78 protein-coding genes and 2 pseudogenes (2 of these 80 running past the window's edge) are annotated in these 115,343 nt (G+C 70.2%); 42 read left to right on the plus strand and 38 right to left on the minus strand.

The annotated features are described in order from the left end of the window. The 5 genes from OG496_RS41110 to OG496_RS41130 form a co-directional block, all read right to left on the minus strand. Nucleotides 1-10,859 carry the 5' portion of an amino acid adenylation domain-containing protein gene (locus tag OG496_RS41110; protein ID WP_405974467.1) on the minus strand. Its footprint begins 10,726 nt before the window's first position, so 10,859 of the gene's 21,585 nt are visible here — the first part of the coding sequence; it begins with the start codon at nucleotides 10,857-10,859; its stop codon lies off the left edge, out of view. Further along, nucleotides 10,856-13,948: a non-ribosomal peptide synthetase gene (locus tag OG496_RS41115; RefSeq protein WP_405974468.1), complete on the minus strand. Its 3,093-nt coding sequence runs from the start codon at nucleotides 13,946-13,948 to the stop codon at nucleotides 10,856-10,858. The genes OG496_RS41110 and OG496_RS41115 overlap by 4 nt, the downstream gene beginning before the upstream one ends. Further along, nucleotides 13,945-18,459 carry an amino acid adenylation domain-containing protein gene (locus tag OG496_RS41120; protein WP_405974469.1) on the minus strand — a complete coding sequence of 1,505 codons (4,515 nt, stop codon included), beginning with the start codon at nucleotides 18,457-18,459 and terminating at the stop codon, nucleotides 13,945-13,947. Before OG496_RS41120 ends, OG496_RS41115 begins: the two co-directional genes overlap by 4 nt. 314 nt (nucleotides 18,460-18,773) lie before the next feature. Continuing rightward, entirely contained in the window at nucleotides 18,774-19,766 is a 993-nt protein-coding gene (locus OG496_RS41125; RefSeq protein ID WP_405974470.1) for a TauD/TfdA family dioxygenase, read from the minus strand. Nucleotides 19,767-19,825: 59 nt separating this feature from the next. After that, nucleotides 19,826-20,770, minus strand: coding sequence for a TauD/TfdA family dioxygenase (locus OG496_RS41130; RefSeq protein WP_405974471.1), 945 nt, complete (start codon nucleotides 20,768-20,770; stop codon nucleotides 19,826-19,828). 158 nt (nucleotides 20,771-20,928) lie between these two features. Between OG496_RS41130 and OG496_RS41135 the strand changes: the two genes are divergently transcribed. Continuing rightward, on the plus strand, nucleotides 20,929-21,714 hold the full coding sequence (locus OG496_RS41135) for a thioesterase II family protein (RefSeq protein ID WP_405974472.1): 786 nt from the start codon (nucleotides 20,929-20,931) through the stop codon (nucleotides 21,712-21,714). Between the two features lie 304 nt (nucleotides 21,715-22,018). Further along, a complete protein-coding gene (locus OG496_RS41140; RefSeq protein WP_405974473.1) occupies nucleotides 22,019-23,812 on the plus strand; it encodes a BTAD domain-containing putative transcriptional regulator in 1,794 nt (597 codons plus the stop codon). A gap of 573 nt (nucleotides 23,813-24,385) precedes the next feature. Here the strand turns inward: OG496_RS41140 and OG496_RS41145 are convergent. The 7 genes and pseudogenes from OG496_RS41145 to OG496_RS41175 form a co-directional block, all read right to left on the minus strand. Further along, complete coding sequence (locus tag OG496_RS41145; RefSeq protein WP_405974474.1) at nucleotides 24,386-25,375, minus strand: beta-ketoacyl-ACP synthase III; 990 nt, start codon at nucleotides 25,373-25,375, stop codon at nucleotides 24,386-24,388. A gap of 24 nt (nucleotides 25,376-25,399) precedes the next feature. Then, the gene (locus tag OG496_RS41150; RefSeq protein WP_405974475.1) at nucleotides 25,400-25,864 is read right to left on the minus strand and encodes a hypothetical protein; all 465 of its coding nucleotides are present in this window, start codon (nucleotides 25,862-25,864) and stop codon (nucleotides 25,400-25,402) included. A 392-nt stretch (nucleotides 25,865-26,256) separates the two neighbouring features. Continuing rightward, a pseudogene (locus tag OG496_RS41155) lies at nucleotides 26,257-26,419 on the minus strand (IS110 family transposase); the annotation flags it as partial. Nucleotides 26,420-26,779: 360 nt separating this feature from the next. Further along, nucleotides 26,780-26,929, minus strand: a pseudogene (locus tag OG496_RS41160) (L-serine ammonia-lyase, iron-sulfur-dependent, subunit alpha); the annotation flags it as partial. Between the two features lie 472 nt (nucleotides 26,930-27,401). After that, complete coding sequence (locus OG496_RS41165; protein ID WP_366493255.1) at nucleotides 27,402-28,931, minus strand: UDP-N-acetylglucosamine 1-carboxyvinyltransferase; 1,530 nt, start codon at nucleotides 28,929-28,931, stop codon at nucleotides 27,402-27,404. 86 nt (nucleotides 28,932-29,017) lie between these two features. After that, complete coding sequence (locus tag OG496_RS41170; protein WP_266773474.1) at nucleotides 29,018-29,215, minus strand: DUF4236 domain-containing protein; 198 nt, start codon at nucleotides 29,213-29,215, stop codon at nucleotides 29,018-29,020. A gap of 70 nt (nucleotides 29,216-29,285) precedes the next feature. Continuing rightward, nucleotides 29,286-30,194 (minus strand): class I SAM-dependent methyltransferase, encoded by a 909-nt coding sequence (locus OG496_RS41175; RefSeq protein WP_405974476.1) that lies wholly within the window; start codon nucleotides 30,192-30,194, stop codon nucleotides 29,286-29,288. 255 nt (nucleotides 30,195-30,449) lie between these two features. On the opposite strand from OG496_RS41175, the gene acnA reads away from it, so the two are divergent. From acnA to OG496_RS41190, 3 genes are all read left to right on the plus strand, one after another. Continuing rightward, the gene (gene acnA / locus OG496_RS41180; RefSeq protein ID WP_405974477.1) at nucleotides 30,450-33,164 is read left to right on the plus strand and encodes an aconitate hydratase AcnA; all 2,715 of its coding nucleotides are present in this window, start codon (nucleotides 30,450-30,452) and stop codon (nucleotides 33,162-33,164) included. A 222-nt stretch (nucleotides 33,165-33,386) separates the two neighbouring features. After that, nucleotides 33,387-34,112 carry a response regulator transcription factor gene (locus OG496_RS41185; protein WP_366493252.1) on the plus strand — a complete coding sequence of 242 codons (726 nt, stop codon included), beginning with the start codon at nucleotides 33,387-33,389 and terminating at the stop codon, nucleotides 34,110-34,112. Continuing rightward, entirely contained in the window at nucleotides 34,109-35,647 is a 1,539-nt protein-coding gene (locus OG496_RS41190; protein ID WP_405974478.1) for a sensor histidine kinase, read from the plus strand. The genes OG496_RS41185 and OG496_RS41190 overlap by 4 nt, the downstream gene beginning before the upstream one ends. A gap of 51 nt (nucleotides 35,648-35,698) precedes the next feature. Here OG496_RS41190 and OG496_RS41195 read toward each other — a convergent pair whose 3' ends face one another. Continuing rightward, nucleotides 35,699-37,966, minus strand: a complete 2,268-nt coding sequence (locus tag OG496_RS41195) for an NEW3 domain-containing protein (protein ID WP_405974479.1) — start codon at nucleotides 37,964-37,966, stop codon at nucleotides 35,699-35,701. Between the two features lie 205 nt (nucleotides 37,967-38,171). Further along, nucleotides 38,172-38,729 carry a hypothetical protein gene (locus tag OG496_RS41200; RefSeq protein WP_405974480.1) on the minus strand — a complete coding sequence of 186 codons (558 nt, stop codon included), beginning with the start codon at nucleotides 38,727-38,729 and terminating at the stop codon, nucleotides 38,172-38,174. Nucleotides 38,730-38,966: 237 nt separating this feature from the next. On the opposite strand from OG496_RS41200, the gene OG496_RS41205 reads away from it, so the two are divergent. The 3 genes from OG496_RS41205 (at nucleotide 38,967) to OG496_RS41215 (ending at nucleotide 44,094) form a co-directional block, all read left to right on the plus strand. Further along, nucleotides 38,967-40,055: a lytic polysaccharide monooxygenase gene (locus tag OG496_RS41205; protein ID WP_405974481.1), complete on the plus strand. Its 1,089-nt coding sequence runs from the start codon at nucleotides 38,967-38,969 to the stop codon at nucleotides 40,053-40,055. A 324-nt stretch (nucleotides 40,056-40,379) separates the two neighbouring features. Further along, entirely contained in the window at nucleotides 40,380-43,652 is a 3,273-nt protein-coding gene (locus tag OG496_RS41210; RefSeq protein ID WP_405974482.1) for a GH92 family glycosyl hydrolase, read from the plus strand. A 67-nt stretch (nucleotides 43,653-43,719) separates the two neighbouring features. Then, nucleotides 43,720-44,094 (plus strand): hypothetical protein, encoded by a 375-nt coding sequence (locus OG496_RS41215; protein WP_366493245.1) that lies wholly within the window; start codon nucleotides 43,720-43,722, stop codon nucleotides 44,092-44,094. 7 nt (nucleotides 44,095-44,101) lie between these two features. On the opposite strand, the gene OG496_RS41220 is transcribed toward OG496_RS41215, so the two are convergent. Further along, nucleotides 44,102-47,893, minus strand: coding sequence for a GH92 family glycosyl hydrolase (locus OG496_RS41220; protein WP_405974483.1), 3,792 nt, complete (start codon nucleotides 47,891-47,893; stop codon nucleotides 44,102-44,104). Nucleotides 47,894-48,262: 369 nt separating this feature from the next. Here OG496_RS41220 and ngcE point away from each other — a divergent pair, with 369 nt between their 5' ends. From ngcE to OG496_RS41265, 9 genes are all read left to right on the plus strand, one after another. Next, nucleotides 48,263-49,711, plus strand: coding sequence for an N-acetylglucosamine/diacetylchitobiose ABC transporter substrate-binding protein (gene ngcE / locus OG496_RS41225; RefSeq protein WP_399393588.1), 1,449 nt, complete (start codon nucleotides 48,263-48,265; stop codon nucleotides 49,709-49,711). 59 nt (nucleotides 49,712-49,770) lie between these two features. After that, nucleotides 49,771-50,706: a carbohydrate ABC transporter permease gene (locus OG496_RS41230; RefSeq protein ID WP_405974484.1), complete on the plus strand. Its 936-nt coding sequence runs from the start codon at nucleotides 49,771-49,773 to the stop codon at nucleotides 50,704-50,706. A 17-nt stretch (nucleotides 50,707-50,723) separates the two neighbouring features. Beyond that, complete coding sequence (locus tag OG496_RS41235; protein ID WP_399393584.1) at nucleotides 50,724-51,659, plus strand: carbohydrate ABC transporter permease; 936 nt, start codon at nucleotides 50,724-50,726, stop codon at nucleotides 51,657-51,659. 199 nt (nucleotides 51,660-51,858) lie between these two features. Continuing rightward, entirely contained in the window at nucleotides 51,859-53,058 is a 1,200-nt protein-coding gene (locus OG496_RS41240; RefSeq protein WP_019063292.1) for an ROK family transcriptional regulator, read from the plus strand. Between the two features lie 132 nt (nucleotides 53,059-53,190). Continuing rightward, entirely contained in the window at nucleotides 53,191-54,285 is a 1,095-nt protein-coding gene (locus OG496_RS41245) for a sugar ABC transporter substrate-binding protein (protein ID WP_405976813.1), read from the plus strand. Nucleotides 54,286-54,494: 209 nt separating this feature from the next. Next, nucleotides 54,495-55,283, plus strand: coding sequence for an ATP-binding cassette domain-containing protein (locus tag OG496_RS41250; RefSeq protein WP_328828109.1), 789 nt, complete (start codon nucleotides 54,495-54,497; stop codon nucleotides 55,281-55,283). Continuing rightward, a complete protein-coding gene (locus tag OG496_RS41255; protein ID WP_366493240.1) occupies nucleotides 55,280-56,596 on the plus strand; it encodes an ABC transporter permease subunit in 1,317 nt (438 codons plus the stop codon). The genes OG496_RS41250 and OG496_RS41255 overlap by 4 nt, the downstream gene beginning before the upstream one ends. 195 nt (nucleotides 56,597-56,791) lie before the next feature. Then, nucleotides 56,792-58,720 carry a 1-deoxy-D-xylulose-5-phosphate synthase gene (dxs, locus tag OG496_RS41260; RefSeq protein ID WP_366493239.1) on the plus strand — a complete coding sequence of 643 codons (1,929 nt, stop codon included), beginning with the start codon at nucleotides 56,792-56,794 and terminating at the stop codon, nucleotides 58,718-58,720. 148 nt (nucleotides 58,721-58,868) lie between these two features. Beyond that, nucleotides 58,869-60,392 (plus strand): amino acid permease, encoded by a 1,524-nt coding sequence (locus tag OG496_RS41265; RefSeq protein WP_405974485.1) that lies wholly within the window; start codon nucleotides 58,869-58,871, stop codon nucleotides 60,390-60,392. Nucleotides 60,393-60,480: 88 nt separating this feature from the next. On the opposite strand, the gene OG496_RS41270 is transcribed toward OG496_RS41265, so the two are convergent. After that, a complete protein-coding gene (locus OG496_RS41270) occupies nucleotides 60,481-60,852 on the minus strand; it encodes an NTP pyrophosphohydrolase (RefSeq protein WP_366493236.1) in 372 nt (123 codons plus the stop codon). A 68-nt stretch (nucleotides 60,853-60,920) separates the two neighbouring features. Between OG496_RS41270 and OG496_RS41275 the strand changes: the two genes are divergently transcribed. Continuing rightward, nucleotides 60,921-61,940, plus strand: coding sequence for a hypothetical protein (locus OG496_RS41275; RefSeq protein WP_405974486.1), 1,020 nt, complete (start codon nucleotides 60,921-60,923; stop codon nucleotides 61,938-61,940). Between the two features lie 213 nt (nucleotides 61,941-62,153). Continuing rightward, a complete protein-coding gene (locus tag OG496_RS41280) occupies nucleotides 62,154-63,278 on the plus strand; it encodes a hypothetical protein (protein ID WP_405974487.1) in 1,125 nt (374 codons plus the stop codon). A gap of 36 nt (nucleotides 63,279-63,314) precedes the next feature. Here the strand turns inward: OG496_RS41280 and OG496_RS41285 are convergent, their stop codons facing one another. After that, the gene (locus tag OG496_RS41285) at nucleotides 63,315-64,415 is read right to left on the minus strand and encodes an LCP family protein (protein ID WP_405974488.1); all 1,101 of its coding nucleotides are present in this window, start codon (nucleotides 64,413-64,415) and stop codon (nucleotides 63,315-63,317) included. Nucleotides 64,416-64,721: 306 nt separating this feature from the next. On the opposite strand from OG496_RS41285, the gene OG496_RS41290 reads away from it, so the two are divergent. From OG496_RS41290 to OG496_RS41310, 5 genes are read left to right on the plus strand one after another with little or no spacing between them, the layout of a single operon-like run. After that, on the plus strand, nucleotides 64,722-66,350 hold the full coding sequence (locus OG496_RS41290; RefSeq protein ID WP_405974489.1) for a stealth family protein: 1,629 nt from the start codon (nucleotides 64,722-64,724) through the stop codon (nucleotides 66,348-66,350). A 16-nt stretch (nucleotides 66,351-66,366) separates the two neighbouring features. Then, nucleotides 66,367-67,983: a sugar phosphotransferase gene (locus tag OG496_RS41295; RefSeq protein ID WP_405974490.1), complete on the plus strand. Its 1,617-nt coding sequence runs from the start codon at nucleotides 66,367-66,369 to the stop codon at nucleotides 67,981-67,983. Continuing rightward, on the plus strand, nucleotides 67,980-69,743 hold the full coding sequence (locus OG496_RS41300; protein WP_405974491.1) for a stealth family protein: 1,764 nt from the start codon (nucleotides 67,980-67,982) through the stop codon (nucleotides 69,741-69,743). The genes OG496_RS41295 and OG496_RS41300 overlap by 4 nt, the downstream gene beginning before the upstream one ends. Further along, entirely contained in the window at nucleotides 69,740-71,836 is a 2,097-nt protein-coding gene (locus OG496_RS41305; RefSeq protein WP_405974492.1) for a glycosyltransferase family 4 protein, read from the plus strand. Before OG496_RS41300 ends, OG496_RS41305 begins: the two co-directional genes overlap by 4 nt. Before the next feature lie 32 nt (nucleotides 71,837-71,868). Then, nucleotides 71,869-73,836 (plus strand): hypothetical protein, encoded by a 1,968-nt coding sequence (locus OG496_RS41310; RefSeq protein ID WP_405974493.1) that lies wholly within the window; start codon nucleotides 71,869-71,871, stop codon nucleotides 73,834-73,836. Nucleotides 73,837-73,902: 66 nt separating this feature from the next. Here OG496_RS41310 and OG496_RS41315 read toward each other — a convergent pair whose 3' ends face one another. The 5 genes from OG496_RS41315 to OG496_RS41335 all read right to left on the minus strand — a co-directional run bounded on the left by OG496_RS41315 (nucleotide 73,903) and on the right by OG496_RS41335 (nucleotide 80,517). Continuing rightward, nucleotides 73,903-76,032, minus strand: a complete 2,130-nt coding sequence (locus OG496_RS41315) for a 3-hydroxyacyl-CoA dehydrogenase NAD-binding domain-containing protein (protein ID WP_405974494.1) — start codon at nucleotides 76,030-76,032, stop codon at nucleotides 73,903-73,905. Then, on the minus strand, nucleotides 76,029-77,246 hold the full coding sequence (locus OG496_RS41320; RefSeq protein ID WP_405974495.1) for a thiolase family protein: 1,218 nt from the start codon (nucleotides 77,244-77,246) through the stop codon (nucleotides 76,029-76,031). Before OG496_RS41320 ends, OG496_RS41315 begins: the two co-directional genes overlap by 4 nt. A 299-nt stretch (nucleotides 77,247-77,545) precedes the next feature. Then, complete coding sequence (locus tag OG496_RS41325) at nucleotides 77,546-78,823, minus strand: HRDC domain-containing protein (RefSeq protein ID WP_405974496.1); 1,278 nt, start codon at nucleotides 78,821-78,823, stop codon at nucleotides 77,546-77,548. Between the two features lie 167 nt (nucleotides 78,824-78,990). Further along, nucleotides 78,991-79,653, minus strand: a complete 663-nt coding sequence (locus tag OG496_RS41330) for a response regulator transcription factor (RefSeq protein WP_030605794.1) — start codon at nucleotides 79,651-79,653, stop codon at nucleotides 78,991-78,993. A 237-nt stretch (nucleotides 79,654-79,890) separates the two neighbouring features. After that, a complete protein-coding gene (locus OG496_RS41335; protein WP_366493226.1) occupies nucleotides 79,891-80,517 on the minus strand; it encodes a DUF3000 domain-containing protein in 627 nt (208 codons plus the stop codon). Nucleotides 80,518-80,663: 146 nt separating this feature from the next. On the opposite strand from OG496_RS41335, the gene hemE reads away from it, so the two are divergent. Continuing rightward, entirely contained in the window at nucleotides 80,664-81,731 is a 1,068-nt protein-coding gene (hemE, locus tag OG496_RS41340; RefSeq protein ID WP_366493225.1) for a uroporphyrinogen decarboxylase, read from the plus strand. Between the two features lie 7 nt (nucleotides 81,732-81,738). Here hemE and OG496_RS41345 read toward each other — a convergent pair whose 3' ends face one another. Further along, nucleotides 81,739-82,563: a rhomboid family intramembrane serine protease gene (locus OG496_RS41345; protein ID WP_405974497.1), complete on the minus strand. Its 825-nt coding sequence runs from the start codon at nucleotides 82,561-82,563 to the stop codon at nucleotides 81,739-81,741. A gap of 125 nt (nucleotides 82,564-82,688) precedes the next feature. On the opposite strand from OG496_RS41345, the gene OG496_RS41350 reads away from it, so the two are divergent. Further along, nucleotides 82,689-83,015 carry a hypothetical protein gene (locus OG496_RS41350; RefSeq protein ID WP_366493222.1) on the plus strand — a complete coding sequence of 109 codons (327 nt, stop codon included), beginning with the start codon at nucleotides 82,689-82,691 and terminating at the stop codon, nucleotides 83,013-83,015. Between the two features lie 5 nt (nucleotides 83,016-83,020). On the opposite strand, the gene OG496_RS41355 is transcribed toward OG496_RS41350, so the two are convergent. Continuing rightward, a complete protein-coding gene (locus OG496_RS41355; RefSeq protein ID WP_399393562.1) occupies nucleotides 83,021-84,421 on the minus strand; it encodes an FAD-dependent oxidoreductase in 1,401 nt (466 codons plus the stop codon). Between the two features lie 27 nt (nucleotides 84,422-84,448). Beyond that, on the minus strand, nucleotides 84,449-85,384 hold the full coding sequence (locus OG496_RS41360) for a DUF4349 domain-containing protein (RefSeq protein ID WP_405974498.1): 936 nt from the start codon (nucleotides 85,382-85,384) through the stop codon (nucleotides 84,449-84,451). A gap of 173 nt (nucleotides 85,385-85,557) precedes the next feature. Between OG496_RS41360 and hemG the strand changes: the two genes are divergently transcribed. Further along, nucleotides 85,558-86,988 carry a protoporphyrinogen oxidase gene (gene hemG / locus OG496_RS41365; protein ID WP_405974499.1) on the plus strand — a complete coding sequence of 477 codons (1,431 nt, stop codon included), beginning with the start codon at nucleotides 85,558-85,560 and terminating at the stop codon, nucleotides 86,986-86,988. A 4-nt stretch (nucleotides 86,989-86,992) separates the two neighbouring features. Beyond that, nucleotides 86,993-87,724, plus strand: a complete 732-nt coding sequence (gene hemQ / locus OG496_RS41370) for a hydrogen peroxide-dependent heme synthase (protein WP_405974500.1) — start codon at nucleotides 86,993-86,995, stop codon at nucleotides 87,722-87,724. A 76-nt stretch (nucleotides 87,725-87,800) separates the two neighbouring features. Here the strand turns inward: hemQ and OG496_RS41375 are convergent, their stop codons facing one another. The 7 genes from OG496_RS41375 to OG496_RS41405 form a co-directional block, all read right to left on the minus strand. Beyond that, on the minus strand, nucleotides 87,801-89,396 hold the full coding sequence (locus OG496_RS41375) for an alpha/beta hydrolase (RefSeq protein ID WP_405974501.1): 1,596 nt from the start codon (nucleotides 89,394-89,396) through the stop codon (nucleotides 87,801-87,803). Between the two features lie 134 nt (nucleotides 89,397-89,530). Beyond that, complete coding sequence (locus OG496_RS41380) at nucleotides 89,531-90,307, minus strand: TIGR04222 domain-containing membrane protein (protein ID WP_405974502.1); 777 nt, start codon at nucleotides 90,305-90,307, stop codon at nucleotides 89,531-89,533. Nucleotides 90,308-90,424: 117 nt separating this feature from the next. Further along, a complete protein-coding gene (locus OG496_RS41385) occupies nucleotides 90,425-91,195 on the minus strand; it encodes a DUF4142 domain-containing protein (RefSeq protein ID WP_405974503.1) in 771 nt (256 codons plus the stop codon). A gap of 147 nt (nucleotides 91,196-91,342) precedes the next feature. Then, entirely contained in the window at nucleotides 91,343-92,683 is a 1,341-nt protein-coding gene (locus tag OG496_RS41390; protein ID WP_405974504.1) for a DUF692 domain-containing protein, read from the minus strand. Nucleotides 92,684-92,825: 142 nt separating this feature from the next. Next, nucleotides 92,826-93,614 (minus strand): DUF4142 domain-containing protein, encoded by a 789-nt coding sequence (locus OG496_RS41395; protein ID WP_405974505.1) that lies wholly within the window; start codon nucleotides 93,612-93,614, stop codon nucleotides 92,826-92,828. 133 nt (nucleotides 93,615-93,747) lie between these two features. Next, nucleotides 93,748-94,359: a TIGR03086 family metal-binding protein gene (locus tag OG496_RS41400; RefSeq protein ID WP_405974506.1), complete on the minus strand. Its 612-nt coding sequence runs from the start codon at nucleotides 94,357-94,359 to the stop codon at nucleotides 93,748-93,750. Nucleotides 94,360-94,474: 115 nt separating this feature from the next. Beyond that, on the minus strand, nucleotides 94,475-95,158 hold the full coding sequence (locus tag OG496_RS41405) for a TetR/AcrR family transcriptional regulator (protein WP_405974507.1): 684 nt from the start codon (nucleotides 95,156-95,158) through the stop codon (nucleotides 94,475-94,477). Between the two features lie 45 nt (nucleotides 95,159-95,203). Here OG496_RS41405 and OG496_RS41410 point away from each other — a divergent pair, with 45 nt between their 5' ends. The 9 genes from OG496_RS41410 to OG496_RS41450 all read left to right on the plus strand — a co-directional run bounded on the left by OG496_RS41410 (nucleotide 95,204) and on the right by OG496_RS41450 (nucleotide 103,893). Continuing rightward, nucleotides 95,204-95,659 (plus strand): hypothetical protein, encoded by a 456-nt coding sequence (locus OG496_RS41410; RefSeq protein ID WP_405974508.1) that lies wholly within the window; start codon nucleotides 95,204-95,206, stop codon nucleotides 95,657-95,659. A gap of 150 nt (nucleotides 95,660-95,809) precedes the next feature. After that, the gene (locus OG496_RS41415; RefSeq protein WP_405974509.1) at nucleotides 95,810-96,634 is read left to right on the plus strand and encodes an ABC transporter ATP-binding protein; all 825 of its coding nucleotides are present in this window, start codon (nucleotides 95,810-95,812) and stop codon (nucleotides 96,632-96,634) included. Between the two features lie 17 nt (nucleotides 96,635-96,651). Beyond that, on the plus strand, nucleotides 96,652-97,509 hold the full coding sequence (locus OG496_RS41420; protein ID WP_405976814.1) for an ABC transporter permease: 858 nt from the start codon (nucleotides 96,652-96,654) through the stop codon (nucleotides 97,507-97,509). A 152-nt stretch (nucleotides 97,510-97,661) separates the two neighbouring features. Next, nucleotides 97,662-98,771: an ABC transporter substrate-binding protein gene (locus OG496_RS41425; protein ID WP_405974510.1), complete on the plus strand. Its 1,110-nt coding sequence runs from the start codon at nucleotides 97,662-97,664 to the stop codon at nucleotides 98,769-98,771. A gap of 40 nt (nucleotides 98,772-98,811) precedes the next feature. Next, nucleotides 98,812-99,873 carry an LLM class flavin-dependent oxidoreductase gene (locus OG496_RS41430; protein WP_405974511.1) on the plus strand — a complete coding sequence of 354 codons (1,062 nt, stop codon included), beginning with the start codon at nucleotides 98,812-98,814 and terminating at the stop codon, nucleotides 99,871-99,873. Further along, the gene (locus OG496_RS41435; RefSeq protein WP_405974512.1) at nucleotides 99,873-100,532 is read left to right on the plus strand and encodes a cysteine hydrolase family protein; all 660 of its coding nucleotides are present in this window, start codon (nucleotides 99,873-99,875) and stop codon (nucleotides 100,530-100,532) included. Before OG496_RS41430 ends, OG496_RS41435 begins: the two co-directional genes overlap by 1 nt. Then, a complete protein-coding gene (locus OG496_RS41440) occupies nucleotides 100,529-101,863 on the plus strand; it encodes an NtaA/DmoA family FMN-dependent monooxygenase (protein WP_405974513.1) in 1,335 nt (444 codons plus the stop codon). Before OG496_RS41435 ends, OG496_RS41440 begins: the two co-directional genes overlap by 4 nt. A gap of 64 nt (nucleotides 101,864-101,927) precedes the next feature. Then, complete coding sequence (locus OG496_RS41445) at nucleotides 101,928-103,316, plus strand: MFS transporter (protein ID WP_405974514.1); 1,389 nt, start codon at nucleotides 101,928-101,930, stop codon at nucleotides 103,314-103,316. Between the two features lie 46 nt (nucleotides 103,317-103,362). Then, complete coding sequence (locus OG496_RS41450; RefSeq protein ID WP_405974515.1) at nucleotides 103,363-103,893, plus strand: flavin reductase family protein; 531 nt, start codon at nucleotides 103,363-103,365, stop codon at nucleotides 103,891-103,893. A gap of 12 nt (nucleotides 103,894-103,905) precedes the next feature. On the opposite strand, the gene OG496_RS41455 is transcribed toward OG496_RS41450, so the two are convergent. Then, nucleotides 103,906-104,790, minus strand: a complete 885-nt coding sequence (locus OG496_RS41455; protein WP_405974516.1) for a DUF2236 domain-containing protein — start codon at nucleotides 104,788-104,790, stop codon at nucleotides 103,906-103,908. 193 nt (nucleotides 104,791-104,983) lie between these two features. Here OG496_RS41455 and OG496_RS41460 point away from each other — a divergent pair, with 193 nt between their 5' ends. The 5 genes from OG496_RS41460 to OG496_RS41480 all read left to right on the plus strand — a co-directional run bounded on the left by OG496_RS41460 (nucleotide 104,984) and on the right by OG496_RS41480 (nucleotide 111,506). Further along, nucleotides 104,984-105,628 carry a methyltransferase family protein gene (locus OG496_RS41460; RefSeq protein WP_405974517.1) on the plus strand — a complete coding sequence of 215 codons (645 nt, stop codon included), beginning with the start codon at nucleotides 104,984-104,986 and terminating at the stop codon, nucleotides 105,626-105,628. A gap of 471 nt (nucleotides 105,629-106,099) precedes the next feature. After that, nucleotides 106,100-107,689 carry an NAD(P)-binding domain-containing protein gene (locus OG496_RS41465; protein WP_405974518.1) on the plus strand — a complete coding sequence of 530 codons (1,590 nt, stop codon included), beginning with the start codon at nucleotides 106,100-106,102 and terminating at the stop codon, nucleotides 107,687-107,689. A 5-nt stretch (nucleotides 107,690-107,694) separates the two neighbouring features. Next, complete coding sequence (locus OG496_RS41470) at nucleotides 107,695-108,828, plus strand: alpha-hydroxy acid oxidase (protein WP_405974519.1); 1,134 nt, start codon at nucleotides 107,695-107,697, stop codon at nucleotides 108,826-108,828. Continuing rightward, nucleotides 108,825-110,210, plus strand: a complete 1,386-nt coding sequence (locus tag OG496_RS41475) for a cytochrome P450 (RefSeq protein ID WP_405974520.1) — start codon at nucleotides 108,825-108,827, stop codon at nucleotides 110,208-110,210. Before OG496_RS41470 ends, OG496_RS41475 begins: the two co-directional genes overlap by 4 nt. Nucleotides 110,211-110,222: 12 nt before the next feature. Further along, a complete protein-coding gene (locus OG496_RS41480; protein ID WP_405974521.1) occupies nucleotides 110,223-111,506 on the plus strand; it encodes a cation:proton antiporter in 1,284 nt (427 codons plus the stop codon). A gap of 209 nt (nucleotides 111,507-111,715) precedes the next feature. Here the strand turns inward: OG496_RS41480 and OG496_RS41485 are convergent, their stop codons facing one another. The 5 genes from OG496_RS41485 to OG496_RS41505 form a co-directional block, all read right to left on the minus strand. Next, nucleotides 111,716-112,447, minus strand: coding sequence for an aminoacyl-tRNA hydrolase (locus tag OG496_RS41485; protein ID WP_405974522.1), 732 nt, complete (start codon nucleotides 112,445-112,447; stop codon nucleotides 111,716-111,718). A gap of 264 nt (nucleotides 112,448-112,711) precedes the next feature. Next, nucleotides 112,712-112,855 (minus strand): hypothetical protein, encoded by a 144-nt coding sequence (locus tag OG496_RS41490; protein WP_405974523.1) that lies wholly within the window; start codon nucleotides 112,853-112,855, stop codon nucleotides 112,712-112,714. A 29-nt stretch (nucleotides 112,856-112,884) separates the two neighbouring features. Beyond that, on the minus strand, nucleotides 112,885-113,727 hold the full coding sequence (locus tag OG496_RS41495; RefSeq protein ID WP_405974524.1) for a polysaccharide deacetylase family protein: 843 nt from the start codon (nucleotides 113,725-113,727) through the stop codon (nucleotides 112,885-112,887). Nucleotides 113,728-113,782: 55 nt separating this feature from the next. Beyond that, nucleotides 113,783-114,670 (minus strand): PPK2 family polyphosphate kinase, encoded by an 888-nt coding sequence (locus tag OG496_RS41500; protein ID WP_405974525.1) that lies wholly within the window; start codon nucleotides 114,668-114,670, stop codon nucleotides 113,783-113,785. 71 nt (nucleotides 114,671-114,741) lie between these two features. After that, nucleotides 114,742-115,343 carry the 3' portion of a slipin family protein gene (locus tag OG496_RS41505; RefSeq protein WP_405974526.1) on the minus strand. The gene runs 202 nt beyond the window's last position, so 602 of the gene's 804 nt are visible here — the last part of the coding sequence; the start codon falls outside the window, past its right edge — the gene reads right to left on this strand; its stop codon occupies nucleotides 114,742-114,744.

Raw genomic sequence — 115,343 nt, forward strand, 5'->3', positions numbered from 1 at the left:
GTCGTCGCCGTGAGATGCAGGAACCCGCCCTGCGCGATGGTGTTGAGCGCGAACTCGTTGACGGCGCCGCCGAGTGTGCCGCTGGTGTCGATCTGGTCGCTGTCGAGGTGGTGGAAGTCGAGGTAGTCGAACAGGACGCTGACCAGCCGCTCGGCCCCGGCCGCATGCTGGATTGCGGGCAGCGGATAACGGCGGTGGCCCCAGACGGCGGTTTCGGCGGTGTAGGTGTGCTGGACCAGCTCCAGCCAGGTGCGTGCCGCGCCCGTGGTGTGCGGGAGGGGCAGAGTGTTGAGGTGCATGCCCAGGACGCGTTCGGCGCCCGGTGCCTCCAGCCGGCCGTGGGTGACGAGGCCGGTGTGGAAGGCGTCCTCGGTGGTGAGCGCGCTCAGCACCTTCAGATGCGCGGCCAGCAGCACGCTCTTCAGCGAGGCCCCGGCGTGTGAGGCGAGGGCACGGAGGCGCGGCTCCAGGTCGGCGTACGCGGCGGTGACGTGTACCGGTTCGGGCTCACCCGTGGCCGAGGGATCGGCCCAGGCCTCGGGCAGGGTCAACGGGACGTGGTTGTCGGTGACGTCCTGCCAGTACGCCTGGTCTGCCGGGTCGTCCAGAGACTTCAGCTCGGCGGCGATGAAGTCGGCGTAGCGCACGCCGGGGGCGTCGTACGCGGGCGGCTCCTCGCCGTCGCGGATCGCGCCGTACGTCTCCAGCAGTTCCACGGTGAGGGTGTTGACGCTCCAGCCCTCGGTGATGGCGTGGCTCTGGACCAGCGTCAGGCGCCAGGCGTCGTCCGACTCCAGGTGCACATGCACCCGCAGCATCGGCGCGACCGCGACCTCCAGCCCGCTCGCGCGCTCCTCGCGGGCCCAGGCAAACTCGGCCTCGCGCCGGCCTCCCTCGTCCAGGTGCCGGATGTCGTGCACCACGGCCGGTATGTCGACCGACTCGTGGACGAGTTGGAGGGGTTGGGTGTAGCTGTCGAGGTGCATGGAGGTGCGCAGGATGTCGTGGCGGGCGGCCACGATCCGTAGGGCTTCTTCCAATGCCTCGGTGGAGAAGGTGTGGTGGTCGAGTACGCGGAAGGAGTTGATGTTGAGGTAGGTGCCGACGCGGTCGCCCGTGAGCATTTCGACGAGCATGCCGGTCTGGGTCTGGGAGAGGGGGTAGGCGTCGACGACGTCTGTGGGTAGGGCGGCGCGGTCTTCTTCGCCGATCAGTGCGAACCGCTCTACCGGCGTGAATGCGGTCCGTCCTGAGGCCGGGCGGGTGTGGGCGGCCAGTTGGGCGATGGTGCGGTGGGTGAAGATGTCGCGGATGGTGATCTGGTGGCCGTGTTCGCGGAGGGTGCCGGCGAGGCGGACGGCGCGGATGGAGTCGCCGCCGAGGTCGAAGAAGCTGTCTTCGACGCTGACTTGGTCCGCGTTGAGTTGGAGTACGTCGGCCCAGGCCGCGGCGAATTCCCGCTCGGCAGGTGTGCGCGGCGCGACTCGTTCGCCGCTGGCCATGGCGTCGTGGTCGGGGTTGGGGAGGGCTTGGGTGTCGAGTTTGCCGTTGTGGGTGAGGGGGATGTGGTCGATGCCGACATACGCGCTGGGGATCATGTAGTCGGGGAGGGCCTCGGCCAGGTGGGCGCGCAGTGCGGCCGGGTCGGGGGTGCTGCCGACGAGGTAGGCGGTCAGCGTGTTGTCGTGTGCGGTGACGGCGGCATCAGCGACACCGTCGATCTGCCTCAACTGGTGGGTGATCTCGCCGAGTTCGATGCGGTAGCCGCGGATCTTGATCTGGGTGTCGATGCGGCCGAGGAATTCGAGGGTTCCGTCGGGGTGGCGTCGGGCGAGGTCGCCGGACTTGTAGAGGCGGGTGCCGGCGGGGCCGTGGGGGTCGGGGACGAAGCGTTCGGCGGTGAGGTCGGGGCGGTTCAGGTAGCCGCGGGCGAGGCCTGCGCCGCCGATGTGGATCTCGCCGGGGACGCCGACGGGTACGAGGTTCCCGTCCGCGTCCAGCAGGTGCACGCTCAGGTCCGACAGCGGACGGCCGATCCGGCTGCGGGAGCCCAGGGCGAGATCCTGTGCGTCGAGCGGGTGGTAGGTGGTGTGCACGGTGGTCTCGGTGATGCCGTACATGTTCGACAGCACCGGCGCGTCCAGGGCGTGACGCTCGTACCACGGCCCGAGCCGCAGCGGGTCGAGTGCCTCACCCCCGAACACGACGTGCCGCAACGCGAGCGCGTCGGCGGGCAGTTCGCTCTGCCGGTTGGCCTCGATCAGCTGGTAGAAGGCGGACGGGGTCTGGTTCAGCACGGTGACGCCCTGCTTGGCCAGCAGCCGCAGGAACGCCTCCGGCGAACGGCTGACCTCGTACGGGACGACCACCAGACGGCCGCCGTGCAGCAGCGGACCCCAGATCTCCCAGACCGAGAAGTCGAAGGCGTACGAGTGGAAGAGCGTCCACACGTCGTCCGCGCCGAAGCCGAACCAGCGGTCGGTGGAGCCGAACAGGCGCAGGACGTTGGCGTGGGTGAGGGCGACGCCCTTGGGGCGGCCGGTGGAGCCGGAGGTGTAGATGACGTAGATGAGGTTGTGGGGGGCGGCGATCTGGGCCGGGTTGATGGTCGGCTGCGCGGCGAGGGCGGCGGCGTCGCTGTCGCTGTCGAGGAGGACGCGGGTGCCGTCGTAACCGCTCGGCAGGCGATCCCCCAGAGCGGAGTGCGTGATCAGCAGCGGCGCCCCGGCGTCTTCCAGGATGTAGCCGAGGCGGTCGGCCGGGTTGGCCGGGTCTAGGGGGAGGTAGGCGCCGCCGGATTTGAGGACGCCGAGGAGGGCCGGGATGAGGTCGAGGGAGCGTTCCAAGCACACGCCGACCAGTGAGTCCGGCTGGGTGCCGAGGGCGCGCAGGAGGTGAGCGATGCGGTTGGCGCGTTCGTTCAACTCGCGGTAGGTGAGCTGCTCGTCGCCGAAGACGATCGCTACTGCGTCGGGCGTGCGGGCCGCCTGCTCCTCGAAGGCCTGGTGGACGCAGGCCTGGATCTCCTCGGGGGCGACCGGGTTCCACGACGTCAGCAACTGGGTCGTCTCGGCCGGCGACAGCACACCGCCGAGGGCGCTGCCCTCCGGGTCGGCGGCCATCGACTCCAGGACGTGGTGGAACATGCCTGCCAGCCGCTGGGCCTCGGCCCGGCCGACCACGTCGGTCGACCCGATGATGTTGACCGCGTCGGTCGAGCCGGAGACGTGCAGGTCGAATTCGGTGGCACCGTCGATCAGGGTGGCCCGGACATCCACCTTGTCGGCATCGACGTGGTGGAAGTCGATGTAGTCGAACATCACCGACACCAGCCGTTGCCCACGGCCCGAGTCCCGCTGGATCGCGGGCAGCGGGTAGCGCCGATGGGTCCACGCCTCGGTCTCCCGGGCGTACGTCTGCTCGACCAGCTCCAGCCAGGTGCGTGCCGTACCCGTGCTGTGCGGTACGGGCAGGGTGTTGAGGTGCATGCCGAGGACCTTCTCGGCGCCCGGTGCCTCCAGCCGGCCGTGGGTGACCAGGCCGGTGTGGAACGCCCGCTCGGTGGTGAGCGCGCTCATCACCTTCAGGTGCGCCGCGAGCAGCACCGTCTTGAACGAGGCGCCCGCCCGCGAGGCCAGGGCACGCAGCCCGTCCTCAAGACCGGCGAACGGAACCGGGACGCGATAGCGCTCCGCCGGGTTCTCCGGGTCGGCCCAGGTCTCGGGGACGGTGAACGGTACGTGGGTGTCGGTGACGTTCTTCCAGTACCGCTGGTCGTCCGGGTCGTCCAGGGACTTCAGCTCGGCCGCGATGTAGTCGGCGTACCGCACGGCCAGGGGCTCGTGGGCGGGCGGCTCCTCGCCGTCCCGGATCGCCGGGTACAGCTCCAGGATCTCCATCAGCATGGAGTGGTAGCTCCAGCCCTCGGTGATCGCGTGGCTCTGGGTGAAGGTGAGCCGCCATGACTCGTCCGACTCCAGGTGCACGGTGGCACGGACCAGCGGCGCGACGGCCGGATCGAACACGTCGGCCCGCTGCCGCGCCGCGAAGGCGAGACCGGCCTGTGCCTGCTGCTCGGTGTCCAGCGCGCGCAGGTCGTGCACGGCGAGCGGGATCTCGGCGCTCGCGTGGACGATCTGCAGCGGCTGGGAGAAGCCCGTCAGGTGGATCGAGGTGCGCAGGATGTCGTGGCGGTCGACCACGATCCGGATCGCGTCCCGCAGGGCGTCGAGCGAGAACGGCTCGGTGTCCGGGACCCGGAACGAGTTGATGTTGTGATAGCTGCGACGCCCGGTCCCCGTACTCGCGAGCATCTCGACGAGCATGCCGGTCTGGATCTGGGAGAGGGGGTAGGCGTCGGTGGCGTCTGCGGGCAGCGCGGCCCGGTCCTTGTCGCCGATCAGCGTGAACGGTTCTACGGGCGTGAATGCGGTCCGTCCTGAGGCCGGGCGGGTGTGGGCGGCCAGTTGGGCGATGGTGCGGTGGGTGAAGATGTCGCGGATGCCGACCTCGTAGCCGTGTTCGCGGAGGGTGCCGGCGAGGCGGACGGCGCGGATGGAGTCGCCGCCGAGGTCGAAGAAGCTGTCTTCGACGCTGACTTGGTCCGCGTTGAGTTGGAGTACGTCGGCCCAGGCCGCGGCGAATTCCCGCTCGGCAGGTGTGCGCGGCGCGACTCGTTCGCCGCTGGCCATGGCGTCGCGGTCGGGGTTGGGGAGGGCGCGGGTGTCGAGTTTGCCGTTGTGGGTGAGGGGGATGCGGTCGATGCCGACGAACGCGCTGGGGATCATGTAGTCGGGCAGAGCTGCGGAGAGCCGGGAGTTGAGCTCGTCCAGGTCCGGTGAGCTGCCGACGAGGTAGGCGGTCAGCGTGTTGTCGCGGGCGATGACGGCGGCGTCCGCGATGCCGTTGATTTGCCTCAGCTGGTGGGTGATTTCGCCGAGTTCGATGCGGTAGCCGTTGATTTTGACTTGGGTGTCGATGCGGCCGAGGAACTCCAGTGAGCCGTCCGGCAGTCGTCGGGCGAGGTCGCCGGTTTTGTAGAGGCGGGTGCCGGCGGGGCCGTGGGGGTCGGGGACGAAGCGTTCGGCGGTGAGGTGGGGTTGGTTGAGGTATCCGTGGGTGAGGCCGGTGCCGGAGATGTGGACTTCGCCGGGGATGCCGTAGGGGGTGGGGTTGCCGTGTGTGTCGAGGACGTGCATGGCGGTGTTGGGGATGGGGTCGCCCAGCGGGATGGTGGGGAGGGGTTGGCTTCCGGGTGGGACGGGTTGGCCGGAGTTGCCGATGGTGATTTCGGTGGGGCCGTATTCGGTGGCGAGGGTGGTGCCGTCCGGTCCGGCGAGTTGGTACCAGCGGTCGGCGAGGTCGGTGGTGAAGGTGTCGCCGGCGGCGATGATCTGGCCGGCGAGGGTGCGGGCTTGTTCGGGGGTGAGTTGGTGGGTGAGGAGTTCGAGGTGGGCGGGGGTGAGTTTGATGAAGCTGTAGGGGGCGTGTTCGGCGAGGGCCGTGCCGAGGTTGGTGGTGTCGAGGTTGTGGGGGAGGAGGCGGATGGGCTGTCCGGTGATGAGGGGGGTGAAGATGTTGGGGATGCCGAGGTCGAAGGTGATGGGTGAGAACAGGGGGGCGCCACCCGGCTGTTGGGCATACGCGTCTTTGGTGAAGGCGAGGTAGTTGGCCAGGCCCTGGTGGTGGGCGACGACACCTTTGGGGGTGCCGGTGGAGCCGGAGGTGTAGATGATGTATGCCGGGTCCAGCGGGTGCAGTTGGCGTTCGGGTGCACCGGTCGGCTGGGATCCGAGGGTGTCCAGGACGAGGACGTTTCCCTCGTAGAGGTCGGTCAGTTGCTCGGCCTGTGCGGTGGTGGTGATGACGATGGGTGTGTTGGTGTCGGTGAGGATGTGGGTGAGGCGTTCGCCGGGGAGTTTGGGGTCGAGGGGGAGGTAGGGGGATCCGGCTTTCCAGGTGGCGAGGAGGCTGGCGACGAGGTCGGTGGAGCGTTCGAGGTAGATGCCGACGGGTGCGCCTGTGGTGCTGTGGGCACACAGGTGGTGGGCGATCTGGTTGGCGCGTTCGTCGAGCTGCCGATAGGTCAGCTCAACCCCGCCGAAGGCGACGGCGATCGCGTCCGGTGTGGTGGCGGCCTGTGCCTCGAACTGGTCGATGGCCAGGGCGGGGAGGGCCTGGTCGGGGGCCGTGCCGATGGTGAGGAGATGGGCCTGTTCGTCGAGGGGCAGGGGGCTGCCGAGGGCGCTGCCGTGCGGGTCGGTGGCCATGGCTTCCAGCACCGTGCGGTACATGGCGGCCAGGCGTTCGGCGTACTCGCGGGTGAGGACATTGGTCGTGGCCGTGAGGTGCAGGAACCCGCCCTGCGCGATGGTGTTGAGCGCGAACTCGTTGACGGCGCCGCCGAGTGTGCCGCTGGTGTCGATCTGGTCGCTGTCGAGGTGGTGGAAGTCGAGGTAGTCGAACAGGACGCTGATCAGCCGCTCGGCCCCGGCCGCGTGCTGGATTGCGGGCAGCGGATAACGACGATGACCCCAGATGTCGGTCTCGTGGGCGAACGTCTCCCTGACCAGTTCGGTCCAGGTGCCCGGGGTGGTGCTGGTCCGGAACGGTACGGGCAGGGTGTTGAGGTGCATGCCGAGGACCTTCTCGGCGCCCGGTGCCTCCAGCCGGCCGTGGGTGACGATGCCGGTGTGGAAGGCGTCCTCGGTGGTGAGCGCACTCATCACCTTCAGATGCGCGGCCAGCAGCACGCTCTTCAGCGAGGCCCCGGCGTGTGAGGCGAGGGCACGGAGGCGCGGCTCCAGGTCGGCGTACGCGGCGGAAACTCGCACCGAAGCACCCGCACTCGCACCTGCACCCACTCCCGCCCCCGAAGGACCGGCCCAAGCCTCCGGCAGCACGAACGGCGCATGCCGATCCGTGATGTCCTTCCAGAACCCCCGGTCCAACTCGCTTTCCAGCGAAGCGAGTTCGGCGGCGATGAAGTCGGCGTAGCGCACGCCGGGGGCGTCGTACGACGGAGCCTCCTCGCCGTCCCGTAGCGCGCCGTACGTCTCCAGCAGTTCCTTGACGAGGGTGTTGACGCTCCAGCCCTCGGTGATGGCGTGGCTCTGGACCAGCGTCAGGCGCCAGGCGTTGTCCGACTCGACGTGCACATGCACTCGTAGCATCGGCGCGACAGCCGGGGTGAAGGTCGCCGCCCGCTGTGCGGCCACGAACTCCTCCTGGCCCGCGCGCAGTTCCTCCGTACTCAGCTCGCGCACGTCCTCCACCGTCATCGGTATGTCGACTGATCCGTGGACCAGTTGGAGGGGTTGGGTGTAGCTGTCGAGGTGCGTGGAGGTGCGCAGGATGTCGTGGCGGGCGGCCACGATCCGTAGGGCTTCTTCCAATGCCTCGGTGGAGAAGGTGTGGTGGTCGGGGACGCGGAAGGAGTTGATGTTGAGGTAGGTGCCGACGCGGTCGCCGGTGAGCATTTCGACGAGCATGCCGGTCTGGGTCTGGGAGAGGGGGTAGGCGTCGACGACGTCTGTGGGTAGGGCGGCGCGGTCTTCGTCGCCGATCAGCGCGAACCGCTCCACCGGCGTGAACGCGGCCTGCCCCGAGGCCGGACCGGCGTGCGCGGCCAGTTGGGCCACGGTCCGGTGCTCGAAAATGTCGCGGACACTTGTCTCGTACCCGAGTTCCCGCAGAGCACCGGCCAGACGGACCGCGCGGATGGAGTCGCCGCCCAGGTCGAAGAAGCTGTCGTGGACGCTGATTCGCTCGGTCTCCCGGCCGAGGATCTCGGCCCAGGTGGCCGCCATGACCTGCTCGACCGCGTCCCTGGGAGCGACGTGCGTGGCCGTGGCGTACGCGTCGTGGTCGGGGGTGGGGAGGGCGTGGGTGTCGAGTTTGCCGTTGTGGGTGAGGGGGATGCGGTCGATGCCGACGAATGCGCTGGGGATCATGTAGTCGGGGAGGGCCTCGGCCAGGTGGGTGCGCAGTGCGGCCGGGTCGGGGGTGCTGCCGACGACGTAGGCGGTCAGCGTGTTGTCGCGGGCGGTGACGGCGGCGTCGGTGACACCGTCGATCTGCCTCAAATGGTGGGTGATTTCGCCGAGTTCGATGCGGTAGCCGCGGATCTTGATCTGGGTGTCGATGCGGCCGAGGAATTCGAGTGAGCCGTCGGGGTGGCGTCGGGCGAGGTCGCCGGACTTGTACAGGCGGCTTCCGGCGGGGCCGTGGGGGTCGGGGACGAAGCGTTCGGCGGTGAGGTCGGGGCGGTTCAGGTAGCCGCGGGCGAGGCCTGCGCCGCCGATGTGGATCTCGCCGGGGACGCCGACGGGTACGAGGTTCCCGTCCGCGTCCAGCAGGTGCACGCTCAGGTCCGACAGCGGACGGCCGACGAAGCTGCGCCCGACATCGGACAGGTCGGCCTCGGTCAGCTCGTGGTAGGTGCTGTGCACGGTGGTCTCGGTGATGCCGTACATGTTGACGAGCGTCGGCGCCGACAGGCCCAGCCGGTCGGTCCACGGCAGCAGGTCCCCGGTGTCCAGCCGCTCGCCGGCGAACACCACGGCACGCAGCCCGAGTCGGTCGATGCGTGGGTCGCCCGCCGCGGCGAGCGCGGTGAGCGAGCGGAACGCGGTCGGCGTCTGGCACAGCACGGTCACCCGCTGCGCGACCAGCAGGTCGAGGAACTCGTCCGGTGAGCGCAGGGTGTCGAACGGCGCGAGGATCAGCCGGCCGCCGTGCAGCAGAGCGCCCCACATCTCCCAGACGGACACGTCGAAGGCGTACGAGTGGAAGAGCGTCCACACGTCGTCCGCGCCGAAGCGCAGGTCGTGCCCGGCCGACAGCATCAGGCGCAGGACGTTGGCGTGGGTGAGGGCGACGCCCTTGGGGCGGCCGGTGGAGCCGGAGGTGTAGATGACGTAGATCAGGTTCTCGGGGGTGCCGACCGGGGCGGGGTTGGTGGTCGGCTGACTAGCAAGAGCGAGGCTGTCACTGTCGAGGAGGACGCGCGTCCCGTCGTAATCGCTCGGCAGGCGATCCTCCAGAGCGGAGTGCGTGATCAGCAGCGGAGCCCCGGCATCGTCCAGGATGTAGCCGAGGCGGTCGGCCGGGTTGCCGGGGTCGAGAGGCAGATAGCCGGCGCCGGACTTCAGGACGCCGAGGAGAGCGGGGATCAGGTCGGTGGACCGTTCCAGACACACGCCCACCAGCGAGTCCGGGCGGGCCCCGAGGGCGCGTAGGTGGTGGGCGATGCGGTTGGCGTGTTCGTTCAGTTCGCGGTAGGTGAGCTGTTCGTTCTCGAAGACGATCGCTACCGCGTCGGGCGTGCGCGCCGCCTGTGCCTCGAAGGCATGGTGGACGCAGGTCTGGATCTCCTCGGGGGCGACCGGGTTCCACGACGTCAGCAGCTGGGTCGTCTCGGTCGGCGTCAGCATGTCCATCGCGGACAGCGGGGCCTTCGGCCGGGTCGTGACCGATTCGAGCAGTCGGAGGAAGTGGCCGGTCATCCGCTCGATCGTCGTGCGGTCGAACAGCGAGGTGGCGTAGCCGAGTCGGGCCTCCATCGGCCGGCCTTCAGGGGCGTGCGTCATGTTCAGGGTCAGGTCGAACTTGGCTATGCGGTCCTCCAGGACTGACTCCAGTTCCAGACCGGGCAGGTCGAAGGCGGTCGTCCGGTCCTCGTGCATCACGAAGTCGGCCTGGAAGAGCGGGGTGCGGGAGGGATCGCGCTCCGGCTGGAGGTCGTCGACCAGGCGGGCGAACGGCACCGACTGGTGCTCGAAGGCGTCCAGGACGGTCGCGGCGGTCGCCGTGAGCAGCTCGGCGAAGCTCGGGTCGTCCGCCCAACGGCCGCGTACGACCAGGGTGTTGATGCCGTAGCCGATGACCTGCTGGAGTTCGGGCCGGTTGCGGCCGGAGACCGTGACGCCGACCGGGATGTCGGACGTACCGGTGTGGCGGGACAGCAGCAGCTGGTAGACGGTGAGCAGGAGGGCGAACGGCGTGGTGCCGTGCTCCAGGCTCAGTTCGCGCACCCGGTCCGCCAGTGCGGCCGGGACGGTGAACGGCACGGAGTCGCCGTCCCAGTCGCGGACCGCAGGCCGGGGCCGGTCGGTGGGCAGCTCCAGCGGGCCGTTACCGGCCAACTGCTCACGCCAGTAGGCGAGTTCCCGCTCCAGGGTGTTGCCGGTCAGATGCCGGCGCTGCCAGGCGGCGTAGTCGGCGTACTGGACGGTGAGCGGCTCCGGCTCGGCCGGTGTGCCGGTGACCGAGGAGCCGTAGAGCGTGCTGAGTTCGCCCGCGAACAGGCGTACCGACCAGGCGTCGCAGGCGATGTGGTGGAAGACCACGACGAGGACGTGCTCGTGCTCCGCGAGCCTCATCAGCGTGGCCCGGACCGGCTGGTCCCGCTCCAGGTCGAACGGCCTCGCGATCTCCGCCTCGACGGCGGCCCGCAGCCCCGTCTCGCCGGCCACGGCGAGGGGAGGCAGTCCGGCCGTGCCCTGGGCGTCGATCAGCTGGACCGGCTCGCCGTCGGCACCGAGCGCGTACCGGGTGCGCAGGATCTCGTGGCGCTCCACGATCCGCTCCCAGGCGGCGGTCAGCGCCTCGGTGTCCAGCGGGCCGCGCAGCCGCAGCACGAGCGGCACGGCGTACTCGACGGAGTCCGGGTCCATCCGGTTGAGGAACCACATCTGCTGCTGGCCGAAGGACAGCGGCAGCGGCGCCCCGCGGTCCGCACGCTCGATCAGGGAGCGGCGGGCGGTGCGGCCGCCCCGACCCGCCAGTCGGCGGCGCAGCAGCTCGGCACGCACCGAGGCCGCGTCCTGCTGGTGGGCAAGGGTCTCGTCGCTGCTCATGCCGTGTGCTCCTTGGTCAGGGTGGTGGTGCGAAGTCGTTCGACGGCCTCGGCCAGTCGGCCGACGGTGGGGTTCTCCAGGACGGTGCGTACGCCGATGCCGCACCCGAGTTCACGGTTCAGCCGGTCCGCGAGGCGGACGGCGAGCACGGAGGTGCCGCCGGCCTGGAGGAACTCGTCGTCGACACCTGCCGGTGCGGTGCCGAGGACGTCCTTCCAGCAGGCCGCGAGCAGTTCCCGCAGCGGCCCCTCGGGCGGCTTGGCGGTCCCGTCCGGCCCGTCCGGCCCCTCCGGCCAGGGCAGGGCCCGGCGGTCGGCCTTGCCGCTGATGGTGAGCGGGATCCGGTCGACGGGCACGAAGGTGCTGGGGATCATGTACGGCGGCAGGGTGCTGCCCAGGTAGCGGCGCAGCCGGGCCGCGTCGATCCGGCCGCTGCCTACCACATGGGCGGCGAGCAGACCGTTCTCCCGCAGCGTGACCACGGCCTCGCGGATCCTCGGGTGGCCGGTGAGCGCGGACTCGATCTCGCCGAGTTCGATGCGGTAGCCGCGCAGCTTGACCTGGGTGTCGATCCGGCCGAGGAATTCGAGGGAGCCGCCCGGCAGGTGTCGGGCGAGGTCGCCGGACCTGTACAGGCGGCTGCCCGGCGGGCCGTACGGGTCCGGGACGAACTTCTCGGCGGTCAGGTCCGGACGGTTCAGGTAGCCGCGGGCCAGCCCGAGGCCGCCGATGTGCAGTTCGCCGGGGACACCGGGCGCGGTGGGCCGGCCGACCCGGTCCAGTACGTGCAGCCGGTAGTGGGCGAGCGGCGCACCGAGCCGGACGCCCCGCAGGGGGCCGGCCGGCACCTCCCAGGACGACGCCCAGACGGTCGCCTCGGTCGGCCCGTACACGTTGACCAGCCGGCCGACCCGGGAGCGGAGCCGCTCGGCCAGCCGTGCGGGCAGCTCCTCGCCGCCGGCCAGCGCGACCACGTCCGGCCGGTGGAAACCGGCGGCGAGCAGCACCCGCCAGCCGGAGGGGGTGGCCTGGACGTGGGTGACACGTTCCGCCGCGACCAGTGCGATCAGGGCGTCGGGGTGCCCGGCCTGCTCGCGCGAGGCGAGGACGAGCCGGCCGCCGGTGGTCAGAGGCAGGTGGATCTCCAGGTTGGAGATGTCGAACGACACGGACGTGGACGCCAGCCAGGTCGCCCGCGGCCCGGCGGACAGCCCGCCGAAGGCGTCCACGAGGGTGGCCAGCGCACCGTGCGGCACGGCCACGCCCTTGGGGCGGCCGGTGGAGCCGGAGGTGTAGAGGACGTACACCAGGTCGTCCCGGGAGACCGCGACGTCCGGGTTGTCGCCGGGGTGTCCGTCGGTGCCCGTCAGTCGTACGAGGGTGCCGCGGTACGTGGCGGGGATGGCCGGGGCGGTGGTGTCGTCGGCGATCAGGAGGGGGGCGTTGGCGTCTTCGAGGATGTAGCCGATGCGTTCGGCCGGGTTACCGGGGTCGAGAGGCAGATAGCCGGCGCCGGACTTCAGGACGCCGAGGAGAGCGGGGATCAGGTCGGTGGACCGTTCCAGACACACGCCCACCAGTGAGTCCGGGCGGGCCCCGAGGGCGCGTAGGTGGTGGGCGACGCGGTTGGCGTGTTCGTTCAGTTCGCGGTAGGTGAGCTGTTCGTTCTCGAAGACGATCGCTACCGCGTCGGGGGTGCGCGCCGCTTGCTCCTCGAAGGCCTGGTGGACGCAGAGGGCGGGCGGCGCACCGGTGGTGGTGGCGTCGTCCTGGGCCGGCGTCGGCCACGGCACGGGCGCGGCGGTCGCGTCGCCCTCCGGATCGGAGGCCATCGACGCGAGCACCTGCCGGTACATGGCGGTGAGCAGCCCGGCGTGGTTGCGGCCGATCGCGTCCGTACGGGTGGCCAGGTCGAGGCGGTCGCCGACGACGGTCACCTGGAGCGCGAACTCGGTGTCGGCGAGCATCGGTTCGCCGGCCGGCCCGGGCGGGTCGAGCGGGTCGAAGAGGACTGTGACCAGGCGGTCCACCCCGGCCGCCCGTTGGATGGCGGGCAGTGGACAGCGGCGGTGGGCGCGCAGTTCGCGTTCCCGGCCGGCGGTCTGCCGGACCAGCCGCAGCCAGTCGGCCGGGAGGCCGTCGTGCGGGAACGGCAGCGTGTTCAGCCGCAGCCCCAACACCCGTTCCGCGCCCGGCAGGTCGAGCGCGTCGTGGCAGGCCACACCGGTGTGGAAGGCGTCCTCGGCGGTGAGCGAGCCCAGCACCTTCAGATGCGCGGCCAGCAGCACGGTCCGCAGCGAGGTGCCCGCCAGGTCGGCCAGCGCGCGCAGCCGGTCCGACAGGTCCGCGAACGGCACCTGGAGTCGGTACCGCTCGACGGGGCCGTCCGGGTCCGCCCAGGCCTCCGGCAGCACCAGCGGGACGTACGCGGCGGTGATCCGCCGCCAGTGGGCGAGGGTCTCCGGGTCGGCCAGGGCGACGAGTTCGGCCGCGACGCAGTCGGCGTGGTCCGGCTCCGACGGTGGGGCCGCGGGCGGCCGGGTGCCGTCCCGCAGGCTGCCGTACAGGCCGAGCAACTCGTCGCACAGGGCGTCGGGGCCGGCGAACAGCGCGCCGCAGTACGTGACGGTGAGCCGCCAGGCACGGTCGGACTCCAGATGGACGTCGAACCGCAGCAGGGGAGGCTCGGCCGGGACGAACGGCGTGGCCCGCCGTTCGGCGGTGAACTCCGTGAGGGCCCGGGCCCGGCCGTTGTCGTCGTACCGCCGCAGGTCGTGCACCGCCACGGGCACCCGGGCCGTGGCGTGGACGAGGTGCAGCGGGCGGGAGAAGCCGGTCAGGTCCATCGAGGTGCGCAGGGCCGGGTGGCGCTCGGTGAGCAGCGAGACCGCCCGGTCGAAGGACGCCGCGTCGAACGGCCGCTCCTCCCGGACCGGGAAGAACCGCAGGGCGTGGTAGAGCGGGCCGTGGTCGGCGGCCCGCATCTCCACCAGCATCCCGGCCTGGACCATCGACAGCGGGTACGCGTCCGTCACCTCGGCGGGCAGCCGCCGCCGGTCCTCGTCCGTGGTCAGTGCGAACGGCCTCATGCCGAGTACTCCTCCAGCTCGGCCTCGGACAGCTGGTCCAGCTCCGCGCGGATCAGGTCCTCGACGGCCCGGGCGAGCCGGCGGACCGTGGCGAACTCGAAGACGGTCCGGATCGGGATGTCGACGTCGAAGGCGTCCTGCACCATCGAGACCATCCGGATCGCCAGGATCGAATGGCCGCCCAGCTCGAAGAAGCCGTCCTCGGCGCTCACCCGCTCCAGGCCCAGCACCTCGCACCAGATCTCCGCGATGCGCTCCTCGGCGGGGCCGGCGGGCGGCCGGTGGGCGCCGGCGGAGGCCTCGGGGGCGGGCAGCGCACGCTGGTCGAGCTTGCCGTTCGGGGTCAGCGGCAGCGCGTCCAGCACCGTGAAGCCGGCCGGAACCATGTACTCGGGCAGGGCGGCGGCCAGCCGGTCACGGATCCGGGCCGGGTCCAGCGCCGCCCCGTCGGCCGGGACCAGATAGGCGGCCAGCACCTGCTGTCCGGCCGGTGTCTCCCGGAGCACCACGGCCGCCGCCCGGACCGCCGGGAGAGCCAGCAACCGGCTCTCGATCTCGCCGAGTTCGATGCGGTAGCCGCGCAGCTTGACCTGGTTGTCGAGGCGGCCGAGGAAGGCGATGGCGCCGTCGGGCAGCCGCCTGGCCAGGTCCCCGGTCCGGTACAGCCGGCTGCCGGGCGGGCCGTACGAGTGGGGGACGAACTTCTCGGCGGTCAGGTCCGGACGGTTCAGATAGCCGCGGGCCAGGCCGTCACCGGCGACGCAGAGCTCGCCAGTCACACCCAGGGGAACCGGCCGGCCCTCGGCGTCCAGGACATGGGCCGTGGTGTTCGGCAGGGGCAGGCCGAGCGGCACGGTGGTGTCGTACGGGCGGGTGACCGGGTGGACCGTCGAGCCGATCGAGTTCTCGGTCGGTCCGTACTCGTTGATCAGCCGGCCGCTGCCGACCGCCCGCCGCCAGCGCTCCGCCACCTTGGGGCCGAGCGCCTCACCGGCGACCACGATCCACTGGGCCAGGCCGGACATCTGCTCGTCCGTCAACTGGTGGGCGAGCAGCTCCAGATGCCCGGCGGCGAGCTTGACGAAGCTGTACGGCCCGCCGGCCGCCAGGGTCCGGCCGAGCGCGCCGAGGTCCAGGTCCGCGGGGAGCAGCCGGACCGGCTGCCCGGCCAGCAGCGGGGCGAACAGGTTGGTGGCCGGCAGGTCGAAGGCGATCGACGAGAACAGCGGCGCCCCGCCGTCGGTGGTCACCAGCTCGCGGGCGGCCCACTGGAGGTGGTTGGACAGACCCGCGTGGGTGACCATCACCCCCTTGGGACGGCCGGTGGAGCCGGAGGTGTAGATGACGTACGCAAGGTGGTCCGGGTGGGTCGCGCGGGTCGGCGGGTCGGCGGGCCGGGCGTCCACGGCCGCACGGTCGGCGTCCAGCAGCACCCGCGGACCCCGGTGACCGTCGGGCACCAGCGCCGACTCGGTGACCAGCAGCGCGGCCCCGCTGTCCGCGAGGATGTGCCCAATCCGCTCGGCCGGGCCCGCCGGGTCCATCGGGATGTACGCGGCGCCCGCCTTCCACACGCCCAGCAGCGCGGGCAGCAGCTCCGGGCCGCGGTGCAGCAGCACACCGACCCGCGTCTCCGGGCCCGCGCCGAGCGTCCGCAGGTGGTGCGCGATCCGGTTGGCGCGCTCGTCCAGCCCGCGGTACGTCAGCTCCTCCTGGCCGCAGCGGACGGCGACCGCGTCCGGGGTGGCGGCGGCCCGCCGCTCGATCAGGTCGAGGACCGGAACCCGCTCCCAGGCGGCGGACGTGTCGTTCCAGCGGGTCAGCACCTCCGTACGGGCTTCGGGCGGAAGGATCTCGGCCGCCGCCAGCGCGATCCCCGGCGCGGCCGTGACGGACTCGATCAGCCGGACCAGCCCGGCGCCCAGCCGCTCGACCGTCGGCCGGGCGAACAGGGCGGTGGCGTACTCCAGGACACCGGTCCAGCTGCCGTCCTCCTGAGTACGGACGTACAGGGTGAGGTCGGTCTTGGCGACCCGCCGGTGGTACAGATAACCGCTGTGCTCCAGGTCGGGCATACCGCCGCCGACCGGCCCGTCGGTGAAGTTGAACGCCACCTGGTAGAGCGGGGTACGGGAGGGGTCGCGCTCCGGACGCAGCTCCTCGACCAGCCGTTCGAAGGGGACGTCCTGGTGGGCGAAGCCGGCCAGCGCGGTCTGCCGTACGGCGTCCAGCGCGGCGGTGAAGTCGAGTGCCGGGTCCAGCCGGCAGCGCAGCACCAGGGAGTTGAGGAAGAAGCCGACCGTACGCTCCAGTTCGGGCCGGTCGCGGCCCGCGACCGGTACGCCGACCGGGACATCCCACTGCCCCGAGTGCCGGGCGAGCAGGGTGGCGAAGGCGGTCAGCAGGACCATGAACGGCGTCGCGCCGTGCTGCTGCCCGAGCGTCCGGACCGCGTCGGCGACCGGCGCCGGCACGGTGAACGGCACCAGGTCGCCGCGGGGGTCGCGCTCCGCCGGACGGGCGAAGTCGGCCGGCGGCTCCAGCGCCGCCAGATCCGCCAACTCGGCGCGCCAGAAGTCGAGTTCGGTGCGCCGGCGGCCCTCGGCGGACTGCTCCCGCTGCCGGACGGCGAAGTCCGGGTACTGGACGCCGACCGGCGGTAGCCCGGTGTCGCCGGCGCACAGCCTTGCGAACTCCTGCTCCAGCACGGTCGCCGACCAGCCGTCGCAGGCGATGTGGTGGAGGGTGACCAGCAGCCATCGCTCGCCGTCGGGCTCCCGCACCAGCAGGGCCCGCCAGAGTCGGCCCGAGGCCAGGTCGAAGGTGTTCTCGAACTGCTCGCCGAACACCGCCTCGCGGTCGGGCGCGTCCCCTGCCAACTCCCGCCAGGCGATCGGCTCGGCGTCCCCGACCAGCTGCATCGGCTCGCCGTCCACACCGACGTACCGGGTACGCAGGGACTCGTGGCGCTCCGCCAGGAGGTCCAGCGCGTGCCGGGCGGCGGTGTCGGTGACCTCCGGGGGCAGCCGGAGGAAGAGCGGGACGACCCACTCGGGGCTGGGGCTGACGGTGTTCAGCAGCCACATCCGGCGCTGCCCGGATGACAGCGGCAGCGGCCGGTCCCGGGGAACCGCCAGCGGTACGGGCAGCCGGTCGGCCCCAGCGTCGAGCAGCCGCGCCTGGGCGGCGACGGTCAGCGCGGTGTACACGTCGGTGAGCCGCAGCCGGCGGCCGGTGGCGGCCTGGAGGCGTTCGGCGAGCTGGGTCAGCAGCAGCGAATGGCCGCCCAGCTGGAAGAAGTTGTCGTCGGCGCCGATGTCCTCCTGGCCGAGCAGCCCGGACCAGGTGTCGGCGACCAGCCGCTCCCCGGGTGTGCGCGGAGCGACGTACGCCGGGCGTTCGAACGTGACCGCCGGGGCGGTCGCCGGCCCCACCGGGCCGAGATCCTCCAGGCGGCTGTCGCGGCGCAGCCGGACCAGCAGCCCGGTGCGCAGCAGCCGGCTCCCCTCGGCACCGTCGGGGTCCGGCACCAGCCGCTCCGCCGTCAGCTCGGGGCGGCCGGGGAAGGCGTGGGCGGGCCCGAGCGCGCCGATGTGCAGCTCGCCGGGGACGCCGGGCGGCACCGGGTCGCCGTACTCGTCGAGCACCCACAGCTCGGGGTGCTCCACGGCGAGGGCCCTGTCCGGCCCGGCCGGGTCGAACCGCTCGGCGGCGATCTCCACCCCGCAGATCTCCGGGCCGTACGACCGCCACACCTCCGCGCCGGGGTGCCGCTCGGCCCAGCGGACCAGTTCCTCGTCCGGCAGCCGGTCCGTGGCGACGACCAGGCGCACCGCGTCGAAGTCGGCCGGCTCGTCGTCCTGCCCGCCGAGCGGCAGCACGGTCACGCCCGCGGTGCCGCCCAGCACCAGGGTGGCCCCGGCGGACAGCGTCGCGAACACCTCCCAGGGCAGCCGCCCGGACCCGCCCGCGTACCGCACCCGGTCCCCGGCACCGATCCGGTGCCGCTCGGCCTGCCGCAGCACGGAACGGGCGGCGCTCGTGTGGTCGACGCTCAGCAGCGTCCCGTCGGCGGTCCGACAGACGAAGGCGGGAGCGTCCCCGCGGTCGGCGTAGGGCAGGACCGAGGCGGCGCGTTCTCCGACCCGGTCGAGACAGAGGGCCTCTGCCGGGGCGCAGTGCCGGGCGAGGTCTTCCTGGGTGACGACGACCCGGATCCCGGCCGCACGGATCACCTCGGCTGACGCGCCCGGGTCGAGCGGCAGCGGAGCGGCCCCCGCCTGCCATACGGCGAGCAGCGCGACCGGCAGCTCGGCCACCGCGGGCAGCAGCACACCGACCACGCTGCTCGGACCGACCCCGAGGGACCGCAACCGGCCGGCTAGCAGGGCGACTTCCGAGGCGAGCCGCTCGTAGCTGAGCGCACGGTCCCGGTCCAGCACGGCCACAGCGGCAGGTGACCGGACCGCCTGCCGCGCGACGGAACGGGGCAGAAGCAGGGGGCTGGTCAACGGATGCTCCTAGCGGGTCGAAAAGGGCGTGGGCGTGCGGGCACACAGGACCCGGAGCGGCCCGACAGCCGGTCAAAGATCGGGCGGCACGCTATAGAGCGTCTATATCGGGCTGTGCGGGGGTGCTTGGGGCGTGCGGGGTGGTGAGTTTGGGGGCGTGCGAGGGTGGTGGGCGAGGGTTGTGCGGGTCGGTGGCGGCAGGCTCGTGTCGGGTCGGCGGCGGGTCGCGCCCGGGTCTGCGCGCCGGCCGGTCACCGCCGTGCGCCGCCCGGTCCGGGGTGTGGGAGGCGGTGCGTGGCCAGTGGTGCGGGCGGTCAGGACAGCACGGCGCCGTTGTCCGGGCGGTCCACCCTGCTGCGGCGGTTGTCCAGGTGGACGAAGGCGCGGTGCAGCCAGCGGTCGCGGCCGTCGTAGCGCGGAACGAACGAGCTGCGGCCGTGCAGTGCCAGCCGGTTGTCGATGAACGCCAGTTCGCCGGAGTGCAGCACGACCATCCGGGACGCCGGGACGAGGGCGTCCCGGAGCTGCTCCAGCGCCTGCTTGCCCTCGTCGTCCAGCGCGACCGTGGCCGCGAAGTCCACCCGGATGTTCGGGTCGGCCGGGTCTCCGTCCAGTACCGCGTGCGGCACGGTCGCGTCGCCCGCCCGGAACGACGGCGGCGGCTCGGTCACGAACCGGGCCTCGGTCAGGACCCGGCGCGCCCCGTCCGGGACCAGCGGCAGCGCCCGGCGGATCGACGAGACCAGCGTGCCGGCGGTGCCGGAGTGGTCGTTGCGCAGGCACAACAGGCCGACGAAATCAGGGCGGTTGGGATGGAACGCGTTCTCGGTGTGCATCTCCAGGTCGACCGACCCGGCGTTGCTCTGCGAACTCTCCAGGCCGCGTACCGGCACCACGTTCTGCACCAGCGCGCCGCTCTTCTCCTCCCGGAACGCGATCACCTCGCCCAGCTGGAGCGACAGCAGGGCCGACAGACACGCCGCGACGGTCGCCCGCCGCTCCACCGACCCGCGCACCGTCGGGGTCTCGGGCAGCGCCTCCTCGTCCAGCGGCAGGTTCCGGATCAGCAGCACGGCGTCGGGGCCGCAGTCGTGCCGGTACCGGCGGATCGTCTCGCGCAGCCGCAGCGGGGCCCGGCAGGACAGCTCCCGGGCCCGGGCCAGCCAGTCCAGGTCGTCCACCAGACCGGACCCGGCGGTGGACAACTTCTCGGCGAGCAGGCCGAGTTCGTGCCGTTCGCGGTCGGTGAGGCGGATCGTGAGGGCGCCGGCGGCCGATGCCGGGGCCGCCTCGGTAGCCGTGGTCATGAAAAGAAGTCCCTTCTCTTTCCGGTCTCTTCTTCCGGTTCTTTCCGGGGTGGTGGGGCTCAGCCGGCCATCGCGACGAGCACCCGGCGGCGGCCGGTGAACGGCCTGCGGCCGTGCGCGACCAGGACGTTGTCGACGAGCAGCAGATCGCCGCGCCGCCAGTCGACGTCCACGGCCCCGGCCAGGCCGCGGTCGCGGACCTGGAGCACATACGCGTCCGGGATGGGGCTGCCGTCGGCGAAGCTGACCGACTGCGGCAGCTCGTCGGCCGGGAGCAGCCCGGCCAGCGCGGCGCCCTCCTCGCCCAGCGCGGCCGGATGCCACTGGTCGGACTGGTTGAACCAGACCTCTGCACCGGTCACCGGATGGCGGGTGGTGGCTGGGCGGACCTGGCTGATCCGCAGGCCGCCGTCCCGCCGCCACTGCCACTCGGCGGCGGCCTCGGTGAGGAACTCCTCCACCCGGTCCCGGTCGGTGGTCTCGAAGGTGTCCTGCCAGCTCTTGCCCAGGCCGTAGCCGCTGTGCAGGTTCTGGGTGTAGCGGACGCCGTCCGCGTAGGCGGCCCGCACCTCGTCGTCCAGCGACCGGAGCCAGTACTCGGCGTCCACCACCGAGGTGGCTCCGCCGGAGGCCGCCGCCTCGGCGCAGAAGAACAGCAGCCGGGAGGGCCAAGTGACGCTGTACGACAGCTCGTTGTGCATCGAGATGGTGAACTCGGCCGGGTACTCGGTCGAGGTGTAGACGTTCGCGCCGACCTTGGTGCGCGGCGAGTTGCCGTGCACGTAGGAGAGCCGGTCGGGCAGCAGCAGGTCCAGGACCGGGTCCAGCCCCGCCTCGGTGACACCGAAGCCCCGGAAGACCAGCGCCCTGGCTTCGACCAGCTGTGTGTCGAGGGCGGCGGACCGTGCGCCCAGGTAGGCGGCCAGGCCCTCCGCGGTGGCCGGCGCGGCCACGTCGGACGGTCGGATCTCCTGTGGCGCCCAGGTCAGTTGGGGTGCCGTCATTGGTGCTCCTCACGGACTCGTGGCGGCGGACTCGCTGCCGCTCCACGCCGACCGTGAACCCGGCGCCTATACGGCTTCGATATCGGGCCCGGATATGGCCGTCGTATAGACCGGCCGGACAGGCTGGCCGGGCGACGACAGCCGTAGGGAGAGGGACGATGAGTAGCAGGTGGTTCCACACCTACGGCGCTCCGGGCGAGGCGGTTTCCGGGGCTGCGGCCGGACCGGAGCTGCGCCTGGTGTGCTTCCCGCATGCCGGTGGATCACCGACGAGCTACCGGAACTGGCAGCGCGGGCTGCCGGCCGGGGTCGAACTGCTCTCGGTCTGTTACCCGGGCCGACAGGTCCGCCTCGCGGAGCCGCCGATCACCGACATGGCCGAGCTGGCCGACCGGATCACCGAGGCCCTCGAACCCTGTCTCGACCGGCCGCTGGCCCTGTTCGGCCACAGCATGGGCAGCGCGGTGGCGTACGAGACCGCGCTGCGGCTGAGCCGGCGGCACGGCGTCCGCCCGGTCAGGCTGTTCGTCTCCGGACGGGGCGCCCCGCACACCGTGCCGCCGTCCCGGCTGCACCTCGCCGACGACCCGACGCTGTACGCGGAGATCGAGCGGCTCGGCAGCGCCTCTGCCCACCTCGTCTCCCACCACGCCCTGCGCGAACTCCTGCTGCCCGCCCTGCGCGCCGACCTCCGCCTGATCGAGACCTACCGGCCGGCCGCACCGGAGCGGACGAGCTGTCCGATCGTGGTGTACTTCGGCGACCAGGACCGCGGCTGCACCCCCGAACGACTCGCCGCCTGGTCGCAACTGACCACGGCCCGCGCCGAGTTCCACGCGTTCCCCGGCGGCCACTTCTACCTCGAGAACCACGAGCCCGACCTCCTGTGCCACCTCACCGGCCACCTCACGACGGATCTGCGGCTGCTGCGGGTCACACGGTAGGGGGAGGGGCGGCTCAGAGGGTGTGTGCCGGACATCGTGGTGCGGGCGCGCCTCGACTATGGATCTGACCTGCGCAGGTGCCTTCGTACCGGATGGCAGGACATTGCACAGGCAGGCTGTTGACACCAGTTCGGGAAGGTCCAGGCGGTGGCCTTGGCGCAGAATTGCGAGCGCTGGATCCAGGCGCACCCAACCGCTGCTGATCCGCTGTCAGAGCTGATCCACGGGGGAGAGCTCACCCCCTTCGCCGCTTCGTGCACGCGCCGCAAGGACCTCGCGGCGTGGTCTCGTGGCAGGAGGAATCATGGAATTGAAGTTGCTTGGTCCGGTCGAGGCACGCCCCGGCACGGAACCGGTCCCGCTCGGCGGGACGAAGATCCACACCGTGCTCGCGGCGCTGCTGCTGAACCACGGCTCCCTGGTCTCGGACAGTCAGCTGAGTACCGCTCTGTGGGGGTGCAGACCGCCGACGACCAGAAGCGCGCAGATCTATACGTACGCGTCCCGGCTGCGCAAACACCTCGGCCCGGAGGTCGACCTGGTCCGCTTGGCCCAGGGTTACCTGATCCGCATCGGCTCGGCGCGACTGGACCTGGACGACTTCCAGCGCGGCGCCCGGCTCGGCCGCGAGGCTCTGGACCAGCACCGCTACTACGACGCTTCGACGCACCTGCGGTCGGCGCTCGCCCTGTGGCAGGGCCCTGCCCTGGCCAACGTCACTGAGCATCTTGCCGAGAGGGAACGGCCGAGCCTGGAGGAGGCCCGGCTCGTCGCCTTGGAGCACCGGATCGAGGCCGATCTGGCGCTGGGCCGACACCGCGAGCTGGTTCCCGAACTTACCGGCCTGACCGGCGAGCACCCGTTGCGCGAACGGCTGCGGGCCCAGCTGATGGCCGCGCTGTACCGTTGCGACCGCCAGGCAGACGCGCTCGGCGTCTTCCACACCGGCCGGCTCACGCTCGCGGACGAACTCGGCGTAGATCCGGGGCCGGTGCTCACCGGCACGTACCAGGCGATCCTGCGCCGCACCCTGGTCCCGGACGCGCAGCCGGCAGCGGCCGGCGTGACCGTCCCGCGGCAGAGCCGCCCGGTACCCGCCATGCTGCCTCCGCAGCCCGCCGACTTCGCCGGGCGCGGCGACGAACTGCAGCGCATCCGCCTGACGTTCACCGCACAGCGCGGCCGGGCCGGAACTGTCCTGCTGACCGGCATGCCCGGCATCGGCAAGAGCACGCTGGCGGTCCGGGCCGCGCACGACTGCCGCGAAGACTTCCCGGACGGCCAGCTCTACGCTGACCTGCGGCGCCCGGACGGTTCGCCGCGGAGCCCGTGGGAGGTGCTCTCCCTCTTCCTGCGTGCGCTCGGTGTCGCGCCGCCTGACTCCGCCGACCTCGACGAACTCGTCGGCCTCTACCGCACCCACACCGCCGGTAAGCGGCTTCTGGTGATACTGGACCGGGCCGTCGGCGGCCACCAGATCACCCCCCTGCTGCCGAGCGACCCCGGCATCGGCGTCATCGTCACCAGCCGGACCCACCTTGCTGCGGTGTCCGGCGGAACAGTGCTGACCGTCCCGCTGCTCACTGACGCCGAGGCGCTGGACTTCCTCGGCGCGCTCGCGGGCCCGGAACGGATCCGCGAGAACCCCGAGGCCACTCGGACGATCATCGAGGCCTGTGCGGGCCTGCCACTGGCACTGCGGATCTCCGGGATGCGGCTGGCCGTCCACGCGCACTGGTCCACCAGCAGGCTGGCCCGCCGCCTTTCCGTCCCGCAAACCCGCCTGGAGGAACTGAGTTTTGGCGAACTCGACGTAGAACAGCGGCTGTTGAGTTCCCTCATGGGCGTCAGCCCGCAGGCCCGCCAGGCCCTGCCCCGGCTGACGGCCATCCCCACGCCAAGGTTCCCGGCCGAGGCCGCCGCACTGGTCCTGGGCGCCGCCGAAGGCCCCACCGAGCGACTGCTGGACGACCTGGTCGAGGCCCGGCTGCTCGAAGTGAGCACGCCACACCGCCCTCAGTACAGTTTCCACGAGCTGGTCCGGCTGTTCGCCCTGACCTTGCCTGGCCCCGCGATGTCAGTCCGCTCCGTTGCCTGACCCCGCCCGGTCCGCCGGTTCTCGCCCATCGACCTCTGGAGAACCATGCCCCGCTGCCCGCGAACTCGTGCCGTTTCGCACGCGGTCGCCTGCATCCGTGGAGCGGCGGATGGCTGGCCGTGGGGACGCCTTCACCCTGCTGGCCGACTGTCCAGCCATCCTCTGGAACAGGCCGCCAAGCCTCTCGAGATCGCCGTTGCCACCGGAACGCGGTCACTGCGCTTGGTCCTCGCGGTGGCTCGGGGCCACTGACAGGTCGATCTGGCCGTCCTCGCTGGTCGGTACACCGGCCGCGAGGTCGCCGAACGACCGGCTGGCAGCGTCAGCGGATCGATTACTCCGTTAGTTTTCTCGCCCGAGCTGGATCTCCTGGTCGACGAGCGGCTGCTCGCACACAGAGAGGTCTATCTCAACGCCGGGCGGCTCGACCTCTCCGGCGTATTGTCCCTGCGCAGGTCCACCTCGGCCTGGCCAGACCGACCGTTGCGCCGATCGCCGTGTGACAGCTGTATGACATGGGGGTGAGCTGGGCGGTCGCCTCGCTCACCTCCATGCCGTACCCGGAACGGGAGGTCAGGGAAGTAGCACGACCTGCGCCGCCCACGAAAGCCCCGCACCGAACGCGGTGAGCAGCGCACGGCCACCGGGGACCACGGCCCCGGTCTCCCTGAGCCGGTCGAGGGCGAGCGGCACGGAGGCCGCCGACGTGTTCCCCGCATGCTGGATGTCCCGCGCCACCGCGACGTGCGGCGGCAGGCAGAGTCGGGCGGCGAGCGCCTCGGTGATCCGCAGATTGGCCTGATGAGGGACGAAAGCCGCCAAGTCGGCCGCCCCCAACCCAGCGGCGGACAGCGCCCGTTCGGCGACGGCGGGGATCTCCTCGACGACCCAGCGGAACACCTCGGGGCCAGCCATCCGCATCGTCGGCCAGGGCAGCTCGGGGTCGTCGCGGTGTTCCACCCAGGTCGCCGAGTGCGCGATGAGCTGCCGCTTCCCGCCGTCCGACCCCCACACCGTAGGACCGATCCCGTCCTCCGGCCCCGGCCCGACGACCAAAGCTCCGGCGCCGTCGGCGAAGAGGAACGCCGCGTCGGCGTCGTACGGGTTGACGATGTCACTCATCTTGTCGGAACCGACCAGCAGCACATGCTCGGCCGCGCCGCTGCGGACGAGCCCGTCGGCCACGCCCAGCCCGTAACAGAAGCCGGAACAGGCCGCGTCGAGATCGAGCGCGGCCGAGCCGGTGCCGAGCTGGTGTGCCACCTCCGGCGCGCCGCTCGGGCTCTGCCGGACGTTCGACATGCTTGCCAGCAACACCAGGTCGACCCGCCCGGGGGCGATACCGGACTCGGCGAGCGCCTTGCGACCCGCCTCGACGGCCATGTCCATTACGGTCTCGCCGTGATCCGCGTAGCGGCGCTCGATGATGCCGGTACGACGCCGGATCCACGCGTCGGCACGGCCCGTACGGGCCTCGAACTCGTCGTTCCGGACGATCCGCCGTGGCCTGTAAGCGCCGATTCCCAGGATCCGAGCGCCTCGGACGGGCCGTTGTGTCGTCATGGCAGTCGAGTGTGAGAGAGGGCTCTATCGACTGCCTATACGCCGAGGAAAGGCGGACGAGCGTAACGCCCGTATCTCATGGCCCTCGGTCTCGCCGTCGGAACGGGTGGCAGCGACGGAGGTGTAGCGCCCGTCCGCCGCGCTGAGCCAGAACCGTCTGCCGAACGAGAAAGTGTGGCCGCTCCGGTATACGGTCCCGCAGATGCGTCTGCGCCGGAACAGCACGACGGGCGGGGCGATTTGGCTACCCTCGAACACGCCCCAGGCCAGGGTGAGCCAGCGGCGGTCGGCACCCTTGGAGGAACAGGCACCACGCAGAGTGCCGGACACCATCGGAGTCGGCACGACCACGTCCACCAGAGCTCCGTCGACGTACACCTCAAGGGCGGCACGCCCGGAGACGGCCTGCCCGAGCCGCACCGACCAGGGAGCGTTCCGGAGCTGAATCCGCTCACCGAACTGGGGGACGGGAAGCTCCTGGTTCCGCAAGGCGTCCACCATAGGGAATCTCCGCTGTCGTTGCCTGTGGGACGGGTACCAGGCCAAGTCTGGTCTGCCCAGGGGAGCAGGTCGCCCATGTCAGTACCCGAGTCCTTGGTAGTGCTGGTGCCACCACGGAGCCGGATGCCTGCGTTGAGGATTGGGGCTGGTGGAGCCGACAGAGAGGCGCACGTCCGCGAGGGACCTCCTGTCGCCGTTGCCTACACCGGGACGGAGCACCGTGTCCATTTTCAAGCGGCCCGGCAGGAGTTCGGCGGTGAACCTGGGGACGCCGTCGGTTCTGCCGAATCCTGGTGAACTATGCGTATCCGGCCCGCGAGTTTCGCATCGACCGCCTGGTGGACCGCCAGGCCGGCGGCGGTCTTGCGCGGGTAGCAGAAGCCCTGCTTGGCCTGCACCGTGCCGAATGCTTCGCGGAGTTTGGGCTCGCTGTCGGGCAGTCGGTCGTCGAATGTCTTCTTCCCGGTCGGGGTGAGTGCCGTGATGTTCGCCCTTGCCGACGTCCAGGCCGAGATAGACGTCGATGTCCCTGGTATCGATCACGGCGTGATTCCTTCGGTGCCGTTCACCCGGCTCTTCCACGGCGCTGATCGCCACATCCACAGACGGTAATGGGGGAGAGCTGCACCCGACGTGCCTGTGCCGTCGTGAACGTAGGGGAGAGGCCGGCCGCTGCTGCAAGCGCGAGTTCTCCGCAGCATCTACGTATCGAATGGCACCCCTCGGGCGAGCTCGGGGGATCGTTGCAATGTATCTCGGTGGCGGCTTACTGGTGGGACAGTGCCACGAACCCCCAGACCAGGCGCCCATCCCGCCGGACTCTCCAGGGACTTTCCGCCGCGTAAGCAGGGAAGGCCCTGACAGCGTCGAAAGACACGAACGCGCTGGTCAGGGCCTGCTCTCTCAACACTCGATGATGTTCACAGCCAGCCCACCCCGGGCGGTCTCCTTGTACTTCACGGACATGTCCGCGCAGGTGTCCTTCATGGTCTTGATGACCTTGCTGGCCTCGACGTACGCGTCCGCCCTCCCATCCCGTTGGCAGGCCCGACGACGGCAGCACGCATTTCACTGCTCGTCTCGACGCGCTCCCGGGCAGGGTCGTCGCGGATGCTGTCGGCGGGCGCCTCGGTCAGCAGGTCGCCGACCCGGACGTGGGGGTCAGCCGGATGATCGAAGGAGCGCCGGTGCGCGTGGAGGTCCGGGCTGGAACTGGCCGCAGCGGTGTAGTGCGCTTGATGCGCGTGCGCGGCGAGGACTGAACTCCGAATCTCAGGAACGCCAGTGGCACCGTCGGTGCGGACATTGCGAGGCCCCTTTGGCGAGCACTCTCCGTGAAGCCTGACGGGTACTCAGGTATCCCTGATGCATCGTCACTAACTTAAGATCATCTTGCACGCGCGTTGCACAAGGTGATGAAAAACAGCGATGGTCAATGGAGAGTCCCGCAAGGGTGTAACAGCAGGTCAGCGGGCATTTAGGAGTGTCGTGCCCCTCATCTCCCAGGGGCACGGCACTCCGCCGATCAGATGTCCCGGAAGATCTCGATCTGCGCCCCGATCGAGTTGAGCCGCTCCGCCAGGTCCTCGTAACCGCGGTTGATGACATACACGTTGCGCAGCACGGACGTGCCCTCCGCCGCCATCATCGCCAGCAGGACGACGACCGCGGGCCGCAGCGCCGGCGGGCACATCATCTCGGCGGCCCGCCAGCGGGTCGGGCCCTCGACCAACACCCGGTGCGGGTCGAGGAGTTGGAGCCGGCCACCGAGGCGGTTGAGGTCCGTGAGGTAGATCGCGCGGTTGTCGTAGACCCAGTCGTGGATGAGGGTCTGCCCCTGCGCGACCGCCGCGATCGCCGCGAAGAACGGCACGTTGTCGATGTTCAGGCCCGGGAACGGCATCGGGTGGATCTTGTCGATCGGCGCCTCCAGCTTGGAGGGCCGGACCGTGAGGTCCACCAGGCGCGTACGGCCGTTGTCCGCGACGTACTCGGGCGTGCGGTCGTGGTCGAGGCCCATCTCCTCCAGGACCGCGAGCTCGATCTCCAGGAACTCGATGGGCACCCGGCGGACCGTCAGCTCCGACTCGGTGACGACGGCGGCGGCCAGCAGGCTCATCGCCTCGACCGGGTCCTCGGAGGGGGAGTAGTCCACGTCGACGTCGATGGTCGGCACGCCGTGCACGGTGAGCGTCGTGGTGCCGATGCCCTCGACCTTGACGCCCAGCGCCTCCAGGAAGAAACAGAGGTCCTGGACCATGTAGTTGGAGGACGCGTTGCGGATGACCGTGACGCTCTCGTGGCGGGCGGCGGCCAGCAGCGCGTTCTCGGTGACGGTGTCGCCGCGCTCGGTCAGCACGATCGGCCGGTCGGGGGAGACGGCCCGGTCGACCTGCGCGTGGTACAGCCCCTCGGTCGCGGCGATGTCCAGGCCGAACCGGCGCAGCGCGATCATGTGCGGCTCGATCGTGCGCGTACCGAGGTCGCAACCGCCCGCGTACGGCAGCTTGAAGCTGTCCATGCGGTGCAGCAGCGGGCCGAGGAACATGATGATCGAGCGGGTCCGGCGGGCGGCCTCCGCGTCGATCGACTCCATGTCGAGCTCGGCCGGCGGCACGATCTCCAGGTCGACACCGTCGTTGATCCAGCGGGTGCGGACGCCGATCGAGCCGAGTACCTCCAGAAGGCGGTACACCTCCTCGATCCGCGCGACCCGGCGCAGCACTGTGCGCCCCTTGTTGAGGAGCGAGGCGCACAGCAGTGCCACGCACGCGTTCTTGCTGGTCTTCACATCGATCGCGCCGGACAGCCGGCGCCCGCCGACCACCCGCAGATGCATCGGACCGGCGTAGCCCAGGGAGACGATCTCGCTGTCCAGGGCTTCACCGATTCGAGCGATCATCTCAAGGCTGATGTTTTGGTTGCCGCGCTCGATGCGATTGACGGCGCTCTGACTGGTGCCGAGCGCCTCGGCGAGCTGCGTCTGTGTCCAGCCCCGATGTTGCCGGGCGTCACGGATGAGCTTGCCGATACGTACGAGGTAGTCGTCTGCCATGAGGCCGAGGTTATCTCAGATATGAGATGGCGCCTCCTGGGGGGTCCATTCGGGTGACGACCGGTCAGCAGTGCTGGCGGCTGCTGTCAGTCGTCCTTCTTGGTGCGCGTCTTGCGCCACCCGAACGGCCCGGGCAGGTTCATCGATGTCGTACGGCGCCCCGAGGTGCTGCGCGTGTAGCGCGGGCCGCGCTTGCCACCTGTCGTGAACGACAAGGACCCCTTGTTGATGTTCAGCCGAAGCCAGGGAAGGATCCGGAAGCTCTTACGGAACGTGAGCGGCATACCCGCCCCCTTTCGTCTGGCACCGGGTACCCCGAAGTCGGCCAATCATCCGAGGGCAAAAGGGAGTTGCTCACTCCTCCCCGCTGTCTCCGAGCTGGAAGTGCCAGACGACCGCGACCGGCGACGCGTCCAGTGCGGCGGCGGACGCCTCGGGATCCCAGTGCAGGAGGTCCCAGGACATCCACGTGGGCAGCGGGTCCGGGGCGGCGCCGGGATCGAGGGAGCGGCGCGGGCGGCGGGGCTCCTCGCAGTGCCGGACCCGGAATCCGAGCGGGAGGGCGGCCGAGAGGTACGCGCTGAGCGGGCGGTGGTATTCGGTGAGCAGGGTCGCGCGGCCGTCCGGGCCGGGGCGACGGGGGAGGGTGGGCCGGAGATAGGACGACATGACGTGCGCGTCCGAGATCACGAGATGCCCGCCGGGCCGCAGCACACGCGCGAACTCGGCCAGCACGACCGCCAGATCGGGGACGTGGGTCAGTGCGAGCGCGCAGACGACCGTGTCGACCCCATCGTCGGGAAGCGGCAGTCGATGCAGGTCGGCCACGCGGAGGTCGACGTCCGGCAGCCGCTCCCGGGCCCGCGCGAGCATGTCCGGCGAGGCGTCGACGCCGATGACACGGTGGCCGAGCCGGTGCAGGTGAGCGGTGTGCCGGCCGGTGCCGCAGGCGGCGTCCAGTGCCGCGCCGACCGGCAGGCCGTCCAGGATGCGCCGGACGACGGGCTGCTCGATGTCGATCATCTGGTTGCCGGGGTCGTCGTAGTGCGGCGCCCAGTCCTGATAGACGTCGGCCGTGCTGATCGCACCCGGGGTCGCGGTGACGCCCTCGGCATCGGCAAGCTCCGGGGTGTCCAGCAGTCTGCGGATCTCGGCGATCCGGGCCTCGACGAAGGCCTGGTCGGCGCTTCTCTCTCTGAAGCCGCGCAGCAGGGCGGCACCCTCAAGTCCCAGCAGATAGCCGAGGGGGCTCAGATAGGTCACCCCGGTGACGGTACGGACGCGCGGCGCGTCGGCTCCACCGGTTTTCCGGCGCGGACGGGTCCGGGCATGACCAGCCCGCCCCCATGTACTAGAGTTATCTCGACATCGAGATATCTGCCGAGGTGCACCGCAGCCGCACACTCCGCCGATCCCAGCAGTAAGGCTTACCTAACTTAGCCTTACCTTAGCGGATCGGCCAAGACGTCGTAGCGGCAGGATGCGGTGGGAACGCGCACATCAATGAAGGAGACTGTCGTGTCGGCGAACAGCTTCGACGCCCGCAGCACACTGCAGGTGGGCGACGAGTCGTACGAGATCTTCCGCCTGGACAAGGTGGAGGGCTCGGCCCGGCTCCCCTACAGCCTTAAGGTCCTGCTGGAGAACCTGCTCCGCACCGAGGACGGCGCGAACATCACCGCCGACCACATCCGCGCCCTCGGCACCTGGGACTCGCAGGCCCAGCCGTCGCAGGAGATCCAGTTCACGCCGGCCCGTGTGATCATGCAGGACTTCACCGGCGTGCCCTGCGTGGTGGACCTCGCGACCATGCGTGAGGCCGTGAAGGAGCTGGGCGGCGACCCGGCGAAGATCAACCCCCTCGCGCCGGCCGAGCTGGTCATCGACCACTCCGTCATCGCGGACAAGTTCGGCACCCACGAGGCGTTCGCGCAGAACGTCGAGCTGGAGTACGGCCGCAACCGCGAGCGCTACCAGTTCCTGCGCTGGGGCCAGACCGCGTTCGACGAGTTCAAGGTCGTCCCGCCGGGCACCGGCATCGTCCACCAGGTCAACATCGAGCACCTGGCCCGGACCGTCATGGTCCGAGGCGGCCAGGCGTACCCCGACACCCTGGTCGGCACCGACTCGCACACCACGATGGTCAACGGCCTCGGTGTGCTGGGCTGGGGCGTCGGCGGCATCGAGGCCGAGGCCGCGATGCTCGGCCAGCCGGTGTCGATGCTCATCCCGCGCGTCGTCGGCTTCAAGCTCACGGGCGAGCTGACCCCGGGCACCACCGCCACGGACCTCGTCCTCACGATCACCGAGATGCTCCGCAAGCACGGCGTGGTCGGCAAGTTCGTCGAGTTCTACGGCGAGGGCGTCGCCGCCACCTCCCTGGCGAACCGCGCCACCATCGGCAACATGTCGCCGGAGTTCGGTTCCACCGCCGCGATCTTCCCGATCGACGACGAGACCCTGAAGTACCTGCGCCTGACCGGCCGTGACGAGCAGCAGGTCGCGCTCGTCGAGTCGTACGCCAAGGAGCAGGGCCTCTGGCTCGACCCGGCCGCCGAGCCCGACTTCTCCGAGAAGCTGGAGCTCGACCTCTCGACGGTCGTCCCCTCGATCGCGGGACCGAAGCGCCCGCAGGACCGCATCGTCCTCGCGAACGCCTCCGAGCAGTTCAAGAGCGACGTACGCAACTACGTCGCCGACGACGACGAGGCGGGCAAGGAGTCCTTCCCGGCCTCCGACTCCCCGGCCGCCAGCAACGGCGTGCCGAGCAACCCCGTCACGGTCACCGCCCCCGACGGCTCGACCTACGAGCTCGACCACGGCGCGGTGACGGTCGCGGCCATCACCTCCTGCACCAACACCTCGAACCCGTACGTCATGGTCGCCGCCGCGCTCGTCGCGAAGAAGGCCGTGGAGAAGGGTCTGACGCGGAAGCCGTGGGTCAAGACCACCCTCGCCCCGGGCTCCAAGGTCGTCACCGACTACTTCGACAAGGCGGGGCTCACCCCCTACCTCGACAAGGTCGGCTTCAACCTCGTCGGCTACGGCTGCACCACCTGCATCGGCAACTCCGGCCCGCTGCCGGAGGAGGTCTCCAAGGCCGTCAACGACCATGACCTGGCCGTGACTTCGGTGCTCTCCGGCAACCGCAACTTCGAAGGCCGGATCAACCCGGACGTCAAGATGAACTACCTGGCGTCCCCGCCGCTGGTCGTCGCGTACGCCCTCGCGGGCTCCATGAAGGTGGACATCACCAAGGACGCCCTCGGCGTCGACCAGGACGGCAAGCCGGTCTACCTCGAAGACATCTGGCCGACCGAGGCCGAGGTCAACGACGTCGTCGCGAACTCCATCGGCGAGGACATGTTCAACAAGTCCTACGCCGACGTCTTCGCGGGCGACGCCCAGTGGCAGGCGCTGCCCATCCCGGAGGGCAACACCTTCGAGTGGGACGCGCAGTCGACCTACGTCCGCAAGCCCCCGTACTTCGAGGGCATGACGATGGAGACCACCCCGGTCTCGGACATCGACGGCGCCCGCGTCCTCGCCAAGCTCGGCGACTCGGTCACGACCGACCACATCTCCCCGGCCGGCGCCATCAAGGCCGACACCCCGGCCGGCAAGTACCTCACCGAGCACGGCATCGAGCGGCGTGACTTCAACTCCTACGGCTCCCGCCGAGGCAACCACGAGGTCATGATCCGCGGCACCTTCGCCAACATCCGCCTGCGCAACCAGGTCGCGCCGGGCACCGAGGGCGGCTTCACGCGTGACTTCACGCAGGCCGACGCGCCGGTGTCGTTCATCTACGACGCCTCGCGCAACTACATCGAGCAGGGCATCCCGCTGGTCATCCTGGCCGGCAAGGAGTACGGCTCCGGCTCGTCCCGCGACTGGGCCGCCAAGGGCACCGCGCTCCTCGGAGTCAAGGCCGTCATCGCCGAGTCGTACGAGCGCATCCACCGCTCGAACCTCATCGGCATGGGCGTCATCCCGCTCCAGTACCCGGCGGGCCAGTCCGCCGAGTCCCTCGGGCTGACCGGCGAGGAGTCCTTCTCCGTCGCCGGCATCACCGAGCTGAACGACGGCACCACCCCGAGCACGGTCAAGGTCACCACCGACACCGGCGTGGAGTTCGACGCGGTCGTCCGCATCGACACCCCCGGCGAGGCCGACTACTACCGCAACGGCGGCATCCTGCAGTACGTCCTGCGCAACCTGATCCGCAACTGACGTACGCCTGAAGGTTCTTGAACGCGACCGGCCGTCGCCCGCACGGGGCGGCGGCCGGTCGCTTTGGCCTGAACTCCCGCCCTCCCCGGGCGACTTCGGGCCGCGCATCACGCTTCCCTCCTGTCCCGGACCGTGCCCAAAAGCCGCCCCGAGGGCCGAACTCCTCGCCTGCGCACATGCGGTACACAGGATTCCCCCAGCGGGCCGGGACAGAATCGGGACATGACTGGCACCTCTGGGTCCCGCAGCAGCCGCGTCCGCGTGCTCATCGTCGACGACGAGCCCGCGCTTACCGAGCTGCTCTCCGTCGCGGTCACCGAGGCCGGCTGGCGGCCCTATCCCGCGCCGGACGGGCACAGCGCGCTGCGGATCGCCCGCGGCTGCGCCCCGCACGCCGTCGTCCTCGACGGCATGCTGCCCGACCTGGACGGCGTACAGGTGCTGCGCAGACTCCGGTACGAGAACCCCAGGCTGCCCGTCCTCATGCTCACCGCCCGCGACGCGATCGAGCACCGCCTCGACGGCCTCGAAGCGGGCGCCGACGACTACGTCACCAAGCCCTTCTCCCTGGAGGAGGTCGTGCTGCGGCTGCGCGGACTGCTGCGCCGGGCGGGCGGCGAACGCACCCCGGCCGACGACTCCGTACGGGTCCTCGGCGACCTCGTCCTGACCGGCGAGACCCGCGAGGTACGGCGCGCCGGTGAGCCGGTCCAGCTCACCGCCAAGGAGTTCGACCTGCTCACCCTGTTCCTCGACCACCCCCGCCAGGTGCTGAGCAAGGCACAGATCCTCGACCAGGTGTGGAGCAGCTGCTTCGACGGCGGCGGCAACCTCGTCGAGGTCTACATCTCCAGCCTCCGCCGGAAGATAGACCGGGGCCGGGCCCCGATGATCCACACCGTGCGAGGAATGGGATACGCCCTACGGCCCGTGGAGGACGGCAGATGAACCTCCTGACCCGCAACCGAGGCCGCCTGCACGGCCGTTCACTCCGTACCCGCCTCCTCCTCTTCATCAGCGTCACCCTCGTCGTCGTGTGCGCCGCGATGGCCCTCACCACCGTGTTCGTCCAACGCGCCTATCTGCTGGGCAACTTGGACGACCGGGTCGGCAACGCAGCCGAGCGGAGCCTGGGCGGGGCCGAACTGCGTCCGGGCTTCGACGACGACCTCGGGTTCCTCTCGGAGAACGGCCACGCGGCCGGGACACTCGCCGCGCGGCTGGACGCCCAGGGCGCGATCACCGCCGCGGCCGTCGTCAGCCAGGACGCCCCGCCGCGGAACCTTACCAACGCCCAGCGCGCCGCCCTCAAGGGCATCACGGCCGACGGCGCGAAGCACACCAGGACCGTGCCCGGCCTGGGCACCTACCGGCTCACCGTGCTCGACGACAAAGGGGTCCGGGTCCTCGCCGGCCTCCCGATGGACGACGTCCAGGACATGATCAGCGGTCTGGTGGCGGTCGAGGCGGCCGTCGCCCTCGCCGGCCTGACCGCGGCGGGCTGCCTGTGCGCGGTCGTCATACGACGGCAGCTACGGCCCCTCGACCGGGTCGCCGCCACCGCCGTCGAGGTCTCCCGCTCGCAGCTCGGGCACGGCGAGGTCACCGCGCTCACCCGGGTGCCCGAGCGGGACACCGACCCTGCCAGCGAGGCCGGCCAGGTCGGCGCCGCGCTCAACCGCATGATCGACCACGTCGAGTCCTCACTCGCCGAACGCCAGCGCAGCGAGGAGCAGATGCGCCGCAGCGAGGAACGCATGCGCCGCTTCCTCGCCGACGCCAGCCACGAACTCCGCACCCCGCTGGCCTCTATCGCGGGCTACGCCGAGCTGATGAACCGCGGCACCGACCGCATCGAACCGGGCCTCGCCTGGCGCCGGGTCACCGCCGAGTCGGCGCGTATGACAGGCCTGGTGGAGGACCTCCTGCTGCTCGCCCGGCTCGACGAGGGCCGCCCGTTGCACTCCGCCGAGGTGGACCTCGCGGCGCTGCTCGCCGAGGCGGTGTGGGACGCGCGCGCCGCGGGCACCGGCCACGACTGGCAGCTCCAGCTGTCCCTGGACGCCCCGGCCCTGGTCGTCGGCGACGAGGCCCGCCTGCACCAGGTGTTGGCCAACCTATTGGCCAACGCGCGTATGCACACACCCGTTGGCACGACGGTCACGGCGAGCGTCGAGGCCACCGCCGCCCACACCGTCGTCATCCGGGTACGCGACGACGGCCCCGGCATCCCCCAGGCACTCCTCCCCACGGTCTTCGAACGCTTCACCCGCGCCGACGCCTCCCGCGCCCGGGCCGGCGGCAAGGAGGGCGGCTCCGGCCTCGGCCTCGCCATCGCGACGGCGATCACCGGAGCCCACGGCGGCCGCATCGACGTGACCAGCGTCCCGGGCCGCACGGAGTTCACCATCGAACTCCCCGCCGCCGCCACCGAACTCCCGCCCGCAGAACCGGCGATGCGCGCCCGCACGGCACCGGTCTAGAAGAGCACCGAGCACCGGCGGACGCGCATCACCGTCCCTGTCCTTGTAGGCCTAGGGACTGGTCGTGAACCCGTCGAAGTCGGCCTCGCCGGTCGTGCCCGAGGCGTGCGAGGTCTGGGTGAGGCCAACATCCTGGGTGGCTGCGGCCGTCGGGACGTCGATGGTGCCGACCAGGTTCCAAGTGGCGTTGTCGGTCGAGTAGTAGCCGCTGTAGCTGGTGCCGTCACGGACGAGCTTCAGCCACGAGGGGTAGGCGGCGGTACCGGTGGAGTCCTGCGAGTCGAGCTTTCCGTCGCCGTCGCTGTCCCAGTCGAGGAGATAACCGTTGCCCGGAGTCGCGACCAGGGCCACATACCCGGGGGACGTGTTCGGCTGGGTGATGTCGTTGCGCACCATGATCCCGGCCTTCGCCCAAACATCCGTGTCCGACTGCGAGTTGAGCTTCACCGTCGTCACCGAACCGTCGTGCTCGGCACCCGGCAGATAGATCGACCCGTACTCGTTGGTGCCGTTGTACAGGTCCGCACCCTGCGCCTGGATACCGAGTTGGGTACCGGACTCGCTGAAGCTCGCGGTGGTGGAGGCGAACGTCCGGTAAGGGGCGGTCACTTGGTGGTTGACCGTGATCGTGTCACCGGCGGTCAGCCGGGTCCTCCCCGCCGACCGGAAGCGGTAACTCGCCGTCCCCTGGAAGTCGTTGGAGGCGAAGAGCTTCGCCGAGGGCGGGATGGACACGGAGTAGGTGACCTTCAGTGCGTGTCCGCCGCGGATCGTCCCGGCCCGGGTCACGTCACGCGTGGTGATCTTCGTGCCGGCCGGCCCGGTGAGGGTCAGGTCGGCATCGGTGATCGCCCGCGACCCGTTGTCGGACAGGACCGCGGTCACCGTACGCGTGGTGCTGTCGCTCGACGCGGGCGCCCAGTTGAGCCCGAACGAGACGTCCGGAGCCGCGCCGGTCACCGTGCGGTGGGTGGCGTGAACCCGGTACAGGACCACACCGTGCGCCGGCACGTTGGCGGCGATCCGGCCGGCGGACTCGGTGAGTTGGTGGCTCCACAAGTCCCGCAGGGCGTAGTCGCGCGCCTTGGACAGACCCAGCGCGGACGCGGTCGTGGCCACCTCCCGGGGAGCCGACCCGGTGTTGAACAGACCGACCACGACGTCCCCGTCGGCCTCGGTCTTGGCGAACACCTGCGCGTTCGCGTCCGAGGAGATCCGCTTGGCGTCGATGCCGTCCTGGTCGACCGCGAGGACGTCGGTGTTCTTGAGCAACGCGAGGTCGGCGGGGTCGAGATGGGTGAGGTCGGTGCCGAGGACGAGCGGGGAGGCGGCCAGCGACCACAGACTCATCTGGGTCCTGCGCTCGTCGGGGGTGAGGCCGTTGTCGGCACCGTTCCCGATTTCGAGGGAGTCGTAGTCGTTGTAGCCGCCGGGACCGCCGTACGGTGCCCAGGCCGCGACCTGGTCGAAGCGCGAGGCGATGGAGGCCCAGGTGGTCAGGGGGTAACTGCTGCCGTCAGGACCGCAGTAGCACTCGATGTCGCCGCCGGTGCGCCAGCCGTTGGAGAGCTTCTTCCAGGTCGCCGCGTTGTTGATGTCGAGGTTGTTGGACAGCTCCAGGTGGATGGGCCGCCCGGTGTGGTGCAGGGCGCCCGACCAGGCCTGGACGTCCTGTTGGTCGGACGTGCCGACACCGTCGATCTTCAGATAGTCGATACCCCACCCGGCGAACTGGCCGGCCCACGAGTCGATGAACGTCTGCGCGCCGGGCTTGGTGTAGTCGATGCCGACCATGCCGCCGCAGTTGTAGTTGCTCTCCGTCGTCGAGGTGGCGATGTCCCGCGCGTGGTAGGCGGTCCCCTTGATCTCGGTGTTCTTGGCGACCGCCTGCTGCGAGATGCCAGGCGTGACATACAGGCCGAACTTCAGCCCCAGGGAGTGGACATAGTCGGCCACGACCTGGACGCCGTTCTCGCTACCGCGCGGCGGGAACTTGACGGGGTCGGTGACCCAGCGGCCGTACTGGTCGACGTCCGGCCCCTGACTGCCGGGGCACTGGTACCAGAAGTCGTCGACGTTGGCGTAGACGAACCCGTTCTTCGCCAGCCCGCTGTCCTTGAGCGCCTTCGCCTGCGCCTCGATGGTCTGCGCGGTCGGGTTACGCCGCACGAAGCTCCAACTGCTCCACCCCAGCACGGGTTTGAGCCCGACACCGTTGTCATCGGCCCGCGCGGAATGACCGCCGGTCACGGTGACTCCCATGGTGAGCAGCAGCGCTCCGGTGAACGCGGCCAGTGCACCGCGGATCTGTCTTCTCATGAGCTGTTCCTCCATCGCAACGCCCACTCGACTCAGAAAACGTCAAGAACCAACCCCGTGGACGCGACAAGTGAACAGGACCGAACGCCAGTCACCACATGGCGCGCTTGGCCAAAACTGGGTCAAGTCTGTGGGGCCACTGTGGCGCCGGCCGGAGGAAGTCCTGTCTGTCCCACCCGCACATCGGCCCGTTCGGTCATCGCGGTCATCTGCCGCCGCCCGTACGCCCGCCCAGCAACCGCGCCTGTTCCAGCTTCAGTTCGCCGAATCCCCGCCGCGCGTACGCGGCCAGCTCCGCGCTCGGGAAGGCGACCAGTGACAGGTGCTCCGAGAAGTCGCCCTGCGCCCAGCGCGCCGCGGTGATCTCGTATCCGGCCGCGTGCGCGCACAACTCCAGCAGCAGCGGCGGCATCTCCGGCTCGCGCAGCAGATCCGACCGCCCGACGACGAGTTCGCGCATCTCCCGCAGGGTCGGCAGGAAAACGGTCGCCACCCACAGCCGCCACTCGGCGAGTTCCTCGTCGGTCGGCGGAGTTCCGCCGCTGAAGGGCGAGATGCCTCCGGGCCGGGCATGTCGCTCCACGAACGCGGCGAAAGTGCGGGCGTTGGCCTCCGTCAGTGCGAGCAACGGCCCGTAGAAGTCCCCGAGTTGACGATTGACCCGGGCGAGCCGCTCCTGCCGTTGGGTCAACCGCAGACCGTTGAGGTACGTGGCGGCATACCCGGCGAAGGCCAGTGCGACCGTGACGACGACTGCGATCATGCCGGGATCGTATGAGACCCGGCTCCGAACAAGCCCGCCCCGAGCGCCACTTCACGCGCCGCCAGCCGTTTACAGCCACCCCAGTCCGCGCTAACTTCACGGACAAGTGGGGTGGGAGCGCTCCCATCCGCCCGACGGTCCGGAACCCGCCGGGTGGCCGGGTCGCCCCACCCCACCCATCCACCTCCGCACGTTCCTCGCACCCGCCGACCGAAGGGACGTAGAACTGTCATGCCTATGACAATCCCAACCCCAACTCCCCACGTGGTACCGCGATTACCGCGCCCCACCCCCCACCGAGCCCTTTTCCTTGTCCTCCTGGCGCTCCTCACCACCGTCCCTGCCCTGGCCCTGATCCTCGCCACGGGTGGCCGGGCGGAGGCCCACGGCACCCCCATGAAACCCGGCAGTCGAACCTTCCTCTGCTGGCAGGACGCGCTCACCGACACCGGTGAGATCAAACCGATCAACCCAGCCTGCAAGGCGGCCCAACAGGTCAGCGGCACAACGCCGTTCTACAACTGGTTCTCGGTGCTGCGGTCCGACGGCGCCGGCCGCACCCGGGGCTTCGTGCCGGACGGTTCGCTGTGCAGCGGCGGCAACCCGAACTTCACGGGCTTCGATCTCCCGCGCGACGACTGGCCGTTGACGCATCTGACCTCCGGCGCGACGGTCGACTTCTCGTACAACGCCTGGGCGGCGCACCCGGGTTGGTTCTACGTCTACATCACCAAGGACGGCTTCGACCCGACGAAGACACTCACCTGGGACGACATGGAGGACACCCCGTTCCTCACGGTCGACCACCCGCCGCTCAACGGCACGCCGGGCACGGTCGAGGCCAACTACTCCTGGACCGGGCAGCTTCCGGCGGACAAGTCGGGGCGCCACATCATCTACATGGTGTGGCAGCGCTCGGACAGCACGGAGACCTTCTACTCCTGCTCGGACGTCGTGTTCGACGGCGGCAACGGCGAAGTGACGGGTATTCACGACCCGGGCAACCCCACCGACCCGGTACCCGGCGTCTGTTCGGCAACGCGGCACACGACCGGAACCTGGCCCGGCGGCTACCAGTCCGAGGTGACCGTCACCAACTCCGGTGATGTCCCGATGCTCGGCTGGATGGTCAACTGGGCACTCCCCGCAGGCCAGTCGGTCGCCAGCCTCTGGAACGGCAACGCGACCTACAGCGGCCAGGACGTGATGGTCCACAACGCCGACTGGAACGGCTCACTGAGTCCGGGGCAGAGCGCCACCTTCGGCTACGTCGTGAACGGCGACGGCGGGGACACGGCAACTACCCTGCCCTGCCAGGTCGGTTGAGCCGGTGCTCGGGGCGGACCCGGTGGTCGGGGGCCACCGGGTCCGCGAGCCGGGCAGGGAATGGGGGTTCGACCTGCCCGGGTGGTGCGTGGCTTGGGACGACACTGCGGTGCGACAACGTTGTCGGATGGTCTGCATATGACTCTACCGCCCCAACGGACAACGATGTCAAGCGAGTTGGCCTGCGGGCGCCGTCCGAGTGGGTGCCCAGCGCGCCCCCGTCGGCCCACGCGCCCTTCCGTGGTACGGGTGGCGCACGTTACTGTCCCTGCGGCTTGTGCGACCTGTGGTGCGCGACCCGTCCGAAGGAGGAGGGGCCGCGTCATGCGTTTCCGTCCCATGTCCCTGCTGCTCGCCGCCGCACTCGCGGTCGGCGGCGCCACCCCCGCCCTGGCGGCCACCCCCGCCCCGCCGCAACTCGTCAAGGACCCCACCGCCTACGTCGATCCGCTGATCGGCACCAAGAACGGCGGCAACGTCTTCCCGGGCGCCGTCGTGCCCTTCGGCATGCTCTCCTGGAGCCCGGAGAACACCAGAGGCAGCGCAACGAGCACAGCCGCGCCCGGCGGCTACCAGTACGACGCCACCCGCATCCGCGGCTTCAGCCTCACCCACATGTCGGGCACGGGCTGCGCGGGCGGCAGCGGCGACATCCCGTTCTACCCGTACGCCGGTGAGGTCACCTCCTCCCCGGCGAGCGACACCAAGGACGCCGTCTACGCCTCCGACTTCAGCCACACCGACGAGACCGCCGAACCCGGCCACTACAAGGTCGGCCTCGCCTCCGGCGTCACCGCCGACCTCACGGCGACGGCCCGCACCGGCTCCGGCCGCTTCACCTACCCGGCCGACAAGCCCGCCTCGCTGCTGATCCGCACCGCCAACTCCGAGGTGGGCTCCACCGATTCGTCGGTCACCATCGACCCGAAGACCAACACGGTCTCCGGCTCCGTCACCTCCGGCAACTTCTGCGGCTACCTCGACCCCGAGGGCCAACGCGCCTACTACACCCTGTACTTCACCGCCACCTTCGACCGCGCCTTCAAGACCACCGGCACCTGGCAGGACGACAACCTGACCCCGGGTTCGACGAACGCCACCGGCGGCACGGGCGGCTTCACCACCGGCGGCCGTCCCGTCGCGGGCAAGGGCGCGGGCGGCTACGTCGAGTTCGAACCCGGCACCGGCCCGGTCGGCGTCAAAGTCGGTATCTCCTACGTCAGTCAGGCCGGCGCCAAGGCCAACCTCGCCGCGGAGAACCCGCCGAAGCGCTCCTTCGACGCGGTCGAGGACGCGGCGCACCGCGCCTGGCGCGACCAGCTCGGCGCGATCAAGGTCGGCGGCGGCACCGACACCGAGCGCACCACCTTCTACACCGCGCTCTACCACGCCCTCCTGCACCCGAACGTCATCAGCGACGCCGACCGCAGATACACGGGCAGCGACGGCAAGGTCCACAAGGTGAGCCGGGGTCATCAAGCGCAGTACGGCACCTTCTCCGGCTGGGACATCTACCGGTCGCAGGTCCAACTGCTCACCCTGCTCAGCCCGCGCACGGGCTCGGACATCGCCCAGTCCCTCTATGAACTCGCCCAGCAGAACGGGGGAGTCTGGGACCGCTGGCTGCACGGCGCGAGCGGCACCCACGTCATGAACGGCGACCCCTCACCCACCGCCCTGGCCGGCATCCGCGCCTTCGGCGGCACGGACTTCGACCTGAAGGGGGCTCTCAACTCCCTGGTCCAGGCGGCGACCGTCCCGACCGCACAGGACCTGTCCTCCTCGGGCAAGCCGGTGCTCTCGGTGGGCCAACGCCCGTCCCTGGACAAGTACTTGAACCTGCACTACATGCCGTCCGTCTCCAACGCCTGGGGCGGCGCCGCCGAAACCCTGGAGATGTCCACCGCGGACTTCGCGCTCTCCCAACTCGCCACGGCGGCAGGGAAGAAGAGCACGGCGGCCGACTTCGCCCAGCGCGCCCAGTGGTGGCAGAACAACTTCAACATCGCCGCCGACCCCACCGGCGGCTACATCGCCAACCGCAAGGCGGACGGCAGTTGGGTCACCGGCTTCACCCCGGGCACCGGCAACGGCTTCGTGGAGGGCACGGCCGCCCAGTACACGTGGATGGTCCAGCACAACCCCGCGGGCCTCTTCGCGGCGATGGGCGGCACCGACAAGGCACTCGCCCGCCTCGACTCCTTCTTCCATGAGACGGACGGGAGTTGGGCCTTCACGGGCAGTGGCGGCGACAAGTCGGAGCTGGACAACGAGCCGTCCGTCAACGTCCCCTACCTCTACGACTACGCGGGCGCGCCCTACAAGACCCAGGAGACGGTCAGGGCGGCCATGAAGCAGCTCTGGACGACCGACCCGGCCGGCATCCCCGGCAACGACGACCTCGGCGAGATGTCGTCCTGGTACGTCTTCTCGGCGCTCGGCATGTACCCCCAGGTCCCCTCCCGCGCCGAACTCACCCTCGCCTCACCCCTGTTCGAGCGCATCGAGATCAAGCGCCCGCAGGGCAACGACATCTCCATCCGTGCGAAGGGCGCCGCGACCGACGCCCCGTACATCCAGTCCCTGAAGGTCAACGGCCGTAGCACGCAACAGCCTTGGCTCTCGTCCTCCATCGTCCGCAACGGCGGCACCCTCGACTACACCCTCTCCACCACCCCGAACCGCACCTGGGGCAGCGCCCCTTCGGACGCCCCGCCGTCCTTCCGCACCGGCGAGCAGCCGTACCAGATCGGCGTCGGCCCGACCGCCGCGACCCTCGCCCCCGGCGAGAGCACCAAGGTCAACATCAAGGCCCTGTCCCTGAGCGGCGGCACCGGCCCCGAGGTCCGCTACAGCGTCGAGACGCCCACCGGAGTCACGGCAACTCCCGCGCAGGGCACGGTGGTCGACGGTTCCCAGGACATCACCCTCACCGCCGCCGAGGACGTCCAGCAGGGCTTCTACGACGTGAAGGTCACCGTCACCTCGGGCGGCACGTCGTACGAGCAGCCGGTGTCCCTGACGGTGGCCGCGCCCGGCACCCTTCTCGCCGCCTACAACAACACCGGCGTCTCCGACGACACCGGTGAGCACGACGAGGCGGACTACGACGGAGGCGGCTGGAGTTACTCCCTCCAGGCGCTTGAGGCGGCCGGGCTGACGCCGGGCGGCACGGGGACGGTGGACGGGCTCGGCTTCACCTGGCCCGCCTCGCCGAACGGGCGCCCGGACAACGTCTCGGCGGCCGGTCAGACCGTCCAACTCCCGCAGCCCGCAAGCACGTTGTCCTTCGTGGGCAGCGCGGTCAACGGCAACCAGCAGACCAAGGCGACCGTCACCTACACCGACGGCAGCACCGACGCCGTCGACCTGTCCTTCACGGACTGGACGGTCGGTGGGGGCGGCGGCACCGTGCAGTACGGCAACGAGGTCGTCGCCCGGACCGCGTACCGCAATGTCGCGGGTGCGGACAAAGACCCGGTAGCCACCTATGTGTTCGCCACCAAGCCGTTCGCGGCGCCCACGGGCAAGACCATCAAGAGCGTGACACTTCCGGACGACCCGGATCTCCATGTGTTCACCCTTGCGGTGAACTGACGTCCACTCTGTGTGCCCTCGCCCGTTCCGGTGGCGGGGGCACATCGGCGCGTGCGAGCATCCGCAGATGGTGAAACGGCCGCAGCTGCCCGAGGAGTTCCGGGCCGAGGCGCGCACGGCCTTCGCGTTCCTGGTGGGGGACGAGGGCTTCGCGCCGCCCGAGGACATAGACGGCGGCCTGCGCTATGCGCGCGCCGACCTGATGGTGCGCGTCTGGTTCCTGGGCGGCGCCGAATCGGAGGTCCTGACACGACTGATCCCCCTGGCGCCGGACGGCACCAGGGGGAGCGGGGCGTGGCTCGACGACCTGTACACGGCCGCCGCGTGCGGCCCGGCCCAGGACGTCCCCGTCTTCGCGTCGACCAGAAGAGGCGTGCTCAGACGGGTCCACCAGCACGCGGAGGCGTTGCGACGGCTGCTGCCCCGCCTCCCCGTGCCGTGACCGTGCCTCAGGCCAGCAGTTCCACCTCCGCGAGCGTCGAGGAGCTGCTCAGCACCAGGCGGTAACGCGCGTACGAGCCGGGTGACTTGACCGAGAAGACGCGTGTCTGCTTGTCCCAGGTGAAGGACTCGCCGGAGCGCTTGTCGAGCGTCTTCCACGAGGTGCCGTCGGTGGAGCCCTGGAGGGTCCAGCCGGTCGGTGCCTGCGTGTGGTCCTTCGACGACGTCAGCGTGTACTGGATGCCCTTGGTGGCCTTGGCGACCGGCAGGTCCACCGAGGTCACCGTCGCGTCTGTGGCCGACGTGTTGTCGAACAGGGCGCCGTCACCGGTGAGTTGGTCGCTGCGGGGCGTCGGCACCTTGTCGGTCTTGGTGATCGACACCGGTGCCGCGTTCTTGCCGCTACCCCACGACGAGGGCTTGGAGCCCATGGAGAAGTCCAGCACTCCGCCCTTCTCCAGCAGCGAGTGGGGGAGTGAAGTCTTCGTCCAGTTCTGGCCGTTGACCTTCAGCCCCTGCACGTAGATGTTCTTCGTGCTGTTCTTCGGCGCCTTGACGACCAGGTCCTTGCCGTTCTCCAGGTGCACGGTCGCCTTGGTGAACAGCGGGGAGCCGATGGCGTATTCGCCGCTGCCCATCACCAGCGGGTAGAAGCCGAGCGCGGAGAAGAGGTACCAGGCCGACTGCTCGCCGTTGTCCTCGTCGCCGTGGTAGCCCTGCCCGATCTCGCTGCCGGTGTACAGCCGCGACAGCACCTCGCGCACGTCCTTCTGCGCCTTCCAGGGCTCGCCGGCCGCGTCGTACATATACGTGACGTGGTGGGCGACCTGGTTGGAGTGGCCGTACTGGCCCATCCGGACGTCCCGCGCCTCCGTCATCTCGTGGATGACACCGCCGTAGGAACCGGCGTTGGTGGGCGAGGCGGTCTCGGGGGTGCTGAAGTACTGGTCGAGCTTGTCGCCGAGGGCCTTCCGGCCGCCGTAGAGGTTGGCGAGGCCGCGGCTGTCCTGCGGGGCGGTGAAGGCGTAGCCCCAGCCGTCGGTCTCCGTGTAGTCGTAGCCCCAGATCTTCGGGTCGTAACTCGCCGAGTCCACCCGCCAGTTGCCCTTGGCGTCCTTGCCCTGGAAGAACCCGGCCTGCTTGTCGAAGAGGTTCACGTAGTCCTGGGCGCGGTTGAGGAAGTACTCGGACTCCTCCTTGTAGTGCTTCTCGCCGGTCTTCTTGTAGAGGGCCTGGCCCATCTGCGCGATGCCGTAGTCGTTGACATAGCCCTCCATCGCCCAGGAGAAGCCCTCGCCGGTGTCGGTGCTCGTGTAGCCGAGGAAGGGCGAGGTGGTCATGCCCTTGCGGCCCACGCCGGAGGCGGGCGGGACGACGGTCGCGTTCTTCACGGCCGCGTCGTAGGCCGACTTGGCGTCGAACTTCACGCCCTTGACGTACGCGTCCGCGAACGCGACGTCCGAGGAGGTGCCCGTCATGAGGTCCGCGTAGCCGGGCGAGGACCAGCGCGAGGTCCAGCCGCCGTCCTTGTACTGCTGCACGAACCCGTCGACCATCTCACCCGCCTGACTGGGCGTCAGGAACGAGTAGGCCGGCCAGGTCGTCCGATAGGTGTCCCAGAAGCCGTTGTTGACGTACACCTTGCCGTCGACGATCTTCGCGCCGGTGTGCGTCGGGGTGTCCTGGCTCGTCATCGGGGAGAAGGGGGAGGCGTACTGGTACGTCGAACCCACCTTCTCGAAGCCCGAGTTGGGGTACAGGTACAGCCGGTACATGCTGGAGTACAGGGTCGTCAGCTGGTCCGGCGTGGCGCCCTCCACCTCGACCTTGCCGAGCAGCTTGTCCCACACCTTCTGGGCCTGCTTCTTGACCGTGTCGAAGGAGGTGCCGTCCGGGATCTCCTGGCGCAGGTTGTCCTGCGCCTGGTCGACGCTGATCAGCGAGGTGGCCAGGCGCAGGGTGACCGTGTGGTCGGCGCCCGGCTTGAACTTCAGATAGCCCTTGACCCCGCTGGAGGAGCCGTCCGTCACGGGCGCGTCGAACGTGCCGTAGACGAAGAGCCGCGTAGCGCCGGTGGACAGCCCGGACTTGACGTCCGAGTAGCCGGTGACGGTCCCGTTGGTCTTGTCGAGGGTCAGGCCCGCCTGCTCGGTGACGTTGTCGAAGATCACGCTCGCGTCGTCACCGGGGTAGGTGAAGCGCAGCGAGGCCGCGTGGTCGGTCGGAGCCATCTCGGCCTTCAGACCGTTCTCGAACGTGACGCCGTAGTAGTACGGGCGCGCGGTCTCGTTCTCGTGCTTGAACGCCAACTCCCGTGCCGTCGGGTCGGTGTTGGGGGTTCCGGAGGCCGCCGACGGCATCACCTGGAAGGTCTGCCGGTCACCCATCCAGGGGCTGGGCTCGTGGCTCAGGCTGAGCGCCTGGAGCGTCGGCAGGTTGTCGTCGTTGTTCGCGCGTGCGTAGTCGTACAGCCAGCTCAGCGACGACGAATTCGTCACCGGGGTCCAGAAGTTGAAGCCGTGCGGCAGCGCCGCCGCGGGGAAGTTGTTGCCGCGCGAGAAGCTGCCGCTGGAGTTGGTGCCCCGGGTGGTCAGCGCGTAGTCGGACAGATGCGCCTTCGGCTTCTCGGGCGCGACCGTCTTGAGGCTCACGTCGTCCAGCCAGCCGCGGAACTTCGCCGGGCCGCTGGGGGAGTCGTAGTCCAGCAGGATCCGGTCGACGGTCTTGCCGGCCGCGACCGAACCGATCCGCGAGAGAACGTTGTTCCACTGGTTGACGTAGAGGATCTTCGCCGCGCCCTGCCCCTGCGGAGTCAGCGCGAAGCCGTGCGAGTCCGTCGCGCCGAGGTCACTGAGATACGTGCCGTCGGTGAAGGCGAGGTCGACGGAGACGTTCGTGGCGTCGTAGTCGAGGTCACCGTCGGACATCTGCGGGAAGAGCCGGTAGGAGAGCGCGGTGTCCCGGCCGACCGGCACGTTCACGTCGAAGACCTTGTTGTACGAGTACGCCCGCCCCGTGGCCGTGTGACGGCCCGCGTAACGCAGTGCGCGCTTCCCGGTGAAGCCGGCGCCCGCCTTGGCCGTGGGGGAGCCGCTGGGGCCCCGGTCGACCAGCGAGAGCATGTCCTCGGGGATGGGGGCGGTGGTCCCGCCCGTCGAGAACTGGACGTCGGCGAGCTGCAGGATGCCGCTCGCGCCGTTGTTCTTCGTGATGTCGAGCCGGAAGTGCTGGTACTCGGCCGGCTCGGCGAGGTCGTACGACTTCGTCTGGAACCGGTCGGCGAAGGTCTCGCCGGAGCGGGTGTCCAGGGTCTTCCAGTCCTTGCCGTCCGTCGAGCCCGACAGCGTCCAGTCCTTCGGATCGCGTTCGGCGAAGTCGTTCGCCGAAGTCAGGGCGTACGTCACTATCTTGGCCGGTTTGTCGAGGTCGAACTCGACCCAGCCCGTGGGCTCGAAGGTCAGCCACTTGGTGCCGGACTCGCCGTCGACGAGGTTCTCCTTCACCTCGCCGCCGCCGGTGTTCTCGGAGCTCGCCCGGACGTCGGTGACGTGGTCGGTCACATTGCCCGGGATCCCGGTGCTGTAGCCGCCGTCGGCGCCCGAGGCCCGCTTGGAGCCGTCCGGCGCGGTGTCGACCGTGTTCAGCCAGTCCGGCGCCGGGTCTCCCGACTCGAACGAGGAGGCGAACTCCCCGCCGGCCGGGGCCTTTGCCGGGAGGGCGACCGTCACTCCCTGCGAACCCACGAGCAAAGCCAGTGCGGCGGTCGACACGACCGCCGTACCCCACCATCTGTGATGCATACGAGGGCATCCTCCCTGCACGCTGGACAACGTTGTCAGCTTCGATGCGCAAGGAACAGTAGGGAGTCAAGTGGCCTGGTGTGTCAAGGGTGTTGAGTGAGGCATTCGAGGGCAATAACGAGGATTTCTCCGTCATCGAACACACAGGGCGTTCATATTTCCGCGAGGTCTCACTTCGGAAAAGACCGACAACCCACCCTGCATTCGATCTTGCTCTGTCGACCGGAAGTGGACTATACCTGTCGCGTTCGACACCGCTCTCGCAGCAGCACGCACGAAGTACTCCTGCACGACCAAGCTCGACCTGACCGCGGTGCCGGGGAGGATCCGGTTCACCGCCTGAGTCCTGTTGAAGGCGAGGACTTGAGCATGGGATCCACTTCAGCCGAGAACAACGGTTCCAATGGCGTCGGCCGCCGCGATTTGATCAAGAGGTCGGCCGCACTCGGTCTGATCTCCGTACCCACGATGAGTTTCCTGGCCGCGTGTGCGAGCGGCGGCGGGGACGACAGCAGCAGCGACGACTCCACCAAGGGCACCACGTCGAAGTCGAATCCCTTCGGTGTCAAGAAGGGCAGCACGCTCGACGTCGTCGTCTTCAAGGGCGGTTACGGCGACGACTACGCGAAGGCGTGGGAAGCCAACTTCAAGACGAAGATCGGCGTCAGTTCGACCCACACCGGAACGCAGGAGATCACCGGCAAGCTGCAGCCGCGCTTCAACGCGGGCAACCCGCCGGACATCGTCGACGACTCCGGCGCCCAGCAGATCAAGATCGACGTCCTGTACAAGAACGGCCAGTTGCTCGATCTCTCCCCGGTGCTGGACGCCCCGGCGATCGACGACCCGACCAAGAAGGTCCGCGATCTGCTGATCCCCGGCACCCTCGACCCGGGTGTGCAGGAGGGCAAGGTCGTCGCCCTCAACTACATCTACACGGTCTGGGGGTTGTGGTACTCCGGCAAGCTCTTCAAGGAGAAGGGCTGGACCCCGCCGAAGACCTGGGACGAGTTCATCGCCGTCTGCCAGAAGGCGAAGGCGGCCGGTATCGGCGGTCTCGCCCACCAGGGCAAGTACCCGTACTACATCAACGTCGCCATCATGGACCTGATCGCCAAGAAGGGCGGGATCGACGCCGTCAAGGCGATCGACAACCTCGACCCGAAGGCGTTCGTCGGCTCGGCCGCGGCGCAGGCCGGCATCGAGGCGATCTACGAGGTGGTGGAGAAGGACCTGTTGATGCCCGGCACCAACGGCCTGACCCACACCGAGTCGCAGACCCGCTGGAACCAGTACAAGGCCGCGTTCATCACCTGTGGTTCCTGGCTGGAGAACGAACAGCTCAAGCTGACGCCGACGGACTTCGACATGAAGTTCCTGCCGATGCCGCTGCTCGCCGACAGCAAGATGCCGTTCGAGGCGATCCGGGCCGGCTCGGGCGAGCCCTTCATCATCCCGGCGAAGGCCAAGAACCTCCCCGGCGCCAAGGAGTTCATGCGCCACATGCTCTCCAAGGAGTGGTCGACGCTCTTCGCCAAGGAGGCCAACTCGCTCACCATCCTCAAGGACGGTGTCGACTCCAGCGTCACCCTGCGCCCGGGCACCCAGTCCACGGTCGACGCGTCCAAGGCGGCCGGCGCCAACACCTTCCGCTTCCTGTACCCCGACTGGTACAGCGAGATGGACACCTCCATCCAGAACGCGTCCAACGAGCTGATGGCCAAGCGCATCCAGCCCAAGGAGTGGCTGAAGCGCTGCCAGGCCGCCGTCGACAAGCAGGCCAAGGACCCGGCGTCGAAGAAGAATGTTCACTCCTGATCGCAAGGCCTGATCGCACCACCTGATCACGCTCGGGACACCAGGGGCAGGAAACGCCAATGCGCAAAGGGCAGTACAGGTTCGTCACGGGATTTCTCTTCGTTCCCGTGGCGCTCTATCTGATCTTCGTGATCTGGCCGTACATCCAGACGTTCGGCTATTCGCTGACCGACTGGAAGGGCGAGTCACAGACCTTCAAGTTCGTCGGACTGGACAACTATCGAGCGCTGATCCACGACGACGTCTTCAAGGAGGCCATCTGGCACAACCTCCTGTTCCTGGTGTTCATCCCGGTGATCACCATTCTGCTGGCCCTCTTCTTCGCCTTCATGGTGAACGCGGGAGGACACAGCAAGGCCGGCGGCGTGCAGGGTGTCGCCGGTTCCGGGTTCTACAAAATCGTCTACTTCTTCCCGCAGGTGCTGTCGCTGGCGATTCTCGCGGTGCTGTTCAACGCGGTGTACCGCAGTGACGGCGGCGGTCTGCTCAACGGCGTCCTGATCAAACTCCACCTGGTGGACGTCAACAATCCGGTGGAATGGCTCAACGAGCCCAACGTGGTGCTGTGGGCGCTGATGGCGGTCGTCGTCTGGCACGGCGTCGGCTTCTATCTGGTGCTGTTCTCCGCGGCCATGCAGTCCATTCCGCGGGACATCTACGAGGCCGCCCTGATCGACGGCGCGGGCCGCTCCCAGTCCTTCTTCCGGATCACGCTGCCGCTGCTCTGGGAGACCGTCCAGACGGCCTGGGTGTACCTCGGCATCATCGCGATGGACATGTTCGTCCTGGTCTCCTCCATGACCTCGAACATGGGCGCCTACGGAGGCGGTCCCGACCACGGCAGCGACGTCATGTCGACCGTGATGATGCGCAACTTCCTCTACTTCGGGAAGAGCGGCTACGCCTGCGCGATGGGCGTCGTCATGCTGCTGCTCACCCTGGTCCTGTCCGTGGTCACGCTGCGCGCCACCCGCCGTGAGCGCATCGAGTTCTGAGCGGGAGACATACGACGATGAGCGCACCCCTGAAGGAGACCGCCCCCACGGGCGGCACCGTCCCGCCGCAGCCGTCGGTCGGGAAGTCCAGCGCCCGGCCCGGTGAACCGCGCGGCGAGGGCGTCGTACTGAACGCCTTCTCGCACGGCTTCCTCGCCCTGTGGGCCCTGCTGATCGTGCTGCCGCTGCTGTGGCTGGTGCTCAGCTCGTTCAAGACCGACGTGCAGATCGGCAACTCGGCCTTCGGCTGGCCGCAGAACTGGTCGTTCGACGTGTTCCGGCGGGCCTGGAGCAAGGGCATCGGGGACTACTTCCTGAACACCTTGATCGTCCTGGTGTTCTCGGTCCCGCTGACGATGCTGTTCGGCTCGATGGCCGCGTACGTGCTGGCCCGCTACCGGTTCTGGGGCAACCGGCTGCTGTACTACTTCTTCGTCGCCGGCGCGATGTTCCCGGTGTTCCTGGCGCTGGTCCCGCTGTTCTTCATGGTCAAGCGCCTCGACATGCTGAACACGTACCAGGGGCTGATCCTGGTCTACATCGCCTACTCGATGCCGTTCACGGTGTTCTTCATGCACGCGTTCTTCCGGACGCTGCCCACCGCGGTCTTCGAGGCGGCGGTCCTCGACGGCGCCTCGCACACCCGGACGTTCTTCCAAGTGATGTTGCCGATGGCCAAGGCCGGGTTGATCAGCGTCGGCATCTTCAACACCCTCGGCCAGTGGAACCAGTTCATCCTGCCGACGGTCCTGATGCAGCCGCAGAGCGGCTCGGACCCGGAGCGCTATGTCCTCACCCAAGGACTCATCCAGCTCCAGCAGCAGCAGGGCTACGCCTCCGACCTGCCCGTTCTCTTCGCGGGTGTCACGATCGCCATGATCCCGATGCTGGTCGTCTACCTGTCGTTCCAGCGCCAGGTGCAGTCCGGTCTGACCTCGGCGACGCTGAAGTAGCCCGCCTGGACGACGCACTCGGAAGTGATCGTTCCGCCACCGCTCCCGGCAGGCCGGGAGCGGTGGTCACGTATGTGTCCGAGACCCCGGATGCGGTTCAACCTCTTGACGGGAGGCAGCCCGAACAGCTCAGCTTAGAGTTCACTAGTTGGACATAGACGGGGCCTCATCGATGCGGTCCCGCGCGCAGGAGGTCGTCGTGGAGACTCCGGGGTCGCAGTCGTCACTGCACCGAGCCAATCTCGAACGGGTCGTGCGAGCGGTGCGGTTGGCCGGGTCGCTGACACAGGCGGAGATCGCGAGGACGACGGGTCTGTCCGCCGCGACCGTCTCCAACATCGTGCGCGAGCTCAAGGACGGCGGAACGGTCGAGGTCACACCGACCTCGGCGGGCGGCCGCAGGGCCCGCAGCGTCTCGCTGAGCGGGGACGCCGGCATCGTCATCGGCGTGGACTTCGGGCACACGCATTTGCGCGTCGCGGTCGGGAATCTCGCCCACCAGGTGCTGGCCGAGGAGTCCGAGCCCGTCGATGTGGACGCCTCCTCGACCCAGGGCTTCGACCGGGCGGAAGAGCTGGTCAACCGGCTGATCACGGCGACCGGAGTGGACCGTTCCAAGATCGCCGGGGTGGGCCTCGGCGTGCCCGGGCCGATCGACGTCGAGTCGGGCACCCTGGGCTCCACCGCGATCCTCCCGGGCTGGACCGGCACGAGACCCGCGGAGGAGCTGGGCAGCCGTTTGGGCGTACCGGTGCACGTGGACAACGACGCCAACCTCGGCGCCCTCGGTGAGCTGGTCTGGGGCAGTGGGCGGGGCGTCAGGGACCTGGCGTACATCAAGGTCGCGAGCGGGGTCGGCGCGGGGCTGGTCATCAACGGCAAGATCTACCGGGGCCCGGGTGGCACAGCGGGAGAAATCGGGCATATTACTCTTGATGAGTCCGGCCCTGTCTGCCGTTGCGGAAACCGGGGCTGCCTGGAGACCTTCACGGCCGCGCGCTATGTGCTGCCGCTTCTCCAGTCCAGTCACGGAACCGACCTGACCATGGAGGGAGTCGTACGGCTGGCGCGGGACGGAGACCCTGGTTGTCGTCGGGTGATCGCCGACGTCGGCCGACACATCGGCAGTGGAGTCGCCAATCTCTGCAATTTGCTGAACCCGAGCCGAGTGGTCCTCGGTGGCGATCTCGCCGAGGCCGGTGAGCTGGTGCTCGGGCCGATCAGGGAGTCAGTCGGCCGCTACGCGATCCCCAGTGCGGCGCGTCAACTTTCCGTTCTCCCGGGGGCACTTGGTGGCCGTGCGGAGGTGCTCGGAGCGCTCGCTCTCGCACTCAGCGAGATGGGCGATTCGACCCTTTTGGACGGGTCGCTGACCGCGGCCACACCTGTCTTCACTTAGAGAACGCACGACGCCGTTGCCATCTCGTTAAGTATTTACTTCTTGACGCCGAACGCGCGGCCGAGTTGACTTCCAGCCACCTCGGCCGCAACGACGCGGCCTCGTCAGGGAGGTTTCAAAGTGAACACGCGTATGCGTCGTGCCGCCGTTGCCGTTATCGCCACCACGATGGCCGTTGCGATGGCCGCCTGTGGCAAGGCAGGCGACGACAAGAAGTCCGACAGCAGCTCCAGCTCCTCGGGCGGCACGAACGCCTCGATCGGCCTGCTCCTGCCCGACAGCGTCACCGCTCGGTACGAGAAGTTCGACAAGCCGTACTTCGAGGCGAAGGTCAAGGAGCTCTGCTCCGGCTGCACCGTCCAGTACGCCAACGCCAACGCCAGCGCGGCCACCCAGGCCCAGCAGGTCAGCACGATGATCACCAAGGGCGTCAAGGTCATCGTGGTCAGCGCCCAGGACTCCGCCGCGATCAAGTCCTCGATCCAGCAGGCGGTCAACAAGGGCATCAAGGTCGTCGCGTACGACCGCCTCGCGCAGGGCCCGGTCTCCGCCTACGTCTCCTTCGACAACGTCGAGGTCGGCAAGCTCCAGGGCGAGGCGCTCCTCACCTCGCTGGGCTCGAAGGCGACCACCTCGGCGAACGTCGTCATGATCAACGGTGACGACGCCGACCCGAACGCCGCGCAGTTCAAGAAGGGCGCCCACGAGGCCCTCGACGGCAAGGTCAAGATCGCCTACGAGCAGTCCGGCCTGTGGAAGGACACCGTCGCCGGGCAGAAGATGTCGGCGGCCATCACGCAGCTCGGCGCCAAGAAGATCGCGGGCGTCTACTCCGCCAACGACGGCATGGCCGGCGGTATCGCCACCGTCCTCAAGGGCGCCGGTATCAGCGGCATCCCGCTGACGGGCCAGGACGCGGAGCTCGCCGGTATCCAGCGCATCGTCGCCGGTACCCAGTCCAGCACCGTCTACAAGGCGTTCAAGCCGGAGGCCGAGGCGGCCGCCACGCTCGCCGTCGACCTGGCGCAGGGCAAGAGCATCTCCTCGCTCGCCACCACGACCCAGACCAGCGGCTCCGGCAACAAGGTGCCCTCGCAGCTGCTGACCCCGGTGTCGGTCACCAAGGCCAACATCAAGGACACGGTCGTCAAGGACGGTCTCTACACCGTCGCGCAGATCTGCACCGCCGACTACGCCAAGGCGTGCAAGACGGCCGGTCTGGAGTAATCACCGCCCAGCGGTGACAAAGCCCCTTCGGCGTCCGCCCCGCCCTCAGACCCCGCTGCGGGGCGGGCGCCGATCGGAACCCGTGCGAACGCAGCCGTTGCCAACTGGCACCGGCCGCGCGCATGTTCATCTTGTAAATCTGTGCCTAGGCACAACCCTCCGCGGCTTTTGACAAGCGCGGCATCCCCGCCGGTCAGGCGGCGAAGGAGATGGTTCACGTGTCCGCTACGCCCGTGCTGGCGTTGCGCGGAGTCTCCAAGCGATTCGGTGCGGTGCAGGCCCTCACCGAAGTAGAGCTGGAGGTCCACGCCGGAGAAGTCGTCGCACTGGTCGGCGACAACGGCGCAGGAAAGTCCACCCTGGTGAAGACCATCGCCGGAGTGCACCCCATCGATGAAGGAGTCATCGAGTGGGAGGGCAACCCGGTCAGCATCAACAAGCCGCACGACGCCCAGGGACTCGGCGTCGCGACGGTCTACCAGGACCTCGCGCTCTGCGACAACCTCGACGTCGTCGGCAACCTCTACCTCGGGCGTGAGCTGCTGCGCCACGGGGTCATCGACGAGGTCACGATGGAGAAGAACTCCCGTGAGCTGCTGAGCACGCTCTCGATCCGCATCCCGAGCGTGCGCATCCCGATCGCCAGCCTCTCCGGTGGCCAGCGGCAGGTCGTCGCGATCGCCCGCGCGCTGATCGGCGACCCCAAGGTCGTCATCCTCGACGAGCCCACCGCCGCCCTCGGCGTGGAGCAGACCGCGCAGGTCCTCGACCTGGTCGAGCGGCTGCGCGAGCGCAACCTCGGCGTCATCCTCATCAGCCACAACATGGCCGACGTGAAGGCGGTCGCCGACACCGTCAACGTGCTGCGCCTGGGCAAGAACAACGGCTCCTTCCCGGTGAAGGACACCAGTCAGGAAACGATCATCGCCGCGATCACCGGTGCCACGGACAACGCCGTGACCCGTCGTGCGGTGCGCAGCACGGAGGCGGCAAAGTGAGCGACACGTCAGGCACCGTGAAGAAGGACGCGGTGGAACCCACCGCGGCTCCCCTGGAAGACCCCACGGCGGCGGCCGGTGCCGCCACCGTCGTCGACCCGCGTCTACTGGTCCGCGAAGAGGGCTTCAGGGGCTACCTCACCGAGTTCAAGCGCAAGGTCAAGGGCGGTGAACTCGGCTCCCTGCCGGTCGTCGCCGGCCTGATCGCCATCGGCATCATCTTCCAGGTCCAGAACAGCCGGTTCCTGAGCGCGGACAACCTGTCCAACATCAGCTACTACCTGTCGGCCACCGGCATGCTCGCCATCGGCCTGGTCTTCGTGCTGCTGCTCGGCGAGATCGACCTGTCCGTCGGCTCGGTCAGCGGTCTGGCGTCCACCCTGTTCGCCGTCTTCGTGGTCAACCACGGGATGAACGGCTGGCTGGCGCTGGTCCTGACGATCATCACGGGCATCGGCATCGGCGCGCTGCACGGCTTCTTCTTCGCGAGGATCGGCGTACCGGCGTTCGTCGTCACCCTGGCCGGCTTCCTGGGCTGGAACGGTCTGATGCTGTGGCTGCTCGGTTCGAGCGGCACCATCAACATCCCGGACAGCGGCCCGGTGCACCTCTTCGGCCAGAGCTCCTTCTTCATGGACCAGTCGATCGCGGGCGCCTACATCCTGGCCGCCCTCGGCGTCGCCTCCCTGCTCATCGGCTCGCTCACCGACCAGCGCCGCCGCAAGGCCGCCGGAGTGCCGTTCCGGCCCACCAGCGAGATCGGGCTGCGGGTCGGTCTGCTCGCCGTGGCCGCGTTCGTCACCGCGTACGTGCTGAACCAGTCGGCCGGTGTCTCCAACGCGCTGGTGATCTTCCTCGCGTCCCTGGTGATCGTGGACTTCGTGCTCCGTCGTACCCCGTACGGCCGTAAGGTCTTCGCGGTCGGCGGCGGCATCGAGGCCGCGCGCCGTGCCGGTATCAACGTGCCGATGATCCGCATCACCGTGTTCGCCATCTCCGGCGGCTTCGCGGCGGTCGGCGGTATGTTCTTCGCCGGCCAGACGCAGAGCGCCACGCTCAACGCCGGTGGCGGCAACACCCTGATGCTGGCCATCGCGGCCGCGGTCATCGGTGGTACGAGCCTCTTCGGTGGTCGCGGCACCGTCTGGTCCGCCCTGCTGGGCATGCTCGTCATCCAGTCGATCCAGACCGGCCTCGACCTGCTGAACATGAACACGTCGATCCAGTACATGATCACGGGTGGCGTTCTGCTCGGCGCGGTCGTCATCGACTCGGTGTCCCGCAAGAGCCAGAAGGCCTCCGGTCGCGGCTGACCTGCCCCTTCGCGCAGACTGTGCCCGGTACCGATGTCGGTGCCGGGCACAGTCGTGTCGTAGGAAAGGCTGTTCGTGGGTACAGCCGATCGCGTGACGTATGACGCAGAGCCCGGGCGCCGTCCGCAAAGGCGGAACATTAGACTCGACAAGCCCGGCAACAGCTCGATCAGCTCTACTCGCAAGGAGGCACGGGTGCCGCTGCTGACCCGCATCAGGGGACCGCGCGATCTGGACCGGCTCAGCCTGGAGCAGCTGGACCAGCTGGCCGGGGAGATCCGGACCTTCCTCGTCGACGCCGTCTCCAAGACCGGCGGCCACCTCGGCCCGAACCTCGGTGTGGTCGAGCTGACCATCGCCCTGCACCGCGTCTTCGAGTCGCCGAAGGACCGGGTGCTGTTCGACACCGGCCACCAGTCCTACGTCCACAAGCTGCTCACCGGCCGCCAGGACTTCTCGAAGCTGAAGATGAAGGGCGGCCTCTCCGGCTACCCCTCGCAGGCCGAGTCCGAGCACGACGTCATCGAGAACTCGCACGCCTCGACGGTTCTCGGCTGGGCCGACGGCCTCGCCAAGGCCAACCAGGTCCTCAAACGCGACGACCACGTGGTCGCGGTGATCGGTGACGGCGCGCTGACCGGCGGTATGGCCTGGGAGGCGCTGAACAACATCGCCGACGCCAAGGACCGCCCGCTCGTCATCGTCGTCAACGACAACGAGCGCTCCTACGCACCGACCATCGGCGGCCTCGCGAACCACCTGGCGACCCTGCGGACCACCGACGGCTACGAGCGCTTCCTGGCCCGCGGCAAGGACCTCCTGGAGCGCACTCCGGTCGTCGGCAAGCCCCTCTACGAGACGCTGCACGGCGCGAAGAAGGGCCTGAAGGACTTCATCGCCCCGCAGGGCATGTTCGAGGACCTCGGTCTCAAGTACGTCGGCCCGATCGACGGGCACGACATCGACGCCCTGGAGTCCGCGCTCGCCCGGGCCAAGCGCTTCGGCGGGCCCGTCATCGTGCACTGCCTCACCGAGAAGGGCCGCGGCTACCAGCCCGCCCTCCAGGACGAGGCCGACCGCTTCCACGGCATCAGCCCCATCCACCCGGACACGGGCCTGCCGATCAAGCCCTCCGGCGCCGACTGGACCTCCGTCTTCGGCGACGAGATGCTCGCCCTCGGCCAGGAGCGCGAGGACATCGTCGCGATCACCGCCGCGATGCTCCAGCCCGTCGGCCTGAAGAAGTTCGCCGACGCCTTCCCGAACCGCATCTACGACGTCGGCATCGCCGAGCAGCACGCCGCGGTCTCCGCGGCCGGCCTCGCCACCGGCGGACTCCACCCCGTCTTCGCCGTCTACGCCACCTTCCTCAACCGCGCCTTCGACCAGGTGCTGATGGACGTGGCCCTGCACAAGTGCGGGGTGACCTTCGTCCTGGACCGGGCCGGCGTCACCGGCACCGACGGCGCCTCCCACAACGGCATGTGGGACATGTCGATCCTCCAGGTCGTCCCGGGCCTCCGGCTCGCCGCACCCCGCGACGCCGACCAGGTCCGCGCCCAACTCCGGGAGGCCGTCCAGGTCAAGGACGCGCCGACCGTGGTCCGCTTCTCCAAGGGCGCGGTCGGACCCGCCGTACCCGCCGTGGGCCGCATCGGCGGCATGGACGTGCTGCGCGCGCCCGGCACCGACGCCCCGGACGTGCTGCTGGTCTCGGTCGGCGCCCTCGCGCCGATGTGCCTGGAGATCGCCGGCCTGCTCGACAAGCAGGGCATCTCCACCACTGTCGTCGACCCGCGCTGGGTCAAGCCCGTCGACGAGGCCATGGCCCCGCTCGCCGAGCAGCACCGGGTGGTCGTCACGGTCGAGGACAACTCCCGTGTCGGCGGCGTCGGTTCGTCGATCGCACAGGCATTGCGCGACGCGGGCGTGGACGTTCCGCTGCGCGACTTCGGCATCCCGCCGCGCTTCCTCGACCACGCCTCCCGCGCCGAGGTGATGACGGAGATCGGCCTGACCGCCCCCGACATCGCCCGCCAGGTCACCGGCCTGGTCTCGAAGCTGGACGGCCGCTTCGAACGGCCCACCGCCGAGGTCGACTCGGTGGAGTCCGCACGCGACTGAGGCACGGCCAACGCCGCCGAACGGGCCGCTTCCACCACTCTTTGCAGTGGTGAAAGTGGCCCGTTCGCGTGAACCCGCCCGCGTCGGGGCATACGCACAACGCCCCCTCTCGATCATGTCGAGGACGCCAAGCGTGGGAGGTACAACCGTGAGCAGCACCCTCTTCCGGACGAAGAGAGTCGAACAGTCCATCCAGGACACCGAGGAACCCGAGCACGCGCTCAGAAAGTCCCTCTCGGCCCTGGATCTGACGGTGTTCGGCGTCGGAGTGGTCATCGGCACCGGCATCTTCGTCCTCACCGGCACGGCCGCCAAGAACACCGCCGGTCCAGCGGTCGCCCTGTCCTTCGTCGTGGCCGGCGTCGTCTGTGCCCTCGCGGCGCTCTGCTACGCCGAGTTCGCGTCCACGGTCCCGGTCGCGGGCTCCGCGTACACCTTCTCGTACGCCTCGCTCGGCGAGTTCCCCGCCTGGATCATCGGCTGGGACCTGGTCCTCGAACTCGCCCTGGGCACGGCGGTGGTGGCCGTCGGCTGGTCCGGCTACATCCACTCGCTGCTGGACAACGCGGGCTGGCACCTGCCCGAGGCGCTCAGCGGCCGGGACGGCGCCCACGGCTTCGGCTTCGACATCCTCGCCGCCGCGCTCGTCCTCGTCCTCACGGCGATCCTCGTCCTCGGCATGAAGCTCTCCGCGCGGGTCACCTCGGTCGTCGTCGCCATCAAGGTCGCCGTCGTCCTCGTGGTGATCGTCGCCGGCGCCTTCTTCATCAAGGGCGACAACTACAAGCCGTTCATCCCCAAGTCGCAGGCCGTGGAGGCGGGCGGCAACCTCAAAGCCCCGCTGATCCAGCTGATGTTCGGCTGGGCGCCCTCCAACTTCGGCGTCATGGGCATCTTCACCGCCGCCTCCGTGGTCTTCTTCGCCTTCATCGGCTTCGACGTCGTCGCCACCGCCGCCGAGGAGACCCGCAACCCGAAGCGGGACGTGCCGCGCGGCATCCTCGGCTCACTGGTCATCTGCACCACGCTGTACGTCGCCGTCGCGGTCGTCGTGACCGGCATGCAGAAGTACAGCTCGCTGTCGATCGACGCACCGCTCGCCGACGCGTTCAAGGCCACCGGACACCCGTGGTTCGCGGGCCTGATCAGCTTCGGCGCCGCGATCGGCCTCACGACGGTCTGCATGATCCTGCTCCTGGGCCAGGCCCGGGTGTTCTTCGCGATGAGCAGGGACGGCCTCCTGCCCCGCTTCTTCTCCCACGTCCACCCGCGCTTCCGCACCCCGTACCGCCCGACCATCCTCCTCGGCGTGATCATCGCGATCGTCTCGGGCTTCACGAGCCTCAGCGAACTCGCCGAACTGGTCAACATCGGCACGCTGTTCGCCTTCATCGTGGTCGCGATCGGCGTGGTCATCCTCAGGAACAAGCGTCCGGACCTGCCCCGCTCCTTCCGCACCCCCCTGGTCCCGGCCCTCCCGATCGTCTCGGTCCTGGCCTCCCTCTGGCTGATGCTCAACCTCCCCGCCGAGACCTGGCTCCGCTTCGCCATCTGGATGGCGATCGGCTTCGCCGTGTACTTCTTCTACGGCCGCACGCACAGCCGCCTGGGCCTGCAACAGGCGGCGGAGGCGAGCAAGTCCGCGACCCCGCCCACCGGAAACGCCTCGTAGACACGCCAGTTGGCCGTACGGCCCCGTAAGTCCCGCTCGGTGGCGGGGACTTGCGGGGCCGTATCGCGTAGGTGCCGGCCGGTGCGGGTCAGCCGCGTACGCTGCGCGGCCCGGTGACCTCCGCGCCCAACTCCGTTACCCTGCGCCGGAGTTCACGGTCGGCGGTGACCACCAGGCAGGGCCGGCCGGCGGCCTCGGCGACGAGTTCGACCATCCGGTCGTCGCCGCTGCCGGGTGCCGAGTCCACCCGTACGCCCGGCACGGACGCCACGCCACGGGCCGCGCCCTCCACGACGAGGACGAGTTCCACGGGGTCCGTGCGGCCCGGCAGACCGTCGCTCGCGAGCCGGTCGCGGAGGCGCTCGGCGGCACCCTTGCGGTCGCGCCACCAGCCGTCGGGCACCGACCCGACGACGTTCGCGCCGTCGACGACCACCAGCAGGGGAGTGTCCTCGTCCATGGGGCCAGGGTCGCACGCGGGCGGGGGGTGCCCCGCGCGGAAGTACCCGCCCCAATTACAGTGAACCGGTGAACGGCGACTGGCTCATACGCGGCCGCGACGGCCGGCTCAGTGTGTATCTGCCCTCGGGCGACGCCGTCCTGTGCCGGGCGGAACGCGGCCCCGGCGGCCTCTGGAGCGCCCCGCGCACGGTCGGCGGCGACCAGAAGCTGCACCCCGGGCCGCTCGGCATCGGACAGGGCGCGGACGGCTACGCCCACCTCGTGTCCTGGCGCCCCACGGCGGCCGGCGAGTCCGGACTGGTCCACTCCACGCACTTCCGCCCCCGGCTCGCGGCCCTCGACTGGAGCCCGATCGGCCACCCGAACAAGAAGGGCGACCGCACCGGCGTACCGGCGATCGCGGTCGACGCGGAGGGCCGGGCCCATGTCTTCCTACGCAACGCGGGGGCCGGTGTCAGCCTGCTGGCCCAACGGGAGAAGGGCGGCTGGGACCCGTGGCGCGACCTCAAGGGGAGCGGCGTCCACGAGGACCTGGCGGCGGTGACGGGGGAGTCCGGCACGGTCGAGCTGTACGCGGCGGTACCGGGCGCGATCCTGCACTGGCGCCAGCTGGAACCCGGCGAACAGCCGGTGCTGGAGGAGGCGATGGAGGCCAGGATCCGCCCGGGAACACTCCGCGCGCTGCCCACCTCCCCCGAGAGCACCAGCCTCTTCTACACGGACGACTCCGGTGACCTCTGCGTCTGGCGCCCCGGCACCAAGCCGCTCACCCTCCTCCCCTCGGCCGGCCCCGGCCCGGTCTCCGCGATCCGCTGCGAACTCGACAGCCACGACTGCACGTTGCTCGCCCAGCGCTCGGCGAGCGGCCGGGTCGCCTTCGCCGCGTATCCCACGGAACAGGAGTCCGCGGGCGCCTGGTGGACCGAGTCGGGACCCCAGCTCCCGGCGGACGCCGAGGTCTCGCTGACACTGGACGAGGACGAGCGGGTGGCCGCGGCGACGGTGTCGCTGTCCACCGGCCAACTGCTCGTCACGCGGCGGAAGGCGGAGGCCGGGTTGGCGTTGGAGGCGTGGCGGGAGGTCTGACGGGGCTCGTGCGTGTTGCTCCACGGCCTGCCCGCTGTCACGGCTCGCCCCCGGGAGATGTGCTGGTCCGAGCCTGGCGGGCGCACGGTCGTCACACCGTGTTCGTCAAGTGTTCGACTTATGATGGGGCGCGCTCGGCGTCCCCGCGCAACAGGAGTTCGGGGAATCGGCAGGTCAGCCGTGCCGGGCGTCATGGAAGGGGCGGGTCACGTCATGCGGACCGGATCCGGGCGCGGCGCCGCCCGACGCAGAACGGACGACAGCGTCGTCGCACACACGGAGACCGAGCGGTACACCGCCGAGACGCCCCTGGACGGCCGCTGGCTCGTGCTCGGCAAGGACGGCAGGCTGACCGCGTACGCCCGCACCCGCGCCGGGTTGCTGCGCTGGACGGAGACCCGGCCGGGCGGCCCGCACTGGACGGGGCCCGACTTCTTCCCGGTGCCGGACCTGACCCATGTCTCGGTGGTCCAGGGGGCCGACGCCTACGTCCACTTCCTGGGGCGGCGTGAGACCCGCAAGGGCGACGGGCCGCCCGCCGTCGACATCGTCCACGCCATCCAGTACCAGACCGGCCGCACGGTCACCGAGTGGCGGTCGCTGGGCAATCCGCACAAGGACCGGGAGAAGGCGGCCCGGTTCGGCGTCCCGGCGGCCGCGGTCAGCGCGTCGGGACGGGTGCACGTCTTCGCGCGCAACGCAGGCCGCGGACTGATGCTGCGCCGGGAGGGCGCCACCGGGAAGTGGGAGCCCTGGGAGGACCTCAAGGGCAGCGGGGTCCAGGACGGACCGGCCGTGGTCGCGTACGCCTCCGGGCGCATCGAGGTGCTGGCGGGCGGCGACCAGGACGCCATGTGGTGGCGGCAGGCCGAGGCCGACGGTGACTTCCGGCAGGAGCTGAACATCCCGGTGCGGTTGGCGCCGGGCACGCCCGCGGTGCTGGAGACGGCACCGGACAGGGCGACGTACTACTGGACCGACCGGGACAGCGGACAACTCGTCGCCCATCGCCCCGGCGGCTGGTTGATACCCCTCGGCGGGGCGGTGGCCGAGCATCCCGTCACGTCGATGCGCGCGGTGCTCGACGGGTACGACTGCACGGTGCTGGCCCACCGTGATCACGAGGGTCAGGTCATGCTCAGCGCGTTCGGCGCGGAGAACGAGCAGGCGGGCCTGTGGTGGTCCCCGACCGGCGAGCGCTGCGTCGGCGCCCCGGCGCTCGCCCTCGACGGGAGCGGCCGTGTCGTGCTCGCGGTGATCGGCCCCGACGGCGCTCTGCGCGTCGCCCGCCAGACCGGGGGCCCCGGTCTGGCGCTGGCTCCGTCGCTCCGCGTCTGACGACGGGCGGCACCGGGCCGCCGCGTCGGCCCGCCGTCAGGACGACGAACCCCCGGTCGCCGGCGACTTCTTCGCGGATTCCGGAATCCGCTGGTCCTTGCGCAGGGCCTGCCACAACTGGCCGGCCTGCGGTTGCGCGGCGACGACGCGGTTCGGGTCCTGTGTGTCGTACCGCACGGGCAGCATGATCGTCTCCATGGTGGACGGATCGATGCCGTTCATGCTGCGTCCGAACTCGGCGAGCTTGGTGAGGGAGGCGAGGCCCGAGTCGGTGGTGAGCGACTCGGTGAGGTTGTCGGCGATCCGGTACGCCTTGGTGGGGCTGCCGAGGAGGTCCTGCTTCTTGATCTCGCTCAGCAGCGCGATCAGGAACTGCTGCTGGAGCCCGATGCGTCCGAGGTCACTGCCGTCGCCGATGCCGTGCCGGGTGCGGACGAACTGCAGCGACCGCGTGCCGTCGAGCTTGTGCGTGCCGGCGGTCAGATCCAGGCCGCTGGACTTGTCGTGGATGTCCTGGTCGACGGTGACGGTGACCCCGCCTATCGCGTCCACCAGCCCCTTGAATCCCGCGAAGTCGACCTCCACGAAGTGGTCCATCCGTACCCCGGACATCTGCTCGACGGTCTTGACCACACAGGCCGGACCGGCGAGCGAGTAGACGGAGTTGAACATCACGCGCTTCTTCGAGGGCAGCGCGGAGCCGTCCTTCGCGGTGCACTCGGGACGTGTCACCAGGGTGTCGCGCGGGATGCTCACGGCAACCGCTTTCGCGCGGCCTTCCGGTACGTGGATCACCAGCGCGGTGTCGGAGCGCGCCCCGGAGACGTTGCCCGTGCCCAGCGACGCGTTGGCGCCGGACCGCGAGTCGGAGCCCAGGACCAGGAGGTTCTGTCCCGAGGTGGGCAGTTTCTCCGGCCGGTCGTCACCGATCGCCCTGTCGAGGTCGACGCCCTTGATGTTGCCGTTCAGGTCGCTGTAGAGCCAGTAGCCGACGCCGCCCGCGGCCAGCACCAGCAGGACGAGACCCAGCGCGACCCAGCGCCATACGCGACGGCGCCGGCGCGGCGGCTTGGCCCGGCGGTCGGACGGCGCGCGCCTCGATCCCGGGGAGTCCGTCTCCGTCAGGGCGTGCGTCATGTGCCTCGGTCCTCTCTCGTCACCAGTGAGCTCGGGGCACGAGTGGGGGGAGAGACCGGGCCCGTCTGCGGCGGTGGACGGTCGTCCACCGGTCATCAGACGTTCAACATCACGTAAGGGTTGTATGTGTTCTGTGTCATTTCCGTCCGTTGTTGACAGCTGTGTAAGCGCTTGATGATGATGTGCCGGTCCTGTGAACGTTAAATTTTCGGTGTGAATGGGCGACGGCACGCTTGCCGTCGTCTTACGTGGTCGTGGAGGGGTGGCTGTGCCATTGCGTGCGTCCGCCCGTGGGGGGCGAGCGGCGTGACGACCGTGTTCGATCATGCTCTTGGACAGGCGGCGGGCCCGGTGGGCCGCCCTGCGCGGGACGGCGTCGTACGACAGCGTCCCGCCGCGGCGGGTCCCACCACGGTCACCGCCGAGCACGGCGACGTCTACGTCGAGCCGGGTCTGACCCCGCTGGCGGCCCGTGAGGCCAACCGCTCCGCGGTCACCGCGCTGCTCGACTCGGCCGGTGTCGCCCACTTCGCCGTGCGCGGCACCTCGGACCACGGCACGGTCGTCGCCGTCGCCGAGGAGGACCGGGACCGGGTGCTCAGCGTGGTGTTCCGCGGGCTGAGCCAGTACCCGGGGCATCTCGGTGTGATCGACCCGGACGCGCCCCGACAGGCCAAGCCCGTCTCCTCGCGGGACCCCAAGGCCTGGCGCGAGATCGCCGGCGCGCGCGTCCTCCAGGTCAGCTGGTCGCGCACCGACCCGGGCCGCCATCTGCTGCTCGGGCACGAGTACGGCTGCGCGATCGAGTTCTGGCAGCGGCACGGCACCCACCTCGTCGCCCCCCGCGCCAACCGGGCCACCTGGGCCGTCGCCGCCGACGGCGCGGGCGTTCTCGGCGCTGCCCGCCTGTTCAGCCGGTTCGTCTCGGACTGGACCCCGGGCCACCTCGCGCCCGCGCTCGCCACCCGCCCGGAGTTCCTGGTGAACTGCGCGGACGACATCGCCTTCCCCGTCGACGCCGTCTACACCTGGGTCGACGGCGACGACCCGTCCTGGCAGCGGCGCAAGGCGCAGGCGAAGGGCGAGGCCTACCACGCCGAGTCCGCGAGCGACGCCCGCTTCATCAGCCGCGACGAACTGCGCTACTCGGTGCGCTCGCTGCACCTGTTCGCGCCGTGGATCCGCAACGTCTACATCGTCACCGACGACCAGGTCCCGCCCTGGCTGCGCGAGGACCTGCCCGGACTGCGCATCGCGAGCCACCGGGAGATCTTCCGCGACCCGGCCGATCTGCCGACCTTCAACTCGCACTCCATCGAGAGCCAGTTGCACCACATCGAGGGCCTGGCCGAACACTTCCTGTACTTCAACGACGACATGTTCATGGGCCGCCCGGTCGCCCCGCACGCCTTCTTCACGCCGAGCGGCACGGCCCGCTACTTCCCCTCGCGCAACCGCATCCCGCAGGGTCCGGTCGCGGAGACCGACACCCCGGTCGACGCCGCGTGCAAGAACAACCGCGCCCTGTTGCTGGAACGGTTCGGCAGAGTGATCACCCAGCCGATGGAACACATCCCGTACGCCCTGCGGCGCTCGGCGATGGAAGAGGCCGAGCGCGACTTCCCCGAGGCCTGGGCGCGGACGTCGGCCAGCAGGTTCCGGGCCATGACCGATCTGTCGCCGACCTCGTCCTTCGCGCTCTACTACGCGGCGCTGACCGGCCGGGGGCAACCGGGATCGATGCCCTTCACCTACCTCCAGCTGGCCGTCCCGGACCTGGCGGACCGGCTGCGACGGCTGCTCGACGGCAGGGACCAGGACTCCTTCTGTCTCAACGACGCCTTCTCGACACCGGAGGACATCGAGGCGCAGCAGGAACTGCTGGACGGCTTCCTCAACGCCTACTTCCCCACCCCAAGCCCCCACGAGAGATGAAACGGAGTTCCGTGACGTGTCGGACCCGACGTCCATGAGCTCCGCGGTCAACGTCTACAAACGCCTCGTTCCCCAGCCCGTGCGCTCCGCCGCCGCGACCACCGTGCCGGTGCGGGTACGGCGCAAGGTCAAACGGCGGCTCGCCCGCACCCTGAGCCGCCGCGAGGCACGGCTGCACCGGCGTGCCCTGCGCCAGGTGCGCCGGGTGGAACTCGGCCGCTCCGAGCGCCGTACCAAAGCGCCCGACGGCCGGGTCGGCCACGTGCACACCGGCCTCACCCTCGACCTGGCCCGCAGGCTCGACCACGACATGGTCACCTACGCCCTCGACGCCGCCGACATCCCCTGGTTCGCGGTTCCGGCGCTCGACGACCGACGGATCAGTCTGGCCGTCGACCACAAGGACAAGGGCGCGGTCCGCCGCGTGCTACGCGCGTTGCTGGAGGAGCAGACCGGCTACGTCGTCTCCGTGTCACCCGCCCAGAACGACACCCAGCAGACCCCGGGCAGCCATGTGAAGGCGTGGAAGCACTACGCCAAGGCCAAGGTGATCCGCCTGACCTGGCTGCGCACCGAGCCCACCGAGAACCTCTGGGTGGGGGAGGACCAGGGCATCGAGATCGAGTTCTGGACCGCCAACACCGACCTGCCCGTGGAACGGCTGGTCGGGCCGCGCCCCAACCGGGTCCAGCGCACGGTGCCCAGCGACGCACCCGGCATCGAGATCGGCATCGACCGGCTGTCCGGCTACTGCGACACCGACGGCGACATGGCGCCGACGGTCACGCTGGAGAACTTCGACGTCGTACGGCTCGAAGAGATCACCTTCCCGGTGGACGCGGTCCTGCTGTGGCAGCACCCCACACCCTGGGGCGAGGAACTGCTGCGGGCCGCGCTGCGCTCCCTGCACCAGTACGCGCCCTGGACGGACGTCGTCCACGTGGTCGCCGAGGCGGAGCCGCCGGCCTGGCTCTCGGCCGACGACCGGCTCACCGTGGTCCGCGCCAGGCCCGGCGCCGAGTGGCACCTGCACCAACTGCCCGACCTCGCCGAGCACTTCCTGCTGCTGCGCCCCGGAGCCCTGCTCGGCAGGCCCGTCCGCGCCTTCGACTACTTCACCCCGAACGGCACGACCCGCCCCCGGCGCGGCCCCTGGAACGCCCAGGAGTCCTTCGCCCCGTGGACCCGCACCGCGTACTCGGCCACCAGCCGGGTCGTCTCCCACGGCTACGCGCACGGCCCGCAGCCGTACCGCGTCGAGACGCTGGCCAGGCTCGCCGGGTCCGGAACCGCGCCGCTGCCGCCCGACGACGCGCAGCGGCTGCCTACCGTGCTCGGCACACACCCCCTGGACGGTGTGGTCCACCACCTCGGCCACACCACCGGCCTGGCCGACCCCTCGGGCGAGCCCTCCGTGGTGCTGCACGCCGCACTCCCCGGCATCGGCACCCACCTGGACCGGCTCCTCGTACGCCGCGACACCCAGCAGATCCAGCTGTTCGGCCTCGGCACCGACGAAGCACGTGCCCGCGGCGGTACCAGGGCCGTCCTGCGGTTCCTGCACCGCTACTTCCCCGTCCCGAGCGTCTTCGAGGGCGACCACCACACAGACGAGGCGGACAACCAGCCGTGAGTATGGGCAACCCCGAGGCCTCCGCGGCGGTCGGGGCATACCGCACCCTTGTCCCCAGAGGCCTCAGACGCCGGATCGCCCGTCGCGTCCCGCCGCGGCTGCGCATGGCGCTGAAGGGGCTGCTGCGCCGGCTGCACACCGTCAACCTGGGCTCCCGCATGGTGCGCGGCATCCGGGCCCGCCGGCGCTGGCCGCACCTGTTCGGCCCGGGCGAGCACCTCGCGGCCCTCGCCGGACACGGGGCGCGGATCGCCCTGGTCCGGCCGACCGTGTCGCCGCTCGGACTGCGCGAGGCCAACCTCGAACTCGTCGTCACCGCTCTGGAAGAAGCCGGTGTCGACTACTTCGCCGTGCGCGGCACCTCCGAGTTCCGCTCCTGCCTCGCCGTCGCCGAGCCCGACCGGCACCGGGTGGAGCAGGTGCTGGAGAGCTGCGCCGACCGCAGCCCCCTCTACCTGCGGGCCTGCCGGGGCGCCGCCGCGCAGGGCCGCACCGTGCTGGCCGGCTCACGGCGCGGCCGGGACCTGGCCCACCAGGCCGCCGTGCTCCGCGTCGGCATGGTGTGGAGCGACCTCGCCGGCTCCCTGGTCCTCGGCCTGGAGCACGGCTGCGACATCGAGTTCTGGCGGCCCGAGGAAGGACGCCTGCTGGCACCCCGCCCCAACCGCGTGACCGAGGACGTCGCCCTCGACGAGCCCCGGGTCGCCGTCCCGGTCAGCCGGCTCACCGGCTTCGCGGCCCTGCACACCCGCCGCACCCGCTCCGTCCGCACCATCCGGCCCTGTGCCGACCCGCTGCCCGAGGACGTGCGCTTCCCGATCGACGTCGTCTACACCTGGGTCGACGGCAGCGACCCCAACTGGCAACGCCAGCGCGGCGCTTACGGCGAGCACGGCTACCACAGCGAGTCCGCCAACGCGGCCCGCTACATCAGCCGCGACGAACTCCGTTACTCCCTGCGGGCGTTGGAGCAGAACGCCCCTTGGGTGCGCCATGTCCATCTGGTGACGGACCGTCAGCGTCCGTCCTGGCTCAACGAGACCCACCCGCGCATCACCGTCGTCGACCACTCGGAGATCTTCGGCGACCCCGCCGCGCTGCCCACCTTCAACTCGCATGCCATCGAGAGCCGCCTCCACCACATCAAGGGCCTGTCGGAGCACTTCCTGTACTTCAACGACGACATGTTCCTGGGCAGCCCCGTCACCCCCCAGGACTTCTTCCTGTCCAACGGCATGACCCGCACCTTCTTCTCCCCGTCCCAGGTGCCCCGCTGGGACCCCAGCCCCGTGGACCGCCCGGTCGACGCGGCCGGCAAGAACAACCGGCGCCTGCTCCAGGAGCACTTCGGCACCGCCATCGTGCAGAAACTCCGCCACGCCCCCTACGCCCTGCGCCGCAGTGTCCTGGAGGAGATCGAGCGCGAGTTCGCCGAGGAGCACCGGCAGACCTCGCACAGCCGGTTCCGCAGCGCCGACGACATCTCCATCCCGTCCTCGCTGTACCACTACTACGCCTACTTCACCGGCAGAGCCGTGCCCTCCACCATCACCTTCGCCTACCTCGACCTGGCCAAGCCCGAGATCCAGCGCCGGCTCGGCATCCTGCTGGCCCGCCGTGACCGGCAGGCGTTCTGCATCAACGACACCCTCTCCGACGGCCACGACGTCGACCGGCAGACGGAGATGCTCAAGACGTTCCTGCGCGCCTACTACCCGGTGCCGAGTCCCTTCGAGCGCAAGGAGCGCGCGGCCCGGTGAAGATCTCGTTCCTGATCAACAACATCTACGGCATCGGCGGCACCAACCGCACGGTCATCAACCTGGCCGAGGCGCTCTCCGTCCACCATGAGGTGGAGATCGTCTCGGTGTTCCGGCGTGCCACGACCCCCAAGTTCGAGATCTCCCCCCGCGTCACGGTCCGCGCCCTCGTGGACCTGCGCGCCGGGTCCTCCGACCGCGGGGCCGCCACCGGCGGCGCACCCAGCGAAGTCGTCCCGCGCCAGGAGGAGTTCTACGCCCAGTACAGCAGGTTCACCGACGGGCGCATCATCCGTGACCTGCAACGGACGTCCGCCGACGTGGTGGTCGGCACCCGCCCCAGCCTCAACCTCTTCGTCGCCGCCCACACCCGGGACGGCGCCCTGCGGGTCGCCCAGGAGCACATGACCCACCTGGCCATCCCACCGGCGGTACGCGAGGAGATGGCCCGGGTCTACCCGCGCCTCGACGCCATCACCACGGTCACCGAGGCCGACGCTCACTCCTTCACGGAGCACACCCCGATCCCCGGCATCCCGGTCGTCGGCATCCCCAACAGCGTGCCGGAGCCGCTCGTCGAGCCCTCCGACTGCTCCCGCAAGGTCGTCGTCAGCGCGGGCCGCATGCACCACATCAAGCGCTACGACCTCCTGATCCGCGCCTTCGCCCCACTGGCCGAGGAGTTCCCCGACTGGCAGCTGCGCATCTACGGCGACGGCGGCGAGGCCGGGAAACTGCGCGCCCTCGTCACCGAACTCGGTCTCGCCGGACGGGCGTTGCTCATGGGCGGCTTCTCACCGATCGAGTCCGAATGGGCCAAGGGCTCCATCGCCGCCGTCACGTCGAGCGCCGAGTCCTTCGGCATGACCCTGGTCGAGGCCATGCGCTGCGGCCTGCCCGTGGTCTCCACCGACTGCCCTGTCGGCCCCCGGGAGATCCTCCGCGACGGTGAGGACGGCTTCCTCGTCCCCAACGGCGAAGTCGAGGGCATCACTTGGGGCCTGCGTCGCCTCATGGCCGACGACGAGCTGCGCCGAGCCATGGGTGCCGCCGCACTGCGCAACGCCGCCCGCTACGACCCCGCGGCCGTGGCCGACCGCTATGTGGAGCTCTTCGAGGACGCCGCCCGTCGTCGTGCCGCGGTCCACCGCGGCTACCGGGCCCCGGCAGGTGCCCGCAAGGGAGACACCGACCGGCTCACCGTGCCGCCCGTCTCCCTCGGCACCGCCACCGTGGACGTCACCGCGGACGGCGCGGGTTTCCTGCGCTTCTCGGCCGACGGGCCCGAAGAGGGCCGCCGGCGCTGGCAGTTCGTGCTGCGCCACAAGCCGTCGGACGGCAACCGGCGCCCCGACCTCCCGCTGCCCACCTCCCGCAAGGATCTGGACAACGGCGGCCTCCGCTACACCGCCGTCCTCACCCCCTCGGCCCTCGACGAACTCGGCGACGGGCGCTGGCAGGTGACCATGAACGCCCCCAAGGCCCCGTTCGTCCACATGAAGGCCGGCGTCCGCGACACCCGGGCCCTCATCGACGCCCGCGCCCGGCTGGTGGCCCGCCCGCCGGCCGGCCCGCTCGGCTGGAACCTCCCCTACGCCCAGCCCAACGGCCGGCTGATGCTGCGCACCGTCCTGCGTACGGAGCACGCCGAGTGCGCCCAGGTCGAGGCGGCGGACGGCGCCGTCACGGTTCGGGGCGTGCTGACCGGCGGGCGCCGGATCGAGCCGGGCGCGCTGTTCGTCGTCAGCCGCCGCGGGCGGCACGGGAAGAGCTTCGCCACGCCCGTCGAGGTCCTCGGCCGCCAGGCGTTCCGCGCCGAGGTGCCGTTGCGCCGGGTCGTCGACCACCGCCTGGAGCGCTGGGAGGACTGGGACTGGTGGCTGCAGCCCGACCCGTACGACCGCCGCAAGGTACGCGTCTGCCATCTGCTGGAGGACTTCCCCGACGTCAAGGGCGCCTACGTCTACCCTTCCGTGCCGCTCGTCGGGGACGAGGCCTCTCCGTACGCCGTGGTCCACCCGGCCCGCCCCGTGTGGGTACGGCCCTACTGCTCGGCCTCCGGCGCGATGGCCATGAACGTGGTGGACCGATGAACCCTTCCGATCTCGACGGCCTGGGAGGCCCGATGACCACGACAGCCCGATCCGTCCTGCACATCGTCGCCCATCAGGACGACGACCTGTACTTCATGAACCCCGACCTCGTCCGCTCGCTCCAGGACGGTGACCGGATCACCACGGTGGTCGTCACCGCGGGCGAGGGCGACGGCATCAACGTCGACACCAACGAGCCCCAACGCGCCGTCGTGCCACCGGACTTCGCCCGCTACAGCACCGAGCGCGGCTGCGGACTGCGGTCCGCGTACGCCCGGATGGCCACCGGCGACCGCGATCACCCCTGGCAGCGCGAACCCGTCGACCTCGTCCCCGGGTTCGCCGCCGAGCGGTTCACCCTGGCCGACCACGACGCGGTGAGCCTCTACTTCCTCCAGCTGCACCAGGGCGCCCCCACCGAGCGCGGCACCCGCACCCGCCTGCACGACCTGTGGGAGGGCGCCCTGCGCACCCAGGCCACGCTGCCGGTCCACGGCTGCACCGTCGGCCAGGTCCAGCACATCACCCGCGAGCAGGTGACCGACGCCCTGACCGCGCTGCTCGACCACGTCCGTCCCACGACGGTACGCACGATGGACCCCGACCCCGAACACGACGGCGGCCGCGAGGAGTTCGTCTGCTCCGACCACGTCGACCACACCACCGCGGCACAGTTCGCGCTCGCCGCCCTGGCCCGGCACCGGGAGGCCGGCCACAACCCGGTCGTCGAGCACTACCGCGCCTACGCCAACCGTTTCTGGGGCCACAACCTCGACTCCGCCGCGGCGGCGGAGAAGGCCGAGTACCTGGCGACCTACGGCGGTCTCGACGCCCCCTCGGCCTGCCCGCACGGCACCTGCCAGACCTGCGGCGACCGGCAGTTGGGCCCCAACCCGTTCCGCAGCACGCACATGATGAGCGCCGCCTACCGCTACTCGCCGGCCACCGACTGGCTGCGCCTGGGGCCCGGCGGGCGGCTCAACGCGTTCGGGGTGCTGGCCGGGCGGCTCGCGTTCTGGACGGAGACGAGCCCGGGCGACGGCGAGTGGAAGGGCCCCTTCGTCCTCGGCGACGGCTGGATCGCGTCCACCCTCGCCGTCACCGGGTCGCCCGGCGGCCCCGCCGAACTCGTCGGCCTGCGCCGCCAGCAGGTGGTGGGCGGCGGGGTCACCGTCGACGTCGTGCACACGGCCCAGGACCCCGGCGGCAACGGCTTCAGCGGCTGGCAGACCCTGGAGAACCCCGACTGGGCGCACGGCGACGGCCGCCGCCAGCGAGAGGCGGGCGTGCCGTCCGCCGCCGTCGACACGGCCGGGCGCCTGTACGTCTTCGTGCGCAACTTCGACCAGGGCATCAGCGTGCGCCGCCGGGACACCGACGGCACCTGGAGCCCGTGGGAGAACATCGGCGGACGGTTCGTCCAGGACGCGGGCACGGCCCTGACCACCGAGCGCGGCACGGTCGAGCTGTACGTGCCGGGCAAGAACACGGTGTGGCGCTGGCACCAGGCCGAACCCGGCGGCGCCTTCCTCCTCGACGACACCCTGCAGACGGGCCGTCCCGCCACGGGCGGCATCTCCGCCGTCGACTCGGGCGGCGGCCGCACCTGCCTGTACTTCCGGGAAGCCGGCACCCAGCAGGTCATGGCCTACCGCCAGCACGCCGACGGCCGCTGGCCCGGGTCCGGCGCCGGCCTCGGCGGCCACGGCGGCACGGGCGCGCCGGCCGCGCTGTGGGCTCCGGAGCGCGGCGCCCGCGAGGCTTTCCTGGCCCACCGGGGCAGCCGCGGCCGACTCGTCGTCTCGATGCCCGACCGGGACAAGAACGTCTCCGGCACCCACTGGCACGAGTCCGGCGACATGGTCGCCCACGCTCCGGCGATGGCCTACGACGCGACAGGCGCCCTGGTCGTCGCCGTCCTCGGCACGGACGGACGGCTGAGGGTGCGCCGCCAACTGTCGCCGACGGTGGGCAGCCCGCTGGGGCCGTGGCGGTCGTAGCGACAGAGGGCCCCCGCCCGAAAGCGGAGGCCCTCATCACGTCAAGTCACGCCCGTACGACGGTCGTTACGCCGGGACGCTCGCCACACCCGGCGCCAGGAACGGCTTGCCGTTGACCCGCTCCGACACACCCTCCCGGTCCAGGTACGGCGTGATGCCGCCCAGGTGGAAGGGCCAGCCGGCGCCCGTGATCAGGCACAGGTCGATGTCCTGGGCCTCGGCGACGACGCCCTCGTCGAGCATCAGGCCGATCTCCTGCGCCACCGCGTCCAGGACCCGGTCCCGCACCTGCTCCGCGGTCAGCACGGAGTCGCCCTGCTTGAGCAACGCGGCGACCTCGGGGTCGAGTTCGGGCTTCCCACTGTCGTAGACGTAGAAGCCGCGCTTGCCCGCCTTGACGACGGCCGCGAGGTTCGGGGAGACCGTGAAGCGGTCGGGGAAGGCCCGGTTGAGGGTCTCCGAGACGTGCAGGCCGATCGCCGGACCGACCAACTCCAGGAGAACCAGCGGGGACATCGGCAGGCCGAGCGGCTCGACCGCCTTCTCCGCGACCGCGACCGGCGTGCCCTCGTCGATGACGTTCTGGATCTCGCCCATGAAGCGGGTGAGGATGCGGTTGACGACGAACGCCGGGGCGTCCTTCACCAACACCGCTGTCTTCTTCAGCTTCTTGGCCACCGCGAACGCGGTAGCGAGCGACGCGTCGTCCGTCTGCTCGCCGCGCACGATCTCCAACAGGGGCAGAATCGCCACCGGGTTGAAGAAGTGGAAGCCGACGACCCGCTCGGGGTTCTTCAGCTTCGACGCCATCTCGGAGACGGACAGCGAGGAGGTGTTCGTGGCGAGGATCGCGTGCGCCGGAGCGACCGCCTCGACCTCCGCGAACACCTGCTGCTTGACGCCGATCTCCTCGAAGACGGCCTCGATGATGAAGTCGGCGTCGGAGAAGCCCTCGGCCTTGTCCAGCACACCGGTGACCAGGGCCGTGAGGCGGTTGGCCTTGTCCTGGTTGATACGGCCCTTGCCGAGCAGCTTCTCGATCTCGGCGTGGACGTAGCCCACACCCTTGTCGACGCGCTCCTGGTCGATGTCCGTGAGGACGACCGGCACTTCGAGGCGGCGCAGGAAGAGCAGGGCGAGCTGCGAGGCCATCAGACCCGCACCCACGACGCCGACCTTCGTCACCGGACGCGCCAGCGACTTGTCGGGCGCACCCGCCGGACGCTTGCCGCGCTTCTGGACGAGGTTGAACGCGTAGATACCGGCGCGGAGTTCGCCACCCATGATCAGGTCGGCGAGCGCCAGGTCCTCGGCGTCGTAACCCTGTTGGAGCTCGCCGTTCTTCGCGGCCCCGATGATGTCGAGGGCGCGGTAGGCGGCCGGGGCCGCGCCGTGCACCTTGGAGTCCGCGACGAAACGGCCCTTGGCGACGGCCTGGTCCCAGGCCTCGCCGCGGTCGATCGCCGGTCGCTCGACCTTGACGTCGCCCTTGAGGACGTTGGCCGTCCAGATCAGCGACTGCTCCAGGAAGTCGGCGCCCTCGAAGAGCGCGTCGGCGATCCCGAGGTCGAAGACCTGCTGGCCCTTGAGCTGCTTGTTCTGGTTGAGGCTGTTCTCGATGATCACCGAGACGGCCTTCTCGGCGCCGATCAGGTTCGGCAGCAGCGTGCAGCCGCCCCAGCCGGGGACGAGGCCGAGGAAGACCTCGGGCAGCGAGAACGCCGCGATGTGCTTCGACACCGTGCGGTACTCGCAGTGCAGACCGACCTCGACGCCGCCGCCCATGGCCGCGCCGTTGTAGTACGTGAAGGTCGGTACCGCGATGTCCGCGAGGCGCTTGAAGACCTCGTGGCCGCCCTTGCCGATGGCGAGCGCGTCGTCGTGGTTCTTGAGGAGCTCGACGCCCTTCAGGTCCGCGCCGACGGCGAAGACGAACGGCTTGCCCGTGATGCCGACACCGACGATCTCGCCGGCCGCGGCCTCCTTCTCGACCTGGTCGATGGCGGTGTTGAGGTTCGCCAGCGAGGCCGGGCCGAAGGTGGTCGGCTTGGTGTGGTCGAAGCCGTTGTCCAGCGTGATGAGCGCGAACCGCCCGGCGCTGTACGGCAGTTCGAGGTGACGGACGTGCGCGGACGTCACGACCTCGTCCGGGAACAGCTCGGCCGCACCCTTCAGAAGCTCGGTGGTGGTGCTCACTTGTCCCCCTCGAAGTGCGGGTTCTCCCAGATGACCGTGGCGCCCATGCCGAAGCCGACGCACATCGTCGTCAGGCCGTAGTGGACGTTCGGCTGCTCCTCGAACTGACGGGCCAGCTGCGTCATCAGACGCACACCCGACGAGGCCAGCGGGTGACCGAAGGCGATCGCGCCGCCGTACTGGTTGACGCGCTCGTCGTCGTCAGCGATGCCGTAGTGGTCCAGGAAGGCCAGCACCTGTACGGCGAAGGCCTCGTTGACCTCGAAGAGGTTGATGTCCTCGATGCCGAGGCCCGCCTTGGCGAGCGCCTTCTCGGTCGCCGGGATCGGGCCGTAGCCCATGACCTCCGGCTCGACGCCCGCGAAGGCGTACGACACGAGGCGCATCTTCACCGGCAGGTTGTTCTCGCGCGCGAAGTCCTCGCTGGCGATGATCGACGCGGTGGCGCCGTCGTTGAGACCGGCCGCGTTGCCCGCGGTGACCCGCCCGTGCACACGGAACGGCGTCTTGAGCCCGGCGAGGTTCTCCAGGGTCGTCCCCGGGCGCATCGGCTCGTCGGCGGTGACCAGACCCCAACCGGTCTCGCCCACCTGCTCGTTGGTGTTGCGCACCGATATCGGCACCAGGTCCTGCTGGATCTTGCCGTTGGCGTACGCCTTGGCGGCCTTCTCCTGCGAACGCACCGCGTACTCGTCGGCGCGCTGCTTGGTGATGTGCGGGTAGCGGTCGTGCAGGTTCTCCGCGGTCATGCCCATGAACAGCGCGGAGTCGTCGACCAGCTTCTCGCTCACGAACCGCGGGTTCGGGTCCACGCCCTCGCCCATGGGGTGGCGGCCCATGTGCTCGACACCACCGGCGATGACGGCGTCGTAGGCACCGAAGGCGATGGAGCCCGCGGTGGTCGTGACGGCGGTCAGCGCGCCCGCACACATGCGGTCGATGGAGTAGCCCGGGACGGACTGCGGCAGCCCGGCGAGGATGCCGGCCGTACGACCGAGGGTCAGCCCCTGGTCACCGATCTGCGTGGTCGCGGCGATGGCGACCTCGTCGATCTTCGCGGGGTCGAGTCCGGGGTTGCGGCGCAACAGCTCCCGGATCGCCTTCACGATGAGGTCGTCGGCCCGGGTCTCGTGGTAGATGCCCTTCGGGCCCGCCTTGCCGAACGGGGTGCGGACGCCGTCGACGAAGACGACGTCCCTGACGGTACGAGGCACGATTGGCTCTCCTCCAGGGTGCGGGATCGGCACTGCCGCGATGCGCTGAGCGCGCGCTCAGAACCCATGCTACTTGCGGGTAACCAACCTGCCCACCCCCGGGGCCGGGAGCGGCGAACGTCACACCCCGCCCGCGCCCGGTTCCCCGCGCACCACCTGAGGATCTTGGCCTGATCTCGACGCCGGGGTTCCGCTTCCGAGCCCTTTGTCCAGGGGCGCGGGGCTGTATCGATACGCGGCTCCGCCGCGGGGCGCGACCAGCCACAACGGACCCGCACCCGCAAAACGACGCAGAACCCCTACGGCGCCTTCGCGGTCAACGCCTCCACCAGAACCGGCGCAACCTGCTCGACCTGCCAAGCCCGAGCCCCGTACCCGGCAAGCGCGGCCCCCACGGACTCCACATCCACACTCTTCGGCGGCTCCCAGCAGACCCGCCGCACAGTGTCCGGAGTGATGAGGTTCTCCTGAGGCATGTTGAGCCCCTCGGCCACCGCGGACACCGCAGCGCGCGCCGCGGACAACCGAGCCGCGGCCTCAGGATCCTTGTCGGCCCAGGCGCGGGGCGGAGGCGGCCCGGTAACCGGCTGACCAGGCTGCGGCAACGCCGAGTCGGGCAGCGCCTTGGCCCGGTCGACGGCCGCCTGCCACTGCTCCAGCTGCCGCCGCCCCATCCGATGCCCGAACCCGTTCAACACGGCGAGTGCCTGTACATCCAGCGGCAGCGCGAGCGCCGCCTCCACGATCGCCGCGTCGGACAGCACCTTCCCCGGTGACACGTCCCGCCGCTGCGCGATCCGGTCCCGCGTCTGCCACAGCTCCCGTACGACACCGAGCTGCCGGCGCCGCCGTACCTTGTGCATCCCGGACGTACGACGCCACGGGTCCTTGCGGGGCTCGGCGGGCGGCGCCGCCGCGATCGCGTCGAACTCCTGGCGGGCCCAGTCCAGCTTGCCCTGCCGGTCGAGTTCCTTCTCCAGCGCGTCCCGCAGGTCGACGAGGAGTTCGACGTCGAGGGCGGCGTAGCGCAGCCAGGGTTCGGGCAGCGGGCGGGTGGACCAGTCGACGGCGGAGTGCCCCTTCTCCAGGACGAAACCGAGCACACCCTCGACCATCGCGCCCAGGCCGACCCGCGGGAATCCGGCGAGCCGACCCGCCAGCTCGGTGTCGAAGAGCCGCGTCGGCACCATGCCTATCTCGCGCAGACAGGGCAGGTCCTGGGTGGCGGCGTGCAGCACCCACTCGACGCCGGAGATGGCCTCGCCGAGGCCCGACAGGTCGGGGCAGGCGACGGGGTCGATCAGCGCGGTGCCCGCGCCCTCGCGGCGCAGCTGAACCAGATAGGCGCGCTGTCCGTAGCGGTAGCCGGACGCGCGCTCGGCGTCGACGGCGACGGGACCCGTGCCGGCGGCGAAGGCCGCGATCACCTCGGCGAGGGCGTCCTCGTCGGCGATCACGGGCGGAATGCCCTCTCGGGGCTCAAGCAAAGGGATCGGCGCCGTTTCGACGTCGTCCGGAGGGGCGCCTCCGGTGGTTCGCAGTGAGCTGTCTGCTGCGGTTTCTTGGGCGTCGGTCACCTGTCAAGGGTATCCGTGTATGGACAACGCCCGCCGACGGAACGTTCCGTCGACGGGCGTCTGGGGGTCGTAAACCAGTCAGGTAAGTGAAAGATCCGGTTCACGGCTCGAAGGGGGAGTGGGAAGGGGAGCGGAAGGGGGTGTGGGGACGGGGTTGCGGAAGGGGGTCAGTGGATGATTCCGGTGCGCAGCGCCACCGCGACCATGCCGGCGCGGTCACCCGTGCCGAGCTTGCGGGCGATGCGCGCGAGGTGGCTCTTGACGGTCAGTGCGGACAGGCCCATGGAGACGCCGATGGCCTTGTTCGACTGGCCCTCCGCGACCAGACGCAGGACCTCGACCTCACGGCCGGACAGTTCGCGGTAGCCACCCGGGTGGCTCGGGGAACCCGGGGGGCGGCGGTGCATACGGGCGGCGGCGGAGCCGATGGGGGCGGCGCCGGGTCGGGTGGGGAGCCCGACGTTGGTGCGGGTGCCGGTGACGACGTAGCCCTTGACGCCGCCCGCGAGGGCGTTGCGCACGGCACCGATGTCGTCGGCGGCGGACAGGGCCAGGCCGTTGGGCCAGCCTGCGGCTCTGGTCTCGGAGAGCAGGGTGAGACCGGAACCGTCGGGAAGGTGGACGTCTGCCACACAGATGTCGCGGGGGTTGCCGATGCGGGGACGAGCCTCCGCGACGGACGAGGCCTCGATGACGTCGCGCACACCGAGCGCCCACAGGTGGCGGGTGACGGTGGAGCGTACGCGCGGGTCGGCCACGACCACCATGGCGGTCGGCTTGTTCGGGCGGTAGGCGACCAGGCTTGCGGGCTGCTCAAGAAGAACGGACACCAGGCCTCCTGGGGTGCGGGACGACTTTCAAGGTCACAGTCGTCTTCGGCACCAAACCCCGGGTCCTTTAGAGAAAGATCACGATTTAGTGAGTAGCAATCAGTGCAATTCGGACACGCTGTCGATCGTTCGGTGAACGAAACGGCTCGTTCGATGGGCCACTCCTGATTGAAAGTGGCCGTATCGACAAAGACACCGGAAGCGATCGGTAAGACCTCGGTGTGTCTCGGGTAAGGCTCAGCGTGACTGCGGGCCCCGGCGTTGCGGCAGCGTGACGATGGACGCGTCGCCCGGACCCGCCGGGGGCAGGCCCGCGACCTGGGCCAGCAGATCGCACCAGGAGGCCAGATGCGCCGCCGTGTCCGGGACACCGCCGAGCCCCTCGCGCGGAGTCCACGAGGCACGGATCTCGATCTGGGACGCGGACGGCCGCTCGGACAGCCCGCCGAAGTAGTGGGAGCTGGCCCGCGTGACGGTGCCGCTCGCCTCGCCGTACGTCAGGCCGCGCGCCTGGAGCGCACCGGTCAGCCACGACCAGCACACGTCGGGCAGCAGCGGGTCCGCCGCCATCTCCGGCTCCAGCTCCGCGCGCACCAGCGTCACCAGCCGGAACGTGCCGTGCCACGCGTCGTGCCCGTCCGGGTCGTGCAGCAGCACCAGCCGGCCGTCGGCCAGGTCCTGGTCGCCGTCGACGACCGCGGCCTCCAGCGCGTACGCGTAAGGGGCGAGCCGCTGGGGCGCGGGCGTCGGATCGATCTCGATCTGCGGCCTCAGCCGGCTGTTCCGGAGGGCCTGGACCGCGGCCTGGAAAGCCGGCGGCGCCGTACCGCCCCCATCCCGGTCCCCCTCCTTGGAGTCGTCCATCCCGTCAGCGCCATCCGACAATCGTCCCTGAGCCGCAGCCATGCGGGAAGATTAAGGGGAACGGAGGCATCGTGCGGGACTAGACACCAGCTCTTCCGCTCAGCACACCGTGTAATCGCGTTCTGGCGCCGTGCGAGACTGGCCCCGTGAGTGCCAACCAGAGCCCCGCGGGCCAGCAGCCGACCGCCACTTACGACTCCGCCTTCATGAAGGCGGCCAGGCGTGAGCCCGTTCCGCACACACCCGTGTGGTTCATGCGGCAGGCCGGGCGCTCGCTGCCGGAGTACCACAAGGCGCGCGAGGGCATCGGGATGCTCGACTCCTGCACGCGCCCCGAGCTGGTCGCCGAGATCACCCTCCAGCCCGTGCGCCGGCACAACGTGGACGCGGCGGTCTACTTCAGCGACATCGTCGTCCCGCTCAAGGCCATCGGCATCGACCTCGACATCAAGCCCGGCGTCGGCCCGGTCGTCGAGAAGCCGATCCGCACTCGCGCCGACCTGGCCCGGCTGCGCGACCTGACCCCCGATGACGTCTCCTACGTCACGGAGGCCATCGGCCTGCTGACCGCCGAGCTCGGCTCCACCCCCCTCATCGGCTTCGCCGGCGCCCCGTTCACCCTCGCGAGCTACCTCATCGAGGGCGGCCCGTCCCGCACGTACGAGAACGCCAAGGCGATCATGTACGGCGACCCCGAGCTGTGGGCCGACCTCCTCGACCGCCTCGCCGACATCACGGCCACCTTCCTCAAGGTCCAGATCGAGGCGGGCGCCAGCGCCGTCCAGGTCTTCGACTCCTGGGCCGGCGCCCTCGCACCGGCCGACTACCGCCGGTCGGTGCTCCCCGCCTCCGAAAAGGTCTTCCGCGCGGTCGAGGGTTACGGCGTCCCGCGCATCCATTTCGGTGTCGGCACCGGCGAGCTGCTCGGCCTGATGGGCGAGGCCGGTGCGGACGTCGTCGGCGTCGACTGGCGCGTCCCGCTCGACGAGGCCGCCCGCCGCGTCGGCCCCGGCAAGGCGCTCCAGGGCAACCTCGACCCGACCGTCCTGTTCGCCTCCACGGAGGCCGTCGAGGCGAAGACCCGCGAGGTCCTCGACGCGGCGAAGGGCCTGGAGGGGCACATCTTCAACCTCGGGCACGGGGTCATGCCGTCCACCGACCCGGACTCGCTCACCCGGCTCGTCGAGTACGTCCACACCCAGACGGCCCGCTAGAGACCGCTCACCAGGTGTGCCGGGGCCGGGCCCGCCTGCCGAACAGCAGGCCGCGCGGTTCCGGCGGCGGGGGCGTGCCCGCCTTGAGCGGCCAGGCGAGCACCATGCCCACGAGGAACCCGACGACATGGGCCTCGTACGCCACCGTGCCCGCGTCGGAGACGCCCTCGCCGGACGAGTAGAACGCCTGGAGCACGAACCAGAAGCCCAGCACCAGCCAGGCCGGCAGGCGCAGCGGCAGGAAGAACAGGAACGGCACCAGGACCCACACCCTGGCCTTCGTGTACAGCACCAGATACGCGCCCAGGACGCCGGCGATCGCCCCGGAGGCGCCGATCAGCGGGTCGGCCGAGTTGTCGTTGAGCAGCGCGAAGCCGTAGCCCGCCGCGTAACCGCACACTACGTAGAAGAGCGTGTAGCGGATGTGGCCCATGCGGTCCTCGACGTTGTTGCCGAAGATCATCAGGAACAGCATGTTGCCCAGCAGGTGGATCCAGCTGCCGTGCAGGAACATCGCGGTGAAGACGCTCAGCGGGGCTGACTTGTCGTAGGCCGGCGGGCCGGCCGCGCAGGCCGGGCCCCCGGGGCCGGCCTGGACGGCGCCGGTCGGGACCAGCTGCGGCATCTGATGGTGGATCAACTCCCGCGGTACGGCCGCGTAGTGGTCCAGGAACGCCTGCAGATGGCACAGCTGCGAGAGATCGCTGCCGCCTGCCACGGAGCCCGCCATTCCGGGCGTGAACAGGAAGACGAGCACGTTCGCGGCGATGAGCGCATACGTCACCCAGGGGGTGCGGCGCACCGGGTTCACGTCATGGACGGGGATGACCACAAGGGATTAGTGCCCCCGATACGCGCGGCGAACCGGTGAACACCGCCGTCCGCCTGTGCGTATGACTCCTCAACCGCCCGCGGCGCGGGGAAGGCGTGTCGCGGGGACGACGTGAGGAACAGGCGATGAACGACCGAATTTCTCCTCAGCTGACCGCCACGCCCGACGGCGAGGCCGAGATCTCCCTGGTGGTGCGCCTCCCCTGGGAGGACGTCGCCCGGCTCGGTCAGGAGGCGGGACGGCTGGCCACGCAGATGCAGCGGCCGGTGACCCTGGACGAGGCGGTGAGCAACCGGCTGCGGTCCAACGCGCTGGGCGCCCACGCGAAGCCTGCGGCAGCGGCACAGCCCGCCGCGATGATGCCGCCGAGCGCGTCGGTGTCCTCGCTGCCCGCCAGGCCGCCGGCCGAGCAGGCACGGCAGGCCATAGACCGCATCAACGGCACGGCGTAAACGCTTTACCGCAGGCTCGCCTGGATCTTGGCGGCCGCCTTTCGGGCTGCCACCAGGACCGGGTCCCACACCGGTGAGAACGGCGGGGCGTAGCCCAGGTCCAGGGCCGTCATCTGTTCCACCGTCATCCGGGCCGTGAGGGCGACAGCCGCGATGTCGACACGCTTCGCGGCGCCCTCCCGGCCGACGATCTGCACGCCCAGGAGACGGCCGGTACGGCGTTCGGCGAGCATCTTCACCGTCATGAGAGAGGCCTCGGGGTAGTAGCCCGCGCGGCTGGTCGACTCGATGGTGACCGTCTCGAACTGCAGCCCCGCGCGGTGGGCGTCCTTCTCGCGGAGCCCGGTACGCGCGATCTCCAGATCGCACACCTTGCTGACGGCCGTACCGACCACCCCCGGGAAGGTGGCATAACCGCCGCCCACGTTCGTGCCGATGACCTGCCCGTGCTTGTTGGCGTGGGTCCCCAGGGCGATGTGCCGCTCCTGCCCGGAGACCAGGTCGAGCACCTCGACGCAGTCGCCCCCGGCCCAGATGTTCTCGTGCCCGCGCACCCGCATCGCCAGGTCGGTGAGCAGCCCGTCGTGCTGCCCGACCGGCAGCCCGGCCGCCTTCGCGAGCGTCGTCTCCGGGCGTACACCGATCCCCAGGACCACCACGTCCGCCGGATACTCGGCATCCTCGGTGACCACCGCCCGCACCCGCCCGTCCTCCCCGGTGAGCAGCTCGGTGACCTGGGCGTCGTCGACCATGGTGATGCCCAGGCCCTCCATCGCCTTGTGCACCAGCCGCCCCATGTCCGGGTCGAGCGTGGACATCGGCTCCTTGCCCCGGTTGACGACGGTCACGTCATACCCGCGGTTGACGAACGCCTCCGCCATCTCCACCCCGATGTACCCGGCCCCGACCACCACGGCACGACGCCCACGCGTGCGTGCCAGCGAGTCGAGCAGCGCCTGCCCGTCGTCGAGCGTCTGCACCCCGTGCACCCCGGGCGCGTCGACCCCGGGCATGTCCGGCCGGATCGGCCGCGCCCCGGTCCCGATCACGAGCTTGTCGTACGACGTCCAGGACTCGGCCCCGGAATCGACGTCCCGCGCGCGTACCCGCCCGCCCGCGACGTCGAGCTCCACGACCTCGGTACGCATGCGCAGATCGATGTCGCGCTCGCGGTGCTCCTCGGGGGTGCGGGCGATCAACTCCTCCGGCGCGGACACGTCGCCGCCCACCCAGTAGGGGATGCCGCACGCCGAGTACGAGGTGAAGTGGCCGCGTTCGAAGGCCACGATCTCCAGCTCGTCCGGCCCTTTGAGGCGCCGTGCCTGTGACGCCGCGGACATGCCCGCGGCGTCGCCTCCGATGACGACCAGTCGTTCCCGGGTACCCCTCGCACGGCTCATGCTCATGCGAACACGCTACGGCGACCGATCATTTCAGTCCTGCCCGCCCTCCTCCGGCAGAGCGCTCACCCCGGTGACCGCCGGAACGGCCGCGGTCCGACGCGGCCGTACGAGACGCAGCCACACGACGAGCGCCAGCGCCGCCACCGCCGCGAACGGCAGTACCGCGCCGAGCGACAGGGCGATCCAGCGCAGCATCGTCACGAAGACGTGCCAGCCGCCCGCCACGGCGTCCACGAAGCCGGGGCTGTCGTCCTTCGCGGCGGCCTTCGCGACCGGGGTCTGCGACAGGGACAGGGTGATCGTGGCCAGACTGGTGCGGTCCTTCAGGGAGGCCTGTTGGGCGAGCAGCGCCTCCAGGTCGGACTCGCGGGTGCTCAACTCGCCCTCCAGCTCCACCACATCGCTCAACTTGGTGGCCCGGTCCATCAGTTCACGCACGCGTGCCACGCTGGCCCGCTGCGAGGCGATGCGGCTGTCCACGTCCACGACCTGGTCGGTGACGTCCTGCGCCTTCGCGGTGCGGTCGAGCAGCTTGCCCGCGCCCTCCAGGTCGGCGAGGACCTCGTCGTACTTGTCGCTGGGCACGCGCAGGACGACCCGCGTGCGCTCATGACCCTGCCCGTCGCGGCTGGTGGACTCGTTGCCGACGAACCCGCCCGCGTTCTCGGTGGTGGTGCGGGCCTCGTCGAGGGCCTTCGGTACGTCCTTGACCCGCACGGAGAGCGAGGCCGTACGGATGATGCTGCTCGCGGTGAGCTTGGGCACGGTCTTGGTGTTCCTGGCGTTGCCGCTGCCCGCCGCGCCCTCCTGCGGAGCGACGGCCTTGTCGTTGGCGCCCGCGCCGACATCGCTGGCCGTGGAGCTCTTGTCGCTCGCGCCGCCGCTGCACCCGGCCAGCGCGAGGGCGGAGGCCAGCAGGAGGCCGGCCAGGACCTGGACGGGTCGTGCGGAGTGTCGTGTGCGCATGTGTCGCTACCCCCGAGGGTCGTCGTGACGACTGACGCACCTTCGACGCCGGGACCGGGCGGGACGTTGGCGGGAAACGGTTCCGATGCGGTCACGGTCGGGACTCGCGCCGGACAACGATCCGGACACCGGCCCGGGATCGGACTGTCAGTGGGGTCTGAGAGGCTGGGGGCATGCGCGAAGTGGAGACTCGTACAGGCACAGGGCATGTCGTCGTCATCGGCGCCGGGATCGGCGGGCTGGCCGCCGCACACCGGCTGCTGGACAGAGGCGTGCGCGTGACCGTCGTCGAGGCGTCGGAGCGGGTCGGCGGCAAGCTGCTGCCCGGTGAGATCGCGGGCGCCCGCGTGGACCTCGGCGCCGAGTCGATGCTGGCCCGCCGCCCCGAGGCCGTCGCGCTGGCCCGCGAGGTGGGCCTCACCGACCGCCTCCAGGCGCCCGCCACGGCCACCGCGTCGATCTGGACCCGGGGTGCGCTGCGCCCCATGCCCAAGGGCCACGTCATGGGCGTCCCCGGCACCGCCTCCGCCCTCTCCGGAGTCCTCTCGGACGAGGGCCTGCGCCGCATCGAGCGCGACGCCGACCTGCCCCGCACGGAGGTCGGCGACGACGTCGCGGTCGGGGAGTACGTGGCCGCACGCCTCGGCCGCGAGGTCGTCGACCGCCTCGTCGAGCCCCTCCTGGGCGGTGTCTACGCGGGCGACGCGTACCGCATCTCGATGCGCTCGGCCGTCCCGCAGTTGTTCCAGGTCGCGAAGACCCACGACTCCCTCACCGAGGCCGTCCGGGGCATCCAGGAGCGCGCCGCCGCCGCGCAGCAGACCGGCCCGGTCTTCATGGGCATCCAGGGCGGAGTGGGCCAACTGCCGCTCGCCGTCGCGGAGTCGGTGCGCGCGCGGGGCGCCGAGATCCTCACCGGGACACCGGTCACGGAACTGCGCCGGAGCGGGGCAGCGGGCTGGCGCGTCGTCGCCGGAGACCGCGTGCTCGACGCCGACGGCGTGATCGTCGCCGTACCCGCCCCGGTCGCCGCCGAGCTGCTGCGGCCCGAAGCACCGGGCGCCGCGGCCGAGTTGGGCGCCGTCGAGTACGCCTCGATGGCCCTGATCACCCTCGCCTACCGCCGCGCGGACATCGAACTCCCCGAAGGCAGCGGCTTCTTGGTGCCGCCGGTCGACGGCCGCACCATCAAGGCGTCCACCTTCGCCTCCCAGAAGTGGGGCTGGATCGCCGACGAGAACCCGGACGTGGTGGTCCTGCGCACCTCGGTGGGCCGGTACGGCGAGACGACGATCCTGGAGCGCGACGACACCGGCCTCGTGGACGTCTCGCGCCACGACCTGCGTGAGGCGACCGGCCTCGACGCCACGCCCCTCGCGACCCGCGTCACCCGCTGGACCGACGGCCTGCCGCAGTACCCGGTCGGCCACTACGCGCGCGTGGCCCGTATCCGCGAGCACGTGGGCAAGCTCCCCGGCCTGGCGGTGTGCGGCGCCGCGTACGACGGGGTCGGCATCCCGGCCACCATCGCGAGCGCGTACGCGGCCGTCGAGCGGCTGACCGGTGACCCGGTGCCGAGCGCCTCCGGCGGAGCGGGAGAATAGCCCCATGAGCGACGACGCCCCCACCACCGAGCCCGGCCGCATCCCGAACAAGGGCAAGCTGGCCAAGGACCTCAACGAGGCCATCCGCTACACGCTGTGGTCCGTCTTCAAGCTGAAGGACGTGCTGCCGGAGGACCGTGCCGGATACGCCGACGAGGTCCAGGAGCTGTTCGACCAGCTCGCCGCGAAGGACGTGACCGTCCGCGGCACGTACGACGTCTCGGGCCTGCGCGCCGACGCCGACCTCATGATCTGGTGGCACGCCGAGACCGCCGACCAGCTGCAGGAGGCGTACAACCTCTTCCGTCGGACGAAGCTCGGCCGCGCCCTGGAGCCGGTCTGGTCGAACATGGCGCTGCACCGCCCCGCCGAGTTCAACCGCTCGCACATCCCGGCCTTCCTGGCCGACGAGACGCCGCGCAACTACGTCAGCGTGTACCCGTTCGTGCGCTCCTACGACTGGTACCTGCTCCCCGACGAGGACCGCCGCCGCATGCTCGCCGACCACGGCAAGATGGCCCGTGGCTTCGCGGACGTCCGCGCCAACACGGTCGCCTCCTTCTCCCTCGGCGACTACGAGTGGCTCCTGGCCTTCGAGGCCGACGAGCTCTACCGCATCGTCGACCTCATGCGCCACCTGCGCGCCTCCGAGGCCCGCATGCACGTCCGGGAAGAGGTCCCCTTCTACACGGGCCGCCGCAAGGACATCGCGGACTTGGTGGCCGGCCTGGCGTAGTTCTTTGGCGGCGCGGGGCTGTGTCGATATGCGGCTACGCCGCGTGAGCGCGACCAGCCCCCCACCGGGCCGCGGTCTACCGACTGCCCGGTCGCGCGGCCTTCGGCTCAGCATGCGGCGCACAAGCCGCACGCCGCTCCGGCAGCCGCCCCTCCAACAAATACGCGTCCAGATACCCGTTGACGCACTTGTTGGATCCCCCCGCGATCCCATGCGTCCCGGCATCCCGCTCAGTCACCAACACCGAGCCGGACAACCGCCGTTGCAGTTCGAGCGCCCCGTCGTACGGCGTAGCCGCATCCCGCTCGGCAGCCATGATCAGCACCGGCGGCAACTCACCGGGCCCGGTCCGCACATCAAGGGGCTGCTGACGCGGCTCGGGCCAGTACGCGCACGGCAGATTCATCCACACGTTGTCCCACGTCTCGAACGGCGCCACCCGCGCGAGCCGGGTGTTGTCCTGGTCCCAGACACTCCACTCGGTGGGCCAGACCGCGTCGTTGCACTCGACGGCCGTGTAGACCGCGTTCCCGTTCTCCGCCTCGACGGCCGCCTCCGGCGTCGGCCCGGCCTGCTGGATCAGCTGCTTCGGGTCGCCCTTCAGGTACGACGACAGCGCGGCGGCGGTGTGCGGCCAGTAGTCGTCGTAGTACCCGGCCGACAGGATCGAGCCCTGCAACTGCGCCGGCCCCACCTTGCCGCCCGCGGGCTTCTCGGCGAGCCGCGCTTCGGCCTTGCGGTAGCTGCCGAGCACCTTCTCCGCCGTGTCGCCGAGGCCGTAGACGTCGTCGTGCTTGGCGATCCACTCGCGGAAGTCCGTCCAGCGGCCCTCGAACGCGGCCGACTGGTCGAGGTTGTTGCGGTACCAGATCTGCTCGGGGTCCGGGTTCACCGCCGAGTCGAAGACCATCCGCCGTACGTGCGTGGGGAACAGCGTCGCGTACAGCGCCCCGAAGTAGGTCCCGTAGGACGCGCCCATGAACGTCAGTCTGTCCTCGCCGAGTGCGGCGCGCAGGACGTCCAGGTCGCGGGCGTTGTTCAGGGAGGTGTAGAAGCGGAGCTTGCTGCCGGAGCGCTTGGCGCAGCCGCGCGCGTAGCTCTTGGCCTCCGCGATGCGTTCCTTCTTGTACGACTCCGAGGGGTACGTCGGCGACTGCGAGGGCGCCTTGAAGAAGTGCTTGGGGTCCTCGCAGGACAGCGGCGCCGACTTGTCGACCCCGCGCGGGGCGTAGCCGACGAGGTCGTAGGCCGACGCGATGCGCTTCCACTCGGGGAGCATGCCGATCAGCGGGAAGTAGAGGCCGGAGGCGCCGGGGCCGCCGGGGTTGTAGACCAGGGAGCCCTGGCCGGGCACTCTGCGCTTGCTGTTGTGCGGGTCCTTGTGGGTGGCCCGGGCGCGGCTGACGGTCAGCCTGATCTGCTTGCCGTCGGGGTGCGCGTAGTCGAGCGGGACGGAGACCGTGCCGCACTCCATGGTGCCGGGCAGGTCCTGCGCGTCGGGGCACTTCCCGAAGGTGATGCCCCGCGCGCGGGCGTGCGCGGCGGCCAGCGTGGTGCCGGTGAGTTCGGCGGCCCGGACGCCGGGAACGCCGGGGGTACCGGTGGCCGGGGCGGCGGCAAGGGTGGTGAGGAGCAAGGACCCGGCGGCCGAGTACAGGGCGGCGGCTCGCATGGTGGGGTATCCCTTCGGAGCACGGCAGCAACAAAAGGGATGTTTCGTTCGGCCGTTGGCGAAGGCAAGCACCATCGGGCGGTGTCGGCCCCAATGACCCCTGTGCGCCCCCGGGGAGCGCCGTCACGCTGTGGTCAGCGGCGCCACTCGTACTGCTCGCGGTGCGCGAAGGCCGCCCGCAGATCCGGCTCGCCGACCGCGCGGATGCCGCGTACGGCGACGGACGTCAGATACGTACGGTCGTCACCGCTGCCCGCGTGCCGGGCCAGCGTGCCCAGCAGCCGCTGACCGGCCGGGGAGGCCCAGCGCGAGTACGGGTGCACCTCGACCCGCGCGACGGCCAGACAGCTCAGCGTGAGGGCCAGCGGCAGCGCGAACCAGAGTGCGACCAGCCCCTGCGGCATCTCGGCCCCCGGCGTCAGCAGCGCGGTCGCGCCCAGCACGAGCACGACGAGCGCGGCGGCCCGCACCTGCCGTACCCCGGACGCAACGGTCGTAGTGCTCCCGTCCGGTACGGCCAGCCCCGCGTCGACGAGCCGGACCGCGACCTCGCGCACCGCGTCCGTGGCCGCCGCGGAGGCCCGCACCGGGCCGATCCTGGACTGCCCCTCGGGCCCGATCGCGCCTATCACCGACCGCTCGATGGCGTCCCGGCCGCGCGGGTCGACGACGGTCGCCCAGCCGGTGTGCGCGAGCAGCAGCCGGTGCTGCCGCGCCATGGAGACCAGCGTCAGGTCGGCGACCCGCGCGGGACCGCCGGACAGGAACGCCGCCTCGTAGAGCGTCAGATCGTGTCCCGTGCCCGCGTCGTCCGTGTCGACGGCCGCCGCTCTGACGGCGGCCAGGCACAGCCGCGTGCACGCCGTGCCGGCGACGGCCCAGGCCAGGAGCAGGAGGAGGACCCAGAACATGCCACGTTTCTATGCCAAAGGCCCAGCGTGACGCCATGCCTTGTTCACAATCCGGACGGAGCGTTGTCGGTATGTGACGTTCCGAATGGCCGGAAACGAACCATGTCCGAAACGGTTCTACGGCTGGGCCGACGGCGGTGGGGCGGAGGCGGCCGGCGGGAGCGTGTAGGTCGGGGAGACCGACGGGGTCAGCGGGACCACCTGGCCGGGGTCGGCCGCGGCGGAGACGCTGGGCGCCGGCGAGCTCGACGCCGCCATGTCCCGGGCCAGCGCGGCGAAGTCGACGTACCCGGTGGCCTCCAGGACCTTGATGTGGTCCAGGACGGTCGTGTTCGCGTCGTCGGCGAGGGCGCGGACCAGGGAGTTCTGGGTGGTTGCGCGGACCTGGGCGACCACCGTGAACACCTTGCCGTGCGCGAGGCGCAGGATGTTGGCGAACTTGCGGTCGAAGTCCACGCCCTGCGCCGCGTTCAGCGTGGCGAGCCACTGCTGTTGCTGTGCGTTGGGCTGGTTGGGCAGCGGCACACCGAGCCGGGCGGCGACGTCCCGCACCCGCTCGTCGAGGAACGTGTGGCCGTCGATGAGATGCTGCCCCGCCGTCCGTACGGCCGCGGTCGTGCCCTTCTTCTCGGCCTGCTGCCCGGCCGGCAGCTCCCACAGCCCGGCCAGCCGGACCCTCGTGACGAAGTCCCGGTCCAGGGCGGACAACGGCCCGTACTGCGTGGTCACGGTCTGGTCGCTGAGCACACTCGCACCGGTCGTCCCGGACCGGTCGGCGTAGGACCAGACCGGGAAGATCAGCGCGGCCAGCGTCGCGGTCAGGCCCATGACGATGACGCCGGTGCCACTGAATATGCCTCGGCCCTGTACGGGGGGTCGCGGTCGCATGGGTGCCTCCTGTTACGGCACCGCACGTGAGTGTGCTTTCTGTGCGCTTCTCGTGCGGAACCGCAATATTACTGTGGAGTCACTCTCACCTTCCAAGGCCCCACGTCAGCCGCACCTCACCCCTCCCGCCGGCCCCGCCTCGGCCCCTCAGCGGCGCAGCAGCACCCGCCGGGTGGCGCGGGCGAGCCGGACCGCTGGCCGCGCCGAACGCGGGACAGGCCCCGACCGCTCCAGCCACCACTCCCGCAACTCCCGCCGCACCTCCGCGTCCTCGGGCCCGCCCGAGAGCAGCAGCTGCCCGGCGAAGTCCAGCGCGTCACGCCGGTAACCGCCGGACATTGGATGCGAGTGCGCGTACGCGAGGAAGGCCGGCCGGTACAAGTCCCCGAGGATCAAGGGCAGTTCGGGAGCCACCTTCGCCACTACGTCGGCCCGCTTCACCCCGAGCGCCCGCGCCTGCACACCGAGCCGCACGCGGTCGAAACCGCCGGGGACGGGGGTACCGGCGACCAGGGCGGAGAGGAGGGCGGTCTGGGAGAGGGCGAGGCGTTGGCGGGCGCAGTCGGAGGACCGCGGTGCGGCCGGGGGAGCGGCGACGGTGCCAGTGGCCTCGGGTGCGGGTGCCGCCTCCCGTGCGGGCACCCGGCTTGCGGCCGACCGTGCCCACCCTTTGGTCAGCGCCCCCTGAATTGCCTCCAACTCCCGCTCCAGCACAGCCGGTTCGGGGAAGTTGTCGTCGCGCTCCAGCAGGACCCCGGGTGGGGAGACGCGGGACGCGAGGTCGGTCAGGACGGCGAGGACCGGCGCGGGGACCGGGTGGGCGTGGGTGTCGTGCCAGACGCCGTCGCGTTCGACGCCGCCCGCGACATGGACGTACGCGATGGCCTCGACGGGGAGTTCGGCGAGGGCCTTGGCCGGGTCCTCGCCGCGGTTGACGTGGTTGGTGTGCAGGTTGGCGACGTCGATGAGCAGGCGTACGCCGGTGCGGTCGGCCAGTTCGTAGAGGAACTGTCCCTCGGTCATCTCCTCGCCCGGCCAGGCCAGCAGCGCGGCGATGTTCTCGACCGCGAGGGGTACGGGCAGTGCGGCCTGGGCGATGCGGATGTTCTCGCAGAGCACGTCGAGGGCGTCGCGGGTGCGCGGTACGGGCAGCAGGTGGCCGGCTTCGAGGAGCGGGGAGGCGGTCAGGGAGCCGCCCGCGCGGACGAACGCGATGTGCTCCGTGACCAGGGGCGCGCCCAGCGCCTCGGCGCGCTCGGCGAGCGCCGTCAGCCTGGCCTCGTCCGGGCGGTCGGCGCCGCCGAGGCCCAGGGAGACGCCGTGCGGGATCACGGTCACGCCGCGCTCGCGCAGCCGTAGCAGGGAGTCGGGGAGGTGGCCGGGGCAGACGTTCTCGGCCACGGCCTCGACCCAGTCGATGCCCGGCATGCGTTCCACGGCGTCCGCGATCTCCGGCCGCCAGCCGATGCCCGTTCCCAGTCGCTCCATCGTGCGCCCCCGTCCTCCAGGAAATTCATCAACTCCACAAGGCCGCTGTTCCGGCGTGTACGGGGGTATCGCCCCGGCGCCGGGCCCCGAACCGCGTGCGGGACACCTTCAGAGCAACATTTGAGGTTCGGGGAGCGGCCTCCTAACCCAGGATGCCGTTCGAGTCGACCGGATCCGGGCGGCCGGTGTTGACCGTGCCCGGCGCCGCCGGGGACGGCCGGGAGGTGGTCCGGATGTTCGGGCTCGCCTCGGCGACGGGGGCCGAGGGCGCCACCTGGCCGGGCAACGGCGCCGCGGGGCCGGTCGGGCTGGCGGTCGAGGAGTTGGCGATCGAGTTGGCGATGGCGTCGAAGTCGACCCGCCCGGTCTTCTCCAGGATCGTGATGTGGTCGAGCACGGTCTGGTTGGCGTCCGACGCCAGCTGCCGTACGAGCGTGTTCCGCGTGGTGTTCCGTACGGCGCCGATGGCCGGGAAGATCTTGCCGTGCGCGGCCCGCAGCAGGTTGGCGAACTTGTACTCGTACTCGGCGCCGGTCGCCGCGCTCATCTCCCGCAGCCAGCCCTGCTGTTGCTCGTTCGGCACGTTCGGCAGCGCGACCCCGAGCTGGGCCGCGATGATCCGCACCCGCTTGTCGAGGTCGGTGTGGCCGACGATGAGGTGGTCACCGGCCTCCTTGATCGCCTGGCTGGGCGCCCGCTCGATCGCCTGCTGCCCGGCCGGCAGCTCCCACAGCCCGGCCAGCCGCACCCGCACGATCAGATCCCGGTCGGCGGCCGTCAACGGCCCCCACTCGGTGTTCACGGTGCCCGCCGCCACGTTCGCCTGCCCGGTTCCCGCCCGGTCGGCGTACGACCACACGGGAAAGACGAGCGCACCGGTGGTGGCGAAAATGGTGGCGATGAACACAGCCGTACCGTTGATACGACGCAAGGGAGCCTCCCGGGGGAACCAACTGGTCAATGGAGAAGTTGGCGCGTGGCCAGTGCCAGGAGGTACGAGCGGGGCGGTTTCCTTGTTCAAAGGGAGGGCGGCTTTGCTCAAAGGGCAGGCAAAGGGGGCGAGTTCAGCGACCCTTCACGGGCCAGTGCTCCGGCGTCCGGCCCAGCAGCCGTAGCGCCTCGTCGAGCGGGCCGGCGTCCGGCGGTACGTCGAGCGGCGGGGCGAAGGCGAACTCCGGTCCGCGCACGGCCGGTTCGGTGGGCACCAGTCGGGCCACCACCAGCGCGATGCCCAACACGTCGTCCGACAGGTCGAGTTCCGCGCCGAGGGCGGCGGCTACGTCCCAGGCGTGGACGACGTAGTCGATGAAATGGAAGCCGATCGCGGTCCGGCCCGGGAAGCTCGCGCCCAGCTCCGGCAGCGCGAACTCCCGCTCGGTGGCGCCGGGTTCGTCGAACGCGGCGAGGACGGCGGTGGCCGCCGCGCGGTGCGTCCGGGCCGGCTCGCTCATGTCCTCGGGCTCCCGCCAGTACGCCCTGTCCCCACCCGCTCCGCGCGCGGCGGCCGCGAACCCGTGATGCTGCGCGGCCATGTGCGCCACGAGCCGCCGCAGGTCCCACCCCGCGCAGGGGGTGTCCCGCGCCCAGTCCTCATCCTGCGCCAACTCCACTACGCGCAGGGCCTCGTACACGGCGATCCGGTCGAGCTCGACGATGTCCGTTCCGGTGGCTGTCATGGGGCTTGAGCCTAAAACTGGGCGAACGGTCGTGCTACTTGTTTTCGGCCGAAGTGAGGAGAGGGGAAAAGCGCTCTGCGCGGGGAGGGGAAATGCCCTGTATATCGCTTGTATGTCAGGGGACTTGAGGAGCCTTCGTAGGGTCGGTGGCGGCGCACCGCAGTCGGGCCGCTATGCCGACCCGGGCCCGGCGGTACGCGGTCTCCTCGTCGTGCAGTACGGAGACGACGTTGGCCGTCTCCATCAACGCGATGATCTCGAAGGCGAGTTGGGGTATGTCCGTGTCGGCGCGCAGCTCGCCCGCGTCCCGCGCCTCGGCTGCCGTCCGCTCCACGAAGGCCGTCCAGTCCCGCTGCGCGCCGACCACCGCGTCGTGTACGGGCCCGGAGCGGGCGTCGAACTCGGCGATGACCTCGTAGAAGAAGCAGCCGCCGGGGAAGACCCGCCCCCGTGAGTACTCAAGCCACAGCTCGCACAGCCGCCACAACCGGCCTACGCCGGCCGGGACTTCGGCGGCGGGCCTGATGACCTTCTCGGTGTAGATGCGGGCGGCCTCGCGCACGGTGGCCAGTTGCAGCTCCTGCTTGGAGCCGAAGAGCGCGAACACCCCGCTCTTGCTGAGCCGCAGCTCGGTGGCCAACCGGCCGACGGTCAACGCCTCCAGACCCTCGACGGAGGCGATGTCGACGGTGCGGCGCAGGACCAGTTGCCGCGTGCGGTTGCCCCGCTCGACCCGGCCGTCGAGCCGTGTCGTACCCGCGTCCTCGTCAGGTGTCCTTGTCGCTCCGCCTGCTCTCATGGTGGTCCACCCTAAGCAACACGGGGGAAACGGACCCTTCCTAGGATGCGGCGCGTGCACCTGATCGTCCTGGACGCCCCCACCGAGTGGAGCCGGTTCGCCGAGGGTTCCGTCGAGCGCCGCATGCTCCTCGCGCTCGGAGACCGCCTCGGCACGCCGCTGCGCCCGAAGCCGCTCATGCTGCCTGACGGCAGCCGGGTCGAGGTCGAGGGGATCGACGTGGGCTGCCGCGTGCTCGTCCAACTGGTCGGCAACCAGGGTGCGTACAAGCCCGCCTACCGCAACAAGGTCATGGCGGACATGTTCAAACTGCTCTGGCTGCGGGAGTCCGTACCGACCGCCGAGCGCACGGTGCTGCTGGTCACCGAGCTGATCGTGCAGGCCCTCGGCGGCTGGGTGGCGCGGGCCGCGGCGGACCTCGGGATCGAGATCCACGTCTTCGACGGCAGCACGGTCGCCCCGCTGCGATCTTCTGCGAAGCCAGACGTAAAACGCCCGTAACAGTCAACTGCGCTGTCCCGAAACACAATCTTCCTACGGTCGGGGGCACCTAAGCGGATTTCCGCGTGGCAGTCAGTCGCACTCGCTACGCACGCTCTCCGACTTCCAGGATCGGGCACTCGTGCCCGCGACATGGATGGGAGCGTGAAGGTGACTGGTACGCCAGCACTCGAACTGCGGTCGGTACGACGGGTCTACGGCTTCGGGTCCGCCGCGACCACGGCCCTCGACGACGTCCACCTGACGGTGCCGTCGGGCCGTTTCGTCAGTCTCATCGGCCCCAGCGGCTGCGGTAAGTCCACCCTGCTGCGTCTCGTCGCGGGCCTCGAACAGCCGGACCTCGGCGAGGTGTCAGTGCACGGGGTGACACCGGCGGACGCCTGCGCGGCCAAGATGATCGGGCTCGTGCCGCAGAGCCCCGCGCTGCTGCCGTGGCTGTCGGTCCTGCGCAACGTCACGCTGCCGCAGAAGATCAACCGGGGTGCGGGCAAGCGGCGTGAGCGCATCGCCGACTTCGCCGAGCGGCGGACGGCGGTTCCCGACATGGAGGAACTCCTCGTCAAGGCCGGTCTCGGCGACGCCCTGCACAAGCTCCCGGCCCAGTTGTCCGGCGGCATGCGCCAACGCGCCGCGATCGTGCGGGCGTTCGGCCTACAGCCCGACGTGCTCGTCATGGACGAACCCTTCTCGGCGCTCGACGAGTTCACCCGCGAGAGCCTTCAGGACCAACTCCTCGACCTCTGGGAGGAGTTGAGGACGACCGTCCTGTTCGTCACCCACTCCGTCTCCGAGGCCGTACGGCTCTCCGACACCGTCGTCGTCATGGCGCCGAACCCCGGCCGGATCGTCGAGAGCATCGACATCGACCTGCCCCGGCCGCGCGGTGAACGGCTCTTCGGGGAACGGCGGTTCCACGAGTACGAGGACCTGGTTCGAGAGCGGCTGCGGCGCGCCTGGCACAGCGAAGCCGCGTGAGTGGGGGCGTGAAGGACATGACCGTAGCCGACGAACGCACCACCGCTCCGGTGGCGAAGACACCGCCGCCCGTCGAACCGTCCCGGTTCAGCCTGAAGCACCCGAGGTCGCGGATCGCGTGGATCCGGCCGACCGTATGGCTGCCGCTTGTCGTGATGCTGGTGCTGCTTGCCGGGCTCTGGCACTGGGGAGCCGAACGACTTCCCTATCTGCTACCGCCGTTGTCCGATGTCGGTAGTTCGCTGTCCGATGAACTCGGCTACTACGTCCACAACGCCCTTGTCACCCTTGGCGAGGCTACGGCCGGGCTGGGGATGGGGTTCGTCGGCGCGTTCGTCCTCGCGGTCCTGACCAGTGAACTCCCGCTGGTGCGGCGGGCGGTGATGCCGATCGCTGTTGTGCTCAACGTCACGCCGTTGGTTGCCATCGCGCCGGCTCTTGTCGTGGCTTTCGGGTTCGGGGCGATGCCCAAGCTGATCATCACCGGGCTGATCTGTTTCTTTCCGATTCTCATCAACACGGCTACGGGGTTGCGGTCCGTTCCGCAGCAGGTGCTGCAGGTGTATCGGACGATGGATGCGAGCCGGGTCGAGTTGTTGTGGCACGTGCGCGTTCCCAATGCCCTGCCGTATCTCTTTGCCGCGCTGCGGATCGTCTTTCCGCTGTCGATCATCGGGGCGGTGGTTGCGGAGATGTCGGCGTCCGGGTCCACCGGGGGTCTTGGAACCGCGATCAGTGTGGCCTCCTCCATGAATCAACTCCCTGTTGTTTACGCCTCGATCCTCGTGCTTGCGGTGATGGGCGTGCTGCTGTTGCTCGCCGTGACCGTCGTCGAGCGTCGCGTGCTGCATTGGCACGACAGCAGCCAGGACTAAGCGCCGACAGGAACGTCACCGACAGGAACGTCATATACCTGCGGGCCGGTGGGGGCTGGTCGCGCCCGCGCGGCGGAGCCGCATATCGATACAGCCCCGCGCCCCTTTCGGGGCGCTCAACTCACCGGAATTCAGCCAGTTTGGAGTCACCCATGTCTCGCTATCGCCTCACCAGATCTACCCTCGTCGCCGCCGTGTTGGTGCTCGGAGTCGCCGGATGTGGTTCCGGCTCGGACGACAGCACCTCCGCCGGCTCGGCAGGTTCCGCTATCTCCGCGAAGCGGTGTGCCGAGAACAAAGCCGCCGGGAAGATCACGTATCTCTCCGGCTACCAGTTCCAGTCCTCGGTCTCGATCCTCGAATACATCGCCGCCGCCAAGTTGGGGTATTTCAAGGATCTCTGCCTCACCGTCGGTCTCAAGCCCGGTACCGGGGACACCGCGCAGAACACCAAGTTGCTCGCCAGTGGACAGGCGACGATGTCCGCGATCTCCGAGCAGGACCTGATCCAGGCGCAGGCCAACGGGATTGACATCAAGGGGATTTCCTCGTACTCGAATGCCGGGCTCGACATTCTGATGACGAACAAGGACATCACCGATCTGACCCAGCTGGACGGGAAGGTCGTCGGGCACAAGGGGTATGTCCCCGCCGCTGTCGAGGCGATGCTGGTCAAGGCCGGTGTGAAGTGGGACTCGCTCAAGCTGGTCAAGGAGGGGTACGACCCTTCTGTGCTGCCGCGTAAGCAGGGTGGTCTTGAGGCGCTCACCGGGTTCGTCTCCAACGAGCCGAATCAGCTGAAGGCGGCCGGCAAGGACGTCACCGTGTGGAAGCCGGTCGACTACAAGATTCCGAGTTCGATCGGGGCGATGGCCGTCAACCCGGCCTTCGCCAAGGCGCATCCGCACGCCGTCGAGGACGTGCTGCGAGCCGCGCTGCACGCGTACGAGTACTGCTCCGCCAGCGAGGCGCACATCAGCGAATGCGTCGGCTACGCGGCCAAGTTGTCCGGCCCGACCTACGACAAGAAGCTGAACGCGACGATCTGGAAGACCGAGACGCAGGTCGTCAAGGAGAACCCGACGCCCGGACAGCCGCTGGGCGGTGTCGACCCCGACAACGTCGCCCAACTCGTCGCCATGCTGCACCAGTTCAAGATCGTGCCGGGCAGTGTGACCGCCGCCAAGGCCACGGGCTGGTTCGACACGTCCTTCGTCAAGGACATCTACAGCGGCGACAAGCTCGTCTGGCCCGCGCCGTAAGAACGCAAGAGACCCGCAGAGCCGTAGAAAGGTCCGTGACGTGCCCGCGAAAGAGTATGGAATCTTCCTTCCCATCGGGAACGGCGGCTGGATGCTCTCCACCACCGCGCCGCATCCCGAGGCGACCTACGCGTACAACAAGCGTGCCGCCGTGCACGCGGAGAGCATCGGGCTCGACTTCGTGATGTCGATGGCCAAGTGGCGTGGTTTCGGCGGGAGTACGGACCACTGGGGCCGTTCGCTGGAGTCGATGACGATGATGGCGGCGCTCGCCGAGGCGACCAGCCGGGTCAAGATCTGGGCGACCCTGCACGCCAACATCCACAACCCCGCCGTCGCGGCGAAGATGCTCACCACCCTCCAGGACATTTCCGGAGGTCGCGCCGGGATGAACATCGTGAACGGCTCGTACGCGGGGGAGTTCGAGCAATTCGGGGACTGGGACCCGGAGTTGAGCCACGAGGACCGCTATCGGATGACCGAGCTGTGGACGGAGGCGGTCACGCGGTTGTGGACCGAGGACTCGGTCACCCTGCGCACCCCGTACTTCGACCTCGTCGACTGCGAGTCCCGCCCGCATCCGGCGACCCGGCCGACCCTCATCAGCGCGGGGCGGTCCGAGGACGCGCGCCGGTTCCAGGCGCGGTACGCCGACGGCGCCTTTCTCGCCGCCGACAGTCTCGACGACATGCGGTCGCTCTCGGCCGACGTGCATGCGCGGGCGAAGGCCAACGGCCGTGTCTGCAAGACGTATTCGATGCTCACCGTCGTCCAGGACGACACCGACGAGCTGGCCGTCAAAAAGGTGAGGGAGTGGGGCGTCGGCGTCGACCGTGAGGCGCTCGCCCATATGCGGCACACCTGGGGCGTGCCCGCGGACCAGGCCCGCGCGTGGGCCGACGGCGCCAATGGGGAGGCGGCCTTCCAGACGCCGTACGTCGCCGGGTCGGCCCGGACGGTCACCGAGCACATCGAGTACATCGTGCGGGAGGCCGACCTCGACGGACTCATGCTGATCTTCCCGGAGTACGACGAGGACATGCTGCTGTTCGGCGAGACCGTGCTGCCCGAGCTGCGCGCCCGGGACGAGGTGGCGGCCTGATGTCCGACCTGCGGGACAGACAACTCGCCCAGCTCACCGGGCCGTTCAGCAGGCCGGCGCTCGTCGTGGTCGACGTACAACGTGACTTCGCCGACCCGGAGCGGCTGGGGGCGTACGGCCTGACGGACACGGCGCTGGCGGCCCTCGACCGGACGGTCACCCGTATCGCCGAGCTCGTCGACGCCGCGCGTGCCACCGAAGTGCCGGTCGTCTGGGTCGAGTTGGGCAGCGACCCGGCGCGACCGTGGCGGTCGAGCAACTGGCTGCGCGAGGGTGACTACGACGCGCCCATGAGCCCGGACGAGCCGTGCCGGGTCGGGACGCCGGGCGCCGAGTGGTATCAAATGCAGCCGGAGGAAGGGGAGTTGCGGGTCGTCAAGCGCGGCTACAGCGGCTTCCTCGGCACCGATCTCGACGCGCGGCTGCGCGCCGCCGGCCACGACTGGCTCACCGTCGTCGGCCTGACGAGCGAGTGCTGCGTGTACGCCACCGCCCAGGACGCCGTCCAACTCGACTGGCCCGTCGTCGTACCGCAGGACACGACGACCGCCTACGACCACCACGTCAACGCGGCAGCCCTGTTCCAACTCGGCCTGAACGTGGCCGTGTTGACCGACGCCGACGAAGTGGCCGAGCTGTGGAAGAAGGCCGCGCGATGACCGGAATGCACATCGGCTACGACCTCTCGTTCACCCACACCGAAGGCGCCTGGGCCCGACAGGGCTCCTGGATCGGGCGGGACTTCCCGGACGTCCGCATGTTCATGGAGCTGGCGCAGACCGCCGAACGCGCGGGCGTGGGCCTGCTGTTCTTCGGCGACGGCAGCGGCATCCCCAGCACCTGGCGGGGCAGCATCGCACCGGCCGTGGAGTGGGGCATCCAGTGGCCGCGCCACGACATGGCGCCGGTGATCGCCGCGATGTCCACGGTGACGGAGAAGGTCGGCTTCGGGCTGACGTACTCCTCGACGTTCATGCATCCCTTCTACGTGGCACGGCTGTTGAACTCGCTCGACCATGTGACCGGCGGCCGGATCGCCTTCAACGTGGTCGCCTCCACACGCGGTGCCGACGCGGCCAACTACGGGTTCGCCGAGCTGATGGACCACGACCTGCGCTACGAGCGGATGGAGGAATTCGTCGACGTCTGCCGGGCGTTGTGGGACTCCGTCGCGCCGGACGCCATCGTCCGCGACCGGAGCACGGGCCGGTTCGCGGACCCCGAGAAGGTGCACCCCATCGACCACGAGGGGCGCTTCTTCACCGTCAAGGGCCCGCTCGCGTCCGTACCCGGTCCGCAGTACCACCCGCTCATCGTCCAGGCGGGCAACTCGCCCCGGGGCATTGCCGCTTCGGCCCGGTTCGCCGATCTCGTCTTCGGGTTCGGCGGCAACCTCGCCGGCCAGCAGCGTCACCGCAAACTGCTCGACGAGGCGCTCCTCGCCGAGGGCCGGGACCCGGACCACGTCGGCATCCTCTGGGCGACCCAGGTGATCGTCGGCCGCACGAAGGCCGAGGCGTCGGCGCGCTGCGAGGCGGTGCACGAGTTCTGGAACGAGGAGGCCGTCGCCACCTACCTTTCGCACAACGCCGGCTACGACTTCTCGACGCTTCCGGCCTCCTTCCAACTGGGGGAGCTGCGTGACGAGTTGGCGGCGGCCAACGCGAGTCCCGCGGGGATCGTCGGCTCGCTCGTCACGGAGTTCGGCGCGGACCACACCATGAGCCGTAGCGAGTTCTTCGCGCACGGACGGGGGCGGGCGACGGGCCTGGACCACAGCGTCGTCGGCGACCCGGCCGCCGTGGCCGACGCGTTGGAGGAGACCTTCGCCGCGACCGGATCGCGCGGCGGCTTCATGTTCTCCAGCCCGCTGGCCATGCCCTCCGGCTTCGCCGGGATCAGCGAACTGCTGCTGCCCGAACTGCGCCGCCGGGGTGCGCTCGCGCCGCCGTACCAGGGGCCGACTCTCCGCGAGAACCTGGCAGTTTGAGATGCCCGCGGTGAGTGCGGGTGCGGGTGCGATTGGGGGTGGGGGTAGGGACGGGGGCGCGGGCGTGCGGCGCGACTGGCTCGCGCTCGGCAGTCTCTGCACGGGGTTCTTCATGCTCCTGCTGGACAGCACGATCACCTCGGTCGCGCTGCCGTCCCTGATCAGCGGGCTGCGCGCCGACGAGGCCGCCGCGATGTGGGTCAACAGCGGCTATCTCATCGCGTATGCGGTGCCGTTGGTCGTCGCGGGGCGGCTGGGGGACCGGTACGGCCATCGGCGCGTCCACCTGGTCGGCCTTGCGGCCTTCACGCTCGGCTCGCTGCTGTGCGCGACGTCCGCCTCCATCACGGCACTTGTCGCATGGCGGGTGGTGCAGGGCATCGGGGCAGCGCTGATGACACCGCAGTGCCTGACCCTCATCAAGGCGCTGTTCCGGCCGCCGCGGCTCGCCGTCGCGCTCGGGGTCTGGGGTGCGGTCGGTGGAGCGGCGGTGGCTGTCGGGCCGTTGCTGGGCGGTTTCCTTGTCGCCGCCGGGGGCTGGCCCGCGGTGTTCTGGGTCAACGTTCCGGTCGGTGTCGGGGCGTTGGTGGCCGTGGCCGTGTTCGTGCCGGTCCTGCCGCGGCAGGAGGCACGCATCCCGGTGTGGGCGATCTGCGCGAACGCGAGCGGTGTCGGTGCGCTGGTGATCGGCATCCAGGGCACGGACGCGGGAAGTGGTGAAGTGCTGGGCGTGCCAAGGTGGTTGCTCGTCGTTGTCGGTGTGCTGGTGGTCGCGGGCGTGGTGTGGTTCCAGCGCCGGGACGGTCAACGTGCCCTGGTGCCGATCGAGTTGTTGCGCAGCCGGGGGTTCGTCGTCGCGGCCTGGGCCGGTGCCGCGGCGGCCTTCTGTTCCGGGTCGGCGATGATCCCGCTGATGCTGTACCTCCAGCGGGAGCGCGGGCTCGATGCCGGCGCGGCCGCCCTCACCCTCGTACCGATGGGCGTGGTCTGCCTGTTGGGGGCGCCGGTGTCGGCCCGGCTCAACAACGGGATCGGGTCCCGCGCGGTCGCCGTCATCGGTTCCGGCGCCCTCGTCCTGTCCATCGGGACGTCGGCGGTGCTCGTCGCGACGGACGCCCCGATCTCCGCCCTGACCGCCACCTTCGCGGTGTACGGGGTCGCCAACTCCTTTGTCTGGTCGCCCCTTTCCATCGCGGCGGTGACCTCGGTCGGCCCGGACGAGGTCGGGGCGGCGTCCGGAACCTTCAACGCCATGAAGCAACTCGGCGCGGTGCTGGGCAGCGCGGTGTGCGCGGTCCTGCTGGCCGGGCACGGCTACGCGACGACGCTCGGCGGGCTCGCGGCGGTCGGAGTGCTCTGCCTCCTGGCGTGCGCACTCCTGCGAACCGAGCCTCCCGGCAACGGACCCCTCACGGTGTCCGCCGCGCCACAACTACCCACAGGAGTCGCGTGATGAAGCCTGACAAGACGTCATGAGGCCCGATGCGGACGGGGGTTGCATGATGACGGCAATCGAAGGCATGGCAGGCCTGGAGAATCTGGACGGCATCACCTCGGATCCCGGGGAGATCACGAGGGCGTTCTCCGGGTTCCCGTCGGGCGTCGCGGCGCTCTCCGCGCGCGTCCACGGCGAACCGACCGTCATGATCGTCTCGTCGTTCGCGGTCGGCGTCTCCCACAACCCGCCCATGGTCTCCTTCGCGGCCCAACACACCTCTACGACCTGGCCGTTGCTGTCCCGCGCGCAGGCCATCGGAATCTCCGTCCTGGGCGAGGGCCACAGCGACAAGGCCCGCCAACTCGGCTCCCGCAGCAAGGCGGCCCGCTTCACCGACCTGCGCACCGTGGAGGCGGAATCCGGGGCGATCTTCCTCGACGGGGCACCGGTGTGGCTGGAGTGCACCGTCGAGCACAGTTATCCGGCCGGCGACCACGACATCATCGTGCTGCGGGTGCTCGCGATGAGGTCCGACGACGAGAGGAACCCGTTGGTGTGGCATCGAAGGACCCTGAAGATGCTGGGTAGTTGAGGCGCCTCACCCTCAGGAGGTGCTCGCGGCGGACGGCCCGCGCCGGGTCCGCCGGAGCCGCTCGGGAAGCGGCCTGCGGTAGTCGGGCAGCAGACGCTGGGCGAGGAACGCGGACTTCAGGAAGGCGCGGACGGCGCGCTCGCGGCGAGGGGAGAGCCAGCCGATCCGATGGAGCCGGCAGACCCGCTCGCCGGCGAGATACCGGGTCAGGTCCCTGCCGAACGCCCGTAAGGGGGTGGGGAACCAGTACTCGGCGAAGAACTCCATCATCGCGCTCGCCACCCGGTGGCCGGACTCCGTCTCCTCGTACGGCCGGGATTCAAACTTCAGGGCGAACTCGGTCATCGCGTCCCAGTCCTCGGGGAAGGCATCGTCGGCCAGCGGGCCGGACTCGCGCTCCAGGAGGCGGAAGAGCGTCCGCGCCCAGCGATGCCAGGCGGTCTTCATGGCCTCGCTCGTACCGGGCAGGCCCAGCGAGGTCTGCAGACGGTCGGCGGACGTGGCCAGCAGGACCAGGGGATAGACGAAGTCGTCGACGTCGTCGAAGTTGCCCGGCAAGTGCGGTGTCGCACGGGCGATGGCCAGGTGGATGCGGTTGAGCCGCTCGGCGGCCTCGCGGCCCGCCGCGCTGGACAACCCGTCCACCATCCAGGCCATCAGGAACTCGTTGCCGTCCTCGAAACGCCGCCGGGGCCGGCTCTCCAGCTTCCCGGTGTGCGCGAGGGTGGCGGATCCGAAGCCCGGCTGCATCATGCGCATGGTACCCGGATAGACCATCATCGCCAGCGCGAACTCGGGGACGCGGTGGCCGACGTAGAGCGAGATCATGCGCTCCCAGTCGGTGTCCGGGTCCATCCGGGCCAGTTCGCGGTCGACCCACTTGTAGCCACGGCGCACGGTCGGTTCCCCCTCGTGGACTTTCAGAAGGGGGACGCTGCGACAGGGCTGACCGATGCCACGATCCGTCGTGATCTGGGTCACTTCAACCGTGAGTCATGGCGTGAGCCATGGGTCTCCACCCGAGGGTGGAGCCGCTGAATCAGCCCGTGGGTGGTGGTGATCGAGGCAGGTCGGGGCGCAGCCTTGTGCCATGGGCTCACTACATTCCGCACTCGTCGCTCTCACCGGCATCTGTGTCGCGATCTTCGTCGTGGCCTGGATCGCGGGCGCCGTCTACTTCGGCGTGAAGGGCGAGGCCGGGTCGCACGGCTGGGCGCGAGGCCTGCGCCGCACCCTGCCGCAGCGGGCTCTGCTGATCGCGGGCTGCTGCGCGTTCTCCCTGCTGGTCAACCACACCCCGGACTCCTTCTGGCGCCACCTCCAGTACTGGCAGCCCGAACTCGCGATCCTGGGCGCCCTGCTCGCCGTGGCCTCCACCGCGCTGCTGCTGTGGGCCCGCTGGGTACTGGGCGTCATGTGGGCCAGCATCCCGCTGGTCCACGAACACCACGAGCTGCGCACCGACGGCCCTTACCGAATAGTGCGGCACCCCATCTACACCGGGCTCCTGGGTCTGGTCCTCGGCGGGATGCTGGCCTGCGGCTTCGGTGTATGGATCGTGTTCCTGGCCGTCGCCGTGCCGTGGCTGCTGCGCCGGGTGCGCATAGAGGACGGGATGATGGCCGACCGGTTCGGTGCGTCCTACGACGCCTACCGCGCCCGCGTTCCGGCACTCATCCCGTGGACCCGGCCCGCTCCGGTCGTACCCAGGGCCGTCGACAGTCAGCAGGGGTAGTTCGGGTCGGTCGTGTGGTTGTCATCGGCGTCAATTTCCGCCCCAAGAGCGGAAGTTGACGCGGTCACCTGTCGGATTGCTGTCATCCCGGTGCCACTGTTGCCCATGTCCACAGCTCGTCACTAACGTGCGCATGGAGATTTCAAAGGGAAATCTGATGGAGGGTCTGCAATGCCCCTGCCAGAACGCCCGGCCACGTTGTCCCCGGCCCTCACGGCGACCGCTCCCGAATCGCTCTGTCCGCCGACGAGGCGCGACCATTCCGGCTGACCGGCTGACCGGCTGACCGGCCATCGATGACGCGTCCGTGGGCCGTGCCTCCTGGCACACGAACGACACCTCGCAGGAACAGCGCCCGGCCAAGACGCGTCGTCACGCGACGGCGGCCGTCCTTCCTCACCCCTCATCCCTCACCTGTCACCCCCCACCCTCCTCCAGGCATGTCCCCGCCCGGAGCAGAAGGAGAGTTCAGTGAACTCCACGCACAGTGAGCGTCTGGATTACCTCGTGGTCGGTGCCGGTCCCGCCGGGCTCCAGCTCGGGCAGTTACTCCAGGCGGCCGGGCACGAATACCGGATCCTGGAGAGCGGTCACGCTCCCGGCACGTTCTTCGGCACCTTCCCCCGCCACCGCAAGCTGATCTCCATCAACAAGGTGTACAACGGCACCGACGATCCCGAGCTGAACCTCCGGATGGACTGGAACTCCCTGCTGTCCCCGGACCCGCACCTGCTCTTCAGCCGTTACAGCAAGCGCTATTTCCCGCACGCCGACGACCTGGTGCGCTATCTCGCCGACTTCGCCGAGACGTTCAAGCTGGACATCGCCCACGACACCCGGGCGGAGCGGATCCGGCGCGACGAGGACGGCTTCGCCGTCACCGATCAGCACGGTCACGAACACCGCGCCCGTCGGCTGATCATGGCCACCGGACTCACCCGGCCCAACACCCCCGACATCCCCGGCATCGAGACGGCCGAGGACTACTCCGTCGTCTCCGTGGACCCCGAGGACTTCATCGACCGGCGCGTCCTGATCATCGGCAAGGGCAACTCCGCCCTGGAGACCGCTGACAACCTTGTCGAGACGGCCGCTGTCATCCATGTCGCCGGCCCGCACTCGGTCCGCATGGCCTGGAACAGCCACTACGTCGGCCATCTCCGCGCGGTCAACAACAACTTCCTCGACACCTACCAACTCAAGTCCCAGAACGCCCTGTTGGACGGAAACGTGCTCTCCGTCGAGAAGGACCCCGACGGCATGTACCGCGTCCGCTTCAGCTTCTCCCGGGCCGACGAGGTCGTGAAGGAACTGCGCTACGACCGGGTGATCGTCTGCACCGGATTCCGCTTCGACGCCTCGGTGTTCGACCCGGCGTGCAGCCCCGCCCTGGTCATCGACGACCGGTTCGCCGCCCTCTCCCCGGCATACGAGTCGGTGAACGTGCCCGGCCTCTACTTCGCCGGAACGCTCATGCAGCAGCGCGACTTCAAGAAGTCCACCGGCGGCTTCATCCACGGCTTCCGGTACGCCGTACGCGCCCTGAGCCGCATCCTCGGCGAACGCCATCACGAACAGCCCTGGCCCCACCGGCACTTGGAGAGTGACCCGGCCGCGCTGGCGGACGCCGTGGTGGCCCGGGTCAACCGCAGTTCGGCACTGTGGCAGCAGTTCGGCGTCATCGGGGACCTGATCGTCACACCACCCGGCGAACCGGCCAGGTACCACGAGGAGGTGCCGGTCGCGTACGCCCACGAACGCCAACTCCCCGACAGCGGCGACTACTTCACCGTCACCCTGGAGTACGGCCCCGACCACGACAAGGTCGACCCCTTCGACATCACCGTGCGCCGCACCGCGCAGAACTCGGTGGACGACGCCTTCGACGCGGCGTACCTCCACCCGGTGATCCGCCACCACGGCGGCGGTGAACTTCTCGGCACCCACCACATGGCTGAGAACCTGGAGAACCACTGGGACCACCCGGAGGTCCACCACGCCCCGCTGGCCGCGTTCTTCGCCCGCGAGCAGGCCCGCCGACCGAGCCCCGCCGGGCGGTGAGCGGCATGCGGTACACCGTCCGCGACTTCGAGACCGCGGCGCGCGCCGAACTGGACCCCGTGTACGCCGACTTCATCGCCGGCGGGGCACGTGACGAGATCACCGTACGGGCCAACGAGGCGGCGTTCGGGCGGCTGCAGCTGCTGCCCCGGGTGCTGCGGGGGAGTGCCGAACGGGAGTTGGGCATCAGCCTGCTCGGCAGCCGGGCGAGTCTGCCGGTCCTGATCTCTCCGACCGCCTTCCACAAACTGGTCGACCCGGAGGGGGAGTTGGCGACCGCCCGGGCCGCTGCGGCCGCCGGCGCGATCATGATCGTAGCGATGGCATCCACGGTGGCGGTGGGCGAGATCGCCGACGCGGCCCGCGCGGCCGGCGACGACGGGTCGCTGTGGTTCCAGCTCTACATCCAGCCCGACCTGGACATCACCGAGACGCTGGTGCAGCGGGCCACCGACGCGGGGTGCACCGCGCTCGTGGTCACCGTGGACTCCCCGGTGCTGGGCGCGGGCGAGCGCAACCGGCGCAACGGCTTCCACGACCTGCCGCCGGGCCTGCGCTGCGAGAACCTGGTGGACCTGCGCGACGGCGAGCGCGGCCACGTACGCCAGATCGCGATGTCCCCGGAGCTGAACTGGGAGCACGTCGACTGGCTGCGCGGCATCACTTCCCTGCCCATCCTGCTCAAGGGGGTCCTGCACCCCGAGGACGCCCGGCTCGCCGTCCGGCACGGCGTCGACGGACTGTTGCTGTCGAACCACGGCGGCCGCCAACTCGACACCGTCCCCGCCACGGTGGAGCTGCTGCCGGAGATCCTGGCCGCGGTCGAGGGCCGCATCCCCGTCGTGCTGGACGGAGGCGTCCGGCGCGGCACCGACGCCGTCAAGGCGCTGGCGCTCGGCGCGTCCGCGGTGGGCATCGGCCGGCCCGTGATGTGGGCGCTGGCCGAGGGCGGCGAGAAGGGCGTACGGCGCCTCCTCGAACTGCTGCGGGACGAACTCGACGACACCCTGGCCCTGTGCGGGTCGTCCGCACTCGCCGACCTGACACCCGACCTGGTTCGGATGCCCGCCTGGGGCCCTGTCCCTGGTCCCGCCGTGACGCCGGGGGCGGACCGACGATTCGGCGGGGTGGTCGCGTGAGCCCCACCGGTTGGCTCGTTCTGGGTCTGGCCGTGGCCCTGGCGGCCGGTCTGCCGTACTGGCTGCCCAGGACCGTGATCGCGCTGCGGGTGCGGATCTTCGCCCGGGTGGGCGGCGAGGAAGGGGTTCGGGCTCCGGGCAAGGAGGTGCCCGCCGAGGAGTTCAAGAGGGTGTACGGGCATCCGGCGGCCAACGGCCGCAGCCGGGGCGCCGCACTCTCCGACCTGTTCTGGTACTGGCTGTCGCCGGGCCCGGAGGTGCACCAGGAGCACCTGGAGCAGGGACCGCGCTACGACGACGTGGCCCGGACCACCCGGCAGATCCTGGCCGGGCTGTCCCGCGAGCGGTGGACGGAGCTGGTCGGCCGCTGCACCCGCCGGGTGCTCGACGAACTCGACGGCCACGCGCGCGTGCACCGGGTCAGACTGCGCGACCTGATGATGCCCGTCTGGGCCGAGGTCTACTACGAGGTGGTCTTCCGCGCACCCTGTCCGAGGCACGTCCGGGACCTGATCACCGCGAACGCGGACGACGTGGTCAGCGCCCTGAAGTGCACCGGCCTGCGCCACATGGACCGCCGGGCCCGCCTCACCGCCCACCTGCGGGACCGGCTCGCGCACGACCCGCCGCCCGTGCCGCTGCCGTCCACGCTCACCGCGCGGGAGCAGGCGTACTACCTGCAGGGCACGTTCTTCAACACCGCGGTCGTGCAGATGTCGGAGGCGATGGCCCATCTGCTGCTGGCCCTCGCCACCCACCGGCCGGTCCAGGACCGCCTGGCGTCCGGAGAGGAGGGCCCCGACTTCCTGGACGGGGTGATCAACGAGACGCTGCAGCACTTCCCGCTCTTCGGAGTGGCCCACCGGATCACCTCGGGGGAGATCCCCCTGGACGGGCGCGACCCCATCCCGGCCGGTTCGGTCCTGCTGTTCAACTACCCCGAGTACCAGGGGTCCGGCGGCGACCCGTTCGACCCGGACCGGTGGATGGACCCGGACACCAGGCCCTCGGCCTTCATCCCGTTCGGGGTGACCGCCAACCGGCCCTGCCCGGCGCGCGGTTTCGCCGTCCTCACCATGAGGGTCGCCGCCGAAGAGGTGCTGCGCCGCTTCCGGCTGGACTCCTCGGTGGAGCACACCCGGTCCCTGCCCAGCCGCGGTCCCTGCCTGCTCGTCGCGCGCACCGGGGCCGAGGGCGCCCGGCTGCGGACCCGGCTCGCGGTGATGCGCCTCGCCGACAGCTGGGAGGGCGTCCGGCGCAGCCTGGTCCAGCTCGTCCTCGGCAGCTACATGGTGTGGGACGCCCGGCGCCAGGGGCTGTGCCGGAACTATTTCGCCGCCTCGTCCGGCGGCTCCGCCACCTCTGTCCCAGCCGGCCGTTGAGAGGACGAGACCATGACTCCCGTGGAGCTCGCTCCCGTCTTCTTCCTGGCCGTCGTCGTGATTCTCCTGACCTGCCGATTGGTCGTCCTGCTGGCCGGCCGTTTCGGCCAGCCGCCCGTGGTCGGCGAGATGATCGCCGGGGTACTGCTGGGCCCCTCCCTGTTCGGGCTGGTCGCCCCGGGGGTCTCCGCCCACGTCTTCCCGCCCGAGCTGAAGCCGGTGCTGTACGTGGCCGGCCAGATCGGTCTGGTGGCCCTGATGTTCGGTGCCGGTTACGAGTTCCGGGCGCACGCGGGACGCGGCCTGGCCGGCACTGCCGTCGCCGTCTCCTCGGCCGGGGTGGGGATCCCGCTGGTCCTGGGCGTGGGTCTGACCCTCGTGGCCCACGGCCATGTCGGCATCTTCGTCGACGGGGTCTCGGTCTGGGTGACGGCGGCGTTCGTCGGCGTCGCGCTGGCGATCACCGCGTTCCCGATGCTGGCCCGGATCATCACCGAACGCGGGCTGGCCGGCTCGCGGTTCGGCTCACTAGCCCTGGCCTCCGGGGCCACGGACGACGCCGTGGCCTGGATCATGCTGGCGGGTGTGCTGAGCGTGGCCTCGGGCAAGGTGCGGCCCATTCTGGAGGCCGTCGGCGGCACCCTGCTGTTCGCCGCCGTACTGCTCCTGCTGGGGCGCCGTCTGCTGGCCTGGATCGTGAACCGCCCGGGCCTCGGCGACGACACCCGCCTTCTCTTCACGGTCGCCCTGCTGTTCTGCGCGGCTTGGTTCACGGACATCAGCGGCCTGTACTCCGTGTTCGGGGCGTTCTGCGTGGGGATGGCCATGCCGCGAGGCGAGGCGTCCGAACGGCTGGTGCGGACCACCCAGTCCGTGACCCAGGTGGTGTTCGTGCCGATGTTCTTCACCTACTCCGGACTGAACACCCGGTTCGACGTCTTCTCCGACCCGCCCGTGCTGCTGTTCGGGGCGGCCGCGGTCGTCCTCGCCGTGGCCGGAAAGTTCGGTGGCTGTTGGGCCGCCGCCCGGCTGCGCGGCGAACCCGGCCCGGTGGCCGTCCGGGTCGGCGCCCTGATGAACGCCCGCGGTCTCATGCAGCTGATCGCGCTCAACATCGGGCTGTCGGCCGGCATCGTCAGCGAGGAGCTGTTCACCGCGCTCGTCCTTGTCGCCCTGGTCACCACGGTCATGACGGTTCCGGTGCTGAACCGGCTGGACCGCCGCGACGCCAGGTCCCGGGCAACGGAGGAGGCACCTGAGGGCGACGAGGAGGAGGTGGCGGCGGCGCCGGGTTGAGCGGGCGCCCGCGGGGTGACGGACGGCGCGGCGCATCGGGTACGTGTTCGGCGCCGAGCCCGTCACGACGTGCGCGGCGCCGAAGCATTCGATGATCGCGCGGCGCCGAAGGGGCGTCGGCCGCCCGGCCGTCGCCCCGGCCGGGCAGGCCGCCGACACGGCCGTACGCCTTCCGCAACGGTCGGCGCGGGAGTCTCGGTCGCGCCGGCTCAGCCTCGTCGCCGCAGCGACGGATGCTCCGCCACGACGGTCGCCGAGCCCGGCGCGATCTCCGTGAAGCCCGCGTCCCTGACCAACGGCAGCCCGCTGCTGGTGAGTTCGGCCCACCGGGCGGGGTCGGCGGTGCGGACGGAGAGCGGGAAACCCGCCTGGCGCCAGGCGGTCCGGTCCTCCTCCGACAGTTCCCACCAGGCGAGTTGGGCACCGTGGCCGGTCTGGGCCATGGTCTTGCCGGCGGACATGCCGAGATCGGGGTTCAGCCAGAGCACCGGTGCCATGGGGTCTGCGTCGGCCGGTGGTTCGGGGTCGTCGAGGTCGGTGCCGGAGACCTGGAGCCGGGCCAGGTCCTTGGGCCAGCCGTCGAGCGGGACGGGCGGGAAGACCCGTACCTCCGAGGACTTGCCGGTCACCGTGATGCCCGGCAGCGCCTCGGCCCGCCGCCACTCGGCCCCGCGCGCCCGCCGGACCACCTTCCGGATCCGCGCGTCCTGCCAGTCCCGCATGACCTGCGCCCACTCCCCGTCCCCGACGGCCCGCTCATCACTGAGGATCGTCAGCACGGCCCGGGCGGCGGTCTCCAGCGCGTCCGTACGAGCCGGGGGAGCGTCCCGCTCGATCCGCACAACCAGAGGCAGCACGAACTGCGGAGCCTCGTCGCGAGGGGTGGGCTCGTTGAGGAAGGGGTCGACACTGTCGCCGGAAACGGTGGAATCACTGGTCACACCCTCCAGTCTGCCAGGCGGAAGATCGGCCCTTCGAAACACCGGTGCCATGACCTCCCCAGGGGCGCGGGGCTGTGACATGGTGCGGCTCCGCCGCGCGGGCGCGACCAGCCACAACCGGCCCGCAGCCGCCAAACGCCACACTCCCTACGGCGCTCCCGCGAGAAGACGCCCCCCGAAGGTGAAATCACCGGCCGCGAGCCGCGTCCACCCGACCGGGCGGTACCCGCGATGCTGCTGACCAAGGCACTCACCTCCCGCAGTTCACCCTGAACAGGCGTTGCGCTGCGCCTCCTGCCACTCGCAGACGGGGCACAGCGTGATCCCCTTGTACGACTCCGGGTACTCGGTCGGTTCCTGGCACAGCACGCACTCCGCGTACGCCGGCGCCGGCTCTTCGTCGCTCATGCGACCAGCGTACGAGGGGTGCACGGCGCTCAGTGGTGCCGGCCGGTGGCCCCGATCAGCTCGGAGACCTTCACGAACCGGTACCCCTTCTTCCGCAGCTCGGGCACGATCATGCGGACGGCCCGCTCGGTCGCCGGGGCGGCGCTGCGCGTGCAGTGCATGACGACGACAGAGCCGGGCTTCACGCCCTCCAGCACCTGCTGGGCCACGGCGTCCGAGTCCGTCGCGAACGCGTCGCCGCTCACTACGTCCCACTGCACCGCCGTGACACCGACCGCGCTCAGCGTCTTCAGCGCCTGCCGGTCGTAACAGCCACCGGGGAAGCGGAAGTACGGCATCGCGTTCGGCACACCCGCCTTCCTGAACGCCGTGTACGCCCGCTCCACATCCGCCTTCATCCGGTCCGGGGACACGGTCGGCAGGCCGTAGCAGTCGCCGGTGAAGGCGTAGTGGCTGTACGAGTGGTTGGCGATCTCGAACTGCGGGTCCTGGCCGATGGCGCGGGCCTCGGCCGGGTACTCGTCGGCCCACCTGCCCGTCATGAACACGGTCGCGGGCACCTTCAGCGTGCGCAGCGTGGCGATGAGCTGCGGATTGTCGAAGTGCTCGCCCGCCGCCGCACGCGGCCCCTCGTCGGCGGTCATGTCGGCGTCGAAGGTCAGCGCGACGGTCTTGCCGTCCACCCGCGGACCGTTCTTGAAGACCGGGGTCAGACCGGCGGGGCCGGGCGCGAGCGTAGGCGGCCGCGAGACGGCGGCGGACGGCGCGCTGTGCGCCGGACGGCTGGCATGGGGCGCCGACGGGGCCCCGCAGGCGGTGAGCGCGGCGCCGAGTGCACAGGCGGCGGCGACTTGGCGTACTCGAATGGTCACCGTAGGAACATAAGAGGATAAGCGGAACTATTCGGTCATCGACACGAGTGCGCGGTCAGTCCGAACCCAGCAGTTGCTCCCGGCACGCCTCCGCATCGAAGTCCGCCTTCGGATACCGCGGATCCAGTGCCGTCAGGTGTTCCAGGAGGAGGCGGCTGATCGCCCAGTTGCGGTACCACTTTCGGTCGGCCGGGATCAGGTACCAGGGGGCCTCCGGCGTGGAGCAGCGGGCGAGGGCGATCTCGTACGCCTCCTGGTACGTGGGCCACAGGGCGCGTTCCGCGATGTCGCCGGGGTTGAACTTCCAGTGCTTGTCCGGGTTGTCGAGGCGTTCCAGCAGGCGGCGCTTCTGTTGGTCGTAGGAGATGTGGAGGAAGCACTTGACGACGGTCACGCCGTCGTCGGTGAGGGACTTCTCGAAGCGGTTGATCTGGGTGTAGCGGTCGTTGATCTCGCGGTGCGGGGCGAGTTCGCGGACGCGGGCGATGAGGACGTCCTCGTAGTGGGAGCGGTCGAAGATGCCGATCTCGCCGGGGTGGGGGAGGGCGCGTCTGATGCGCCAGAGGAAGTCGTGCTTCCGCTCCTCGGGGGTGGGTGCCTTGAAGGCGCTGATCCGGCAGCCGGAGGGGTTGAACAGGCCGATGACGTGCTTGACCGTGCCGCCCTTGCCACTGGTGTCCATGCCCTGGAGCACTAGGAGCAGGCGTCGGCCGTCGCCTGCCGTGCTCGCCGCCCACAGGCGTTCTTGCAGGTCGGCCAGGTGTTCGCCCATCCGGGCGGTGTCCTTGAGGCCGGCGGACTTGTCCGCGGGGCCGCCGGGGGTGGCTGCGGCGTCGTAGGAGGAGAGGTCGACCGGGCGGCCGGCGGGGATGCGCAGCAGGTCGGCGAGGGGGACTGCCTCGCTCTTCTTCCCGCTCTTGCGCTTCGCGCCCTTCTCGGCCATGGGGCACCCCTTCCGGTCGGCTCCCTCGATCCTGCGGCGCGGGGGCCGTGCCCGCCAGTCAGCGGGCGGGGCTACTGGTCCACGGCGGGCGGCGGCGGAACGGGAGGCGGCTGTTGAGGTTGTGCGCGTTCCAGGAAGCGCAGCAGCTCGACCGGGAAGGGGAGCACGAGCGTCGAGTTCTTCTCCGCCGCTACCGCCACCACCGTTTGCAGCAGCCGGAGTTGGAGCGCGGCGGGCTGCTCGGACATCACCCCGGCGGCCTCCGCCAGCTTCTTCGAGGCCTGCAACTCGGCGTCCGCGTTGATGATCCGGGCCCGGCGTTCACGGTCGGCCTCGGCCTGGCGGGCCATCGAGCGCTTCATCGTCTCGGGGAGGGAGACGTCCTTGATCTCCACGCGGTCGATCTGCACGCCCCAGCCGACGGACGGGCTGTCGATCATCAACTCCAGGCCCTGGTTGAGCTTTTCGCGGTTGGAGAGCAGGTCGTCGAGGTCGCTCTTGCCGATGATCGAGCGCAGTGACGTCTGGGCCATCTGCGAGACCGCGAAGCGGTAGTCCTCGACCGTGATGATCGCGTCGGCCGCGTTGACGACCTTGAAGTAGACGACCGCGTCGACGCGCACGGTCACGTTGTCGCGGGTGATGCCCTCCTGCGCGGGGATCGGCATCGTCA

This window comes from Streptomyces sp. NBC_00988 (assembly GCF_045162645.1).
Classification (GTDB): Bacteria; Actinomycetota; Actinomycetes; order Streptomycetales; family Streptomycetaceae; genus Streptomyces.

Excerpts from the sequence above, each read along its gene's own strand:
- OG496_RS41190 (WP_405974478.1), top strand. The coding sequence starts at position 34,109 with ATGAACCTCCTGACCCGCAACCGAGGCCGCCTGCACGGCCGTTCACTC.
- OG496_RS41280 (WP_405974487.1), top strand. The coding sequence starts at position 62,154 with ATGCGGACCGGATCCGGGCGCGGCGCCGCCCGACGCAGAACGGACGAC.
- OG496_RS41420 (WP_405976814.1), top strand. The coding sequence starts at position 96,652 with ATGACCGTAGCCGACGAACGCACCACCGCTCCGGTGGCGAAGACACCG.
- OG496_RS41115 (WP_405974468.1), bottom strand. The coding sequence starts at position 13,948 with ATGAGGCCGTTCGCACTGACCACGGACGAGGACCGGCGGCGGCTGCCC.
- OG496_RS41185 (WP_366493252.1), top strand. The coding sequence starts at position 33,387 with ATGACTGGCACCTCTGGGTCCCGCAGCAGCCGCGTCCGCGTGCTCATC.
- OG496_RS41270 (WP_366493236.1), bottom strand. The coding sequence starts at position 60,852 with ATGGACGAGGACACTCCCCTGCTGGTGGTCGTCGACGGCGCGAACGTC.
- OG496_RS41200 (WP_405974480.1), bottom strand. The coding sequence starts at position 38,729 with ATGATCGCAGTCGTCGTCACGGTCGCACTGGCCTTCGCCGGGTATGCC.
- OG496_RS41125 (WP_405974470.1), bottom strand. The coding sequence starts at position 19,766 with ATGACCACGGCTACCGAGGCGGCCCCGGCATCGGCCGCCGGCGCCCTC.
- OG496_RS41425 (WP_405974510.1), top strand. The coding sequence starts at position 97,662 with ATGTCTCGCTATCGCCTCACCAGATCTACCCTCGTCGCCGCCGTGTTG.
- OG496_RS41360 (WP_405974498.1), bottom strand. The coding sequence starts at position 85,384 with ATGCGCACACGACACTCCGCACGACCCGTCCAGGTCCTGGCCGGCCTC.
- OG496_RS41350 (WP_366493222.1), top strand. The coding sequence starts at position 82,689 with ATGAACGACCGAATTTCTCCTCAGCTGACCGCCACGCCCGACGGCGAG.
- OG496_RS41205 (WP_405974481.1), top strand. The coding sequence starts at position 38,967 with ATGACAATCCCAACCCCAACTCCCCACGTGGTACCGCGATTACCGCGC.
- ngcE (WP_399393588.1), top strand. The coding sequence starts at position 48,263 with ATGGGATCCACTTCAGCCGAGAACAACGGTTCCAATGGCGTCGGCCGC.
- OG496_RS41385 (WP_405974503.1), bottom strand. The coding sequence starts at position 91,195 with ATGCGACCGCGACCCCCCGTACAGGGCCGAGGCATATTCAGTGGCACC.
- OG496_RS41220 (WP_405974483.1), bottom strand. The coding sequence starts at position 47,893 with ATGCATCACAGATGGTGGGGTACGGCGGTCGTGTCGACCGCCGCACTG.
- OG496_RS41235 (WP_399393584.1), top strand. The coding sequence starts at position 50,724 with ATGAGCGCACCCCTGAAGGAGACCGCCCCCACGGGCGGCACCGTCCCG.
- OG496_RS41405 (WP_405974507.1), bottom strand. The coding sequence starts at position 95,158 with ATGAGAGCAGGCGGAGCGACAAGGACACCTGACGAGGACGCGGGTACG.
- OG496_RS41165 (WP_366493255.1), bottom strand. The coding sequence starts at position 28,931 with ATGGCAGACGACTACCTCGTACGTATCGGCAAGCTCATCCGTGACGCC.
- OG496_RS41470 (WP_405974519.1), top strand. The coding sequence starts at position 107,695 with ATGCGGTACACCGTCCGCGACTTCGAGACCGCGGCGCGCGCCGAACTG.
- OG496_RS41435 (WP_405974512.1), top strand. The coding sequence starts at position 99,873 with ATGTCCGACCTGCGGGACAGACAACTCGCCCAGCTCACCGGGCCGTTC.
- OG496_RS41170 (WP_266773474.1), bottom strand. The coding sequence starts at position 29,215 with ATGCCGCTCACGTTCCGTAAGAGCTTCCGGATCCTTCCCTGGCTTCGG.
- OG496_RS41310 (WP_405974493.1), top strand. The coding sequence starts at position 71,869 with ATGACCACGACAGCCCGATCCGTCCTGCACATCGTCGCCCATCAGGAC.
- OG496_RS41130 (WP_405974471.1), bottom strand. The coding sequence starts at position 20,770 with ATGACGGCACCCCAACTGACCTGGGCGCCACAGGAGATCCGACCGTCC.
- hemQ (WP_405974500.1), top strand. The coding sequence starts at position 86,993 with ATGAGCGACGACGCCCCCACCACCGAGCCCGGCCGCATCCCGAACAAG.
- hemG (WP_405974499.1), top strand. The coding sequence starts at position 85,558 with ATGCGCGAAGTGGAGACTCGTACAGGCACAGGGCATGTCGTCGTCATC.
- OG496_RS41195 (WP_405974479.1), bottom strand. The coding sequence starts at position 37,966 with ATGAGAAGACAGATCCGCGGTGCACTGGCCGCGTTCACCGGAGCGCTG.
- OG496_RS41245 (WP_405976813.1), top strand. The coding sequence starts at position 53,191 with ATGCGTCGTGCCGCCGTTGCCGTTATCGCCACCACGATGGCCGTTGCG.
- OG496_RS41450 (WP_405974515.1), top strand. The coding sequence starts at position 103,363 with ATGATGACGGCAATCGAAGGCATGGCAGGCCTGGAGAATCTGGACGGC.
- OG496_RS41210 (WP_405974482.1), top strand. The coding sequence starts at position 40,380 with ATGCGTTTCCGTCCCATGTCCCTGCTGCTCGCCGCCGCACTCGCGGTC.
- OG496_RS41400 (WP_405974506.1), bottom strand. The coding sequence starts at position 94,359 with ATGACAGCCACCGGAACGGACATCGTCGAGCTCGACCGGATCGCCGTG.
- OG496_RS41335 (WP_366493226.1), bottom strand. The coding sequence starts at position 80,517 with ATGGACGACTCCAAGGAGGGGGACCGGGATGGGGGCGGTACGGCGCCG.
- OG496_RS41140 (WP_405974473.1), top strand. The coding sequence starts at position 22,019 with ATGGAATTGAAGTTGCTTGGTCCGGTCGAGGCACGCCCCGGCACGGAA.
- OG496_RS41440 (WP_405974513.1), top strand. The coding sequence starts at position 100,529 with ATGACCGGAATGCACATCGGCTACGACCTCTCGTTCACCCACACCGAA.
- OG496_RS41380 (WP_405974502.1), bottom strand. The coding sequence starts at position 90,307 with ATGTTCTGGGTCCTCCTCCTGCTCCTGGCCTGGGCCGTCGCCGGCACG.
- OG496_RS41410 (WP_405974508.1), top strand. The coding sequence starts at position 95,204 with ATGCGGCGCGTGCACCTGATCGTCCTGGACGCCCCCACCGAGTGGAGC.
- OG496_RS41145 (WP_405974474.1), bottom strand. The coding sequence starts at position 25,375 with ATGACGACACAACGGCCCGTCCGAGGCGCTCGGATCCTGGGAATCGGC.
- OG496_RS41490 (WP_405974523.1), bottom strand. The coding sequence starts at position 112,855 with ATGAGCGACGAAGAGCCGGCGCCGGCGTACGCGGAGTGCGTGCTGTGC.
- OG496_RS41250 (WP_328828109.1), top strand. The coding sequence starts at position 54,495 with ATGGTTCACGTGTCCGCTACGCCCGTGCTGGCGTTGCGCGGAGTCTCC.
- OG496_RS41230 (WP_405974484.1), top strand. The coding sequence starts at position 49,771 with ATGCGCAAAGGGCAGTACAGGTTCGTCACGGGATTTCTCTTCGTTCCC.
- OG496_RS41480 (WP_405974521.1), top strand. The coding sequence starts at position 110,223 with ATGACTCCCGTGGAGCTCGCTCCCGTCTTCTTCCTGGCCGTCGTCGTG.
- OG496_RS41375 (WP_405974501.1), bottom strand. The coding sequence starts at position 89,396 with ATGCGAGCCGCCGCCCTGTACTCGGCCGCCGGGTCCTTGCTCCTCACC.
- OG496_RS41355 (WP_399393562.1), bottom strand. The coding sequence starts at position 84,421 with ATGAGCATGAGCCGTGCGAGGGGTACCCGGGAACGACTGGTCGTCATC.
- OG496_RS41500 (WP_405974525.1), bottom strand. The coding sequence starts at position 114,670 with ATGGCCGAGAAGGGCGCGAAGCGCAAGAGCGGGAAGAAGAGCGAGGCA.
- OG496_RS41460 (WP_405974517.1), top strand. The coding sequence starts at position 104,984 with ATGGGCTCACTACATTCCGCACTCGTCGCTCTCACCGGCATCTGTGTC.
- OG496_RS41215 (WP_366493245.1), top strand. The coding sequence starts at position 43,720 with ATGGTGAAACGGCCGCAGCTGCCCGAGGAGTTCCGGGCCGAGGCGCGC.
- OG496_RS41135 (WP_405974472.1), top strand. The coding sequence starts at position 20,929 with ATGAGTAGCAGGTGGTTCCACACCTACGGCGCTCCGGGCGAGGCGGTT.
- OG496_RS41390 (WP_405974504.1), bottom strand. The coding sequence starts at position 92,683 with ATGGAGCGACTGGGAACGGGCATCGGCTGGCGGCCGGAGATCGCGGAC.
- OG496_RS41285 (WP_405974488.1), bottom strand. The coding sequence starts at position 64,415 with ATGACGCACGCCCTGACGGAGACGGACTCCCCGGGATCGAGGCGCGCG.